72 protein-coding genes, 1 tRNA gene and 1 pseudogene (1 of these 74 cut by a window edge) are annotated in these 96,055 nt (G+C 65.0%); 17 read left to right on the top strand and 57 right to left on the bottom strand.

All coding sequences use genetic code 11. The annotated features are described in order from the left end of the window. The 5 genes from KVT32_RS05885 to leuC form a co-directional block, all read right to left on the bottom strand. The coding region (locus tag KVT32_RS05885; protein ID WP_217617819.1) for a FimV family protein at positions 1-1,764 on the bottom strand (1,764 nt) is incomplete at its 3' end. Positions 1,765-2,091: 327 nt separating this feature from the next. Continuing rightward, positions 2,092-3,222, bottom strand: coding sequence for an aspartate-semialdehyde dehydrogenase (asd, locus tag KVT32_RS05880; protein ID WP_152383948.1), 1,131 nt, complete (start codon positions 3,220-3,222; stop codon positions 2,092-2,094). 248 nt (positions 3,223-3,470) lie between these two features. After that, positions 3,471-4,547, bottom strand: coding sequence for a 3-isopropylmalate dehydrogenase (gene leuB / locus KVT32_RS05875; RefSeq protein ID WP_056315814.1), 1,077 nt, complete (start codon positions 4,545-4,547; stop codon positions 3,471-3,473). Positions 4,548-4,577: 30 nt separating this feature from the next. After that, a complete protein-coding gene (gene leuD / locus KVT32_RS05870; protein WP_056315812.1) occupies positions 4,578-5,228 on the bottom strand; it encodes a 3-isopropylmalate dehydratase small subunit in 651 nt (216 codons plus the stop codon). Between the two features lie 23 nt (positions 5,229-5,251). Beyond that, a complete protein-coding gene (gene leuC, locus KVT32_RS05865; RefSeq protein ID WP_056315809.1) occupies positions 5,252-6,655 on the bottom strand; it encodes a 3-isopropylmalate dehydratase large subunit in 1,404 nt (467 codons plus the stop codon). A gap of 530 nt (positions 6,656-7,185) precedes the next feature. On the opposite strand from leuC, the gene KVT32_RS05860 reads away from it, so the two are divergent. The 8 genes from KVT32_RS05860 (at position 7,186) to KVT32_RS05820 (ending at position 30,103) form a co-directional block, all read left to right on the top strand. Next, on the top strand, positions 7,186-8,691 hold the full coding sequence (locus KVT32_RS05860; protein ID WP_152383946.1) for a TolC family outer membrane protein: 1,506 nt from the start codon (positions 7,186-7,188) through the stop codon (positions 8,689-8,691). 25 nt (positions 8,692-8,716) lie between these two features. Further along, entirely contained in the window at positions 8,717-8,929 is a 213-nt protein-coding gene (locus tag KVT32_RS05855; RefSeq protein WP_217617818.1) for a hypothetical protein, read from the top strand. Beyond that, the gene (locus tag KVT32_RS05850) at positions 8,913-11,078 is read left to right on the top strand and encodes a type I secretion system permease/ATPase (RefSeq protein ID WP_056315798.1); all 2,166 of its coding nucleotides are present in this window, start codon (positions 8,913-8,915) and stop codon (positions 11,076-11,078) included. Before KVT32_RS05855 ends, KVT32_RS05850 begins: the two co-directional genes overlap by 17 nt. Positions 11,079-11,085: 7 nt before the next feature. Beyond that, entirely contained in the window at positions 11,086-12,507 is a 1,422-nt protein-coding gene (locus tag KVT32_RS05845; protein WP_056318595.1) for an HlyD family type I secretion periplasmic adaptor subunit, read from the top strand. Positions 12,508-12,526: 19 nt separating this feature from the next. Further along, positions 12,527-13,183, top strand: coding sequence for a response regulator transcription factor (locus tag KVT32_RS05840; protein WP_152383945.1), 657 nt, complete (start codon positions 12,527-12,529; stop codon positions 13,181-13,183). Between the two features lie 84 nt (positions 13,184-13,267). Then, positions 13,268-27,337, top strand: a complete 14,070-nt coding sequence (locus tag KVT32_RS32080; protein WP_254636780.1) for a retention module-containing protein — start codon at positions 13,268-13,270, stop codon at positions 27,335-27,337. A gap of 103 nt (positions 27,338-27,440) precedes the next feature. Continuing rightward, complete coding sequence (locus tag KVT32_RS05825; RefSeq protein ID WP_217617817.1) at positions 27,441-28,124, top strand: transglutaminase-like cysteine peptidase; 684 nt, start codon at positions 27,441-27,443, stop codon at positions 28,122-28,124. A 17-nt stretch (positions 28,125-28,141) separates the two neighbouring features. Further along, positions 28,142-30,103: a LapD/MoxY N-terminal periplasmic domain-containing protein gene (locus KVT32_RS05820; protein ID WP_152383943.1), complete on the top strand. Its 1,962-nt coding sequence runs from the start codon at positions 28,142-28,144 to the stop codon at positions 30,101-30,103. Between the two features lie 70 nt (positions 30,104-30,173). Here the strand turns inward: KVT32_RS05820 and KVT32_RS05815 are convergent, their stop codons facing one another. From KVT32_RS05815 to KVT32_RS05805, 3 genes are read right to left on the bottom strand one after another with little or no spacing between them, the layout of a single operon-like run. Beyond that, positions 30,174-31,013, bottom strand: a complete 840-nt coding sequence (locus tag KVT32_RS05815) for a M48 family metallopeptidase (protein ID WP_152383942.1) — start codon at positions 31,011-31,013, stop codon at positions 30,174-30,176. Positions 31,014-31,051: 38 nt separating this feature from the next. Next, positions 31,052-32,122, bottom strand: a complete 1,071-nt coding sequence (gene aroC, locus KVT32_RS05810) for a chorismate synthase (protein WP_152383941.1) — start codon at positions 32,120-32,122, stop codon at positions 31,052-31,054. 36 nt (positions 32,123-32,158) lie between these two features. After that, the gene (locus KVT32_RS05805) at positions 32,159-33,541 is read right to left on the bottom strand and encodes a GGDEF domain-containing phosphodiesterase (protein WP_279991918.1); all 1,383 of its coding nucleotides are present in this window, start codon (positions 33,539-33,541) and stop codon (positions 32,159-32,161) included. Between the two features lie 534 nt (positions 33,542-34,075). On the opposite strand from KVT32_RS05805, the gene KVT32_RS05800 reads away from it, so the two are divergent. Together KVT32_RS05800 and KVT32_RS05795 are read left to right on the top strand one after the other, a co-directional pair. Continuing rightward, positions 34,076-36,049 (top strand): EAL domain-containing protein, encoded by a 1,974-nt coding sequence (locus tag KVT32_RS05800; protein WP_217617815.1) that lies wholly within the window; start codon positions 34,076-34,078, stop codon positions 36,047-36,049. Positions 36,050-36,057: 8 nt separating this feature from the next. Then, the gene (locus KVT32_RS05795; RefSeq protein ID WP_312539292.1) at positions 36,058-37,575 is read left to right on the top strand and encodes a HAMP domain-containing sensor histidine kinase; all 1,518 of its coding nucleotides are present in this window, start codon (positions 36,058-36,060) and stop codon (positions 37,573-37,575) included. Positions 37,576-37,599: 24 nt separating this feature from the next. Here KVT32_RS05795 and KVT32_RS05790 read toward each other — a convergent pair whose 3' ends face one another. The 3 genes from KVT32_RS05790 to KVT32_RS05780 all read right to left on the bottom strand — a co-directional run bounded on the left by KVT32_RS05790 (position 37,600) and on the right by KVT32_RS05780 (position 40,388). Continuing rightward, entirely contained in the window at positions 37,600-38,319 is a 720-nt protein-coding gene (locus KVT32_RS05790) for a response regulator transcription factor (protein ID WP_152383938.1), read from the bottom strand. Positions 38,320-38,532: 213 nt separating this feature from the next. Beyond that, positions 38,533-40,020, bottom strand: coding sequence for a YdiU family protein (locus KVT32_RS05785; protein WP_175157112.1), 1,488 nt, complete (start codon positions 40,018-40,020; stop codon positions 38,533-38,535). Beyond that, on the bottom strand, positions 40,017-40,388 hold the full coding sequence (locus tag KVT32_RS05780) for a DUF2069 domain-containing protein (protein WP_056315766.1): 372 nt from the start codon (positions 40,386-40,388) through the stop codon (positions 40,017-40,019). The genes KVT32_RS05785 and KVT32_RS05780 overlap by 4 nt, the downstream gene beginning before the upstream one ends. A 17-nt stretch (positions 40,389-40,405) precedes the next feature. Between KVT32_RS05780 and KVT32_RS05775 the strand changes: the two genes are divergently transcribed. Together KVT32_RS05775 and KVT32_RS05770 are read left to right on the top strand one after the other, a co-directional pair. Further along, positions 40,406-41,719, top strand: a complete 1,314-nt coding sequence (locus KVT32_RS05775) for a YihY family inner membrane protein (RefSeq protein WP_175157111.1) — start codon at positions 40,406-40,408, stop codon at positions 41,717-41,719. Positions 41,720-41,756: 37 nt separating this feature from the next. Then, entirely contained in the window at positions 41,757-42,215 is a 459-nt protein-coding gene (locus KVT32_RS05770; protein ID WP_217617814.1) for a CBS domain-containing protein, read from the top strand. A 34-nt stretch (positions 42,216-42,249) separates the two neighbouring features. On the opposite strand, the gene dusA is transcribed toward KVT32_RS05770, so the two are convergent. Then, entirely contained in the window at positions 42,250-43,230 is a 981-nt protein-coding gene (dusA, locus tag KVT32_RS05765; protein ID WP_056315760.1) for a tRNA dihydrouridine(20/20a) synthase DusA, read from the bottom strand. Positions 43,231-43,448: 218 nt separating this feature from the next. Here dusA and KVT32_RS05760 point away from each other — a divergent pair, with 218 nt between their 5' ends. Continuing rightward, positions 43,449-44,417: a homoserine kinase gene (locus tag KVT32_RS05760; RefSeq protein ID WP_217617813.1), complete on the top strand. Its 969-nt coding sequence runs from the start codon at positions 43,449-43,451 to the stop codon at positions 44,415-44,417. A 64-nt stretch (positions 44,418-44,481) separates the two neighbouring features. Beyond that, entirely contained in the window at positions 44,482-45,285 is an 804-nt protein-coding gene (locus KVT32_RS32075; RefSeq protein ID WP_226848672.1) for a BPSS1780 family membrane protein, read from the top strand. A 6-nt stretch (positions 45,286-45,291) separates the two neighbouring features. On the opposite strand, the pseudogene KVT32_RS32590 reads toward KVT32_RS32075, so the two are convergent. The 12 genes and pseudogenes from KVT32_RS32590 to KVT32_RS05700 all read right to left on the bottom strand — a co-directional run. Then, positions 45,292-45,408: pseudogene (locus tag KVT32_RS32590) on the bottom strand (DUF192 domain-containing protein); the annotation flags it as partial. Between the two features lie 113 nt (positions 45,409-45,521). Then, the gene (locus tag KVT32_RS05750; protein WP_152383932.1) at positions 45,522-46,394 is read right to left on the bottom strand and encodes a type II secretion system F family protein; all 873 of its coding nucleotides are present in this window, start codon (positions 46,392-46,394) and stop codon (positions 45,522-45,524) included. 12 nt (positions 46,395-46,406) lie between these two features. Beyond that, positions 46,407-47,252 carry a type II secretion system F family protein gene (locus KVT32_RS05745; protein ID WP_152383931.1) on the bottom strand — a complete coding sequence of 282 codons (846 nt, stop codon included), beginning with the start codon at positions 47,250-47,252 and terminating at the stop codon, positions 46,407-46,409. After that, complete coding sequence (locus tag KVT32_RS05740; RefSeq protein WP_152383930.1) at positions 47,249-48,952, bottom strand: ATPase, T2SS/T4P/T4SS family; 1,704 nt, start codon at positions 48,950-48,952, stop codon at positions 47,249-47,251. Before KVT32_RS05740 ends, KVT32_RS05745 begins: the two co-directional genes overlap by 4 nt. Further along, the gene (locus KVT32_RS05735) at positions 48,939-50,318 is read right to left on the bottom strand and encodes a type II and III secretion system protein family protein (protein WP_175157107.1); all 1,380 of its coding nucleotides are present in this window, start codon (positions 50,316-50,318) and stop codon (positions 48,939-48,941) included. The genes KVT32_RS05740 and KVT32_RS05735 overlap by 14 nt, the downstream gene beginning before the upstream one ends. Then, a complete protein-coding gene (gene cpaB / locus KVT32_RS05730) occupies positions 50,315-51,118 on the bottom strand; it encodes a Flp pilus assembly protein CpaB (RefSeq protein WP_152383928.1) in 804 nt (267 codons plus the stop codon). The genes KVT32_RS05735 and cpaB overlap by 4 nt, the downstream gene beginning before the upstream one ends. Next, positions 51,115-51,885, bottom strand: a complete 771-nt coding sequence (locus tag KVT32_RS05725; RefSeq protein WP_227741201.1) for a hypothetical protein — start codon at positions 51,883-51,885, stop codon at positions 51,115-51,117. Before KVT32_RS05725 ends, cpaB begins: the two co-directional genes overlap by 4 nt. Beyond that, positions 51,882-52,463, bottom strand: a complete 582-nt coding sequence (locus KVT32_RS05720) for a pilus assembly protein (RefSeq protein WP_312539384.1) — start codon at positions 52,461-52,463, stop codon at positions 51,882-51,884. The genes KVT32_RS05725 and KVT32_RS05720 overlap by 4 nt, the downstream gene beginning before the upstream one ends. Before the next feature lie 32 nt (positions 52,464-52,495). Next, on the bottom strand, positions 52,496-53,896 hold the full coding sequence (locus KVT32_RS05715) for a pilus assembly protein TadG-related protein (protein ID WP_217617812.1): 1,401 nt from the start codon (positions 53,894-53,896) through the stop codon (positions 52,496-52,498). 14 nt (positions 53,897-53,910) lie between these two features. Then, positions 53,911-54,177: a hypothetical protein gene (locus KVT32_RS05710; RefSeq protein WP_056315734.1), complete on the bottom strand. Its 267-nt coding sequence runs from the start codon at positions 54,175-54,177 to the stop codon at positions 53,911-53,913. Between the two features lie 385 nt (positions 54,178-54,562). Continuing rightward, complete coding sequence (locus KVT32_RS05705; RefSeq protein WP_217617811.1) at positions 54,563-57,148, bottom strand: autotransporter outer membrane beta-barrel domain-containing protein; 2,586 nt, start codon at positions 57,146-57,148, stop codon at positions 54,563-54,565. A 304-nt stretch (positions 57,149-57,452) separates the two neighbouring features. Beyond that, complete coding sequence (locus KVT32_RS05700) at positions 57,453-57,791, bottom strand: DUF6693 family protein (RefSeq protein WP_056315730.1); 339 nt, start codon at positions 57,789-57,791, stop codon at positions 57,453-57,455. A gap of 305 nt (positions 57,792-58,096) precedes the next feature. Between KVT32_RS05700 and KVT32_RS32070 the strand changes: the two genes are divergently transcribed. Continuing rightward, positions 58,097-58,291, top strand: a complete 195-nt coding sequence (locus KVT32_RS32070; protein WP_254636779.1) for a hypothetical protein — start codon at positions 58,097-58,099, stop codon at positions 58,289-58,291. On the opposite strand, the gene KVT32_RS05690 is transcribed toward KVT32_RS32070, so the two are convergent. From KVT32_RS05690 to ndk, 20 genes are all read right to left on the bottom strand, one after another. Then, positions 58,286-58,364, bottom strand: a tRNA-Ile gene (locus KVT32_RS05690). The two genes, KVT32_RS32070 and KVT32_RS05690, sit on opposite strands and share 6 nt — an antisense overlap. A gap of 7 nt (positions 58,365-58,371) precedes the next feature. Continuing rightward, a complete protein-coding gene (gene rpoD / locus KVT32_RS05685; RefSeq protein WP_217617810.1) occupies positions 58,372-60,639 on the bottom strand; it encodes an RNA polymerase sigma factor RpoD in 2,268 nt (755 codons plus the stop codon). 743 nt (positions 60,640-61,382) lie between these two features. Then, the gene (gene dnaG / locus KVT32_RS05680; RefSeq protein ID WP_217617809.1) at positions 61,383-63,458 is read right to left on the bottom strand and encodes a DNA primase; all 2,076 of its coding nucleotides are present in this window, start codon (positions 63,456-63,458) and stop codon (positions 61,383-61,385) included. Positions 63,459-63,477: 19 nt separating this feature from the next. Beyond that, positions 63,478-63,690, bottom strand: a complete 213-nt coding sequence (gene rpsU / locus KVT32_RS05675) for a 30S ribosomal protein S21 (protein WP_006218592.1) — start codon at positions 63,688-63,690, stop codon at positions 63,478-63,480. 339 nt (positions 63,691-64,029) lie between these two features. After that, positions 64,030-64,572, bottom strand: coding sequence for a phosphoribosyltransferase (locus tag KVT32_RS05670; RefSeq protein WP_056315724.1), 543 nt, complete (start codon positions 64,570-64,572; stop codon positions 64,030-64,032). An 81-nt stretch (positions 64,573-64,653) separates the two neighbouring features. Continuing rightward, entirely contained in the window at positions 64,654-65,949 is a 1,296-nt protein-coding gene (locus tag KVT32_RS05665; protein ID WP_056315722.1) for an adenylosuccinate synthase, read from the bottom strand. Positions 65,950-66,025: 76 nt separating this feature from the next. After that, complete coding sequence (locus tag KVT32_RS05660) at positions 66,026-67,183, bottom strand: ATP phosphoribosyltransferase regulatory subunit (RefSeq protein ID WP_062842025.1); 1,158 nt, start codon at positions 67,181-67,183, stop codon at positions 66,026-66,028. 265 nt (positions 67,184-67,448) lie between these two features. Then, positions 67,449-68,351 (bottom strand): protease modulator HflC, encoded by a 903-nt coding sequence (gene hflC, locus KVT32_RS05655; protein WP_056315716.1) that lies wholly within the window; start codon positions 68,349-68,351, stop codon positions 67,449-67,451. A gap of 18 nt (positions 68,352-68,369) precedes the next feature. Then, positions 68,370-69,668 carry an FtsH protease activity modulator HflK gene (hflK, locus tag KVT32_RS05650; RefSeq protein ID WP_152383923.1) on the bottom strand — a complete coding sequence of 433 codons (1,299 nt, stop codon included), beginning with the start codon at positions 69,666-69,668 and terminating at the stop codon, positions 68,370-68,372. Beyond that, a complete protein-coding gene (hflX, locus tag KVT32_RS05645; protein ID WP_062842027.1) occupies positions 69,634-70,740 on the bottom strand; it encodes a GTPase HflX in 1,107 nt (368 codons plus the stop codon). Before hflX ends, hflK begins: the two co-directional genes overlap by 35 nt. 84 nt (positions 70,741-70,824) lie before the next feature. Next, positions 70,825-71,061, bottom strand: coding sequence for an RNA chaperone Hfq (gene hfq, locus KVT32_RS05640; protein WP_006218585.1), 237 nt, complete (start codon positions 71,059-71,061; stop codon positions 70,825-70,827). A gap of 157 nt (positions 71,062-71,218) precedes the next feature. Next, complete coding sequence (gene hisC, locus KVT32_RS05635) at positions 71,219-72,292, bottom strand: histidinol-phosphate transaminase (RefSeq protein WP_152383922.1); 1,074 nt, start codon at positions 72,290-72,292, stop codon at positions 71,219-71,221. 3 nt (positions 72,293-72,295) lie between these two features. Next, positions 72,296-73,648 (bottom strand): ribosome biogenesis GTPase Der, encoded by a 1,353-nt coding sequence (gene der, locus KVT32_RS05630; protein WP_175157102.1) that lies wholly within the window; start codon positions 73,646-73,648, stop codon positions 72,296-72,298. 25 nt (positions 73,649-73,673) lie between these two features. Continuing rightward, positions 73,674-74,831 carry an outer membrane protein assembly factor BamB gene (bamB, locus tag KVT32_RS05625; protein ID WP_175157101.1) on the bottom strand — a complete coding sequence of 386 codons (1,158 nt, stop codon included), beginning with the start codon at positions 74,829-74,831 and terminating at the stop codon, positions 73,674-73,676. 5 nt (positions 74,832-74,836) lie between these two features. Beyond that, complete coding sequence (locus KVT32_RS05620; protein ID WP_056315703.1) at positions 74,837-75,475, bottom strand: tetratricopeptide repeat protein; 639 nt, start codon at positions 75,473-75,475, stop codon at positions 74,837-74,839. Between the two features lie 3 nt (positions 75,476-75,478). Further along, positions 75,479-76,765: a histidine--tRNA ligase gene (hisS, locus tag KVT32_RS05615; RefSeq protein ID WP_175157100.1), complete on the bottom strand. Its 1,287-nt coding sequence runs from the start codon at positions 76,763-76,765 to the stop codon at positions 75,479-75,481. 54 nt (positions 76,766-76,819) lie between these two features. After that, on the bottom strand, positions 76,820-78,106 hold the full coding sequence (gene ispG / locus KVT32_RS05610) for a flavodoxin-dependent (E)-4-hydroxy-3-methylbut-2-enyl-diphosphate synthase (RefSeq protein WP_062842031.1): 1,287 nt from the start codon (positions 78,104-78,106) through the stop codon (positions 76,820-76,822). Positions 78,107-78,120: 14 nt separating this feature from the next. Then, the gene (locus KVT32_RS05605) at positions 78,121-78,615 is read right to left on the bottom strand and encodes a RodZ family helix-turn-helix domain-containing protein (protein ID WP_056315695.1); all 495 of its coding nucleotides are present in this window, start codon (positions 78,613-78,615) and stop codon (positions 78,121-78,123) included. After that, positions 78,612-79,766 (bottom strand): 23S rRNA (adenine(2503)-C(2))-methyltransferase RlmN, encoded by a 1,155-nt coding sequence (gene rlmN, locus KVT32_RS05600; RefSeq protein ID WP_056315692.1) that lies wholly within the window; start codon positions 79,764-79,766, stop codon positions 78,612-78,614. Before rlmN ends, KVT32_RS05605 begins: the two co-directional genes overlap by 4 nt. Positions 79,767-79,809: 43 nt before the next feature. Next, positions 79,810-80,235 carry a nucleoside-diphosphate kinase gene (ndk, locus tag KVT32_RS05595; protein ID WP_056315689.1) on the bottom strand — a complete coding sequence of 142 codons (426 nt, stop codon included), beginning with the start codon at positions 80,233-80,235 and terminating at the stop codon, positions 79,810-79,812. Positions 80,236-80,656: 421 nt separating this feature from the next. On the opposite strand from ndk, the gene KVT32_RS05590 reads away from it, so the two are divergent. Then, the gene (locus KVT32_RS05590) at positions 80,657-83,551 is read left to right on the top strand and encodes a valine--tRNA ligase (protein ID WP_056315688.1); all 2,895 of its coding nucleotides are present in this window, start codon (positions 80,657-80,659) and stop codon (positions 83,549-83,551) included. Positions 83,552-83,615: 64 nt separating this feature from the next. Here the strand turns inward: KVT32_RS05590 and KVT32_RS05585 are convergent, their stop codons facing one another. From KVT32_RS05585 to rpsP, 8 genes are all read right to left on the bottom strand, one after another. Continuing rightward, complete coding sequence (locus KVT32_RS05585; RefSeq protein WP_217617808.1) at positions 83,616-84,905, bottom strand: FAD-binding oxidoreductase; 1,290 nt, start codon at positions 84,903-84,905, stop codon at positions 83,616-83,618. 9 nt (positions 84,906-84,914) lie between these two features. Next, on the bottom strand, positions 84,915-85,646 hold the full coding sequence (locus tag KVT32_RS05580) for an amino acid ABC transporter ATP-binding protein (protein WP_056315684.1): 732 nt from the start codon (positions 85,644-85,646) through the stop codon (positions 84,915-84,917). Continuing rightward, entirely contained in the window at positions 85,643-86,296 is a 654-nt protein-coding gene (locus tag KVT32_RS05575; protein WP_217617807.1) for an amino acid ABC transporter permease, read from the bottom strand. Before KVT32_RS05575 ends, KVT32_RS05580 begins: the two co-directional genes overlap by 4 nt. 121 nt (positions 86,297-86,417) lie before the next feature. After that, positions 86,418-87,173 carry an ABC transporter substrate-binding protein gene (locus KVT32_RS05570; RefSeq protein WP_056315679.1) on the bottom strand — a complete coding sequence of 252 codons (756 nt, stop codon included), beginning with the start codon at positions 87,171-87,173 and terminating at the stop codon, positions 86,418-86,420. Positions 87,174-87,269: 96 nt separating this feature from the next. Then, on the bottom strand, positions 87,270-87,941 hold the full coding sequence (locus tag KVT32_RS05565; protein WP_217617806.1) for a helix-turn-helix domain-containing protein: 672 nt from the start codon (positions 87,939-87,941) through the stop codon (positions 87,270-87,272). Between the two features lie 109 nt (positions 87,942-88,050). Further along, complete coding sequence (gene trmD, locus KVT32_RS05560; RefSeq protein ID WP_152383917.1) at positions 88,051-88,887, bottom strand: tRNA (guanosine(37)-N1)-methyltransferase TrmD; 837 nt, start codon at positions 88,885-88,887, stop codon at positions 88,051-88,053. After that, on the bottom strand, positions 88,887-89,504 hold the full coding sequence (gene rimM / locus KVT32_RS05555) for a ribosome maturation factor RimM (RefSeq protein ID WP_217617805.1): 618 nt from the start codon (positions 89,502-89,504) through the stop codon (positions 88,887-88,889). The genes trmD and rimM overlap by 1 nt, the downstream gene beginning before the upstream one ends. 140 nt (positions 89,505-89,644) lie before the next feature. Beyond that, the gene (rpsP, locus tag KVT32_RS05550; protein ID WP_008165084.1) at positions 89,645-89,905 is read right to left on the bottom strand and encodes a 30S ribosomal protein S16; all 261 of its coding nucleotides are present in this window, start codon (positions 89,903-89,905) and stop codon (positions 89,645-89,647) included. 500 nt (positions 89,906-90,405) lie between these two features. Here rpsP and KVT32_RS05545 point away from each other — a divergent pair, with 500 nt between their 5' ends. Continuing rightward, positions 90,406-90,987: a hypothetical protein gene (locus KVT32_RS05545; protein ID WP_217617804.1), complete on the top strand. Its 582-nt coding sequence runs from the start codon at positions 90,406-90,408 to the stop codon at positions 90,985-90,987. A 70-nt stretch (positions 90,988-91,057) separates the two neighbouring features. Here the strand turns inward: KVT32_RS05545 and KVT32_RS05540 are convergent, their stop codons facing one another. The 5 genes from KVT32_RS05540 to KVT32_RS05520 form a co-directional block, all read right to left on the bottom strand. Further along, on the bottom strand, positions 91,058-91,327 hold the full coding sequence (locus tag KVT32_RS05540; RefSeq protein WP_056315665.1) for a sulfurtransferase TusA family protein: 270 nt from the start codon (positions 91,325-91,327) through the stop codon (positions 91,058-91,060). Continuing rightward, entirely contained in the window at positions 91,327-93,951 is a 2,625-nt protein-coding gene (alaS, locus tag KVT32_RS05535) for an alanine--tRNA ligase (protein WP_056315663.1), read from the bottom strand. The genes KVT32_RS05540 and alaS overlap by 1 nt, the downstream gene beginning before the upstream one ends. A gap of 80 nt (positions 93,952-94,031) precedes the next feature. Beyond that, positions 94,032-95,111, bottom strand: a complete 1,080-nt coding sequence (locus KVT32_RS05530; protein ID WP_254636778.1) for a type II secretion system protein J — start codon at positions 95,109-95,111, stop codon at positions 94,032-94,034. Further along, positions 95,108-95,725: a type 4 pilus major pilin gene (locus KVT32_RS05525; RefSeq protein WP_062842040.1), complete on the bottom strand. Its 618-nt coding sequence runs from the start codon at positions 95,723-95,725 to the stop codon at positions 95,108-95,110. The genes KVT32_RS05530 and KVT32_RS05525 overlap by 4 nt, the downstream gene beginning before the upstream one ends. Positions 95,726-95,786: 61 nt before the next feature. Beyond that, positions 95,787-96,055, bottom strand: the 3' end of a protein-coding gene (locus tag KVT32_RS05520; protein ID WP_193725271.1) for a general secretion pathway protein. 868 nt of this gene lie beyond the right edge of the window; only the last 269 of its 1,137 coding nucleotides appear in the window; its start codon lies off the right edge, out of view; its stop codon occupies positions 95,787-95,789.

Genomic DNA, 96,055 nt, shown 5'->3' with positions numbered 1-96,055 from the left:
GGGAGTGCCTGCTGTGCCGGGAGTGCTTGCTGTGCCGGGAGTGCCTGCTGCACCAAAAGTGCCTGCTGCACCGGGAGTGCCTGCTGTGCCGGGAGTGCTTGCTGTGCCGGGAGTGCCTGCTGCACCAAAAGTGCCTGCTGCACCGGGAGCGCCAGCAGCGCCGGGAGCGCCTGCTGTACCGGGAGTGCCTGCAGCACCAGAGGTGCCTGCTGCGCCGGAAGTGCCTGCTGCACCCGAAGTGCCTGCCACACCAGAAGTGCCTGCCACACCGGGAGTGCCTGCCGCACCGGGAGTGCCTGCCGCACCGGGAGTGCCTGCCGCACCGGGAGTGCCTGCTGCACCGGGCGCGCCTGCCGCGCCGGGAGTGCCTGCCGCACCGGGAGTGCCTGCCGCACCGGGAGTGCCTGCCGCACCGGGAGTGCCTGCCGCACCGGGAGCGCCTGCCGTACCAGGCGTGCCTGCTGCACCGGGAGCGCCTGCTGCACCGGGAGTGCCTGCTGCACCGGGAGCGCCTGCCGTACCAGGCGTGCCTGCTGCACCGGGAGCGCCTGCTGCACCGGGAGCGCCTGCTGCACCGGGAGCGCCTGCTGCACCGGAAGCGCCTGCCGCACCGGGCGTACCTGCTGCGCCCGACGTGCCAGCTGCGCCCGCCGTACCTGCCGCGCCAGTGCCAGCCGCACCAGCGCCGGCCGTGCCCGTACCCGCCGCGCCCGTGCCGGCCGCGCCCGATTGCTGCGCGACGGCCTTGGTCAGTTCGTCGACATTGCTTTGCAGCTGGGCGACTCGCCCTTGCGCGTCGGCCAAGGCCCGGTCGGCAGACGTCTTGGCGTCTGCCTGGGCTTCGGCCTGCGCGGCTGCGCTGTCCTGGGCCTGACCGGTCGACAGGCGCACGCGGTCCTGTGTCGGCGTGGCGGTTGACACACCCGTGTCGGCCGGCGGGGCGACCGTGCCCGATGCTGCGTCCTGACCCTTGACCACCGATGGGTTCGATCCCGCCGCCGCGCCCACGCGGCCGCGGTATTTGGCGTAGGCCTCGGCGTGCTCATTGAAGATGCGGCGGGCTTCGGCCGGATCGATGGCGCGCACCGTGGCGGCATCCGGGATCTTGAGTGTCTGGCCAGCCCGCACCAGATTCATGTTGTTCTGAATGAAGGCCTGCGGATTGGCGCGCCACAGCGCCACCAGCATCTGGTAGACCGAGGCGTTGGGCACCGCGTTGCGCTGGGCGATGGCAAAAAGATAGTCGCCCGACTTCACCGTGACCGAGCCCGAGGTGCCGCCCGCGCGGGCGGCCCCGCCCACGGCGGCGGGTGTGACGTCGGCGCCCGTGCCGCGCAGCGGCACCAGGATGCTGACCTGCACTTGGCGCTGGCCCGAACTGGAGTTGATGTCCAGCAGCAGATCCACCGCGCCGCCCGCAGGCGCCTGCGTGGACCGCACCCGCAAATTCTTGCGCGTCGGATCCATTCCGTCTTCGACGCGGACCACCATGCTGGCAAGCGGCACCGGCGGCTTGACGCCCGCGCGCTGCCACGCGGCTTCATCGGCGATGGAAACCTTGAGCGAACTGATCTCTTCGGGCGTCAATTCCTGCAGACCCACGGTGGCTTGCAGCGGCGCGCCCGGCACGGAAACGACGCGCGAATGCCCGACGCGCATGGCCAGCGCCGAACCGCACACGCTTGAACCGATCGCCAGCGCAATGGCCCACTGAAGGGCTTTCAAACGGCGGGCATGCTTCACTTGGCGCGAACGCTGGGTCATAAGCTGGAATTCCGTTCTTGTAATCGAATTACGGGCCTGGACCCATTCGCGCCATTTGCCGCGCAAAAAAGGGCCTCAATTCACCCGAAAAGTGTAATGGATCAAGCGCATTTCACAAACCTGAAAGGGGCGCGCACGTTGGCTGGCGGGCACGGGCGGCGCTTGTTGGCGTACGAGTCGCCCGCCGGGCTCGGCCGGGCTGCGCCACGATGGTGCATCTTCGCGGGCTGGACAATCCAGCAGCGCGCCAAAAAACAAGGGCACCCGAAGGTGCCCTGACTGCCTCTTGTGCGTGGCGGGCGGCCAGAAAAGCCGCCCGGCACGACATCAGGCTTCGTTCAGCGCGATGCGCAGCATGCGGCGCAGCGGCTCGGCCGCGCCCCACAGCAGTTGGTCGCCAACCGTGAAGGCGCCCAGGTACTGCGAGCCCATCGAGAGCTTGCGCAGGCGGCCCACCGGGATGTCCAGCGTGCCGGTGACGGCCACGGGGGTCAGCGCCGAAACGGTGGCTTCCTTGGTGTTGGGAACGACCTTGGCCCACTGCGTGCCCTGGGCGATGAGCGCTTCGATCTCGTCCAGCGGCACATCGCGCTTGAGCTTGATGGTCAGTGCCTGGCTGTGGCAGCGCATGGCGCCGATGCGCACGCACAGGCCATCGATCGGGGTGGCAGGCGTGCCGAAGGCTGCGCCGCGGCCCAGGATCTTGTTGGTTTCGACTTCGCCCTTCCACTCTTCCTTGGACATCCCGTTGCCCAGGTCCTTGTCGATCCAGGGAATCAGGTTGCCGCCCAGCGGCACGCCAAAGTGTTCGTGAGGCAGCGCGTCGTCCTTCTGCTTGGCCAGCACGCCGCGGTCGATTTCCAGGATGGCCGAGGCCGGGTCGTCAAGCAGGGACTTGACCGACTGGTTGATCTCGCCGAACTGGGTCAGCAGTTCACGCATGTGCTGCGCGCCGCCGCCCGACGCGGCCTGGTACGTCATGGAGGTCATCCATTCGACCAGGTCGTTGTTGAACAGGCCCGCCAGGCCCATCAGCATGCAGCTGACCGTGCAGTTGCCGCCGATGAAGTTGCGCACGCCGCGCTTCAGGGCCGCGTCGATCACCGGGCGGTTGACCGGGTCCAGCACGATGATGGCGTCGTCGGCCATGCGCAGGGTGCTGGCCGCGTCGATCCAGATGCCGTTCCAGCCCGCGCCGCGCAGCTTGGGATAGACCTCGGAGGTGTAGTCGCCGCCTTGCGCCGTCACGATGATCGGCAGTTTTTTCAGAGCGTCGATGTTGTAGGCGTCTTGCAGCGGGCCCGCGCCAGTCGCCCAAGTGGGGGCGGCGCCGCCAGCGTTGCTGGTGGAGAAAAACACCGGTTCGATCAGTGCGAAGTCGTTCTCGTCGCGCATGCGTTGCATGAGCACCGAGCCGACCATACCGCGCCAGCCGACAAGGCCTACTGCTTGATTCATTTCAATCGCTCTTTAAAGGGGGTGACAAGCTAAGGAGGGAAAAATCGTGCAATTCAACAATTTATCAGAATGCACGCAGGGATGTTGCGATGCAGCTAGAAAAAAACGGGGCCGCAAGCGCAAGGAGAGACTTTCGGCGCGCGCCGCCAACACGGCGTCTTGCTGTGGCAAAACAAGCGAGGCCGCCCGCGGGGCGGCCTCGCTATATATATTAAGAGACCGCGATCAGGACGCGGCCCCTTGCGTCATCAGGCAAGCGCCTTCAAGACCGCGTCGCCCATGCCGGCGGTCGTGACCTTCGTCGTGCCCGGCTCGAAGATGTCCGCGGTGCGCAGGCCGCTGGCCAGCACGCTGCGCACGGCCGCCTCGATGCGGTCCGCCTGCGGCGCGAGGTTCAGCGAGTAACGCAGCAGCATGGCGGCCGACAGGATCGTCGCCAGCGGATTGGCAATGCCCTGCCCCGCGATGTCGGGCGCCGAACCGTGGCTGGGCTCGTACAGGCCTTGGCCGCTGGCGTTCAGGGACGCCGAGGGCAGCATGCCGATGGAGCCGGTCAGCATCGCCGCTTCGTCTGACAGGATGTCGCCAAACAGGTTGCCGGTGACGATGACGTCAAACTGGCGCGGGTTGCGCACCAGTTGCATGGCCGCATTGTCGACATACATGTGCGACAGCTCGACGTCCGGGTACTCGCGCGCCACTTCGATGACGATGTCGCGCCAGAACTGCGAGGTCTCGAGCACGTTGGCCTTGTCCACGCTGCACAGCTTCTTGTTGCGCTTTTGCGCCGATTCGAAGCCGATGCGCGCGATGCGGCGCACTTCGGATTCCGCGTAGCGCATCGTGTCGTAGCCTTCACGTTCGCCAGTGAAGGCGCCGTCCGGCGACGAGCGCACGCCGCGCGGCGTGCCGAAATAGATGTCGCCGGTCAGTTCGCGGATGATCAGGATGTCCAGGCCCGACACGATCTCCGGCTTGAGCGACGAGGCGCTGGCCAGTTCGGGGTACAGGATGGCCGGACGCAAGTTGGCGAACAGGCCCAGCGCCTTGCGCAGGCCCAGGATCGCCTGTTCCGGACGGAACTCGCGCGGCAGGCTGTCGTACTTCCAGTCGCCGACCGCGCCGAACAGCACGGCGTGCGATTCCTTGGCCAGGTTCAGCGTGGCGGGCGGCAGCGGATGTTCGAACTGATCGAAGGCTGCGCCGCCGACCGGCGCCTGTTTGATGTCGAAGGGCACATCCAGCGCCTTCAGGACGCGCACGGCCTGTTCGACGATTTCCGGGCCGATGCCGTCACCCGGCAGGACTGCGATGTTGTGGGTCATTGAATAACGATCCTGTGTTCGATGGTTTGATCAGGCGATGGGGCGGCTTTCGAGCCACGGATGGCGGGCCAGGCGCTCGGCTTCGAAGGCGCGGATCTTGTCGGCGTGGCGCAGCGTCAGACCGATGTCGTCCAGGCCGTTCAGCAGGCAGTACTTGCGGAAGGGTTCGATGTCAAAGCCCATCGCGCGGCCGTCCGCGGCGATCACGACCTGGCGGTCCAGATCGATGTTCAGCTTGTAGCCCGGGAACGCCTTGACTTCGTCGAAAAGGCGCGCCACTTCCAGTTCGGACAGCACGATCGGCAAGAGGCCGTTCTTGAAGCTGTTGTTGAAGAAGATGTCGGCGTAGGACGGCGCGATGATGGCGCGGAAACCGAACTGCGTCAGCGCCCAGGGCGCGTGCTCGCGGCTGGAGCCGCAGCCGAAGTTCTTGCGGGCCAGCAGGACCGAGGCGCCCTGGTAGCGCGGCTGGTTCAGCACGAAGTCCGGATTGAGCGGGCGTTTGCTGTTGTCCATGCCCGGTTCGCCGTGGTCCAGGTAACGGAGCTCGTCGAACAGGTTGGGCCCGAAGCCCGTGCGCTGGATGGACTTGAGGAACTGCTTGGGGATGATGAGGTCCGTGTCGACGTTTTCGCGGTCGAGCGGCGCCACCAGGCCTTCATGAGTGGTAAATGCTTGCATGTTGTCTACTCGGTGCTTGACGCTTATCGGAACGTGCGAACGTCGACGAAATGGCCGGCGACGGCCGCGGCGGCGGCCATGGCCGGGCTGACCAGGTGCGTGCGGCCGCCCTGCCCTTGCCGGCCCTCGAAATTGCGGTTCGAGGTCGAGGCGCAACGTTCGCCGGGTTCGAGGCGGTCGGCGTTCATGGCCAGGCACATGGAACAGCCCGGTTCGCGCCATTCAAAGCCGGCTTCAATGAAGATCTTGTCCAGGCCTTCACGTTCGGCCTGCTGCTTGACCAGGCCGGAGCCCGGCACGACCATCGCCTGGCGCACATTGGAAGCCACGCGCTTACCGCGCGCCACCACAGCTGCGGCGCGCAGGTCTTCGATGCGCGAGTTCGTGCACGAACCGATGAACACGCGATCCACGCGGATATCGGTCAGCGGGGTGTTGGGCTTCAGGCCCATGTATTCCAGCGCGCGCTCCATGCCGCTGCGGCGCACGTCGTCTTTTTCGCGGTCGGGGTCCGGCACGCGCGAATCCACCGGCAACACCATTTCGGGCGACGTGCCCCAGGTGACTTGCGGCTTGATGTCGCGCGCATTGACTTCGACCACGGTGTCGAACTTGGCGCCTTCATCGGTGTGCAGGGTGCGCCAGTACTTGACGGCCTGGTCCCAGACGACGCCGGTGGGTGCAAAGGGACGGCCACGGAAGTATTCGATGGTCTTGTCGTCGACCGCAACCATGCCGGACCGGGCGCCCGCTTCGATCGCCATGTTGCAGACGGTCATGCGGCCTTCGACGGACAGCGAGCGAATCGTGCTGCCGGCAAATTCAATGGCGTGACCCGTGCCGCCGGCCGTGCCGATGATGCCGATGATGTGCAGCACCACGTCCTTGGCCGTACAGCCGAAGGGCAGTTCGCCATCGACCTTGATGAGCATGCTCTTGGCTTTCTTCATGAGCAGCGTCTGCGTGGCCAGCACGTGCTCGACTTCGGACGTGCCGATGCCGAAGGCCAGCGCGCCCAGCGCGCCGTGCGTGCTGGTGTGCGAGTCGCCACAGACCACGGTCATGCCCGGCAGGGTGGCGCCCTGCTCCGGTCCGATCACGTGGACGATGCCCTGGCGCAGATCGTTCATGCGGAATTCGGTGATGCCGTACTTGCCGCAGTTGGCATCCAGCGTGTCCACCTGCAGGCGCGAGATGGGATCGTCGATGCCCTGCGCGCGATTCATCGTGGGCACGTTGTGATCGGCCACCGCCAGGTTGGCGCCGGTGCGCCACGGCTTGCGGCCCGCCAGCGTCAGCCCCTCGAACGCCTGCGGGCTGGTGACCTCGTGCAGCAGGTGGCGGTCGATATAGAGCAGACAGGTGCCGTCTGATTCCTGGTGGACGATGTGGGCGTCCCAGAGTTTGTCGTAAAGAGTTTGGGCCATGGATGCGCTCTGCAAATAGACAATCCGGCTCGAGCCTGGCGCGAGGGGTAAAACGCTACCCTGCCGCGCCGGCTGCTGCGGCATGAAGGGAATTATGCCCAGCCACCAAACCTAGTACAAGCACACCTGATATACCAGTACTACCACTACCATGCTGACCGACTCGCCGGGGGCCCATCCCGCAGTTGTGTTGACTTGTTGCATAGCCAATTAATGCCCGGGAAAAATCACTATCGATACAAATTGGTAAACAAAATAGATACAGAACTCTCAAATAGATATAATCGTCCCACGCCCTGGAAGCGTTCACTTCGAAATAATGCGTAATAAACCGTATTAATAGAAGTAAACGATTTTAGATTGAGCGATGTTCGTGCAAATTCGAAGAAGTAGTTAGATGTTGCGCGAAATTCACCTAATGGACCGCCGGCAACAAACCTCAAGAATTAACAAATCTTGACTCGCCAAAGCTGACATTTACATACAACATGGCGGCCATTCAATCTCAACTTGACTCGCGAATAATCACTATGGCTTCGTTTTTGCTCAAAAGCACGACCTCGGTCCTTGCCCTTGCATTTGCCCCTGCCGTTTTTGCACAGTCCGCGACGCCCGCTGCCACCGCACCGGCCGGGCAGCCGCAAGTGACGTTGAATCAGATCGTTGAGCAGACCCTGCTCAGCAATCCCGAAATCCAGGCCAAGTACCACGACTTCCAGGCGTCCCTGGAAGGCCAGGCCGTCGCCCGCGCCGCCTACTTTCCGCAGATCAATGCGCAAGGCTATCTGGGCCGCGAATGGCGCAACAACGTGCCCGGCGTCGGCTCGCAGAGCTGGAACCGCCCCGGCTGGAGCGTCGAGCTGCGCCAGCTGATTTTTGACGGCTTTCGCACCACCAACGACGTCAAGCAGGCCGGTTTTGACAAGCTGGCCCGTTTCTATGACGTGCTGGCCACCAGCGACAACACCGCGTTCACCGCCGTGCAGGCCTACATCGACCTGCAGCGCTACCGCGACATGGAGCTTTTGGCCCGCCAGAACTATTCGCTGCACGAAAACACCCTCAAGCAGATCGGCGAGCGCACGGAATCCGGCGTGGGCCGTCGCGTCGACCTGGAGCAGGCCGGTGGCCGCCTGTCGCTGGCCCAGACCAACCTGATGACCGAAACGGCCAACCTGCTGGACGTGCAGCAGCGCTTTCAGCGCGTGACCGGCGCCCTGCCGCCCGAATCGATGCTGCCGGCTCCGGATATCGCCGACAAGCTGCCCAAGGCCCCGGGCAACTTCAATGACTCCCTGCGCCGCAATCCCAGCTTCCTGTCCAAGCAGGCCAGCCTGCAGGCCGCGCAGGCGGGCGTGCAGTCGTCCAAGGGCGCGTTCTCGCCCAAGTTCGAGTTCGTGGCAAACACCGGCCGCGACCAGAATGACCCGACCCCGCAAAGCCGAGACATCCAGAGCTCCAGCGTCCAGGTCGTGATGAGCTACAACCTGTACCGGGGCGGCGCCGACTCCGCCCGCGTGCGCCAGACCGCCAACCAGTCGTATGCCGCCCGCGACATCCGCGATTACACTTGCCGCAACGTGCAGCAGGACCTGGCCGTGGCCTGGAACAACATCACCAGCCTGAGCCAGAAGTTGCCCTTCCTGCGTGACCACGAAGTGGCCACGACCAAGGTGCGTGATGCGTACGCGCAACAGTTCCAGATTGGCCAGCGCTCTCTGCTGGACCTGCTGGACACGGAAAATGAACTGTTCGAATCGCGCCGTGCGCTGACCAATGCCATTTATGATCTGCGTCTTGCGCAGTATCGCTGGCTGGCGCTGTCCCACACCCTGCTGCCGGCGCTGGCGCTGCAACCCGCGCGCAACGAAATGCCCGAGGAAAACGGCAAGCTGGAAGTGTCGGACGAAGTGATCAAGCTGTGCAATTCGACCGTTCCGGACACCGCCCGCCTGGCTCCCGTTCGCGTGCACTACAACGAAGGCACCCTTCCCCCGACGCTGGTGCCGGTGAACTCGCCTGCCGCCCGACCCTGATCGGAGCAGGCCGCAAGGAGGCCCAATGGCCAACAAGGGCAGTGATTTCTCGCAGTTGGACGCGGACTTTGTCCGCGTCCTGGAAGACTTGATCGACGCGTTGATCGCCAACGGCACCTTGCGTATGACGGACCTGCCTATCCAGGCCCAGCAAAAGCTCACCCAGCGCAAGCAGCAGCGTGCGCGCCTCTCGGAACACCTTGACCTGTTGGATGACGAAAATGGACAAGTTATCTGATCTGGCTGCCCGGGAATGGCGCGCGGACGCCCGCTCCGCGCACGACGACCCGCTGCTCGATTGCCTGGTGGAAATCACCCGCCTGCACGGCGTCGCGGCGACCGCGCAAGCCCTGTCTGCGGGCCTGCCCCTGGAAGAACACCGCCTCACGCCCGCCCTGCTGCCTCGGGCGGCCGCGCGGGCGCAGCTTTCCGCGCGCGTGGTCAAGCGCTCGCTGGATCACATCTCGCCGGACCTGCTGCCCGCCATCCTGCTGCTCAAGGGCGAACGCGCCTGCCTGCTGCTGAAAAAGGACGGCGGCAAGTTCGTGGTCAGCCACCCCGAACTGGGCGGCAGCTCCATCGACATGGATCCGGCCGAACTGGCCGAGCAGTACAGCGGGCTGGTCTGCTTTGTCCGTCCGCAATTCCGGTTTGACGCCCGGTCCCCGGAAGTGGCCAAGGTGCGCGAGCGCCACTGGTTCTGGGCCGCCATCATGGAGAACCGCCGGCTGTACCGCGACGCCCTGGTCGCGGCGCTGCTGATCAACGTGTTCGCGATGGCGATGCCGCTGTTCACCATGAACGTATACGACCGCGTGGTGCCGAACAACGCCGTCGAAACGCTATGGGTGTTGGCCATCGGCATCACGCTGGTGGTGATCTTCAATATGATCCTGAGCACCGCGCGCTCGCATGTCGTGGACAGCGCCAGCAAGCGGGTCGACGTGCGCCTGTCCTCGCAGATCATGGAGCGCGTGCTGGACCTGCGCCTGGAAGGCCGCCCGGTGTCCGTCGGTTCGTTCGCGGCCAACCTGCGCTCGTTCGAATCCATCCGCGACTTCATCGCCTCGGCCACCATCACCACGCTGGTCGACCTGCCCTTCATCCTGCTGTTCCTGGGCGCCCTGGCCTGGATTTCGCCGTGGATGATCCTGCCGCCGCTGGTCGCCATCGTGCTGATCCTGCTGGTGTCGCTGGCGGCGCAGGCGCGCATGGAAGCGCTGACGATGGCCTCGTTCCAGGCCTCGTCGCAGCGCAACGCCACGCTTGTCGAAGCGCTGACCGGCCTGGAAGCCGTCAAGACGCTGAATGCCCAGGGCTCGATCCAGCGCAACTGGGAACGCGCCACGGAGTTCATCGCCCAGACGGGCGGCAAGCTCAAGCTGATTTCCTCGTCGACGGTCGGCTTCGTGCAAGCCGTCCAGCAGCTCGTCTCGATCGCCGTCGTGATCATCGGCGTATACCTGGCGCAGGAATCCGCGCTGTCGATGGGCGGCATCATTGCCGCGTCCATGATCGCCGGCCGCTGCCTGGCGCCGCTGGGCCAGGTCGCCGGCCTGCTGATGCAATACCAGAATGCCCGCACCTCGCTGGGCTCCATCGACAACTACATGAAGATGGCGATCGAGCGTCCGGCCGAGGCCGAATTCCTGCATCGCCCCGTGTTCCACGGCGGCCTGGAGTTCCGCGACGTGACCTTCACGTATCCCGGCAGCACGCAGCCGGTGCTCAAGAAGGTGTCGTTCAAGCTCAAGCCCGGCGAGAAGGTCGGCATCATCGGCCGCATCGGCTCGGGCAAGACGACGCTGGAGAAACTGGCGCTGGCCCTGTACCAGCCCACCGAAGGCGCCGTGTTGCTCGATGGCGTGGACGTCCGCCAGATCGACCCGGCCGACGTGCGCCGGGCCATCGGCCACGTCCCGCAGGATCCCCTGCTCTTTTACGGCAGCCTGAAGCACAACCTGGCGATGGGCGCGCCCTACGCCGACGACGCCAGCATCCTGGCGGCCGCCAACACGGCCGGCGTGACCGAATTCGCCAACCTGCATCCCAACGGTTTTGACATGATCATCGGCGAGCGCGGCGAATCGCTTTCCGGCGGCCAGCGCCAATCGGTGGCCGTGGCGCGCGCGCTGATCAACGATCCGCCCATCCTGCTGCTGGACGAACCCAGCAGCAACATGGACCACCAGAGCGAGGCCCAGCTGCGCAAGCGCCTGGGCGAAGCCAGCGCAACCAAGACGGTCCTGCTGGTGACGCACCGCACCGCGCTCCTGGAGCTGGTCGACCGGCTCATCGTGATCGACAACGGCCATATCGTGGCCGACGGCCCGAAGGAACAGGTTGTCGAAGCCCTGCGTCAAGGACGCGTTGGACGCGGAAGCTGAGAAGACCATGCTGAACAATCCTGGAGCCCCCAAGCACGGTTTCTTTGGCAACCTGCTGCGCGCGCCGCGCAACGTCTTCGTGTTCTTCTTCGACCGCCTGCTGGACGGCGCCGAGAAAGGCAAGCCCGCCCAGCGGTCCGACTACATCGGCAATGCCGAGTGGGTCATCCACGAGTCGCAGGCCCGCGGCTCGCGCATCCTGCTGTGGACGTCGCTGCTGGCCACGATGGGCCTGCTGGTCTGGGCAGGCTTTGGCAGCATCGATGAGGTGGTCCGCGGCGAAGGCAAGGTCGTCCCGTCCCGCCAGGTGCAGATCATCCAGAGCCTGGACGGCGGCATCGTCGAAGAGATCCTGGTGCGCCCCGGCCAGGAAGTCGAGGCCGGCGAGGTCCTGCTCAAGATCGACTCCACCCGTTTCAACTCGTCGCTGGGCGAGAACAACGCCGAGTACCTGTCGTTGCTGGCCAAGGCGGCCCGTCTGAAGGCGCTGGCCACGGGCGAACCCTTCGTCACGCCCGAGGAAGTGCTGAAACAGGCGCCCGGCCTGGGCGAAATGGAACGCAACGCCTGGCAGGCGCGCAACACCGAGCTGAACGCCACGGTCAACGTGGCCCGGGAACAACTCAAGCAGCGCCAGGAAGACCTGCGCGAAACCATCGCCAAGCGCGACCAGGCCTCGGCCAGCTGCGGCCTGACCTCGCGCGAGCTGCAGGTGACCCGGCCGCTCCTCAAGAGCGGCGCCGTGTCCGAGGTCGATCTGCTGCGCCTGCAGCGAGACGTCGCCCGCTATTGCGGCGAGCAGAAAGGCGCCGAGGCGCAGATCGACCGCTTCCAGGCGTCCATCAAGGAAGCCGAAAGCAAGATCCAGGAAGCCGAGCTGAACATCCGCAACCAGGCCCGCAGCGAGCTCTCGGAAACCAACACCAAGCTGGCGACCCTGCGCGAAGGCAAGGCGGCGCTGGTCGACCGGGTCAAGCTGGCCGAAGTGCGCGCCCCGGTGCGCGGCACCGTCAAGACCCTGTTCAACAACACGGTCGGCGGCGTGGTGCAGCCGGGCAAGGACATCATCGAAATCGTCCCCAAGGACGACACGCTGCTGCTCGAAGTGCGCATCCAGCCGCGCGACATCGGTTTCCTGCACGCGGACCAGAAGGCCGAGGTCAAGTTCACGGCCTACGACTTCGCGATCTACGGGGGCCTGGAAGGCCGCGTGGAACAGATCGGCGCGGACACCGTGACCGACGAGAAAGGCAACTCCTACTACGTCGTGCGCGTGCGCACGGACCGCAGCACGGTAGGCGACAAGCTGTTGCCCATCATCCCCGGGATGGTGGCAGAGGTTCATATCCTGACAGGCAAGCGCACGGTGCTCCAGTACCTGCTCAAGCCCATTCTGCGGGCGAAGGCCAACGCCTTCACCGAACGTTAATGGAGAGCTTCAAGGCCTTATGAAACCCATTCCCGTCCTGTTGATTACGCACGACGACCTGCTTTGGCAGCACTGGCGCGCGCTTGACCCGGCGCGCTGGATGGCTGCCCGCGGGCGAGGCCTGGCGGATCTGCAACGCTGGCGAGAACAAGGCCGCACGCTGGCGGTGCTGGACGCCGACGTGCCCAAGCTGCCCGCCTGGCACGATCCATTCTGGACCCCGTCGCTGGCCGGCCTGCACGTCGTGGTCGCCAGCGCCAGCCCCAACGATGAACAAGGCACGCAGGCGCTGGGCGCCGGCGCGCACGGTTACTGCCACAGCTATGCGCCGCCCGCCGCGATGGCCCAGGCCCTCGAAGTCGTCGCCTCCGGCGGCATCTGGATGGGGCGCTCGCTGGTGTCGCGCCTGCTCAAGCTCGTCACCGAGCGTGCGCAGGACGCGCACGCGTGGGACGGCGGCCGTCTCACCGAGCGCGAAATCACCGTCGCGCGCTACGCCGCCAGCGGCCAGTCCAACGCCCAGATCGCCGAAGCGCTGGGCATCACCGAACGCACGGTCAAGGCGCACCTGTCGGCCGTTTTCGACAAGCTGGGCGTCACCGATCGCCTCCAGCTCGCCCTGCTGGTCCACGGCATTTCCGCACCCGCCGACGCGCGCAGCAAAATCACCGCGTAAACCTGTCCTCAAGGACAATACCCGCCGCCAGCGGCGACCCGTAGTATCTGGCCATCTTGGATAACTCCCTGAAACGGAACCAACATGGCCAACTCCTCTCCCGCAGTCGTCAACGAAATCTCCGGTCGCGCGTGGATACGCAATAGCGACGGTTCCTTGACCGAACTGCATCAAGGCAGCAAAGTCCCCGCCGGCAGCGACATCGTCACTGCCTCGGGCGCCACGGTTTCGCTTCAGGTTGAAAACGGCATGCCGATCGTGATCGGCGAAGGCCGCGAAGTCGCGGTCAACGGCGACATGACCGGCCCGCTGGCCGATCCGACCGAAGCCGCGGTTGCGCCGCCTTCTGGCACCGATTCGGACCGCCTGCTGGCCGCCCTGCAAGCCGGCCGCGACCCGTTCGACGAACTCGATCCGACCGCCGCCGTCGTGGCTGGCGGCGGTGAAGCCGGCGGCAGCAGCTTCGTCCGCCTGGCCCGCATCCTCGAAACCACCAGCCCGCTGGATCTTGCCTACCCGAATCCGGCGCGCGGCGACGACACGCTGCCGCGGGTTTCCGGCGCGGCGCTGACCGCCGACGGCGGCGACGCTGCAGCGGCTGTCCCCGGCAACACTCCCCCGGTCGCGCAGAACGACGGCGTCACCACCCGTCAGGACAATTCGATCAGCGGAAATCTGCTCGCCAACGACGCTGACGCCGATGGCGACGCATTGACGCTGGTTTCCGTCAACGGCCGCCCCATGACCAGCGCCGGCCTGACCGTGCCCGGCTCGAACGGCGGATCGTTCACGGTGTTCCCTGACGGTTCGTACGTCTTCAACCCCAATGGCGATTACCAGGCGCTGGGAGAAGGCGAGACCGCGAGCTCCACCATTTCCTACACGATCACCGATCCGTCGGGCGCCACCTCGACCGCAACGGTCGCCGTCACGATCGTTGGCGTGCTCGACGTGCCCACGATCGCCGTTTCGGACGCGGGCACCATCAACGAAGGCGGCAGCGCCACGTTCAACATCAGTCTGGGCAACACGATCGATCTGGACCGTGAAACGACCATCACGCTCAAGGTTGGTGGCCAGGTCGAACCCCAGGACGTCGGCGTGCCGGTCGTCACCATCGGCGGCGTGGCCGTGGCCGTGACTGCCAATGCAGACGGCACGTACAGCTTCCAGCTGCCCGCCGGCGTCACGAACGGCATCGTGGTGACGTTGCCCACGACCGACGACAACACTTTCGAGGGCAGCGAGACCCTGACGCTGGAGGCCACGCTCAGCGGCCAGGCCGCCAACGGCGCCCAACTGCCCGCCGGCATCTCCGACACCGGCAACGCGACGATCGTCGATACCGACAGCACCGACCCGACCAACCCGAACCCGGGCGCCGACGTGCCGGCCCTGTCCGTCTCGGACGCGGGCGATGTCAACGAAGGCAGCGATGCCGTCTTCAACGTTGCCCTGACCAAGGCTGTCGACGCCGACACCACCCTGACGTTCACGCTGGGCGGCCAAATTGAAGCGGGCGATGTGGGCACCCCCACCGTCATGATCGGCGGCAGGCCCGCCACCGTCACGGCCAACGCCGATGGCTCCTACAGCGTCACGGTGCCGGCCGGCACGACCGGCGGCATCGTCGTCACGGTCCCCACCACCGACGACGCCGTGTTCGAAGGCCGTGAACAGCTGACGCTGGACGCCACGCTGACCGGCAGCTCGGCCAGCGGCATCGCCCTGCCTGGCAACATCACCGACTCCGGCAGCGCCGTCATCGTGGACGACCGCGGCACCGGCGCCGATGTGCCGGCCATCAACGTGTCCGACGCAGGCGACGTCAACGAAGGCAGCAACGCCGTCTTCAATGTCGCGCTGACCAAGGCCGTCGATGCCGACACCACGTTGACGTTCACGCTGGGCGGTCAAATCGAAGCCGGGGACATCGGCACCCCCACCGTGATGATTGGCGGCCAGCCCGCCACCGTCACGGCCAATGCCGACGGCTCCTACAGCATCACCGTGCCTGCCGGCACGACCGGCGGCATCGTTGTCACCGTGCCCACCGCCGACGACTCGGTGTTTGAAGGCCGTGAACAACTGACGCTGGACGCCACGCTGAGCGGCAGCACGGCCAGCGGCGTCGCCCTGCCTGGCAACATTACGGATTCCGGTAGCGCCACGATTGTCGATACGGAAAGCACCGACCCGACCAACCCGAACCCGGGCGCTGACGTGCCGGCCCTGACCGTCTCGGACGCGGGCGATGTCAATGAAGGCAGCGACGCGGTCTTCAATGTCGCACTGTCCAAGCCGGTTGATGCCGACACCACCCTCACCTTCACGCTCGGCGGCCAGATTGAAGCCGGCGACGTGGGTGCCACCACGGTCGTGATCGGCGGCAAGCCTGCCACCGTCACCGCCAATCCGGACGGCACGTACAGCGTCACGGTTCCCGCCGGCACGACTGGCGGCATCGTCGTCACGGTCCCGACCACCGATGACTCCGTCTTCGAAGGCCGCGAACAGCTGACGCTGGACGCCACGCTCTCGGGCAATACCGCCAGCGGCGTCGCCTTGCCGGGCAACATCACCGATTCCGGTAGCGCCACGATTGTCGATACCGAAAGCACCGACCCGTCCAACCCCAACCCGGGCGCCGACGTGCCGGCCCTGACCGTTTCGGACGCGGGCGATGTCAATGAAGGCAGCGACGCCGTCTTCAATGTCGCGCTGACCAAGGCGGTCGATGCCGACACGACCCTGACGTTCACGCTGGGCGGCCAGATTGAAGCTGGCGACGTGGGCACGCCCACCGTCATGATCGGTGGCAAGCCTGCCACCGTCACGGCCAACGCCGATGGCTCCTACAGCATCACCGTGCCGGCTGGCACGACTGGCGGCATCGTTGTCACCGTTCCGACCACTGACGACTCGGTGTTTGAAGGCCGTGAGCAGTTGACGCTGGACGCCACGCTGACCGGCAACTCGGCCAGCGGCATCGCCCTGCCGGGCAATATCACCGATTCCGGTAGCGCCACGATTGTCGATACCGAAAGCACCGATCCGTCGAACCCGAACCCGGGCGCTGACGTACCTGCCCTGACCGTCTCCGACGCGGGCGATGTCAATGAAGGCAGCGACGCCGTCTTCAATGTCGCGCTGACCAAGGCTGTCGATGCCGACACGACCTTGACGTTCACGCTGGGCGGCCAGATCGAAGCCGGCGACGTGGGTACCCCCACCGTGATGATTGGCGGCAAGCCCGCCACCGTCACGGCCAATCCTGACGGCACGTATAGCGTTACGGTGCCTGCCGGCACGACCGGCGGCATCGTCGTCACCGTTCCGACCACCGACGACTCGGTGTTCGAAGGCCGTGAGCAGTTGACGCTGGACGCCACGCTGACCGGCAACTCGGCCAGCGGCATCGCCCTGCCGGGCAATATCACTGATTCCGGCAGCGCCACGATTGTCGATACGGAAAGCACCGACCCGTCGAACCCGAACCCGGGCGCCGACGTGCCGGCCCTCACCGTCGCAGACGCGGGCGATGTCAATGAAGGCAGCGATGCCGTCTTCAATGTTGCGCTGACCAAGGCTGTTGACGCCGACACCACGCTGACGTTCACGCTCGGCGGCCAGATCGAAGCCGGCGACGTGGGCATCCCCACTGTCATGATCGGCGGCAAGCCTGCCACCGTCACGGCCAACGCCGATGGCTCCTACAGCATCACCGTGCCGGCTGGCACGACTGGCGGCATCGTCGTTACCGTCCCGACCACCGATGACGCCGTCTTCGAAGGCCGCGAACAGCTGACGCTGGACGCCACCCTCTCCGGCAATACCGCCAGCGGCGTCGCGCTGCCTGGCAACATTACCGATTCCGGTAGCGCCACGATTGTCGATACCGAAAGCACCGATCCGTCGAACCCGAACCCGGGCGCTGACGTGCCGGCCATTTCCGTCTCGGACGCGGGCGATGTCAACGAAGGCAACGACGCCGTCTTCAATGTCGCGCTGACCAAGGCCGTCGACGCCGACACCACCCTGACGTTCACGCTGGGTGGCCAGATTGAAAATGGTGACGTGGGCACCCCCACCGTCATGATTGGCGGCAAGCCCGCCACCGTCACGGCCAATCCGGACGGTACGTACAGCGTCACGGTTCCTGCGGGTACGACGGGCGGCATCGTCGTTACCGTTCCGACCACTGACGATTCGGTGTTTGAAGGCCGCGAGCAACTGACGCTCGAAGCGACGCTCTCGGGTAATACCGCCAGCGGCGTCGCGCTGCCTGGCAACATCAGCGACTCCGGCAGCGCCGTCATCGTTGACGACCATGGCTCCGGCGCGGATGTGCCCTCGCTGAGCGTCTCGGACGCCGGCGACGTCGACGAAGGCAACGACGCCGTCTTCAACGTCGCGCTTTCCAAGCCTGTCGACGCCGACACCACGCTGACGTTCACCCTGGGCGGCCAGATCCAAACCGGCGACGTGGGCACCCCCACCGTCATGATCGGCGGCAAGCCTGCCGTCGTGACTGCGAATGCCGATGGCTCTTACAGCATCACGGTGCCGGCTGGCACCACTGGCGGCATCGTTGTCACGGTCCCGACCACCGACGACTCGGTGTTTGAAGGCCGCGAGCAGCTGACGCTGGACGCCACGCTGACCGGCAGCTCGGCCAGCGGCATCGCCCTGCCGGGCACCATCACCGACTCGGGCAACGCCGTCATCGTTGACGACCATGGTTCGGGTGCGGACGTGCCGACCCTGTCCGTCTCGGACGCCGGCGATGTGAATGAAGGCAACGATGCTGTCTTCAATGTCGCGCTGTCCAAGCCGGTCGACGCCGACACCACCCTGACGTTCACGCTCGGTGGCCAGATCGAAGCCGGCGACGTGGGCGCCCCCACCGTCATGATCGGCGGCAAACCTGCCACAGTCACGGCCAATGCCGATGGCTCCTACAGCATCACCGTGCCGGCTGGCACGACCGGCGGCATCGTTGTCACGGTCCCGACCACCGACGACTCGGTGTTTGAAGGCCGCGAACAGCTGACGCTCGACGCCACGCTGACTGGCAGCTCGGCCAGCGGCATCGCCCTGCCGGGCACCATCACCGACTCGGGCAACGCCGTCATTGTTGACGACCATGGTTCGGGTGCGGATGTGCCGACCCTGTCCGTCTCGGACGCCGGCGACGTCAACGAAGGCAACGACGCTGTCTTCAACGTCGCCTTGTCCAAGCCGGTTGATGCCGACACCACCCTGACGTTCACCCTGGGTGGCCAGATTGAAGCTGGCGACGTGGGTACGCCCACGGTCATGATCGGCGGCAAGCCTGCCACCGTCACGGCCAACGCCGATGGCTCGTACAGCATCACCGTGCCTGCCGGCACGACCGGCGGCATCGTGGTCACGGTCCCGACCACCGATGACGCCGTCTTCGAAGGCCGCGAACAGCTGACGCTGGACGCCACGCTGACTGGCAGCTCTGCCAGCGGCATCGCCCTGCCGGGCACCATCACCGACTCGGGCAGCGCCGTCATCGTTGACGACCACGGTTCGGGCGCCGACGTGCCGACCCTGTCCGTCTCGGATGCAGGCGACGTCAACGAAGGCAACGATGCTGTTTTCAACGTCGCCCTGTCCAAGCCGGTCGACGCCGACACCACCCTGACGTTCACGCTCGGTGGCCAGATCGAAGCCGGCGACGTGGGCACGCCCACGGTCATGATCGGCGGCAAGCCTGCCACCGTTACGGCCAACGCCGATGGCTCTTACAGCATCACCGTGCCTGCTGGCACCACCGGCGGCATCGTGGTCACCGTCCCGACCACCGATGACTCCGTCTTCGAAGGCCGCGAACAGCTGACGCTGGACGCCACGCTGACTGGCCGCTCGGCCAGCGGCATCGCCCTGCCGGGCACCATCACCGATTCCGGTAGCGCCGTCATCGTTGACGACCACGGTTCGGGCGCCGACGTGCCGACCCTGTCCGTCTCGGATGCAGGCGACGTCAACGAAGGCAACGATGCTGTTTTCAACGTCGCCCTGTCCAAGCCGGTCGACGCCGACACCACCCTGACGTTCACGCTCGGTGGCCAGATCGAAGCCGGCGACGTGGGCACGCCCACGGTCATGATCGGCGGCAAGCCTGCCACCGTTACGGCCAACGCCGATGGCTCCTACAGCATCACCGTGCCTGCCGGTACGACCGGCGGCATCGTGGTCACCGTCCCGACCACCGATGACTCCGTCTTCGAAGGCCGCGAGCAGCTGACGCTGGACGCCACGCTGACCGGCAGCTCGGCCAGCGGCATCGCGCTGCCGGGCACCATCACTGATTCCGGTAGCGCCACGATTGTCGATACCGAAAGCACCGATCCGACCAACCCGAACCCGGGCGCCGACGTGCCGGCCCTGACCGTCTCGGATGCGGGCGACGTCAACGAAGGCAGCAACGCCGTCTTCAACGTCGCGCTGACCAAGGCTGTCGATGCCGACACGACCCTGACGTTCACGTTGGGCGGTCAAATTGAAGCTGGCGACGTGGGCACCCCCACGGTCATGATCGGCGGCAAGCCTGCCACCGTCACGGCCAACGCCGATGGCTCGTACAGCATCACCGTGCCGGCTGGCACCACGGGCGGCATCGTTGTCACCGTCCCGACCACCGACGACTCTGTCTTCGAAGGCCGCGAACAGCTGACCCTGGACGCCACGCTCTCGGGCAATACCGCCAGCGGCATCGCGCTGCCTGGCAACATCACCGATTCCGGCAGCGCCACGATTGTCGATACCGAAAGCACCGACCCGTCCAACCCGAACCCGGGTGCCGACGTGCCGGCGCTGACCGTCTCGGATGCCGGCGACGTCAACGAAGGCAGCAACGCTGTCTTCAATGTCGCGCTGACCAAGGCTGTCGACGCCGACACGACCCTGACGTTCACGCTGGGCGGTCAAATTGAAGCCGGCGACGTGGGCACGCCCACCGTGATGATTGGCGGCAAGCCGGCCACCGTTACGGCCAACGCCGATGGCTCCTACAGCATCACCGTGCCTGCCGGCACGACCGGCGGCATCGTTGTCACGGTCCCGACCACCGATGACTCCGTGTTTGAAGGCCGCGAACAGCTGACGCTGGACGCCACGCTGACCGGCAGCTCGGCCAGCGGCATCGCCCTGCCGGGCACCATCACTGATTCCGGTAGCGCGACGATTGTCGATACGGAAAGCACTGACCCGTCGAACCCGAACCCGGGCGCCGACGTGCCGGCTCTGACCGTCTCCGACGCGGGCGACGTCAACGAAGGCAGCAACGCCGTCTTCAATGTTGCGCTGACCAAGGCTGTCGATGCCGACACCACGCTGACGTTTACGCTCGGCGGCCAGATCGAAGCCGGCGACGTGGGTGCCCCCACGGTCATGATTGGCGGCAAGCCGGCCACCGTCACTGCCAATCCTGACGGCACGTACAGCGTCACGGTTCCTGCTGGCACGACCGGCGGCATCGTCGTCACCGTCCCGACCACCGATGATTCGGTGTTCGAAGGCCGCGAACAACTGACGCTCGACGCCACGCTGACCGGCAGCTCGGCCAGCGGCGTCGCCCTGCCGGGCAACATCACCGATTCCGGCAGCGCCACGATTGTCGATACGGAAAGCACCGACCCGTCGAACCCGAACCCGGGCGCTGACGTGCCGGCCCTGATCGTCTCGGATGCCGGCGATGTGAATGAAGGCAGCAACGCCGTCTTCAACGTCGCGCTGACCAAGGCTGTCGATGCCGACACGACCCTGACGTTCACGCTGGGCGGCCAGATTGAAGCTGGCGACGTGGGCGCGCCCACGGTCATGATTGGCGGCAAGCCTGCCACCGTCACAGCCAACGCCGATGGCTCGTACAGCATCACCGTGCCTGCCGGCACGACTGGCGGCATCGTTGTCACCGTCCCGACCACCGATGACGCCGTCTTCGAAGGCCGCGAACAGCTGACCCTGGACGCCACCCTCTCGGGCAATACCGCCAGCGGCGTCGCGCTGCCTGGCAACATTACCGATTCCGGCAGCGCCACGATTGTCGATACGGAAAGCACCGACCCGTCGAACCCGAACCCGGGCGCTGACGTGCCCGCCCTGACCGTCTCGGATGCCGGCGACGTCAACGAAGGCAGCAACGCTGTCTTTAACGTCGCGCTCACCAAGGCTGTTGATGCCGACACCACCCTGACGTTCAAGCTCGGCGGCCAGATTGAAGCCGGCGACGTGGGCACGCCCACGGTCATGATCGGCGGCAAGCCTGCCACCGTCACGGCCAACGCCGATGGCTCGTACAGCATCACCGTGCCGGCTGGCACCACGGGCGGCATCGTTGTTACCGTCCCGACCACCGATGACTCCGTCTTCGAAGGCCGCGAACAGCTGACGCTGGACGCCACGCTCTCGGGCAATACCGCCAGCGGCGTCGCGCTGCCTGGCAACATTACCGATTCCGGCAGCGCCACGATTGTCGATACGGAAAGCACCGATCCGTCGAACCCGAACCCGGGCGCCGACGTGCCGGCCCTGACCGTCTCGGATGCGGGCGACGTAAACGAAGGTAGCAACGCCGTCTTCAATGTCGCGCTGACCAAGGCTGTTGATGCCGACACCACGCTGACGTTCACCCTGGGTGGCCAGATTGAAGCCGGCGACGTGGGCACGCCCACGGTCATGATCGGCGGCAAGCCCGCCACCGTCACCGCCAATCCGGACGGCACGTACAGCGTCACGGTTCCGGCTGGCACGACTGGCGGCATCGTCGTTACCGTCCCGACCACCGATGACGCCGTCTTCGAAGGCCGCGAACAGCTGACCCTGGACGCCACCCTCTCGGGCAATACCGCCAGCGGCGTCGCGCTGCCTGGCAACATCACGGATTCCGGCAGCGCCACGATTGTCGATACCGAAAGCACCGACCCGTCCAATCCCAACCCGGGCGCCGACGTGCCGGCCCTGACCGTCTCGGATGCCGGCGACGTCAACGAAGGCAGCAACGCCGTCTTCAATGTCGCGCTGACCAAGGCTGTCGATGCCGACACCACGCTGACGTTCACGCTGGGTGGTCAAATTGAAGCCGGCGACGTGGGCACCCCCACGGTCATGATCGGCGGCAAGCCCGCCACGGTCACGGCCAACGCCGATGGCTCCTACAGCATCACCGTGCCGGCCGGCACGACTGGAGGCATCGTCGTCACCGTCCCGACCACCGACGACTCCGTCTTCGAAGGCCGCGAACAACTGACGCTCGACGCCACGCTGACCGGCAGCTCGGCCAGCGGCGTCGCCCTGCCGGGCAACATCACCGATTCCGGCAACGCCGCCATCGTGGACGATCGTGGTCCGGGCGCCGACGTGCCGACCCTGACCGTCTCTGACGCGGGCGACGTCAACGAAGGCAGCAATGCCGTCTTCAACGTCGCGCTGAACAAGGCCGTTGACGCCAACACCACCCTGACGTTCAAGCTCGGCGGCCAGATCGAAGCCGGCGACGTGGGCACGCCCACGGTCATGATCGGCGGCAAACCCGCCACCGTCACGGCCAACGCCGATGGCTCCTACAGCATCACCGTGCCGGCCGGCACGACTGGCGGCATCGTTGTCACCGTCCCGACCACCGATGATTCGGTGTTCGAAGGCCGTGAACAGCTGACCCTGGAAGCCACGCTCTCGGGCAACACCGCCAGCGGCGTCGCCCTGCCTGGCAACATCACCGATACCGGCAACGCCGCCATCGTGGACAGCCGTGGTCCGGGCGCCGATGTGCCGTCGCTCAATGTCTCCGACGCGGGCAACGTGACCGAAGGGAACACGGCGAGCTTCAACGTGACCCTGAGCAAGCCGGTCGATGCCGAAACGACGCTGACCTTCACGCTGGGCGGCCAGGTTACCGGCGCCGACTACGGCAAGCCCGTTGTGACGATCGGCGGAACGTCCGTGGCGGTGACGGCCAACGCAGACGGCTCGTACAGCGTCAAGGTTCCGTCCGGCACCACCGGCGGCATCGTCGTCCAAGTGCCCACGACTGCCGACGGCATCTACGAAGGCACCGAAAGCATGGTGCTCAACGCCACGCTCTCCGGTCAGACCGCTAGCGGTACCGCCCTTCCGGCAGGCATCTCGGACAGCGGCAATGCGGCCATCGTGGACATCAACAAGCCGCCTGTCGTGGGCAACGCATCCGTCGCTGTGTCCGAGGAAGGCCTGAGCGGTGGCATCAAGGACGGCAATGGCACGTCCGACACCACCGATTCGGCGAAGGCCAATGGCCAGTTGAACATCACCGACGACAATAGCGGAGCCGCCTACACGATCACGCTGGTGGCGCCGGCCAATGGCAGCCTCAGCTCCGACGGCGTGCCAATCAACTGGACGCTGTCCGACAATGGCCATACGCTGACCGGCCGCGCCGGCACCACCGACGCCATCATCATCAAGATCGACAATGCCGGCGCCTACACGGTGCAGATGCTGGCGCCGGTGGATCATCCGGACACGACGCGTGAAGACACGGTCGGCCTGTCCGTGACCGTCAAGGTCGCGGACGGCGTCAATGCGCCCGTCACCACCACGCTGAACGTCACGATCGAAGACGATTCGCCTGTCGTGCAGCAGAACGCGCCCGTCAACGTCGAGTCCGCCGGCATTCCTGATGTCTATACCGGCAAGGTCTCCTTTGCCGGCTCTTCCAGCAGCGATAGCCAGTGGAAGTTCACGTTTGGCAACGGCGCCGTGGAAGTCTCGGCCAAGGGATTCACGTCGAATAACGACCTGACGCTGATCGACGCCAAGGTCAACCAGAGCACCGCAGGGCTGGGTGTGGCGAGCTCGGGCTCCCCGTATCACAACATCGCGAACGAGGTGGACTACCGCGAATTGAACGGCCAGGGCGCGTCGGAAGAACTGACGATCCGTCTGACCGGCGGAAAGATCGCCTACGGCGCAACCATCGACTTCGCCGCCATGTATGGTGGCGAAGTGGAAAGCGGCATCGCACGTTTCTACCGCGATGGCGTGTTGATCGCCGAACGCACCTTCACCTCGGACAAGAGCGGCGGCGACTACGCGGCGAACTTCCGGGTCGAGGAAGGCGGTTTCGACACGATCGTCGTGTCTGCCACGGACAACCACAAGAATTCGTCGAGCGACAACAGCGACTTCACCGTGACTGGCGTGACGTTCCTGGGCAGCCAGGATGTCCATGCCATCGCCTACGCCGACGGCAACCTGCAATTTGCCTACGGCGCTGACGGCCCCGGCACGCTGAAGCTGACGGGCGTGGAAAGCGGCCTGACGACGCGTGATGGCGGCGCAATCAAGACCAATGTGGCTGCCAACGGCAACCTGATCCAGGGTCTGGATGCGTCGGGCAATCTGGTGTTCGAGATCCGTCTGACGCCGGCCACCGGAAAGTGGGAGTTCTATCAGTACCAGCCCATGAACGGCACGGCCAACAAGCTGATCGACTTCACGTACCAAGTGACTGACGCGGATGGCGATTTCGCAAACGGCCAGTTCCAGGTTGGCGGTGTTGAGCCCACGGGCCCGACCCTGACGATCGAAGACAACAATGCCGGGGCCCCTGGCGTCCTGAGCGTGTCCGAAGCACAGGCCACGGGCAGCGGTTCCTTCGTGATCACCGCGGCAGCCGGACTGAAGTCGATCTCGATCGACGGCACTGGCAACGCCGACGCGACGCTGACTCTGGACCGCCTGGCGGGCCTGTCGAGCAACCCGCTCACGCTGACCACCAGCAAGGGCACGCTGACGCTCACCGGCTACGACGCGGCAACCGGCAAGGTGACCTACACCTACCAGACCAGCGGCGCGCAGCAACACACCGGCGACGACACCAACGTCCAGGACCACTTCGCGATCACGGTCGAAGACAAGTTCGGCGGCAAGGCGACGGGCGACCTGGGCGTGCTGGTGACCGATACGGCGCCCAACCTGGTCCCGATTGCCGACAGCTCCGCGCTGGCGTCACGCGGCACCAACATCATGCTCACGCTGGATACGTCCGGCAGCATGAACTACGGCAGCGGTGTCTACAGCAACAAGCGTGAGCTGTCGCGCCTGGAGGTACTGAAATCCTCGGTCGCCAAGCTGCTCGACCAGTATGGCGAGTCCGGCGACGTGCGCGTCATGATTGTGGAATTCAACTCGTCCGCGAGTCAGAAGGGCGGCGGCTGGATGTCGCTGGCCGCAGCCAAGACTTTGGTCGATGGTTTGAGCTACGGTGGCGGCACCAACTACGAAGCTGCGCTGAACACCGCCATGACGGCGTGGAACAACTCTGGCACGGGCAAGCTGGAAGGCGCCAATGTCCAGAACATTTCCTACTTCTTCACCGACGGAAACCCTGAAAACGGTCCCGTCTACGCCACTCAGCAGGCGACGTGGGAAAAGTTCCTCACGGATAACCAGATCAATTCCTACGGCATCGGTCTTGGCACCAACGCCACCGGCACGTACATCGATCCGGTGTCCTACAACCCCAGCAAGCCGCAGGACAGCAACACGATCATCGTGAAGAACCTGAACGGTCTGGATACGGCGATTTCGGACACCATCGCACCGCCGATCGTCGGCGACATCTCGGCGGGCGGCACGTTGGGCGCCGACCTGGCCGGTGCGCGCATCACGCAACTGGTGATCGACGGCAAGACGTTCAACTACGACGTTGCGACCAACAAGGTCACGGCCAGCTCCGGCGCGACCTTCACCTTCGATTCGGCCAAGTCCGAACTGACGGTGACGACGTCGCACGGCAAGTTCACGATCGATCTGGCGGGTGAAAACCTGGGCGATTATCGCTACCAGCCGCAAGCCGCCGGCACCGACACCGTCCAGTACACGGTCAGGGATGGCGACGGCGATACGGCAAGCTCCAGCCTCACGCTGACGGTGACGGCGCCGGTTTATCAAAACCCGGATGCCGTGAACGACACGGTGATCACCAACATCCTGAGCCCGCAATTGACGGTTCAGGCCGGCTCGCTGCTCGCCAACGACGTGCGCGGCACGGGCGCGTTGACGATCGGACCGCTGACGGTGAACACGGGCTGGAAGGATAAGGGAGGCGACTTCATTGCTTCGTCGGTCAAGGAGCTTCCGTTCGCTGGAACGAACGGCAACGTCAATGCGAACAAGTTCCTGACGGTAGATCGCGCTGATCTGGCTCAGATCGGCCAGAATCGGGCTCAGATCAAGGTAGATGGATACCTCGCCAGCGTGGGCGCTAGCCGCAGCAACGATGAGGACACCATCACCTTTGCCATGAAGGCTGGCGAAGTCCTGACGCTGAGTCATGACATGCAGGAGAACTGGGTTCGGATGGAGTATCGCCTCGCCGGAACGTCGGGCCCCTACAAAGCGCTGCAAAGCGGAGACAGCATCAGCCCCACGGCCGATGGCCAATACGAAATCCACCTTGTCAATCTTGACGACAACGGCTCGGGTTGGTTTGGTGACGGCCCGGAGAATTACATTCTCACGATGACCGTCGACTATTCCCGCGCATCTGCCGTTGCCGACACCGTGGCCAATTCCTCGTACACGATCAGTACGGCGGACGGCCATAGCGATAGCGCCAACGTGTCGGTGGCCTATCAAGCGGGCAGCAGCCTGCTGGGCACCGACAAGAGCGAGATCCTGCTTGCGGGAGATGGCAACGACACCCTGAACGGCGGCAAGGGCAACGACGTGCTGATCGGCGGCAAGGGCCACGACACCCTGATCGGTGGCGACGGTTCCGATACGTTCCGCTGGGAGTTCAACGATCAGGGCACCACGTCCAACCCGGCCGTGGACCGGATCAAGGACTTCTCGCTGGCCAAACCCGCAGACGGCGGCGATGTGCTGGACCTGAAGGACCTGCTCGTGGGCGAGAAGGATGGCAATCTGTCCAACTACCTCAACTTCAAGCAGGATCCGGCCAACGCCAACAATACGATTCTCGAGATCAACACCAAGGGCCAGATCGGCCAGGGTGCCGATCAGAAGATCGTGCTGGAGGGCGTCGATCTCACCCATGACGTCCACGGTCAGGCCGTCAGCAACCAGGCAATTATCAACGACCTGCTGCAGAAGGGGAAGCTGAACGTCGATCATCATTGATCATCGACGTGACGGGAGGGCCGGCCCAGGCCTTACCCTCCCGCCCGACGCATTTTTTCAAGGGCACGTCCAAGATGCCCGAAAAAATGTGAAAATCCGTTTCATGCCCCCAACCCGCCGTTTTCGTAGCGCGCTGACTCTGTGCCGTGTGGCGCTGCTATGCCTGGCTTGCGGGTGGAGCGGCAGCTCGGCGCTGGAGATCAACACGGACAGGCTGCAAAGCCTGTCCGCCAGCCGCTACGGCGCCAAGGGCGCAAAGTCCGTATCGAACTGGCTGCAATTGCTGCGCAGCCCCGCTCCGGCATCGGATCGCGACCGCCTCACCGTCGCCAACGACTTCTGGAACCGCGCCCTGCTCTCCGGCGAGGATTCCATCATCTGGAAGCAGGCCGATTACTGGGCCACGCCGCTGGAGTCGCTGGGCCGGGGCGCCGGCGATTGCGAAGACTATGTCATCGGCAAGTATTTCACCCTGCTCTCCATGGGGGTGCCGGCCAACAAGCTGCGCTTCATCTATGTGCGCGCCCGCATCGGCGGCGCGGCCAGCAGCGCCCAGGTGGCCCACATGGTGCTGGGCTATTACGAAACCCCGAATGCCGTCCCGCTTGTGCTGGACAGCCTGATTTCAACCATCCTGCCGGCCACGCAGCGGCGCGACCTGACGCCGGTGTTCAGTTTCAACGCCGACGGCGTCTACGTGGACGGCAAGGCGGCCGCGCCTGTCGACCGCCTCAGCCGCTGGCGCGACCTCCTTCAACGCATGGAACGGGAAGGCATCCGCCCCTGACGTCCGGAAACAAGACTATGTCCATACTTCGACAGCTACTGCTCAGCGTGACCCTCGCCATCAGCGTCATCTTGCTGGGAACGCTGGCGCTCAGCGTCAACTCGGCGCGCGAGTACCTGTCGGGCCAGCTTCAGGTGCAAAGCACCGACGCGGCCGTATCGCTGGCCCTGTCCTTGTCGCAGCCGGCGAACAACGACCCGGTCGTGCAGGAACTGCTGGTGTCCGCGCTTTACGATGGCGGGCACTTTTCGCTGGTGCGCCTGACCGATCCCGACGGCAAGGTGCTGATCGAACGTCGGTCGACCGCCACTGCCGCGTCGGTGCCTGCGTGGTTCCAGGCGCTGGCGCCGCTGGATAGCCAGGCGGCCAGCCATGCGGTCAGCGACGGCTGGCGGCAGATTGGCGAAGTCACCCTGATCGCCAACGATGCCTACGCCTGGGAAGCCCTGTGGCGCAGCAGCCTGAAGATGATTGCGCTGGTGGTCGGCGCGGGGATCCTGTGGGCCATCTTCGCCTTCGTTCTGGTCGGGTGGATCAAGAACCGTCTGCTGCGCGAAATCAGCGACCACGTCCGCGGCATCGGCCGGGATGCGCCGGGCGAGCAGGTCGAGGCGCGGGTGCCGGAACTGTCCGGCGTGGTGCAGGCGTTGAACCAGACGCGCGAGCGCATTCACGCCAGCGTCGAAGAACAGAACGCCAAGATCGAGTCGCTGGAACTGGAGCTGAACCAGGACCCCGTAACCGGATTACCCAACCGCAAGTATTTCGTCAATGAGTTCCGCCGCGCGTTGGAAACCCGGCCTGCGGCGGGAACGTCGCGGGTCGATGGCGGGCATGTGCTGGTGTTCCGCCAGCGCGACCTGGCCGACCTGAACCGCCACATGCCGCGCGAATTCATCGATCAGTGGCTGCGCACTGCCTGCGAACGCATTCAAGGCACGCTCAAACGCATGCACGTCGCCGCGCCCATGCTGGCGCGACTGAATGGATCGGACTTTGCGCTGCTGCTGCCGGGCTGCGCGGCGCCCCAGGCCATGATGGTGGCCGAGCAGGTCCGGGCCGACCTGCATGCCTCGCGCATTCCAGTCGGCGAAGGTCATCTTTGCCGCTGGGCGCAGGCAATGACGGACTATGGACACGGCAGCCAGGCTGGCGCCGTGCTTGCCCGCCTGGATTTCGGCCTGATGCGCGCGGAGAGCGCCGGCAACGACCAGGTCGTCATCGCGGGCGCCACGGACACGCATTCGCCGTCGGAAGCCGGCGAGCGCGCCTGGAAGGACGCCATCCAGACGGCGTTGGAAGGCCGTCACTTCGAACTGTCGACCGAACCCCTGCTGGCGCTGAATGGACGCGTCGTGCGCACCGAAGCCATGCTGATGCTGCGCACTGCCCCGGATCAGGAGCCGATTCCCGCCACGCTTTTCATTCCGCCGGCGGTGCGGCTGGACCTGGTGGCCGAGTGCGATCTGGAAGCGGTGCGGCTGGGCCTGGAATGGCTGGCCAGCCACGCGGGCGAGCTTGCCGTGCGCGTGTCGCTGCCGTCGCTGCGCGGCCAGAAGTTCCTGCGCCAGCTTGCGTTGCTGCTGACCGAAAACCGGCCGCTTGCGCGCCGCCTGTACGTGGAAATCGACGCGCACGGCCTGGTGGAATGCCACGAGCAGATCACCGCGTTTGCCCGCGTCGCCGCGGAGTTCGGCGCCCATATCGGCGTGCGCCGGCTGGCGCAGCAGTTCGGCGCGGTGGCGCAACTGCACACGCTGCCGTTGTCCTACGTGAAACTGGGCGGGGGCTTCGTGGGCGGCATGTCGCAAAGCCCGGGCAGCCAGCAGCTCACGGCCTCGGTGCTGGAAACGGCCCGGTCGCTGGGGATTGCCGTCTATGCGGAAGACGTGCCGGACGCGGAAACCCAAGGCATCCTGCAAGGGCTGGGCATCGACATCATGCGAGGCCAGGGCGTCAAGACGGCGAGCGTGGAGTAAGCGGGACGGTCCGGGCTGAGCCCGGCAAGCCGGCGGGCGCCCCAACCGGAGCGCCGCGCCCCCCGCGCGATCAGCGCGCGGCTTGTCCCTTGGACTGCTCGTAAAGCGGCATCACCTTCTGCGCCGCCGTTTGCAGGTCGCTGATGCGCGAGGCTGCCGACGGGTGGGTGGACAGGATCTCGGGCGGTGCGCTGCCCTGGCTGGCGGCGCCCATCTTCTGCCACAGCGTCACGGCCGCACGCGGGTCGTAACCTGCCCTGGCGGCCAGTTCAACACCCATGCGGTCCGCTTCGGTCTCGTGCGTGCGGCTGTTGGGCAACGTGAACATCACATTGGTCAATTCGCCGCCCAGGTCCGACGCCGCCGACGATCCGGTGGCAATGGACAACACCTGCAGGCCCAGGCTGGTAGCCATCTGCTGGGACACGCGCTCGCGGGCGTGTTCACGCAACGCATGGGCGATCTCGTGGCCCAATACCGCAGCCAGCTCATCGTCGGTTGGGTTGATCTTCGAGATCAGGCCGGTATAGACCGCGATCTTGCCGCCGGGCATGCACCAGGCGTTGACCTCGTCGCTGGACAGCACGTGGACTTCCCATTTCCAGCTTGTGGCATCCGGACGGAACACGCCCGCCTGCGCGATCAAACGCTGCGAGATGCCGCGCACCCGCGCCACCTGCTTGGCGTCCTTGTCCAGCAAGCCCTTGGACTTGGCCTGCTGCAGGATCTCGGCGTATTGCTGGGTTGCTTCCTGTTCCAGCGCCTGCGAAGGCACCATGCTGGACATGTACTGGGTGCGGTTGACGCCCACGGCGCCCGACTGCGTGGTGTTCATGCCGGTGCAGCCCGCCAGCGCGGCCAGCGACAGCACGGCTCCGGCATTGCGCAGAAAATGACGCTTCTGTTTCATGTCGGCCTCCAAGCCATTTTCAACAACGGAAAAACGTATCAGACCGCGGCGGCGCCGCACTGCCCGCGATGGCGCAGCGCGTGGTCGATCAGCACCAGCGCCAGCATCGCCTCGGCGATCGGCGTGGCGCGGATGCCCACGCAAGGGTCGTGACGGCCCAGCGTCTGCACCATCACCGGCTCGTTGGCGCGGTTGACCGAGCGGCGCTCGACACGGATGCTGGAAGTGGGCTTGATTGCGAGCGACACGGTGATGGGCTGCCCGGTGGAGATGCCGCCCAGCACGCCGCCGGCGTGGTTGCTCAGAAAGCCATCGGGCGTGATTTCGTCGCCATGTTCCGAGCCGCGCTGCGTGATGCAGTCAAAGCCCGCGCCTATGGAGACGCCCTTGACCGCGTTCAGGCCCATCATGACGTGGGCGATGTCGGCATCGAGGCGGTCGTAGATGGGTTCGCCCCAGCCGGCCGGCAGGTTCTCGGCAACGACCTCGATGCGGGCGCCGATGGAATCGCCATCCCGGCGCAACTGGTCCATGTAGGCTTCCAGTTCGGGCACGACCTCGGCGTTGGGCGCATAGAAGGGATTGTTGGGCACTTCGTCCCACGAAACGAACGGGATGGCGACGGGGCCGAGCTGGCTCATGTAGCCGCGCACCTTGACGCCGTACTGCTCGGACAGCCACTTCTTGGCGATGGCGCCGGCCGCCACGGTGGGCGCGGTCAGGCGGGCCGACGATCGTCCGCCGCCGCGCGGGTCGCGCACGCCGAACTTGTTCCAGTAAGCGAAGTCGGCGTGGCCGGGCCGGAAGGTGTCCTCGATATTCGAGTAATCCTTGCTGCGCGCGTCGGTATTGCGGATCAGCAGGCCGATGGGCGTGCCGGTGGTGACCCCTTCGTAAACGCCGGACAGGATCTCGACCTGATCGGCTTCCTGGCGCTGCGTCACATGGCGCGAGGTGCCCGGACGGCGGCGGTCCAGTTCGAACTGGATGTCGGCCGCGGTGAGGGCCAGCCCCGGGGGACAGCCGTCCACGACGCAACCGATGGCCGGCCCGTGGGATTCGCCGAAATTCGTGACGGTAAAGAGAGTACCTAGGGTATTGCCGGGCATAAGGAGTCAACAGGTCGGGTTTGCAAGCAACCCCGATTATGACACCGCCGCAGCCAAAGCCTGGATTTCGGCGGCCGGCGCAGGCCGTCCCAGCAGAAAACCCTGCATCACCCGGCATCCCAGCGACTTGAGGATTTCGCGTTGGCCTTCCGTCTCGACACCTTCGGCCACCACCGGCAGGTGCATCGCCTGGCACAAGCCGAACAGGGCGGAAACCACCTCGCGGCTGCCGGCGTCCGATTCCAGCGCGGAGATAAAGCTGCGGTCGATCTTGACCCAGTCGATGGGCAGATGGCGCAGATGGTTCAGGCTGGAATAGCCGCACCCGAAGTCGTCCAGCGCCACCCCGATACCCATGTCGCGCAGCGTGTTCAGGATCTTCACGTGCCGCTCGTAGTGCAGGATGAAGATGGATTCGGTGATCTCCAACACCAGCTTGCGCGGCGACAGGCGGGTGGCGGCCAGCACGTCCGACACCAGTTGAACCAGCCCGTCCTCGTTCATCTGCTTGACCGACAGGTTCACATGCACGCGCCACGCAGCCGGCCATAGCGCCGCTTGCGTGCAGGCTCGCTCCAGGATCCAGGCGCCCAGCGGCACGATGAGGCCGCTGCGTTCGGCCAGCTCGATCGTCACGGCGGGCGACACGCTGCCCAGTACGGGGTGATGCCAGCGCAGCAGCGCTTCGCACCCCTGCACCACGCCGCTCGCACTGTCGCAGACCGGTTGGTAATAGAGTTCGAACTGCTCCATGACTGGCGTTGTCAGGGCCAGCCGAAGGTCGTTTTCCAGGCCCTGCTGGTCCCGCTGGCGTGCCAGCAGCCGGAAGTCGAAGAGATTCCACCCCTGGCCGCCCTGATCCTTGAGCGGCACCATCGCGACCTGCACGCAGCGCTGCAATTCCTCGACGCTGCGGCCGTGGGCCGGGTACAGAGCGGCGCCGATGCGAAAGACGGCAATAAGGGGACGGGCGCCCAGTTCATAAGGCACGCTCAGGTCGGCCAGCAGCTTGGCAGACACCTGGGCAGCGCCCTCCTCGTCAACGCCGGGCACGCAGACGGTGAACGAGTCGGTCCCGGTGCGTGCGGCCATGCCCCCGAGCGCGCGGGCAACCAGGCTGATGCGATCGGCCACCTGAACCAGCAGCGCCTGATCTTCACCGGCCCGCAGCATGGCGCTGATCTGGGCATAGTGCTCGAAGCTGACGAGAAAAAAAGCGCCGCGCCGGGTCGTGCCCTGCGGCTGGCCCAGCCAGGCGCGCACGCGACGATGCAGCTCCTGCTGGCTAAGGAGGCCGGTCAGTTCATCCCGCGTCAGGCGTCGGCGCAGCGCGCGCTCGCGGCGGAAGAACAGCAGACTGATCGCTGCAAGTGCGCCCGCGAGCGTCAGGCACAGTGCGAGCAGGTAACTCTCACGCACGGAGCCCCCTATCCATAAGCCCCCGGCGTTGCGGCCCGACCACGGGCCCGGGGGCTGTAACATATTTTAAATTATGCATTGTTTTCGCAAAAAAACGCCACATTTCGGAGGCAACGCGCCCCTTTTATCCTGACTTTCCTTGGATCCTTGTTGCTCGCTTCGGTCATGGCGGGGCCCCTGGACGGCGATCGCTGGCCGGTCCTTTCGCCATGCCTCGGTCCATCTACGACACCGCAACCCGAAAAATTAATACGCAGTGTCTCAATAGTTCTCAACCGGACCATTCTCACGAGCGAAATAATTACACACCTTGTCTGATATGACCGAGGATTTCGTAATATTCTGTGCGTTCTGTGACAACCTCTGTTTCCTGCATCCGCATCCTTGACGGTCGTTTCGTAACGTGTGTCACGTTTGATATCCAGGTTTTTTTATCCCGCGCAGGCGCCCTTGCCGCCTGATGCCCGTTGAAGCCGCAGTGGACACCTGCCCGCGTCCGCTGCCGCGTATACCCAGACAGGGACTCGCAAGTACATGTCCACATTACGCCGGCTGCTTTTCTGCTCTGCCCTTCTGATCGGCTTCACCCTGCTCGGCGCGCAAGCCCTGGGGATGCTGGCGGCGCATCGCTATCTGAATACCCAGCTTGCCCAGCAAAGCGAATCGGGCGCCAACGCGCTCGCCTGGGCGCTGTCGCACAGCACGGGCAGCCATCGAGAGCAGATTGAACTTGCCGATCAGCTGTTTGGCCAAGGCCTGTATTCGCTGGTCAATATCACGAACGAAGGGAACGCGATCCGCGTGGAGCGCCGCACCGGACCCACGGCCGGTCCCGGCCAAGAGTCCGACTGGCGCGCCGCGTGGCTGAACATGGAGGCGCCCGCGGTGTCGCGGCCCTTCGTCATTCCGGGCGGCCAGGCCAAGGGCGTCCTGACGGTGCAGGCCGATGCGCGGATGGCGCGCGACACCCTGTGGCAAGGCGGCGTCCGGGTGCTGGGCCTGGTGCTGGCGGCCGCCGCATTCTGGGCGCTCTTCGCGACGAACCTTGTCCGCTGGATTGAAGCCCGCACGTCACGCGACATCTGCGAACGCGTGCGCGCGTTGGCGCCGGGCGCGGACGCGCAGCTGACCGGTTCATGCGAAGTGCCGGGCGTGGACCAGGCGCTTGTCGATGCGCAACGCCGCGTCGCCGCCACGGTCGAGGAACAGAATGCCCGCATCGAATCGCTGCAAAGCGAGATCTACCGGGATCCCATCTCCCGCCTGTCCAACCGCAAGCATTTCGTCGACCAGTTCCGGCTGGCGCTGGCCGACAAATCCGATGAGGCCGGCGGCCATCTGCTCATGTTCCGCCAACGCGACCTGGCGCAGATCAACCGCCACCTGTCGCGCGCCTTCACCGACCAGTGGCTGCGCTCCTCGTCGGACCGCCTGCGCAAGCTGGTGCAGGAATTCGGCGGTCCCGGGACGCTAATTGCGCGCATCAGCGGATCGGATTTCGCCTTGCTGCTGCCGCGCACCTCGGCGCCGCAAGCCAGCGTGCTGGCCGAGCGCGTGCGCCGCGAACTGCGGTCGCTGCGCGTGCCCATGGACAAGTTCGGCTGGTGCCGCTGGGCGTTGGCCATGGCCGCATTCGCGCCGGGCGACAACATGAGCGACATCCTGGCCCGCCTGGACCACGCGCTGATGTGCGCCGAAAGCGCCGATGACGACCAGATCACCCCGGCTAGCCAGGCCGCCGACAGCACCCGCATCGGCGAATACAGCTGGCACGACGCGTTGATCACGGCGCTGGAGCAGCACCGGTTCTCGCTGTCGGCCCAACCCTTGCACGACCTGTCCGGCGCGCTGCTCCAGCACGAGGCCAGCCTGACGCTGCATGACCTGTCCGGCACCGATCCCGTGCCTGCCTCGATCTTCATGCCGCCATCCGTGCGCCTGGGGCTGTCCGCCGAATGCGATATCCAGGCGATTCGCCTGGGCCTGGACTGGCTGTTCACGCATGAAGGCGCGCTGACCGTGCCGGTGTCGCTTGCCACGCTTGCTCAAGGATCGTTTTTCGGACGCCTGGAACGCATGCTGGCAGACCGGCCCACGCTGTCGAGCCGGCTGATCCTGGAAGTCGAAGCCGCAGGCCTCGTCGAACAAGGCGCCGACGTGCGCCAGCTCTGCGATATCGTCACCGGCGCCGGCGGGCGGGTCGGCGTATCGCGGCTGTCGCAGCAGTTCGGCGCCATGGAGCACCTGCACGAATTCCCGGTTTCGTACGTGACGCTGAGCGGCAGCTTCATCAGCGGCCTGCTCCATAGTCCCGGCAGCCAGCATCTGGCCGCTACCGTCGTCGCCACCGCGATGACGCTCGGCATGTCGGTCCATGCGGCCGACGTGCCGGACGCCGCCACGCAGCTCATCTTGGAGGGAATCGGCGTCCGCGCGATAAGCGGCGCTGTCGTACACTCCGCCCACGCGCAAGACCTCGCGCACGATCATCAATGGGTTCCTAGTTGACGGAAGGATTGTTTCTTCGCACCCGCTGGCATTTTCGCCACCTGCGCCCCAGCCGTCCCGGCGTCTTCCGGACATCCGTCTGGCCGGGATTCGGCCTGCTGCTCTGCGCCTTTTTCTGGCCTGCCCATGCGCTTGCCCACGGACTGAATGCCGGCTACGACGGCCTGCCCGCCGGCATGACTGCGGGCGTCGCGATCGCCTGCGCGGTGACGTGCGGCGTGGCCTGGGCGCACACCCGCAACGCATTGTTCGCGGCGGGCATGATCTTCGCGCTGCTCGAAGGACTGTTCCGCTCCCTGCCCGAGCTGATGCCGCCCGGCGCGCTCCAGGCCGCGTCCTACGCCGCCTTGCTTGCCCTGACCGCGCCGCTGTTGCGGGGATCACGCCTTGCGGCCGGTTTGGGCGCCGCATGCCGGTGGATCAGCATCTTGCTGTCCGGGGTGGCCGCCCTGGCGCTGATCTTTGTGTACGAAACCGAATCCGGCGTGCTGCCCGCCTCCATCGCTGGCGTGTGCGCCGCGCTCAGCGTGCCGTTGGCGATTTGGTTTGTGGCCAGCGCGATCCGGCAGCGCGCCGGCCGCCCGGCCAGCCTGACGCTGGCGCTTGCCTATGCCGTGTCTGCCTGGGTTCTGGGACACGACGCCTGGCACGCTGGCGGCGCGGACGCCGCGGGCGCCAGCATGGAAGTGCTGAGGCTGATGTTGGTGTCGGGCACGCTGCTCTGGGTTGCCCTGGACGCCTCCAATACCGCCGAATCCGCCCGCAAGACAGGCGCCGGCTCCGACGCCGAACATGTGGCGCAAGGCGAACTGCGGCTGGCGGAACTGGCCGGTGCGCTGGACGCGCAGCGGCAGATGAACGCACTGATCTCGCACGAGCTGCGCGCGCCGCTCGCCACCATCAGCGCCGCCGCGCAATCCCTGGACATGATTCTGTCGGATAGCGGCGAAACCGTGGACACGCGGCTGGCGCGCATTCACCGGTCGGTCGGAAGGATGACCGAGCTGATGGACCAGTTGTTGAACCAGGACCGCCTCGAGGAACACGCCTGGAGCCCCCGCGGCGAACAGACCGACATGGCCGATCTGGTGCGCGACGTGGTGAACGCCATGCGGCCGGATACCGCGCACGCGCTGGTGCTTGAAGCGCAAGCGCCGCAACCGGTCTTTTGCGATCGGCCGCTCACCAGCGTGGTCGTACGCAACCTGATCCACAACGCCATCAAGTATTCGCCGGCCAACGAGCCCGTGCGGATCGAAACGGGGCACACGCGCATCGGCGAAACACCCATGACCTGGGCGGCCGTCGTGGACCGTGGTCCCGGCATCGGGGAAGAAGAACAGGCCCGCATCTTCGAGCCGCGCTTTCGGCGGTCCGCGCATCGCGAAACCCAAGGCATGGGTATCGGCCTGTATCTGGCCCGGCGCATCTGTCAAAGCCAGGGCGGATCGCTGACGATGCAGAGCAAGGTGGGCGTGGGCACGCGCTTTGTCATCACCCTGCCCTCAAACGGCCCGACGGCCTAGACGCCGCCCGGGCGGCGGCCTGGATCAGGCCGCGAACACGTAGCCCTGGCCGCGCACCGACAACACCGGCAGCTTCAGGCCCGCGCTTTGCGCCTTGGCGCGCAGACGGCTCACCAGCACGTCGATACGCCGCAATTCAAACCCGCCCGGGCTGTCCGGCAGGAAGAGTTCGGCCAGCGCCTGGCGGCTGACGGCGCTGCCCGCGGCGTCCATCAACGCCACCAGGAACGTCCTTTCCTGCGCGCTCAGGTGCAGCGAGGCGCCGTCCGGCGCCACCAGAATCCATCCGCCGTCCTGCAAAGACCAGTTAGTGTCCGCCGACGCGCGCGTTTCGGCATCGGCCGGACGCGGCGCCTTGGCCAGACGCATCCGGCGCGCCAGGCTGCGAATGACGGAGCTTAGCTCCAGGAGGTCCACCGGCTTGGTCATGTAGACGTCGGCGCCGCCTTCCAGGCCGCGGACGCGGTCCTCAAGGGCGCTGCGGCCCGTCAGCATGACGATGCCCACGGGGCTCAGGGCGCGCAGGCGGGTCGCGACGGAAAAACCGTCTTCGCCGGGAAGATGGGCGTCCAGGATGACGATGTCGCAGGGCTGCTCTTGCAGCCGGCGGTAGAACGCGACCGCATTGTCGCAAGCAAACCCCACGCGAAAGCCATAGCCGCCCAGACCCAACGCCAGTTCCTCGCGGAAATCGGCGTCGTCCTCAAGCAGACCAATACATAGCAAACCATCTGCACCAGGCATATTCAGAGTGCTTTACCTTGAAATTGTCGACGAAAACCCTGGAGCGCCCACGCAAGGAAAAATGCCCCCGAGCCGGCAATCTTACGACTTTTACAATAGAAACGAATGATTGCAGTGAAAAAAACGGCGATATTTCACCTTTTTACCCAGGCTTTTTCTTAATGCCGGGCTTCCAGCCAGATTAATGCCACCGACAATATCGCAAAATCGCCCTCAGGACGAACAGCTCACTTCGATTCCGCCAGCCCAATCCGGCGGCAAACCGGCGTAGCGTTCATAGCCATCCTGCGCCACATAGGGATTGCGCAGCAGTTTGATGAGGGTATCGATTTCGCTGGCATCGCCGGCCTTGGCCGCGCGAATCGCTTGTTCGGCTAAATGATTGCGCAGGACATACAGCGGATTGACGCCATTCATGGCGGCCGCCGTGTCTGCGGCCGACCTGCCCTGCCGGCCATGACGGGAAATCAGCCGGTCAAGCCAGGCGCCGGCAGCGGGCCGATCAATAAATAAATCCTCAAATCCGCTGCGCTGGCCCTGTATCGCATCGGCCAGACGCCGCCACGTCAGCGTGAAATCCGCCTGATTCGCGTCCATCAGTTTGAGCAGATCATCCAGCAGCGCCTCGTCGTCGGGCTGCCAAGCCGCCAATCCCATCTTGGCGCCCATTTTGTCGTGGAAGGCGCGCGTGAAAATGGCTTCGTATTCATCCAGCACGGCACGCAAGGCATCGGCGTCCTGCACCAGCATATGCAGGCTGCCGCCCAGCCGATACAGATTCCAAAGCGCCACGGAAGGTTGCCGGTTCCAGGAATAACGTCCTTCGGCATCCGAGTGGTTGCAGATATGCCCCAGCCGGAAACCGTCCATGAAACCAAACGGGCCGTAATCCAGCGTAAGTCCCAGGATGGACATATTGTCGGTATTCATGACGCCGTGGCAAAACCCGACGGCCTGCCAATCCGCCATCAGCAACGCCGTGCGCCGGGTGACTTCCCGCAGCAGATTCACATATGGCGCCGTCTCGGATGCGGGCTCGCCCGCTTGCACGTCGCGGCACTCGGGGTAGTAACGGTCAATCACATAATCGGCCAGCGTCTTGAGCAGGTCGGGCTGACGCCGCGACGACCAGTGCTCGAACGACCCGAACCGGACGAAACTGGGCGACATCCGGGTCACGATGGCTGCCGTCTCGACGGTCTCGCGCATGACCGGATCATCGGACACGACCAATGCCAGGGCGCGCGTGGTCGGCACGCCCAGCCCGAACATGGCCTCGCTGGCCAGGTACTCGCGCACCGACGATCGCAACACCGCACGGCCGTCGCCCATTCGGGAATACGGCGTCATGCCGGAGCCCTTGAGCTGCAGTTCCCAGGCGCCCGCAGGTCCCTGGATTTCGCCCAGCAGATGAGCCCGTCCGTCGCCCAATTGCCCCGCCCACACGCCGAACTGGTGGCCGCTATAGACGGCAGCCAGCGTGTCGCCGCCCGGTAACGGCTGGGCGCCGGAGAAAACCTGCAGGAATTCGGGGGTGGTCAGCACCGACGGATCCAGGCCGATCAGGGCTGCGGCTTGCGAATTGGCGTGCAGCAGGCGGGGATTGTTCAGCCCCCGCGGCGCCAGCCGGGTGTAGAAGGTCTCGGGCAGGGCCGCAAACGAGTTGACGGCTTGCAGTTCGGACAGGGACAGGGCGGTCATGCGCGTTGCCTCCGGGCGGCGCGCTTGGCGGGCCGCACATAGAAAATGGCGCTGAGGAAAAACGTGGTGGACAGGATGATTTCGCCCCACGCCATCAGGACGGACAGCGGCGCCGGATCCGACATGGCGCGCACCACGCCTTCCATCAGATACAGCAGCGACAGCATGGCCGCCCATTGGTAGGTGTAGAGATTGCCGCGCACGATGCCGCGCAGCGGAAACGCCAGCGGCAAGGCTTTGAGCAGCATCCAGGAACCGCCCGGCCGCACCGGCGCCACCACGGTTTCCCAGGCGACGCACAGCACGATCAGGGCAAACAATGAAACCGAGGCCACGAGGCGCAGGCGGGGGTTGAGTTCGGGATTCATGCTGCTATTATCGCCTGATGAATCGCCCCGCCGAGCCCGCCGCCGCTACGCCGGCGGTCAAAGAACGACCAACCTCGCGCATTTCCCGGGTCGCGAGGACCGGACGCGTATTTCGTTTCGTCGTCCAGCGCGCCAACGAAGAAAAGCTGCTGCAGGTCGCCTCCAGCCTGACCTTCACCACCGTCCTCGCCATCGTTCCCATGCTTGCGGTGGTGCTGTCGCTGTTCACGGCGTTTCCCGTGTTCCAGGAGTTCCGGGTCGCCCTCGAGGACTTCCTCACCACCAGCCTGATGCCGCCGTCCGTGTCGGACAACATCATGGACTACCTGAACCAGTTCGCGCACCAGGCCTCGCGCCTGACCGCCATTGGCGGGGCATTCCTGCTGGTCACGTCCCTGCTGCTCATCATGACGATCGACCAGGCGTTCAATGACATCTGGCGCGTCTCGCGCCAGCGCCCCCTGCCGCAACGGGCGCTCGTGTACTGGGCGATCATCACGCTGGGCCCCGTGCTGGCCGGCGCCAGCCTGTGGGCCACCTCGTTCGTCGCGCGCGAATCGCTGGGGCTCATCAAGGACGTGCCTGAAGTCATCAGCGTGGCCGTCTCGTTCATCCCCCTGGTGCTCACCGGCCTGGGCTTTGCGGCGCTCTTCGTCGTCGTGCCCAACCGCGAGGTGCTGTGGCGCGATGCGCTGATCGGAGGCTGCGTCACGGCCATCGTGCTGGAAATCATGAAGTCCGCGTTCGCCTTCTATCTGACGCGGTTTCCCACCTACACCGTCATCTACGGCGCCTTCGCCACCCTCCCGATCTTCCTGCTGTGGATTTACCTTTCCTGGCTGGCCGTCTTGCTAGGCGCAACGCTTGCCTCCAGCGCGCCGCTCATCCGGCTGGGCCGCTGGCACATCAATCGCTACCCGGGCGCTTCATTCGTCGACGCGCTGGACGCCCTGCGCGCGCTGCGCCGAGCGCAGCTTTCCACGCCGGGCGGGGTGTCCGCCAGCTTGCTGGCCTCGGAATTGCGGCTGCACCAGGACGAGCTCAACGAAGTCCTGGAAGCGCTGAGCGCGATGGGACTGGCCACCCGCAGCCCGGAAGACAACTGGATGCTGACGTGCGATGCGCGCGAGACCTCGCTGGCGCCGGTCGTGGATCGCTTCCTGCTGGACCGCAGCCAGCCGCGCGTGCGCAACGACCCCGACATCCTGCGCATCGCATCGTCCGTAAATTCGCCGCAAACCACGCCAACGCTGGAAGAACTCTGCGGAGAAGCGCAAAATACCGGAAATGGCGTCGCACCAGTGCTGCAACTGGAAGCGAACAAGAAATAGCAAAGCATAGGGCGCAGTCCGCCCCCAGGAGATACCGATGTTGAAGGTCAGTGAGATTTTGCGCGTCAAGGGCGATACGCTCTACACGGCGTCGCCGGACAAGCCCGTGGCCCAGGCCGTGCAAACCATGAGCGAGCAGGATATCGGCTCCCTGGTCATCATGGAATTCGGCACGTTGACCGGGATGCTCACGTTCCGCGAGATCATTCGCCACATGCACGCGCATGGCGGCGCCGGCGATACCACCATCAGATCCATCATGGACGACGCGCCGGTCAGCGTTTCGCCCAACACCAGCGCCGACGAAGTCCAGCGCCTGATGCTGGAAAAACACGCCCGCTATATCCCCGTCATGGACGGCCCCACCCTGATGGGCGTCATTTCGTTCTACGACATGGCGCAGGCCATCGTGGCGGCCCAGCAATTCGAAAACAACATGCTGAAGGCCTACATCCGCGATTGGCCCGCGGAAAGCGCGGAACCGGCCCAGTCCTGAACCAGCCGGCGCCCTTGCGGCGCCGGCTGCAGATCTACATCCCGGCGGGCGCGGCCTCGCGCGTGGCGTCGCGCGCGCCCGGCGCATGACGCTGGCTGCGCCACGCGTCATAAATCAGTTCCGGATTATTCGCGGCCAGCAGGGCCGGATCCGACAGCATCCGCCGCCAGCGCCTTGCGCCCGACTGCCCGTTCACCAGCCCCAGCATCGGACGCGTCATCACCCGCAATGGCACGCCCTTGGCCACCTGCCGCGCGGCGTATTCCGTCATGGCGTCCACCACCTGCGCATCGCTGGGCAGCCGCACCGACGGCCACAACTGCATGGAAACCTCGGACAACACGCGCGGCGTATGCCAGGCGGCGCGGCCCAGCATCACGCCGTCAAAGGTTTCGGCCGCCTGTACCGACTGCCCGGCATCGGCCAGTCCGCCATTGAGCACGAACGTGCAATCTGGAAAATCACGCTTCAATTGCGCGACCACGTCGTAGCGCAGCGGCGGAATCTCGCGGTTGTCCTTGGGCGACAAGCCCTTGAGCACCGCGTTGCGCGCATGCGCAATGAACACGCGGCAACCCGTGTCGTAGACCTTGCCGACAAAGTCGCGCACGAACTCGTAGGATTCGTCGTAGTCCAGCCCGAGGCGGTGCTTGACCGTGACTGGAATATCCACGGCGTCCTGCATGGCCTTCATGCAGTCGGCCACCAGCGCCGGCTCGGCCATCAGGCAGGCGCCAAACGCGCCCTTCTGCACGCGCTCGGACGGGCAGCCGCAATTCAGGTTGATTTCGTCATAGCCCCACTGCTTGCCAAGCTTGGCCGCATGCGCCAACGCATCGGGCTCGCTGCCGCCAAGCTGCAAGGCGACCGGATGCTCGGCTTCGTCAAAGTCCAGGTGGCGGGCCACATTGCCATGCAGCAGCGCACCGGTGGTGATCATTTCGGTGTACAGGCGGGCACGGGGCGCCAGCAGCCGGTGAAAGTACCGGCAATGGCGGTCGGTGACGTCGATCATCGGGGCGACGCAGAGCCGCCAGTCGGGGGAGTCCAAGAATCACTCTACAAAACAAGGGGATGCGGTATTTTACGGTGCTTGGCGACATTGTGCCCGCCGGCCCCGGGCACCCGCGGCCGAATCGCTGCCGAAGGCCGCCCGCCATGTGGTCTAAAATTGCGGCGCCGCAACCCTACACGCCCGTGCGCGCGTCCGTTCAACCCTCATACCGAAGATCCATGGCCGTATTCACCCCCGTATCCGATGACGACGCGCGCGCCCTGCTGGCGCATTTCGATCTGGGCGAGTTTGTCTCGCTTCGAGGCATTACGGCGGGTATCGAGAACACCAATTATTTCCTGCACACGACGCGTGGCGAATATGTGCTGACGCTGTTCGAAGTGCTGACGCACGCCCAACTGCCCTTCTACATTGAACTGATGTATCACCTGGCGGAACGCGGCATCCCGGTGCCGCAGCCGCAGACCCTGCGCGACGGCACCCGGCTGACCACCCTGCACGGCAAGCCTTGCGCCATCGTGTCGCGCCTGCCGGGCGGCTACGAGCCCGCCCCGGGGCCCGCCCACTGCGCGCTCGCTGGCGCCACGCTCGCCCGCGCCCACGTCGCGGCGCAGGACTTCCCGATCCACCAGCCCAACCTGCGCGGGCTTTCCTGGTGGCTGGAAACGGCGCCGAAGGTCATGCCCTTTCTCAGCCCGGCCCAGGCCGAGCTGCTGACCTCGGAACTGGCCGCGCAGCAGGCCGCCGTCAAGACGCCCGCCTGGCAGGCCCTGCAAAGCGGACCGGCCCACTGCGACCTGTTCCGCGACAACGTCCTGTTTGCAGGCACGTTCGAGAATCCGCTCATGGGCGGCATCATCGACTTCTACTTCGCGGGCTGCGACACCTGGCTGTTCGACGTGGCAGTCAGCGTCAACGACTGGTGCATCGAGCGCGACACCGGCGAATTCATCCCGGAGCTGGTGCAGGCCTGGCTGGCCGCCTACGCCTCGGTTCGCCCCTTCACCGACGCCGAGCGCGAAGTCTGGCCCCAGATGCTCAGGGCGGCAGCCTTGCGCTTCTGGCTGTCCAGGCTGTATGACTTCTTCCTGCCCCGCCCCGCGCAGACGCTCAAGCCGCACGACCCGCGCCACTTCGAAAGAGTGTTGCAAGCGCGCCACCGCTCGGAACAGCCCGTCTTGCCGTAATCGCTACGCCCCCCATAATGGGAATAGCGCCCCCTTTTTGAAAGATCTCCCCCTTCAGAGAGCCATGCAAGCAGCATTTCTACCCGCGACGTCCGGCTGGCTTTGGGTCCGCGACGGATTCCGCCTGTTCCGCAAGCAGCCCCTGGCCATGTTCACCTGGGCCATGGCCATCAGCCTGCTCGTCGTCTTTGCGTCGGCCACGCCGCCAGTCGGCCCGATGCTCGTCGTGGCCCTGATGCCCATCATCACGCTGATGACATTGTCCGCGTGCAAACATGTCGAGGCCGATCGCATCATGCTGCCCTCCATGTGGGGCAAGCCGCTGAAGCAGCCGGGCGTATTCCGCAAGCTCTTCCTGATGGGCGTGCTGTATGCCGGCCTTTGCCTGGTGATGGGCCTGGTCATCTTCCTGCCCTTCTCCGACGCCATGATGGAAGGCATGCGCATCGCCTCCGTCGAAAAAAGCATGGAACCGATCCTGTCAGCCATGGCGCTGCCGCTGATGCTGTTTGCGATCTGCTACGTGGTGATCGCGGCGCTGTTCTGGCATGCACCCGTGCTGGTCGCCTGGCACGGCCTGCGCCTGACCCAGGCCCTGTTCTTCTCCGGCATTGCCTGCTGGCGCAACAAGCTGCCGTTCCTGGTCTACGGGGTCTGCTGGATCATGGTCTTTCTGTTCATCGACCTGTGCGCCGGGCTGCTTGTCGCCGTCGGCTTGTCGCCGCAGATGGCCGGCACGCTGCAGATTCCGTTCAACATTGCCGCCGGTGGCGTGCTTTACTGCAGCTTCTATCCGGCCTACACCTCCGTGTTCGGCATCAATAGTTCCAGCACGCATCTCGACAACGGCAACGGCGCGCAGGCATAACGCCACCCGCCACGGCGCAAGCGCCCGGCGCAATCGCACAACCCGGCCGTCCCGGCCGATGAACGCCACGTCGATGGCATAACGCATGCCGAAGGTATGCACCGCGGCACAGGGAATCAGCATCACCCCTGTTCGCGGCCCGGGCGGGGCCCGCCCCAGCAACCCGCGCATCCGCCCCCACCACCGCTTTACCGTCAACAGCCGCAGGCGCCCCTGGTGCAATCGCGCGGGGCGGCTCATTGCACGCTCTGCAGCCACTGCATCGCGATGGGAAACGCCAGCACGATGAACGTGCAAGGGAAAATGCAGCCGATCAACGGCAGCAGCATCTTCACCGGCGCCTGCATCGCCAGTTGCTCGGCCCGCGTATGGCGGTCGCTGCGGCACTGCGCCGCCTGCGCGCGCAAGACCGGCCCCAGGCTCGCTCCCAGTGCCTCGGCCTGCGCCAGGGCCGCCGCCCAATTGCGCGTCAACGGGCTGTTGCTGCGCTCGGCCAAGGTCTTGATCGCCGCGGTTCGGGAAACGCCGGCGCGCATCTCGGCCAGCGCATCCGCCAGCGCGTCGCGCAGCACGCCAGGCGGCCCGCTCTGCGCCGCCAAATGCAGCGCGCCCTGCACGCTCAGTCCGGCCTCGACGCACAACGTCATCATGTCGAACACGAAGGGCAAGTCCCGTTCGATGGCGCGGCGCCGCTGCGTGCCCAGGCCTTTCAACCACGCCGCCGGCGCCACCCCGGCGGCCAGCGCCGCGGCAGCCGTCCAGAGCACCCACGATGCGGAGCCGGGTGCAGCAAGCGCCACCGCCACGGCGCCGGCCACGCCACCGGCAACGGCGGCCGCGCTACCGCACAACGCCGCGATGTGCGCATACCCGACTCCTGGCGGCAAGGCCGCCCGCTCTATTGCCCGGTTCAGCCGCAGCCGCCAGCGCCAGGCGCAAAGGGGACCCGCCAACGGCGCCACCGCCACGATCCACGGCCATGCGGCGCGCCACCACCACGGCATCGCACGCTCGCCGTTCTGTTCCTGCCGCAGCAACGGACACAACAGCACCCACGCAAGCCAGGCCGTTCCCGCCGCCGTCGCCGCCATGCCCACATAAAGCCACATCCCGCCCCCTTTTCAGATATCGATCCGCATGATCCGCCGGATCAGCAGCACGCCCGCCGTCTCCAGCACCGCCACGATGGCCAGGACACCCCATCCCATCGGCGTATGCCACAACAGACTCATGATGTCGGGCTCCAGCCGGTCCAGCACCGCCAGCAGCAGCAAGGGCAGCGCGCCCACGATCCAGGCTTGCAGCCGCCCCTGCGAGGTCAGCGCCAGCAGCTTCGTTTGCAACTGCAGGCGAGCCCGCAGTGTCTGCGCGATGCTCTCAAGGGCCTCGGCCAGGTTGCCGCCGGTTGTTGCCGCGATGCGCATGGCAGCCACCACCAGCGAGGTCGAATCGGCCGGCATCCTGGCCTGCAGGTTGCCAAGCGCAACCTCCCATGGCACGCCAAGCCGCTGTTCGCGCAGCATCAGGCCGAACTCCTGCGCCAGCGGCGCGCTGCTCTGTTCCACCACGTGGCGCAGGCCGGTCGTCATAGCCACGCCAGCCCGCAGCGCGGACGCCAGCATCAACAGCGCCATCGGTAATTGCGTTTCAAAGCGCCGTGCACGCCGCCGCCGCAGTCCGTCAACGACCGACCGCGGCAGGCGCGAGGCCGCCAGCGCGAACAAGGCCGCGAGCAACGCGCTTCCGGTGGCCGAGAACGCGGCCGCCGCGGCGGCCACCCCGCAGATGATGGCGCCCGCCCACAGTTGGCGCGGGTCGATGAAGAGGAACACCTCGCTCAACCGCACGCCCGCATCCTGCGTGTAGACCTCGCGGTATCGCCGCAGCGCGGGCGCAAACCAGTTCTGAGCGCGCCACGCCAGCAACCCCGCGCACAGCATCGCGGCCGCCGCCGCAAGCCAGATCATGGCAAGCCCTGCGCAAAGGACGCAACGCCCGGCGCCTGGCCCGCCAAGTCCGAAAACCAGGTGGCGTCCAGGCTCACGCCCTTATCGGCCCAATCGCGCGCAAAGCTGGGCAGCGCGCCGCATCCCCGAAATCCGTGGCTGCGGTCAAACCCGAACAAGTCCTGCAATTGGATGCGGCCGCTTTCCATGCCCGCCACTTCGACGATCGACGTGACCACGCGGCGGCCGTCCGCCAGTCGAGCCTGCTGCACGACCACGTCCACGCTGGCGGCAATGTGCTCGCGGACCGCGGACAGCGGCAGGTCAAGCCCTGCCATGAGAATCATGGACTCCAGCCGGGCCAACGCGTCGCGCGGAGAGTTGGCATGCAGCGTCGTCAGGGAACCTTCGTGGCCAGTGTTCATGGCCGTCAGCATGTCGAACGCCTCGGCGCCGCGGCATTCGCCCACGACGATGCGGTCAGGCCGCATGCGCAGCGCGTTGCGCACCAGTTCGCGGATGTCGATTCGGCCTCTGCCCTCCTGATTGGCCGGCCGGGCCTCCAGCGCAACGAGATGCGCATGGTTGAGCCGCAATTCCGCAGCGTCTTCGATCGTGACCACGCGCTCGCCGTCCGGAATCTCGTTCGACAGGATGTTCAGCAGCGTGGTCTTGCCCGCCCCCGTCCCCCCGGAAACGACCAGGTTCTTGCGCATCCGTACGCACAAAGCCAGAAACTGCGACATCGCGTCGCTCAGCGCGCCCAGCGCAATCAGATCGGGCATCTGCGGCCGACGCTGCGGAAACTTGCGTATGGTCAGGCTGGCGCCCTTCATCGCCACCGGCGGAATGATGGCGTGGACCCGCGAGCCATCGGGCAGCCGCGCATCCACCATCGGCGAGCTTTCGTCGATGCGGCGCCCCAAGGGCGTGACGATGCGTTCGATCACCCAGCGCACCGACTGTTCGCTGGTGAATGCGGCCTGCTCCCGCCACAGGCGCCCCGCACGCTCGACATAGATTTCGTCGTAGCGGTTGACCATGATTTCCGTGATGTCGGGGGCCGCAAGCAAGGGTTCCAACGGCCCGAGCCCAACCGCCTCATCGAGCACCTCGCGGCACAGCGCCGCCTTGTCCGCATGGGGCGGAAGTTCGGCGTCCGTGGCAACGATCTGGACCAGAAGGCGCTCGGCTTCGGCACGAAGCATCCCGTCGCTCATCCCCGCCACGTCGCGCCGTCTCAGGTCCAGCGCGCTCAGCAGGGCCGCGTGAAGACGTCGACGGTCGTGCAGCCGATGCGGGGCGCAGGGCGGAACAACTGGCGGCGCAATGCCCCGGTCATCGCCCATCGACGGGATTTCCGGTTGAACCGGGTCTGATGGCACCGCATCCGCACCGTCAAGAGACGAGGCGGCCTCGGCTTTCCGCCTCGACACGCGCAGCCTGCAAGGCCCGATCAGGATCTCGTCTTGGGGCTGTACCGGCGCATGCCGCACGATCCGCACCCCATTCACCATCGTGCCTGCCAGCGTGCCCAGGTCTTCCAGGACGATTTGATCCGCTTCGCACAGAAGCCGGGCGTGCTGACGCCCGACTCTCCAGGTGGGAATCCGCAATCCGCACTGAACGCCCCTTCCGATAAGTACCGGCGCGCGCAGCGTGAGCTGCTGCTGCGCGGCGTCCTCGAAGGTCAGTTCGATGGTCAGCTCAATGTTGAGCATTGCGCCCCTCCGGAAAAGGTGAATCGGCCTCGGCAGATGTCTGTCCCCACTGGGACCCCGCGCCCGAGTAGGGATCCCAACCGATCGCGTCCGACGGAACCGCCGTCCCGAGGAGGGGAGGATCGGGAAACGCCGCCTGCAGCGTCTCGCGTCCGCGGCGTATGCGATCGGCCATGGCGGGCTCTGCTTGCGACACGATCTTGGGTGTTACGAAGATCGCCAGTTCGGTCTCGCGGCGTTGATAACGGGTCGAGGAAAACAACGCGCCCAGGATAGGAATGTTGCGCAGCCCCGGCAGACCGCTGACGTCGGTGCCCTGCTCACGCGAAAGAAACCCGCCGATGACGAGCGTGTTGCCCGACCGCACGTTGAACTCGGTGGATGCGCGGCGCGTGCGCAGCGCCGGGCCGCCGGGAAGGCTTAGCGACGTGTCGACCGAACTGGCCTCCACCTCGATCAAGGACCGGATGACCCCATTTCGGTCGATCCGCGGCGTGATGTTCAGCGACACGCCGTAGGGCTTGAACAGCGTGGTGGGATTGCCCCGTGCATCCGTGGAGGCATAGGGCACTTCCCCGCCCGCGAGAAACGTCGCACTGGCGCCGCTGCGCGCCAGCAGCTGCGGTTGCGCAAGCATTACGGCTTCACCCGTTTGCGCCAGCGCGGCAATACGCGCCGAAAGCAGCGCATTGACGCCGAAGTAGCCCGCGGCCGATGCGACCGGCGCGGCCGTCTCGATGATCTGCTCGCCAGGGCGTGTCATGCGGCTGCGCGATCCGCCATCCCACGCGAGACCCGCATTGAGGCCACCCTGCGTCATGCCATCCCAGCGCACGCCGAACTCCTGCAGCCGCGATGTGGGAATCTCGACCACCTGCACGTCCAGCAGCACCATGCGGTCCCATCCGACCTGACCCGTGAAATCCACGACGTCCGGATACCGGTCAACCAGCGCCGCAATGCGCGCGCGATCATCGTCGGACAGGTCATCGCCTTCGATGAGGATGCGGCCGCCCACGTTCGAGCTGCGCGCCCCCGGGATCCGGGAGAGCAGGCTCTGGACCTCCTCGCGCAGTTGTGGCGTGCCGGCAGGGACCACTCGCAATTCGTAGGCTGCCACGCGATCGCGTCCTGCCCACACATGCACGGACGACACGCCTTCGGCTCGCGCAAACACCACGACCTCGCGCCCTTCCGCCGCCACGGCGCTGGCTACCTGACTATTGCCGATCGCGACGCGCCGCACGCCGGGGTGCGGCAACACACGCGTCTCGCCGACTTGCAGTTCCAGCGTCTGGGTGTTGGACCATGCAGGCAGGCTGCACAGGCACAGCACGATGGCGAGCAAGCTTTGAATTCGGTTCATGGCCGCTCCGCGTCAAAGCCTGCCAGTGCATCCAGGCGATCACCGTAAACGATGGCGACACCGGGCACGGGCTTGGGTTCGGCGTCCAGTCCCATGAGGGAAGCCAGATCGCTTTGTGCAACGGGGTTTACGGACGCGGCGTCGTCGCGATGACGCAGCATTGCGGTCAGCACCCCAGCCTGCCGCGCGGCAATGAACCGCATGGCTTGGTCAGGCGTCGCGGCCAGGGTGATGTTGCCCGCGCCGTCGTCGCTCATGGCGGTCAGGACTCGCATGCTCTGCAGCACCGGGACGGTGAGTTCGCGTTGGCGATGATTGAACGTCACGTAGATATCGATGGCATCGCCGCCTTTGAGCATGTCTGCAAGACCGCCAAGGTCCGCCGCGTTGACCGTGAACGCGCGCTGCCCCGCTTCAAGCCGCGCGGCCAGCGAAGGCTGCGGCGGGTCGTAAGTCATGAAGCTTCTCAGCAAGGGGTCTCCAAGCGCCAGATCGGCAAGTAGCGTTGCGCCCAGCACGCTGCCCAGTTCCATCGGGTCGACGCTGGCGCCAGGCGCCCAGGGCTGAGGGATCTTGCGCACGGCCAGATGCACCTCTTCGAGCAATGTGCCGGCCGGCAAGTCATAGGCCGCCACAAGACGGCTGACCAGCGGCGTCTGCGCCTCGGCTTCCAGCGCCTGCACGCGCTGCTGGACATGCTCGCGCACGGCCCATGCGGCGACCAGGCCCGCCAGCACCGCCAATCCATACACGCCGGTACGGCGCAACCGCTCGGCGCCGCGAATGATCCAGGGCTTCATGGCGCCCACCCAAGGGCTCGCAGCCCGCTGCCGCCTTCCACAGGCACCAGCCATAGCTTCATCCGCTCCCGTTCTCGTGCCCACCATTGGCCTGCGCCTGCGGAGGGCGCGCCTCGCCCCGCGGTGGCCGCTGACGCCGCCATCGCGGCCCCCTCACTATCCGGGTCGCCCTGCGGCCGCCATCCCGTCCGCCGCAACGCGGCATCAAGCAGTTCAGCCAGCTTTTGAGGCGGCAATGCGTACTGCCAGATCCGGTCGGAAACCTTGACGCCGGATTCCATCACGGCAACGTCCGACCTGACGCGCGCGCCCTTTGGCAGCCACCCCGGCAGATGCACGGAGGGAGCCGCACGCACAGAAATCGCCGAGAGGCTGCCGACGGTACGATCCGCGCCCGCGTTTTCCAATTGGGCCACCCAACGCTCATCGCCGACGCGGCCGGACAGGATGAGTTGCCCCGGCAGCACGTGCAGATCCGCCAACGCAGGTTGCTGCGCGGCCAGCGTTCTGGCCAGGGCCGATGGGCTCTGGGGCGCATCGAACACCCACACTTGCGCGGGCATGCCGTGCAGCCACAACCAATCCGCCATGCGTTCTCGCAAGGCGCCTTCTGGGAGCCGCAGCCCCTCCAGGCTGGACACGCCGCCTGATGCGCCCGCGCGTTCGGGCAACAGCATCAACGCACCGCACAGCCCGATGCCGACTGCAAGCAAGGCAGGACGGATTCGCATGCCCGGCCCTTCGCACACTTTTCGGACAGGGTTCATTTTCCGCCCTCCGAACGCCCGCCAAGCCGATCGCCTGGCAGCACATCCCCCCACGCGGAAAGCCAGTCCCGCGACAGCGCCGGCCGCCCCCACGGCGCCTCTGCCTGGCTGACAGGACGCTGCATCCTTACCGCCTCAGCCTGCGAGGTGCGGCTCGCTTGCAACCAGCCCGTTGGCGATGCCCCAATACGGCGTTGCGCATCCGCGTCGCCATGCGCATAGCCCGCGCCGTCTGCCACGCTGAGGTGACGCGAGACTGGCAGTCCAAACATGACATTGCCCGGAGGCGGCAGCGAACGCACTTGCACGGACAGCAGACGCATTGCCGCGCCAAACCATTCATCCTGCAACACGCTGCCCCCCGCAACGGAAGATCCTGGCCAGCGTTGGGCGCTGCCTTCCACGTCCATCCGCGCCGGCGCGCGAAGCGTCGCGACCGGCTGCCCCAACGCCGCCGCCATGGCGGCCTGACGACTAACCTGGGTCGTGCGCTGTGCCGAAAACTGCATTGCGCCGATATCCGAGACCGCCCACAGCAACACGGTCAAAAACGGCAACATCAATAGCGCCTCGACCACCGCCTGTCCTTGTTCGTTTGATCCGCGTTGCATCACGGCAGCCTCCTGGCCAATGCTTCCTCTTGCGGCGTGACTGCGGAAAGGCGAGCCTGCCAATAGGGCCGGAAAAGCGTGGCGAGCTCCAGGCGCCCGTCGGCGCGCCGCTCCGGCCGGGAAAAGTAGGTCTCGGCAGCCGTACTGACGGTGATGGCGCCCGTTCGGCCCAGTGCGGCATATCGGAACTGACCGATCGGCGCCGACACAGCGCTGCTGGCATCCGTGGTTTTGACGACGGACGATTGCAGGCCAACCGCCACGGCGAAACGCAAGGGCTCGGCAAGACGCTTGGACGCAACTTCCCGGTAGGCGGGCAAGCCGCCGCCGGGCCAACGGCGCACCCCAGCCATTGCGTAGGAGTTCGCCATGGGGTTGTTGGCTCCGTCAAAGATGTTCCAGTCCGTGGCGTGTTCCACCCATCGCCAGAAGTCTTCCTGCGAAAAGTCTGCGGGTGGATCTTCGACGAATTCCACGTCGTCGGGCGCACGGCTTTTATTGCCCTGGACGGTGCCCCACCCCATCGCGTATTCGCGGAAGTGGCAGCCAATCCAGCGGTTCGAGCGCAGGGCATGGTAGGACTGCGTGTCCAACGCGCCCCAATGGCCATCCGGCCCAAGCCAGGTCGAGCCGCGCCGCCGGAGTTCGTGCCGAAGCCACGGGCACCGGGTGCTGACCACCCAAGGGTTGCGTAGCGTCGTGTTGCGGCGGTCCAGGAAACCATAGCGGGCCACAGCGCTTTCAATAGCCGGCCGCAGGCCGGCCTTGCGTGTTGCGGCTTGGCGCTCCGTGAAACCCGGCCAGCCGTCCGTCAACACACGCAGATCCAGCGGCGAAGCCCTGGATGCAGCGTCCTGGCCAGTCTTGCCAAACTCGGGATAGTTGGCAGCCAGCACCTCGCGCATGACACGATCCCGAGACATGATGAAATCGCCGGTGATCGCTCGCGCCGCGGCTTCCAGCACCTGATGCACGACGCGATCATGCTGCGCGAACGCGCGCGCCAGACGGCTTTCGGCGTCCGTAGGGGCCTGCGCCCCTTGGTAGGACGCCCCGGCAGCCGGCCCGAATAGCATCGCGATCAGGCCGGCTGGCGGATTGCCGCGCCGACGCTGCGATTGCAACGCATCGAGGTATTGCGCCGACGCCCCTAGCGTCACCAGATGCGCCATCGCAACCTGATGCGCGATCTGGCTGCGATTCACGTAGGCGATGGCATTGAGCGCGCGCGCCTGCATGAGCGCACCGCTATAGGCCGCCGCATCCGCGGCGTGGGTCAGGCGGCTGCGCGCTTCGACGGTCTGGCCAACGTTGTACAGGACGACGAGCGACGCCACGCCGACGGCCGCGACCATCAAACCCAGGACCAGGGCTTGGCCCCGTTGTTGATCGTCGAACATGGATGGCGGCGCGTTCAATTCGCGATCTCGGCGTTGCCGGTAAATGACTTGAGCGACCGCGCCTTGGTCTGGGCCGCCGCCTTTTGGGCCGCCTGCTGCGCCGCTTTGGATTGCGTGCTGCCGTCTTCGCCGGCAAGCTCGCGAGCCATGGCTGCCGTCTGCGAACGCACGACCTGTCCGAAGTACTGATAAACCGCGATCGCCGCCACGGCGACCAGCGCGACGACAACGATGTACTCCGTCATCCCCTGTCCCAGTTGGCGCTTTCGATGCCCCCACATATCTGCTCTCCCGTGCATTGAACGTGGAGGCCAGTGTCGCCAGCGGGCGGCGGGCGGACAATTCGTGGATGCCGAGACGGACAAATCCGCGCACGCCCCCTTGACGCATGTGCATGCCTCGAAGGTCCTGCGCCAATGACGTTCCCACCCCTTTTTTGACAAGGGTTTCCCCTATTGCCGGGCTGAAGTCCGAGCAGTAGATTGGAGTTGCCGGGCTGTCTGACACCCATCGCGTGCGAAGCCGGGCAGGAGCGCCTCAGACTCATCTTGAGCTGGGGCGCTCTTCCATTTGGAGACGCTTTCCTAGTAGGTGCGTTCCTGGTCGCGGGTGCTCGTTTCCCTGCCGGTCACGGTTCCAACACGACGTTGCGACCTCAACTGGCCCCTACCACTGCACGCGAAAGCCGATCATGCCGCCCACGGCGTGGTTGTCGCTCATGTTGTTGGTTGCGCCGGCCACGCTCAGGTTTCCATAAACGCCGTAGCGCCCTTTGTTCCATTGGTAGGTCCCGCCAACGCCAAGTTCGGCCCACAGCCGCTCGTCCCGGCTTCGAAAAGACACGCCCGCCACGTTGACGTTCGTGCCATTCATGAACTCGTTGTACAGATTGGCGATGGCGTACACATGCGTTTGCCCGGCCGCCCCTTGCGCAACGGAGCGTTCAGGTTCGTAATCGAGCGACACGCCCAGACGTCCGATCAGACTGTCGCCATCGTCAAGCCGCACCTTGGCGCCGAACGGGTCCGTAAAGCTGTCGAAGTCGACTCGAGAGCGTATCAACTGCGCCTGCGGCGTCAGCGAAAAGCCCGTGCCGATGTCATGGCGATAGCCTGTCTCCACCGAGATGGCGACGCCGTTTCCATTGTTTCCCTTCACCTCATCGCGCCCGATCGTGCGCGACGAGATGTCGCTGTCGAACCACATGGCCTGCAATTGTCCGTCCACGTAGAACCCGCTGGCGCCGTACCACGTCAGGCTGGCGCCCACACCCGTGCCAGTCGTGTCGATCTTGCCCCGGCCATACGGAGACGCAATATCGGCCGACGCGTTGCCATGAGAAAGATTGACGCCAGCTACCAGCATCGAGCCATCGGGCTGGCGGTTTGCGACGACGTCAATGCCCGTTTGCAGCTTCCACAGATCGATATCCCGGCTCGACTTCGTCGCCGACTGAGCCGGGCGCGTGGAACTGGTGGCGCCTTGGATGCGAGCCCACCCCCCGAATTTGTCCTCGGCCGCGGGCTGACCGTCCGTCCGCCAGAACCGGTTTCCGACGCGTTGCTGCAACGTCGGCAACGTATTGAGGGAAGCGAGCACCTGGGGATACTGCTCATAAAGCGGTATGCCCGGCTGATAGCGTGGCCCCTCTTCGGGACTTCCGGGAATTTCCTCCACCGGCGCGCCCGGCCCGGGTTCGGGTTCGGGTTCGGGTTCGGGCTCTGGATCAGGACCCGGCCCTGGCTCCGGTTCGGGAGCGGTCTCCGGTTCCTTGAATTCGGATACGAGATACCAGTGACCGTCCGTGGGCGTATTGCTGCCGCCGTGTTGCAGCGTGTACGCATACGCGCCGGCAATCACGGCTTGCCGACCGTTTTCGGCCCGATAATCGCCCCGAAGGTTGAACGCGCCCGCAGGCGACGCGCCGCCGACCTCAATGACGCGAATGCCATTTACCGTCTGCGCCCCGCTGCCATTCAGATTGGTGACCTTGACGGCCGTACTGCCCGCGACATTGCCCGTCACAACCAGTTTGTCGGTAGGCGACGCGTCATTGCCAAGCACCGTCTCCAACTGCAACAGCGAACCGCTGCTGCCCGTGTAGTTCCCACTGATGGTCAGCGTGCCCAACGAGGCCCCGGGCGATACGGAGCCTGCATTGACGACACTGCCCACCCGTCCGCGCCCTTCCAACGTACCGCCAGAGAGAATCTGCATCGCCGCGCCCGACAGGTCGCGATTGACCTGCAGAATGCCCGCCCCGCCTATTTGCGCGGCGCCCGAGAAGTCCCCGTGGTCCGCATTCAGGATGGTGCGACCCGCCATCGCCTCCAGCCGCCCGCCCCCGACCAATCCGGTATTGGAGCCTGCTGCATTGTTGGCACCGTTGTTGATCGTCCCGTCGAACACATAACCGGAAGACGTGTGATTGAAAATCACGCGGCTGTCGCCCGCGCCAAATGAAACACGCGAGGTTTCCAGCGTGCCAGGCGCGACCGGCGCAGCGCCCGCATCGCTGCCGATGACAAGCTTGCCGATCCCGGAAGTTGTTGGGCCTATCAACGCGCCGGGAGCAATGACCTTCCCGCCTTCCGAGATCGTCAAACTGCCACTTCCGAATGAGCCAATCTGAATGGGCGAGCCGGACAGCCATTGAGAATTGGCCCCGCGAACCGTCACCGCTCCTTTGCCGCCAAATACGCCAATGGCGCTTGAGCCCGTCGAGACATAGCCGCCGTCCGCAATGTTCAAACTCCCTTCACCCGACATCCCGATGAAAAGCAGCTGATTGTTTATCCATTGCGAGCCCGCGCCAGTGACGGTCACAACGCCGACGCCATCGTCGAATTCCCCGAGAACGCCGCGCTGACTCTGGACCACACCGCTACCGGCAACCGTTAGCGTCCCTGCTGCACTCCAGCCAACATTCAGCGTACTCAAGCTGTTGGCGGACACTTCCCATCGCGCGTTTGGTCCGGTCACCGACACCACCCCGGCACCGCCGAAAACACCTCCCAGGTAAGCATCCGGGCTATTCACCAGACCGCCACTCAACACGTTCAGCGTACCGGCTCCCGTATTTCCAACCAAGAGGGGGCCGTTCATGTTCCAGGGAGAAGCCTGAGTTCCCGGAACGGATACCGTCTGCCCACTCTCGATTGTGATCTGAGCGACCGATACCCAAGGAAATGCCAGGAGGGGGAGCAGCGACGAACAAGACAGTACGCCGGCGGGCAGAGCGTTGTTTTTCATGAAACTTCCTCCGATCGAGCTTCGGTATCAGCACATGCCAAACATCAGACGGGGCGGATGGACCCTCCCCTCGTCGCCCATAGCCACGAGCGGTTTTGAGGATTATTGGGGAATAGTCCTTTTGGATGAGGAAGTGTTACGCGGGGTTACCAATCAGGAATGGGACCGCTGCACGGGTCGCGCAGCCTCACGTGACGCTGCCAGCCGCTGCCCACGCATCCCGGCGGACAGTTTTCTCCTGCCACCTGCTCTCCGGAAACAAAAAAACCGCCCGGAGGCGGCCGTCTGCGGCATAGCGTCGGCGTCAAAGTGTGACGTCAATCACTTTAGTGTGATTCATGCAATGCGCGTTGATCTTGTACAGGAAGATCAGATACCCGATGCCGAAAGTGACGATAGAGATAATCGCCCAGATGACGATATTTCCGATAATGCTGGCCAGATCGATGGTGCATTGCAGGCGGCCAACACGGCGTCCAGAATCATCGAGCACCGAAGTGCGGCTGATGATGAAACGCTGCATGTAATACGGGAACACGAAAAGCGCTAGGCCCAACGTGACGATACTCAGGAGGATCCAGATAATCCCGTGGCCGATGATGTCTCCGACGGTGAGATCCGACTTCAATTTCAACTGCTTCATGGTGTGCAACTTCCTGCGGCTTATATAACAGCCTTAGTTTTTACCATTTTTTTGCAGTTGTTTCAAAAAGAGACTTCAATATACTCAGGCAAAGCCGAAGGATCGGCACGCCAGTGCGCCTCGGCTCCTACTTGTCCAAGGTGCAAGAGCCAGGGAGATTTGTCCCACTTCCCCCTGCGCGGCCTTTCTCGTGGCGTCTCGCTCGCGCGGCTCAAGCGTCCGGCTGCGGGGCACATGGCTCACCAACTCCAGCATACTGGGGCCACCTGCGCTTTCACGACCTGCGACACAGCGCAGCGAGCCAGATGATCAACGACAAGGTCGACCTATACACCGTGGGCGCCGTGCTGGGGCACAAGTCAGCAGCCAGCACCAAGCGCTACGCGCACTTGGCCACTGAAGCCATCAAAACGGCGCACAGCCAGATTGGCAAAAATCCCCCACACAAAAGAAAACGCGGGCTGCATGAACTTCATGCAAACCCGCGTCATTCTTGGTAGGCCCCCCGAGAGTCGAACTCGGCACCAACGGATTATGAGTCCGCTGCTCTAACCAGGCATGAGCTAGAGGCCCAGGAAATTTACTGCCCTTCCAGGAAGCTCTTCAGCTTGTCGGCCCGGCTGGGGTGACGCAGCTTGCGCAGCGCTTTAGCCTCTATTTGGCGGATGCGCTCGCGCGTAACGTCGAATTGCTTGCCCACTTCTTCCAGGGTCTGGTCGGTGCTCATTTCGATGCCGAAACGCATGCGCAGGACCTTGGCTTCACGCGGGGTGAGAGAGTCTAGCACTTCCTTGACGACGTCGCGCATCGAACCATGCAGCGCCGCATCCGAAGGCGCCAGCGTGGACGTGTCTTCGATGAAATCGCCCAGGTGCGAGTCGTCGTCGTCACCGATGGGCGTTTCCATGGAGATCGGTTCCTTGGCGATCTTCAGGATCTTGCGGATCTTGTCCTCGGGCATGTCCATCTTTTGCGCCAGGGTCGCGGGATCCGGCTCGGCGCCGGTTTCCTGCAGGATCTGGCGGCTGATGCGGTTCATCTTGTTGATCGTTTCGATCATGTGAACCGGAATACGGATGGTGCGCGCCTGGTCGGCGATGGAACGCGTGATGGCCTGACGGATCCACCACGTTGCGTAGGTCGAGAACTTGTAGCCGCGGCGGTATTCGAACTTGTCCACGGCCTTCATCAGGCCGATGTTGCCTTCCTGGATGAGGTCGAGGAACTGCAGGCCACGGTTCGTGTACTTCTTGGCGATCGAGATCACCAGACGCAGGTTGGCCTCGGTCATTTCGCGCTTGGCCTTGCGAGCCTTGGCTTCGCCGGTGGCCATGCGCTTGTTGACGTCCTTCAGGTCCTTCAGCGGCAGCACGACGCGCGTTTGCAGGTCGATCAGCTTTTGCTGCAGTTCCTGCACGGCGGGAATCTGGCGCTCCAGCGTTTCGGCGTACGAATGGCCGGCGGCCACTTCGTCGACGACCCACTGCAGGTTGGTTTCGTTGCCGGGGAACACCTTGATGAAGTGCAGGCGCGGCATGCCGGCACGGTCCACACACGTGTGCAGAACAGCGCGCTCGAGCTGACGCACTTCTTCAACCTGGTTGCGCAGCGTGTCGGCCAGCTTTTCCACCATCTTGGCGGTGAAGCGGATGCCCATCAGTTCGTTCTGGATCGATTCCTGGGCGCGCACGTAGATGTCCGACTTGTAGCCGTCCTTCTCGTACGACAGGCGCATCTTGTCGAACTGCTTGCCCACTTCGTCGAACTTGGCCAGCGCCTTGACGCGCAGGTCTTCCAGCTGCTTGCTGGACATGCCGCCGGCGGGGCCGTCGTCGCTTTCGTCTTCATCGGCGGTGACGCCGGCGCCGGCGTATTCTTCGCCGTCTTCCGGATCGACCAGGCCGTCGACGACTTCGTCGATCTGCGCCTGTCCCTCACGCACGCGCGTGATGTGGGCCAGGATTTCGTTGATGGTGGTCGGGCAGGCCGAGATGGCCATGACCATGTGCTTCAGGCCGTCTTCGATACGCTTGGCGATCTCGATTTCGCCTTCGCGGGTCAGCAGCTCGACCGAGCCCATTTCGCGCATGTACATGCGGACCGGGTCGGTGGTGCGGCCGAAATCGGAGTCCACGGTGGTGAGCGCAGCTTCGGCTTCGTCTTCGACGTCGTCGTCGTTGGACGCAACCGGCGCGTTCTCGCTCATCAGCAGGGTTTCGGCGTCGGGGGCCTGGTCATAGACCGCGATACCCATATCGCTGAACGTGCTGATGATGCCGTCGATGGCTTCGGCATCGACCAGGTCGTCGGGCAGATGGTCGTTGATTTCGCCGTACGTCAGGTAACCGCGGTCCTTGCCCAGCTTGATCAGCTGCTTCAGGCGATTGCGGCGCGCTTCGTATTCTTCCGGCGTGACGGGGCCACGGGCGATCAGGTCCTTGGGATCGGCCTTGCCGCGCTTGCCGCCGCGCTTGGGCGGCTTCAGATCGGGCAGGACTTCGCCTTCGCCGTCCATCGGATCGTCGAAACCGTCGGAGTCGTTGTTGGCGTTCTTGGCGGGGCGGCCCGGACGGCGGCCGCTCGGCGCGGGACGCGCGCTGCCGACCAGATCGGCCAGTTTGTCTTCGGCTTTCTTGGCGCGGGCCTTCGTCACCTTTTCGGGCTTGTCCGCGGCAACTGCCGTTTTGGCCGCCTTTTTGGCGGCCGTCTTGGCGGCGGGCTTGGCGACCTTCACCGCCGTCTTGGCGGGCGCTTTTTCCGCGGCCATGCTGACGGCGCGTTTGGCCGCCACAGCCTTGGTTTCGGCCGCATCAATTGCAGAGGAGGATTTGCCGGTGGATTTGGTCATAGTCGCTTCCGTGGTCGTCGCAACCCGTTCGGGCTTGTTGCACCGCATAACGCCGCGCCGGATACGGATCCGGTGCGGCATGGAATACGGGTAAATCTGGTGGATCGGCGAAGATCACGCGGCTGCGTTGTTCGCAGCACCGGCTCTTGCGAGCCCGTCTGGCGACGTCTCCGGTTCTTGACCGTTCTGACGCCCGACGTGCATGACCTCATTCAACGGCGGGTTCCGGACGTTGGGGGGGCTGCCTGCCTATAAATAGGCTTTGCTCGCTTATCGGGCCATTGCCCCAAGCAGCTACGTATACACAGCACCCAAACCACTCACGCCACGCGGAGTTACCGCCGCTGAACTGCTTTTGATCCACCGCTCAGCTATATTAATTAACGATGTAACAATTTTGACGCACGCGTCCCGTTTCTAACCTTTTTTAGTGGTTAGCGATGCCGCCTGGGCTCAATAACCGGGATGCCCGAGCTTCAGGCCGCTCTCGTCAAATTGGTACATAAATCATTAGATTCCGCCTTCCGGAATAGATTCCAGTTGCCGGACTTCGTGTCACGTTCCTGCTCTTGCTGCATCGATCTGGCGAACAATCCGCCACCAATCGACCTTGAATTTCCAGCGATCATGCAACAGTCGGGCACAGCTGGCAATGGCGGCATCCGCGCTTGGCCGAACTGCGCCAGCCCTGCGCTGGCCTCACAGGCCCCCGCATGAGCGGAAAACCTTTGATTTTAGCGTATTTAGCGTATTCCGGCACCTTTCAGCAAGGTCATGCGGCGGGAGAGCTCAAGATACCGCTTGCGAGCCTCTTCCGAAGCCAGTCCGGAAGCCGCCAGCTTGGCCATTTCATTTTTCGCCGAATCGAACTCGATCCGCCGCAACGCATCGTCCCATTCCGTCTGCGGGTCGGGCAGGTCTTCCTGCGCCAGGATGTCCGCCCGCAGCCCCTTCAATACGGTTGCAAGGTCCGAGTCCGGCTCCGCAGCCTCCAGCAAGGCGCCGACATGGCGCGCGCCGCTGGATTGCGCCAGCATGATCAGGTCTCGTACCAATCCCAGATGGGGGCCATGGTCGATGACTTCAAGCTGCTGATCGCCCATGGAGTCGACCAGCTCGGGATGCGCGAGCAGCAGGCTCAAGAGCCGCTTGGCCAGCGACGGCATGGTGCGGCGCCCCTCGAAGCCGCCAACATCGTTGTCGCGCCGGCCTTTCCAGTTGCCCTTGCCGCCCTTCCAATCACCCTTGCCCTTCCAGTCGCTCTTGCCTTTCCAATCGCTCTTGCCCTTCCATTCCTGCTTGGCGCCTGGCTGCCAGCCCGCAGATCCGCCACCAGACGCTTCGCCATGCGAGGCGTACTGGCCGTAATCGTCGGACTCGTCGGCGGGAATGTCGTGGAAGTCGTGGTTGCCGTAGTCGTAGCCCATGTCCGGCGGACCGCCGTCGTGGCTCGGCTCGCCGCCCGGTGCCATACCGGACTCGGCACCGCCCGACGCGGGCCGCGCGGCCGGCGCAAATGGTTTGGCAGGCTGTTGCGCCAGAACCTGCGCCATTTCCTCGGGCGTCAATTGCACCAGCTTGGCCATTTCCCGTTCGATCTGCACGCGCAACGCGCATTCGGGGATCGTTGCCAGCAGCGGCTTGGCCTCGTGCAGACAACTGGCGCGCCCTTCGGCCTCGGTCATGTTGTGACGCGACGCCAATTCGTCCAACAAGAAGCGCGACAGCGCCACGGCGTCGCCCAGACACGCGCGGAACGCTTCGGCGCCCAATTCGCGCACATACGAATCGGGATCATGCTCCGCCGGCAGGAAGAGGAACCGGATCGCGATGTCATCCCGAAGCACCGGCAGACAGGCCTGCAGCGCACGCCAGGCGGCGCGCCGGCCGGCCTTGTCGCCATCGAAGCTGAAGATGACCTTGTCGCTGGCGCGCAAGAGCTTCTTGACGTGATCCGGCGTGGTGGCGGTGCCGAGCGTGGCAACGGCATTGGCAATGCCCTGCTGCGCCAAGCCGACCACGTCCATGTAGCCCTCGACGACAATCACCTGGCCTTCCTGACGGATGGCCTGGCGTGCCTCCCACAACCCGTAGAGCTCCTGCCCCTTCGAAAACAGGGGAGTTTCAGGAGAGTTCAGGTACTTGGGCTCGCCTTTGCCGATGATCCGGCCGCCAAACCCGATGAGGCTTCCCCGCGCATTGCGGATCGGAAACATCACCCGTTCGCGAAAGCGATCGTAGCGCCGCCCGTCCTCGGACTCGATGACGAGGCCGGACTCCACCAACGTGGGGTCCTCGTAGTTCGGAAACACCTGGGACAGACCGTGCCGGTCCGTGCCTGACCAGCCCAGGCCGAAATGCGCGGCGATCTCGCCAGTCAGGCCGCGCTGCTTCAAATAGCGGACGGCGGCGGGCGAAGCGCGCAACAGTTTCAGGTAATGGGCTTGGGCAGCGTCCAGCACCTGGGTGTGCCGGGATTCCTCGGCCTTGCGGCGCGCGGACTCCTGCTGCTGGCGGGGACTGCGGTTTTCTTCGGGGACCGTCATTCCCGCCGACGCCGCGAGCGTACGCACGGCGTCGGGGAAACTGGCGCCCGTATGTTCCATCAGGAAGGTGATGGCGCTGCCATGCGCTCCACAACCGAAGCAGTGATAGAACTGCTTGGTGGGGCTGACAGTGAACGAGGGGCTTTTTTCGTTATGAAAGGGGCACAGGCCAAGCAAGTTGGCCCCACCCTTTCGCAACTGCACATATCGCCCGACAACGTCGACGACGTCGACTCGGGCGAGCAAATCCTGGATGAATGATTCTGGAATCAATAGATTCGGGAATCAGAAATCAATACAGGCGCGGGGGCAGTTGTTGGCTACGGATGCGCTTGTAGTGACGCTTCACGGCGGCGGCATGCTTGCGCTTGCGCTCGGCGGTGGGCTTCTCATAGAACTCGCGCGAGCGCAGTTCGGTGAGCAAACCGGTCTTTTCGATGGTGCGCTTGAAGCGGCGCAGAGCGGCTTCAAACGGTTCGTTTTCCTTCAGTCGAACGATAGGCATAAAGTAATTGGCCTGCTTGTAGGGTAACAAAGTTGATGACAAACCTGGCTTGCTTTTCCAGCAACGCTGCGCGGCCCCAGGTACGCGAAGACGGCCTCTGGCGATAAGACCTGCAAACCGCCAATAGGCAAGTACCGCGAACTGTGAACCTTGAAAGCGCAACCCGGGCATGCGTTCACCCGGATTTGAGCTGGCTGTTTCCGTTACCCAAAGACTACCCAAAGAGTAACAAGCCAAGTTCGGTTTAGCGATAACCAGCGATTCTAGCATGGTCAAGGACGGTTTGACTACTGCCAGGGACAGTCCGCGCCCTGGGCCCCGCCCTTTTCCTGCCTGCTATCAGCTCTGGGAACCCTTGCGGATCCAGGCTTCCAATTGATGGGGACGCAAGCTGTCGTAGTCTTCGAAAGGCTGGTGAATCCAGGGATTCGTGGGCAGCTTCTCGACGTAATAGTCGGGCGTTGCCAGGGAATGCCCCTTCCACCACAGCACGGCGCTGCGCAATTCGGTGATATCAGCGAACTGGCTCTTCAGGTGATCGAAGACCTTATTGAAGGTCTTGCCGGTATCGACCATGTCGTCCACCAGCAACACCCGGCCAGACAGCGTGCCGCGGGTGATGGTGATGAACTGAGCGATGTCCATGTCGCCTTGCTTGGTGCCAGCCGCCTCGCGATAGCTGCTGGTGGCAAGAATGCCCAGCGGCACATCAAAAATACGCGACATGACGTCACCCACGCGCATACCGCCGCGCGCCAGGCAAAGAATCTTGTCAAACTTCCAGCCCGACTGGTGCACCTGCAAAGTAAGGCGCTCGATCAAGCGGTTGTAATCGTCCCACGTTACCCACAGGTGGCTATCGTCACTGGTCGGCGTGCTCATAGGCAAGCATCTCCTGCACAAAAATACGAAAAGGCCGCCGCCGGTATGACCGGCGGCGGCCTTGGGAATAATAACCCGATGTCAGCCCTTCAGGGGATGACGCAAAACAATGGTCTCGTTGCGGTCCGGACCGGTGGACACCAGGTCGATCGGCACGCCGCAGACTTCGGCGACACGCTCCAGATAACGGCGCGCGGCGGCGGGCAGCTTGGCGTATTCGGTGATGCCGACGGTGGATTCGCTCCAGCCGGGCAGCTCTTCGAGCACCGGTTGCGCTTGCGCAACGGCGTGCGCGCCGTAGGGCAGCACGTCGCGGAATTCACCGTTGACGCGGTAGCCGACGCCCAACTGGATGGTTTCCAGACCGTCCAGCACGTCCAGCTTGGTGATGCACAGGCCGGAAATGCCGTTCAGGCGGACCGAGCGCTTCAGCGCGGCGCCGTCGAACCAGCCGCAACGGCGCGGACGGCCCGTGACCGAACCGAATTCCTTGCCGATGGTGGCCAGACGGGTGCCGATCTCGTCGACCAGTTCCGTGGGGAACGGGCCCGAGCCAACGCGCGTGGTGTACGCCTTGGTGATGCCCAGCACGTAATCCAGTTGCTGGGGGCCGACGCCGGCGCCTGCCGAGGCCGCGCCCGCAACGCAGTTGCTGCTGGTGACGAAGGGATAAGTGCCGTGATCGACGTCCAGCAGCGCGCCTTGCGCGCCTTCGAACAGGAGGCGCTTGCCTTCCTGCTGCATGGCGTACAGGTTGCTGGAGACGTCCTTGACCATCGGGGCGATGGCCGGCGCCAAGGCCATGGCCTGATCGCGCACTTCGTTGGCCGAGACCGCTTCGGCGCCCAGGTACTGGGTCAGCACGAAGTTGTGGTAATCCAGCACTTCGGCGAGCTTTTCGTCAAAGAGCGCCGGATTGAAGAGGTCTTGCACGCGCAGGGCGCGGCGGGCGACCTTGTCTTCGTAGGCCGGGCCGATGCCACGGCCCGTCGTGCCGATCTTGCCCTCGCCCTTGCGCGCTTCGCGCGCCTTGTCGATGGCGACGTGGTACGGCAGGATCAGCGGGCAGATCTCGGAGATCTGCAGGCGCGAACGCACGTCCAGGCCGGCGGCCTCAAGCTCTTCGATTTCCTTGAGCAGGGCTTCCGGGGACAGCACGACGCCATTGCCGATGAAGCAGGTGACACCGGGGTGCATGATGCCCGACGGGATCAGGCGAAGAATCGTCTTCTTGCCGTTGATCCACAGCGTATGGCCGGCATTGTGACCGCCTTGGAAGCGGACCACGCCCTGGACGGATTCCGCCAGCCAGTCGACGATCTTGCCCTTGCCCTCGTCACCCCATTGGGTGCCGATTACGACTACGTTCTTGCTCATGATACGAATCAATTTCGAGTTTCTCGGGAAATCCGGAAATCTCCCCGCGGCCCTCTCGTTTCCGAGAGGGAGTTAGTCACAGCGTTTTGACCGTCCAGACGCCATCCTGCAGCGCCAGCTCGCGATCGCAAACGAATTCGTCCTGATCCTGCTCGTGACCGGGCAATACCTGAACGACGATTTCCCCTGACCGGCGCAAGCGGCGAACCGCCTCGGTCAGAGCGGGGGCCTGCCCCCAAGGCGCGCGAACCGCTCGCGCCCTTTCCGCCGGCGGCAGACCCGCCGCCAGCTTGCGTAAATCAAGACTGAAGCCCGTGGCCGGACGCGACCGGCCAAACGCGTGGCTGACGTCATCGTAGCGGCCACCGCTGACCAACGCGTCGTGCCAGCCTTCAGCGTACAGCGCAAACTTGACGCCCGAGTGGTAAGCGTAACCACCGACGTCGGCCAGATCGACACTGAAAGACACGTTGGGCATGGCGTCGACCACTGCCTGAAGGGCGTCGAGCGCCTCGGCGATACCCGGCAGCGCCGGCAGGTCACGGCGGGCGATCTTCAGCACGTCCTGACCACCGTACAGCGTGGGCAGCAATTGCAGCGCCTTCAGCGTTTCCGGACGGATGCCGGGCGCGCGCGCCGCCAGCTCGCCCAGTCCGGGCACATCCTTGTCGCGCATCAGCCGGATCGCATCCTGCGCCAGCTCGGCAGCCGCCGGATCCGACTTCAGGATCGCGCGCAGCACACCGGGGTGATTCAGATCCAGGCGCGGATTGCGAACGCCGGCGATGGCAACGGTTTCCAGCACCAGCTGGATGATTTCCAGATCGGCTTCGAATCCGGCATGGCCGTAGATTTCGGCGCCGATCTGCAGCAACTCGCGGCTGGACAGCAAGTCCGAGGGACGGGCATGCAGCACATTGCCGCAATAACACAGGCGGGTGACGCCCGCGCGGTTGAGCAAGTGCGCGTCAATGCGCGTGACCTGGGGAGTCATGTCCGCGCGCACGCCCAGCGTGCGGCCCGAAAGCTGGTCAATCAGCTTGCAGGTGCGCAGATCCAGATCGCTGCCGGTGCCCGACAGCAATGAATCGATGTACTCGACCAGGGGCGGCGCGACCAGCTCGAACCCGTATGTACGGTAAAGATCGAGAAGTTCGCGGCGCAGTTCCTCGATGCGCCGGGCCTCTGCCGGAAGTACGTCGGCGAGGCTTTCGGGCAGCAGCCAGTTACCCATGAATGTGTTTACCTGAATAACGCCAAGTGATGCGTGGGCGTCGCCCAAACGAAAAGCGGCTGAGGGGCGTAAGCCCGCTCAGCCGCTGCGGAATGTTTTATAGCTTACGCGGTATTGTACATGGTTCAGCGGCAAGCGCCACCCGGGGGACGGGCATGTCCAGTGCCCGCGGCGTCCCCGATCCCCGTAAGGGAGCATCCCGCCAGAAGCAGAAAAGCCCCTCGGGTACCCGAGGGGCTTTTTCGTTCGTGCCGGCTGCTGCCGGTTACTTGGCCGGCACCGTGACCGGAGCCAGCGCGGCGCCTGCCGGATCCTTCATGAACTGGAAGAAGCTGGAGCTGGGGTCCACCACCAGCACGTCGCCCGGCTTGGAGAACGAGGCGCGATAGGCTTCCAGGCTCTTGTAGTACGTATAGAAGTCCGGATTCTTGCCATAAGCCTGGGCGTAGATGGCTGCCGCAGCGGCGTCGCCCTCACCCATGATGCCCTGGGCCTTGGCGTACGCCTGAGCCACGATGACCTCGCGCTGGCGGTCGGCCTCGGCGCGGATCTTCTCGCCTTCGGCGGCGCCGATCGAGCGCAGTTCGTTCGCCACGCGAGTACGCTCGGCTTCCATGCGGCGGTACACCGACTCGGAAATTTCCGGCGCGAACTCGATGCGGCGCAGACGCACGTCAACGATCTGCACGCCCAGCGGCTCGGCGCGCTTGGCGACGTTGTCCAGGATCTCCGTCATGATCTTGTCGCGTTCGGTCGAGACCACGTCGCGCACCGTACGCACGTTGACCGATGCGTTCAGGGCGTCGCGGATCTGGGCTTGCAGACGCTCTTGCGCCGCACGCTCGTTGCCGCCGAACGTCACGTAGAACAGACGGGGATCCGCAATGCGCCACTTGACGTACGAGTCGATCAGCAGGTTCTTCTTTTCGGAAGTCTGGATGCGCTCGGCTTCGTTGGTCTCGATGGTCAGAATGCGCTTGTCGAGCGTGACGACATTCTGGAAAGGCGGCGGAACCTTGAAGTACAGGCCAGGTTCACTGATGACGCGGCGGACCTCACCTAGCGAGAACACCAGGGCATAGTCGCGCTCGCGGACCACGAAAACGCTGGAGGAAAGGAGGGCCAGCACGATGAGCAGGCCGACCAGGATGGGCATAAGACGATTCATGTTCAGGACTCCTCCGGATTAGCGCGACATACGGTCGCGGGGCAGCGTGTTGCTATTGCTGCTGCCGGAAGGCTGCGGCACCGGCGCGGCCGAACCGCGCGAAGGCTGCTGGACAGGCGGGTTGGCCACCGGCGAGCCGGAGCTGCCGATATTCGACTTGCCTGCGTCCTGAGCGGCGAGATGCATGATCTTGTCCAAGGGCAGATACAACATGTTGTTGTTGCTCTTGGTGTCGACCATGACCTTGCTGGCGCGGGTGAAGATGTCCTGCATGCTTTCCAGGTACATGCGCTGGCGCATGACTTGGGGAGACTTTTCGTATTCGCCCAGGATGCTGGTAAAGCGCGAGGTATTACCTTGCGCATCGCCCACGACCTTGGCCTTGTAGCCTTCGGCCTGCTCCATCATGCGCGAAGCCTGACCACTGGCCAGCGGCACGACCTGGTTGGCGTAGGCCTGGCCTTCGTTGATCTGGCGCTCGCGATCCTGACCGGCCTTCACGGCGTCGTCGAACGCGGCCTGGACCTGCTCGGGCGGCTGCACGTTCTGGATGGCGACGGTGCTGACCTGCACGCCCGTCTTGTAGCGGTCGAGGATCTGCTGCATCAGCGCCTGAACCTGCGAGGCCACCGTCGTACGGCCTTCGTACAGCACGAAGTCCATCGACTGCTTGCCCACGACTTCGCGCATGGCGGTTTCCGACGCCTGGCGCACGGATTCGTCCGGGTCGCGCGTCTTGAAGAGATAGTCGGGCGCGCCGTCCGCACGCAGGCGGTACTGGACGACGAACTGCATATCGACGATGTTCTCGTCCGTCGTGAGCATCAGCGCTTCGGGCAGGACCTTGTTGCGCGCGCCGCCACGGAAACCGACTTCGAACGTGCGCAGTTGCGACACGTTGACGATTTCATGGCTTTGAATGGGATAAGGCAAGCGCCACTGGAAACCAGCTTGCGACGTGCTCTTGTATTTGCCGAACTGGGTCACGACCGCGACCTGGCCTTCTTGCACGATGTAGAAGCCGCTGGCCAGCCAGATACCTGCCGCAACCAGGGCAATGACGCCCAGGCCGATGCGTGTGCCCCGCGGGGATGGCGGCGTCATGCCACCACGATTGCCGGGCCGGTTGTTGCCGCCCCCGCCTTTGCGCCCGAACAGGTTCCCGATGCGATTATTGAAATCGCGCCAGACCTCGTCCAGGTCCGGAGGGCCGTCTCCATTGCCTTGGGGCCGCTTGGGCGGCGGCTCGGAGCCATTGTTGTTTCCGCGACCCCAGCCGGGGTCATTCAGATTGAAGAGTTTGATAATTCGCGGCATTGTTTCCCACAATCTGTCCGGTTTCCGCAATTGCCCCGCGCAACGCATCCAAACCGGCGCGCTCGGTGGCGCTTACAAATACTCGCGCAATCGTACCATGTGCATCGCGCTCCACCCGCGGGTCCAGGCCCGCCCGGTCGATCTTGTTGTATACCAGAATGGTTGGAATCGCGGCAGCGCCTATTTCGGCGAGAACCTTGTTGACCTCGAAAATCTGCTCATCCCGCTGCGGACTGGCCGAGTCCACCACATGCAGCAGCAGATCCGCGTGCACGGTTTCTTCGAGCGTGGCGCGGAAGGCGGCAATCAGGTTATGCGGGAGGTCGCGGATGAAGCCCACGGTGTCCGACACCACCACCGATCCGGCGCCTTCGATCCAGATGCGGCGGGTCGTCGTGTCCAGCGTGGCGAACAACTGGTCGGCCGCGTACGCGTCCGCGCGGGTCAGCGCGTTGAACAGCGTCGACTTGCCGGCGTTGGTGTAACCCACCAGCGACACCGACAACGCACCGCCCCGCGCGCGGGCGCGCCGCTGGGTGATGCGCTGGCGCTCGACCTTGTCAAGCCGTTCGCGCAGCGTCTTGACCTTGGCGCCGATCATGCGGCGGTCCATTTCAAGCTGGGATTCACCTGGCCCGCGCATCCCGATGCCGCCGCGTTGCCGTTCCAGGTGACTCCACATGCGCGTCAGGCGCGTGGCCAGATGCTGAAGCTGGGCCAGTTCGACCTGCAGCTTGCCTTCGTGGCTCTTTGCACGCAGCGCGAAGATGTCCAGGATGAGGGCAACGCGATCCACCACGCGCAGGTTGAAGGCGCGTTCGAGGTTGCGCTGCTGGGCTGGCGAAAGCGGCTGGTCGAAAAGGATGATGTCGGCAAGCAGCGCCTGCGCCATCGCGACGCCCTCGTCGGCCTTGCCGGAGCCGATGAAGAACTTGGCGTCGGGACGATCGCGGCGGGCCGTCAGGGTGCCGACGATTTCGGCGCCCGCGCCCTTGGCCAGCATGGCAAATTCCTCGGCGTGTGCCGTGAAGTCCGGATCGCCGAGATCCACGCTGATGATCAGAGCGCGCATACATGCACCATATTCGAGCCAAAGCGAAAATGCCCGCCGACGAGAACCGTCTGGCGGGCAATAAAAGGTAAAGCTGGAGCGAGATTACTCAGCAGGGACTTCCACTTGAAAGTTGACGGCGCGCGCGGGAACGACGGTGGAAATGGCGTGCTTGTAAACCATTTGGGTGACCGTATTGCGCAGCAGCACCACGTATTGGTCGAAGGATTCGATTTGCCCTTGAAGCTTGATGCCGTTCACGAGGTAGATCGACACGGGCACATGATCCTTGCGCAGCGTGTTGAGGAACGGATCTTGCAGAGTTTGCCCTTTATTGCTCATTGGCCAGGCTCCATTTGTTTGTTATTGAGTAATGACGCGCTTTTTGTACTGGTGGTGCACGCCGAAACACGTACTCTACAGGGTTTTCCCGGCCCGTGCTACTTGGCCGGGAAGCAAAAATGAGACCAGAGTTTTCCAGCTGAAATGCCTCTGAAAATCACGCCTTCAGGATGCTCTGGAGCGCTTGCAGAAGCAGATCGCACTGGGCTTCGGTACCCACCGTGATGCGCAGGAATTGATCGATCCGCGCATGACGGAAATGACGCACGATGATGCTGCGCTCGCGCAGGGCGGCGGCAAGCGTCGCGGCGTCCTTTGACTGATGGCGCGCGAACACGAAGTTCGCCGCTGAAGGAAGCACCTCGAAGCCCAGCGCCTGCAACCCTGCGGTCATGCGGGACCGCGTGTCGATCACGGCTTTGCGGGTCTGCTCAAAGTACTCCGTATCTTCCAGCGCCGCTACTGCACCGGCGGATGCCAAACGATCGATGGGGTAGGAGTTGAAACTGTTCTTTACCCGCTCAAGCCCATCGATCAGCGCGGCGCTGCCCACGGCAAAGCCTACCCGCAGGCCCGCAAGCGAACGCGACTTTGAAAGGGTCTGCACCACCAGCAGGTTGTCGTAGCGCGAGACCAGCGGGATCACCGATTCGGCGCCGAAATCCACATACGCCTCGTCCACGACAACGACCGTGTCCGGATTGCCGGCGACGATGCGCTCGACCTCGGCGGCGCTGAGCGCCCGGCCGGTGGGCGCGTTGGGATTCGGGAAGATGATGGCGCCCGCCTGACCGTGGCGCGCGGGCAGGTAGTCTTCGACGTCGATGCAAAAGTCCGCGGTGAGCGGCATCGTTTCGAATTCGATGCCGTACAGGCCGCAGTACACGGGATAGAAGCTGTACGTGATATCCGGAAAGCGCAGCGGACGGTCATGCTTGAGCAGGGCCAGAAACGCATGCGCCAGGACCTCGTCCGACCCGTTGCCCACGAACACCTGCTGCGGCTGCGCGCCGACCGCGGCGGCGATGGCCTCGCGCAGGCGGTCCGAGGAAGGGTCCGGATAGAGCTTGAGCGTATCGTCGCACGCGGCGCGGATCGCATCGAGCACCTTGGGCGACGGCCCGTAAGGGTGCTCGTTGGTGTTCAGCTTGACCAGATTCTGAAGCTTGGGCTGCTCGCCCGGCACATAGGGACTGAGCGTCCCGACAACGGGACTCCAGAAGCGGCTCATGGATCAGCTTTCCTGCGCGTAAGGGTTGTGCGAGGACTTGAATTCGATACGCAGCGGCGTGCCGGCCAAGTCGAATGCATTGCGGAAACGCGTTTCGAGGTAGCGGCGGTACGAATCGGGAATGGCGTCCAGCGCGTTGCCGTGAATGACGACCAGCGGCGGGTTCTGTCCGCCCTGGTGCGCGTAGCGCATCTTGGGACGGAAGATGCCCTTGCGCGGAGGCGGCTGCTGTTCGACCGCCGCCTGCAGCTCACGCGTGAGCTTGGGCGTGGACAGTTTGGCAAAGGCCGCGGCATGGGCGGCATTGATGGACTTGAGCAGGGGCTTGATGCCCTGCCCGCGCAGCGCCGAGATCGTGTGCACGCGCGCGAACGACAGGAAGCGCAGCTTGCGGTTGAACTCGCGCTCGATGCGTTCCTTTTCTTCGCCGTCCAGGCCGTCCCACTTGTTGACGGCCACGACCACGGCTCGGCCGGTTTCCAGCACGAACCCGGCGATGTGCGCGTCCTGCTCGGAGATTTCGGTTTGCGCGTCGAGCATGAGCAGCACGACGTTGCTGGCCTCGATGGCCTGCAAGGTCTTGATGACGGAGAACTTTTCGACCGCCTCGAACACCTTGCCGCGCTTGCGCAGCCCGGCCGTGTCGATCAGCGTGTAGCGGCGCCCGTCGCGCTCGAAATCGATTTCGATGGCGTCGCGCGTCGTGCCCGGCATGTCGAACGCAATCACGCGCTCTTCGCCCATGAGCGTATTGATGAGCGTGGACTTGCCTACGTTGGGACGGCCCACGATCGCCAGCTTGATGCGGTGATCGTGCTCGCCTTCTTCGGCCGGTTCTTCTTCGACGGGCGGCTCGGCCAGATCCTTGAGCGCCAGCTCGATGAGATCAACGATGCCGTCGCCGTGCGCCGCCGAAATGGGATACGGCTGGCCCAGGCCAAGTTCATGGAATTCGGCGATGGCGGGACCCAGGCCCATGCCTTCGGCCTTGTTCACCGCCAGGAGCACGCGCTGCTGGCCGGACTTGCGCAGCAGTTGCGCGATCTCGTGATCGTGCGCATTGATGCCAGAGCGCGCATCCACCAGGAACACGACGACGTCCGCCTCGGCGATGGCCTGGCGGGTCTGCCGGGCCATTTCCAACAGGATGCCGTCCTTGGCCACGGGCTCGAAGCCGCCGGTATCGATGGCGATGAACGGAATATCGCCCACCCTGCCCTCGCCGTAATGGCGATCGCGGGTCAGGCCGGAATAATCGGCCACCAGCGCGGCGCGCGATCGCGTCAGGCGGTTGAAAAGGGTCGATTTCCCCACATTGGGGCGGCCGACCAGGGCAACGACAGGCTTGAAAGACACGGTAAAAGGCTTTGTTTTATAAGTTTCAGTTGGCGCCGATCATGACGAGATTGCCATTGCCCGTCTGGACCAGCACACCTTGGGGCGTCGTCTGCGGCGGTGACACGACTGCGCCGCCGCCCACCGACAGGCGCGCCATCAGGCTGCCATCGCTGCGCGACAGGAAGTGCACGTAACCATCCAGATCGCCGACAGCCAGCGCTCCCCCAAGCATAGCCGGAGCCGTGAGCTGGCGGTTCTTCAGAGCGCTCTGTTTCCAGACATTGCCCCCGTTATCGAGCGCAAACGCGTTGACCACGCTGTTCTGGTCGGCGGCATAAGCGAAGCGGTCATCGAGCGTGAGGCCACTGACGCTGGAGAAATCCTTGGTCCAGAGCGGACGGCCACCGGCGGTGACGTCAAAGCAGACGATGCGTCCCTGATAAGCAACCGCGCACAGCAGGTTGCCCGCGATCCGGGGCGCGCCCACCACGTCGGTCAGACGCTCCAGGTCGCTGGCACCGCGCGGCGTGGCCACGGTGCCTTCCCATTGCACGTTGCCGCTATTGGATGCGATGGCCATGATCTTGCCGCCGGGCAGGCCCGTGATGACGAGGCCTTCGGCCAGGACCATTTGCGAGACGCTGCGCAAGGCGAGCGACGGGCCGGGACGCTGCACGCTCCAGACGCGCTCGCCGCTGTTCGCGTCGAAAGCCTGGATGCGGTAGTCGCCGCTGCGCACGACGACGATGCCGTAGCCGACGACCGGCGGAATCGTGACGTCGCTGGTGGCGCGGACCTTCCACTTCACCTTGCCGGTGTCGTCAAAGGCGATGACGTCGCCGTTGGGCGAAGCGACCGCAGTGGTGGTGCCGTCGCTGCCGGCGCCCGCCGACAGCTTGCCCTCGGCCTTGGCCTTCCAGATGGCGCGGCCGCTTTGCAGGTCGAACTTGCCGACGGAGCCGTCGGGCGTGGCGGCGTAGATGGCATCGCCCAGCACGGTGGGCGCGAAGCCCAGGCCCGAGCCGCTGCCGATGGACGTGGACCAGACCTGGCGCACGGACATGCCGGCCTTGTATTCGGTCAGGGGCGCCGGATCGTAGCGGCCGTCGTCATGGGAGAACAAGCCACATCCGCCCAGGGCAAGCAGGCTCGCCAAGAGGACGGCGCCGCGCCACGTACGGCCAGGTGCAAATTTACGCATTACAGTCACGCTCCGCTCAAGGCATCCAGTTTCAGTTGCACAACCTGGGTCAACGGATTGGCCGCACCCAGGCCATCGATGGCGCTCTGCCAGGCCGCGCGCGCTTCCTCGCGCTTGCCTTGCGCAGCCAGCACGTCGCCGCGGCGGTCAGCGAACAAGGCGGCGAAGGCGGCCGGCGGATTGTTCAGCTGCGCCAGCGCGGCGTCGTATTGCTTCTGGTCCAGCATCATGCCGGCCAGGCGCAGGCGCGCCACGGCTTGCATGGAGGGGTTCTTGTTCTGACCGGCCAGCCATTCGAGCTGTTCGCGGGCGCCGGCGTCATCCTTCTGCGCCTGCAGGGCCTGCGCGGCCACCAGAGCGCCACGCGCGGCGTAGCCGGTGTTGGGATACTTTTCGCGCAGCGTCGAGGCTGCGGTCTTGATACGCACCGAGGAATCGGCGCCACCCAGGCGGGCCGCGTCTTCCAGCGCTTCGAAGTAGCCCATTGCCTGGTTGGCCTGGTGCGATTCGTACGCCTTCCAGCCCCACCAGCCGCCCCAGGCCAGGAGCACTGCCGTCGCCAGCGTCAGCAGAAGCGTGCCATAGCGGGCCCACCACGCCTTGATAGCGTCGAGTTTTTCCTGTTCTTCAAGATCGTATGCCATGCGTTAACCCTTGTTGTTCAATGCGTCGGCCAGCTTCGCCAGCGGAACCTGTTGCTGCGCCGAGTCGCCCTGCCCTTCTGCGCGCAGGAACTTGACGCTGGCGGTCTGCGACGCCACTTCGTCGGCGCCAAGGATAACCGCAACGCGGGCGCCGCTGGCGTCCGCGCGCTTGAATTGGGACTTGAAGCCAGCCGATCCGGCATGCACGATGACCGACAGGCCCGCGTCACGCAGGTCTTCGCCGACGCGCGCGGCCAGGCGCTGCGCGTCCTCGCCCTGGTGCACGACGTACACGTCGCACTCGGCCGGCGCGGCGATTTCGACGCTTTGCTCCCACAGGTCGAGCAGGCGCTCCATGCCGATGGCAAAGCCCACGGCAGGCGCCGGCTTGCCGCCCAGCAGTTCGACCAGGCCGTCGTAGCGGCCGCCGCCGCAGACCGTGCCCTGGGAACCCAGGCGGTCCGTGACCCATTCGAAGACGGTCAGGTTGTAGTAGTCCAGGCCGCGGACCAGACGGGGATTCAAGCGGTACTCGATGCCGGCGTCGGTCAGGCGCTGGCACACGCCTTCAAAGTGCGCGCGGGACTCTTCGCCCAGGAAGTCGAACAGGCGCGGCGCGCTGTCGGCCATTTCCTGCATGGCGGGGTTCTTCGTGTCCAGCACGCGCAGCGGATTGCTGTACATGCGGCGCTGGCCGTCTTCGTCGAGGATGTCGCGGTGCTTTTCAAGATGCTGGATCAGGGCGGCGCGGTGCGCGGCGCGCTCGGCCGGCTGGCCCAGCGAATTCAGTTCAAGGCGCACGTCCTTCAGGCCCAGCAGCTTCCAGAGGCGGCCCAGCATGACGATGAGTTCCGCGTCCACATCGGGACCGGCAAAGCCCAGCGCTTCGACGTCGATCTGGTGGAACTGGCGGTAGCGGCCGCGCTGCGGGCGCTCGTGACGGAAGACGGGACCGATGGAGTAGACGCGTTGCGGACGATCGTAGAGCAGGTTGTGTTCGATCGAGGCGCGCACGATCCCGGCGGTCATTTCGGGGCGCATCGTGAGCGATTCGCCGTTGAGCGCGTCGGTGAACGTGTACATCTCTTTTTCGACGATGTCGGTGACTTCGCCGATGCCGCGTGCAAACAGGCGCGTATGCTCAAGCACGGGCGTACGCACATTGCGGTAGCCATAGCCGCGCAGCCAGCCGCGCACGATTTCCTCGAATTGCTCCCAGCGGGCGCTTGCCCCCGGCAACAGGTCATTCATGCCGCGGATGGCGGCGACTTTCTGGAAAGCTTGAGTCATCTTGATCATGCCGTCGGCGCGCCGGAGAAGCGCGCCAATGGCTACACCCTTACTTTAGTGAGAGGCGAGCGCGCCATACCGGCGCGCAACGTATTCTTCAACGATGGCCTGGAACTCTTCGGCGATATGGTCGCCCTTGAGCGTGACCGTGCGCTCGCCGTCGACGAACACCGGCGCGGCCGGCACTTCGCCGGTACCCGGCAGGCTGATGCCGATGTCGGCATGACGGCTTTCGCCCGGCCCATTGACCACACAGCCCATCACCGCGACGTTCATCGATTCGACGCCGGGATACTGCGTGCGCCACACCGGCATCTGCCGGCGCAGGAACGACTGGATGCTGTCGGCAAGTTCCTGGAAGAACGTGCTGCTGGTGCGGCCGCAACCGGGGCAGGCGACGACCATGGGCGTGAATGCGCGCAGGCCCATGGTCTGCAGGATTTCCTGCGCGACGATGGCCTCGCGGCTGCGCTCTCCGCCCGGTTCGGGGGTGAGCGAAATGCGGATGGTGTCGCCGATGCCCTGCTGCAGCAGCACGGCGAGCGCCGCGGTCGAGGCCACGATGCCCTTGCTGCCCATGCCGGCTTCGGTCAGGCCCAGATGCAGGGGGTAGTCGCAACGAGCGGACAGATCGCGGTAGACGGCGATGAGATCCTGCACGTGGCTGACCTTGCACGACAGGATGATGGCGTCGCGCCGCAGGCCGAGTTCCTCGGCGCGCTGGGCATTGCTGATGGCCGAGACGACCAGCGCGTCGCGCATGACGGCCTGCGCTTCCCAGGGCTGGGCGCGGCGGCTGTTTTCGTCCATCTTGCGCGCCATGAGCTCGTGGTCGAGGCTGCCCCAGTTGACGCCGATGCGCACGGGCTTGTCATAGCGGCAGGCGACTTCGATCATTTGCGCGAAGTTGTCGTCGCGGCGCTTGCCGCCCCCCATGTTGCCGGGGTTGATACGGTATTTGGACAGCGCCTGGGCGCATTCCGGGAACTGCGTCAGCAGCTTGTGGCCGTTGTAGTGGAAGTCTCCCACCAGCGGCACGTTCACGCCCATGCGGTCGAGCTGCTCGCGGATGGCGACGACCTCGCGGGCGGCCTCGGGCGTGTTCACGGTGATGCGCACGAGCTCGGAGCCGGCCTGCGCCAGCTCCTTGACCTGGATCGCGGTGGCGATGGCGTCCGCGGTGTCGGTGTTGGTCATGGACTGAACCACGACCGGGGCGTCTCCGCCCACCGTCACGACACGATCGCCCCACTTCACCGCGACGGAACGCGTGGCGCGGCGCGCTGCGGCTCCCACCGAGGGAGGCGGCGCGTCCTGGCAAGGCAGAGAAGAATCTTGCATCGGTTGGAACCGGGTTACTTGGTCGGCTTCGGCAGCCAGTCGGCGGGCAGCCACTGCTGCGGCAGCCAACCTTGCCAGAAGGCATACGCCACGCCGGCGGCAAGCACCAGCACGATGGCGATCAGCCAGCCCCACGACGACGTGGACGAGCGGTCGTCGTCGGCGCTGGATTGCGGAATGGAATGCGCGGAATGCAGCGAGCTGGGACTGAGCTTGGCCGGGCCAGTGGCGCGGGCCTTGGGATCGAGCGAGTCGACGATGGCCTGGGCATCGGCGCCGAGCAGCCGCGCATAGTTGCGCACGAGGCCGCGCAAGGAAACGCCGGTGGGCAGGTTGTCCCACTGCTCGTTTTCAAGGGCTTCGATCTGCTTGGTGGAAAACTTGATGCGGCTGGAAACTTCGTCGAGCGACCAGCCCTTGGCCAGGCGCAAACCGCGCAAGGCGGCGCCCACGCTGCCCACCGCGCCGGCGGACGAGTCGGAAACTGCAGAAGCGAAATCCTGCGTCATGCGTGCACCTGTTTAATTGGTATGGTCTGGCGCTGGGCGGCGTTGCGCTCGGTGATCCGAGTGCGGTCCCGCACCTCTCCGGCCAGTTGGCCGCAAGCCGCATCGATGTCGTCGCCCCGGGTCTTGCGGACCGTGGTGATGATGCCGGCGTCCATCAGACGCTGGGCAAACACCTTCACCCGCGCCGAGGCCGATCGCTTGAGGCCGGAGGCGGGGAATGGGTTGAACGGGATGAGGTTCAGCTTGCAGCGCACCTGGCGTGCAATGTGGATCAATTCCTTGGCGTGCTGGTCGGTGTCGTTGATGCCGTCCAGCATGCAGTATTCGAACGTGATGAAGTCGCGGGGCGCAAACGCCAGGTAGCGTTCGCAGGCGGCCAGCAGCTCCTTCAGCGGGTACTTCTTGTTCAGCGGCACGAGCTCGTCGCGCAGCGCGTCGTTGGGCGCGTGCAGCGACACGGCCAGCGCCACGGGACAGTCTTGCGACAGGCGGTCCATCATGGGCACGACGCCCGACGTGGACACCGTAACGCGGCGGCGCGACAGGCCGTACGCGTTGTCGTCGAGCATCAGGCGCAGCGCGGGCAGGACCTGGTCGTAATTGAGCAGGGGTTCGCCCATGCCCATCATGACGACGTTGCTGATGACGCGGGTGTCTTCGGTGGCGCGGGCGCTTTCAAGGCGGGCCGTGCCGATGTCGGCCTCTAGCACGCGCTTGGCCCACCACAGCTGGCCGATGATTTCGCTGGTCTTCAGGTTGCGGTTGAAGCCCTGGTGCCCTGTCGAGCAGAAACGGCAGTTCACCACGCAGCCAGCCTGGCTGGAGATGCACAGCGTGCCACGGTCGTCTTCGGGGATGAAGACGGTTTCGATGGCGTTGCCCTGCCCCACATCGAACAGCCACTTGCGGGTGCCGTCGGTCGAGCGTTGCTCGATGTTGACGGGCAATGCCTCGATGCGGCAATGCGTCGCAAGCTGGCTGCGGAAATCGCGGGCCAGGTCGGTCATGGCGTCGAACGAATCGGCGCCGCGCTGGTGCATCCAGCGCTGCAGCTGGCGGGCGCGAAACGGCTTGCCGCCCCACTGCCCGACCAGTTCGGACAGGGCGGAGCCGTCCAGCCCCAGCAGATTGATTCGTTCGACGGATTCCATAACCAGGTAAAACTAAAGCGCTTTCAACAACTTAAGCCAAAAATTAACGGCTGTGGATGTTGATTTCGGGGAAGAAGAAAGCCACTTCGACAGCGGCCGTTTCCGGCGCGTCGGAGCCGTGGACGGCGTTGGCGTCGATGCTGTCGGCGAAGTCGGCGCGGATGGTGCCGGCTTCAGCCTTCTTGGGGTCCGTGGCGCCCATCAGGTCGCGGTTCTTCTGGATGGCGTCTTCGCCTTCCAGCACTTGCACGAACACGGGGCCCGAGACCATGAAGTCGACCAGGTCCTTGAAGAAGGGACGGGCGGCGTGCACAGCGTAGAAACGCTCGGCGTCGGCGCGCGACAGTTGGGTCAGGCGGGCGGCGATGACCTTCAGGCCGGCTTGCTCGAAACGGGCAACGATCTGGCCGATCACGTTCTTGGCGACGGCGTCGGGCTTGATGATCGAGAGGGTGCGTTGAATGGACATAAAGGACTCCGAAAACTGATTTCTGACGGGTTTCTAGTTAATTGCCTGGTGGGGCTCTGTGCTTGCCGATGCCGCGCTTGGATGCCACCCTTCGGGGCGACATCAAGCGCCATCGCGCCGTTGGCACGCAGGAGATCCGAAACGAATGGGTGTCTCGGGCCACCCTGAACCACCGACCAAGACAGGATTCGACACTGCCGACCTGTCGGACGCATCCTGGAATGCCAGCGGGATTCCGGCTGCGCGCCAATCCAATGATTCAGCACGCATTTCCGAAGGAATCCTCAATGAATTCAGGGACTTCTAAAAGGTTTACAGTAACCCGGTATTCTAACACGCTGAGAAGACCGCATTACATCTTAAAATGAGCGGTTTGCTGCCCGCTTCCTACCCGGGCGCCCCTGTCTGCCGGAACTTAGTAATGACTCAAGCTGCTCCCCCGAACGCCGCGCCCATCGCCGGCGAAACCCCGGAACTCTCCAAGAGCTTCGAACCCTCCGAACTGGAATCCCGCTGGTATGCCGAGTGGGACAAGCGCGGCTACTTCGCCGCGGGCCAGCACGTGAAAACGGGGACGGAAAGCCAGCCTTACGTCATCCAGTTCCCCCCGCCCAACGTGACCGGCACCCTGCACATGGGCCACGCGTTCAACCAGACCATCATGGACGGCCTGGTGCGCTACCACCGCATGTCGGGCGACGACACCGTGTTCATTCCTGGCACCGACCACGCCGGCATCGCCACGCAGATCGTCGTTGAAAGACAGCTCGACGCGCAAAAGGTTTCGCGCCACGACCTGGGCCGCGAGAAGTTCGTCGAGAAGGTGTGGGAATGGAAGGAGAAGTCCGGCAGCGCCATCACCGGGCAGGTGCGCCGCCTGGGCGCCTCGGCCGACTGGCCGCGCGAATACTTCACCATGGACGACCGCATGTCGCGCGGCGTGGTGGAAACGTTTGTCCGGCTGCATAAACAGGGACTGATCTACCGCGGCAAGCGCCTGGTCAATTGGGACCCCAAGCTGCTCACGGCCGTGTCCGACCTGGAAGTGCAGTCCGAAGAGACCGATGGCCACATGTGGCACATCCTCTACCCGTTCGTCGACGGTCCGCAGACCATCGTCGACAAGGACGGCCAAACAGTCACCCTGCGCGGCATGACCATCGCCACGACACGCCCGGAAACCATGCTGGCCGACGGCGCGCTGTGCGTGCATCCCGACGATCCCCGCTACAAGCATCTGGTCGGCAAGCAAGTCGAGCTGCCGCTTTGCGACCGCAACATTCCCATCATTGCCGACGATTTCGTCGACCCTGAATTCGGCACGGGCTGCGTGAAGATCACGGGCGCCCATGACTTCAACGACTACGCCTGCGCAATGCGCCACGATCTGCCGCTGATCGTGATCTTCACGCTGGATGCGCACATCAACGAAAACGGTCCCAAGCAGTTCCAGGGCATGGAACGCTACGAGGCCCGCAAGGCGGTCGTTGCGCAACTGGAAGCCGAGGGCTATCTGGTCAAGGTCGAGCCGCACAAGATGATGCAGCCCAAGGGCGACCGCACCGGCGTCGTGCTCGAGCCGATGCTGACCGACCAGTGGTTCGTCGCCATGAGCAAGCCCGCGCCGGAAGGCACGCTGAACCCGGGCAAGAGCATCACCGAGGTCGCGCTGGAAGTCGTGGCCGACGGCCGCATCCAGTTCTATCCGGACAACTGGACCACCATCTACAACCAGTGGCTCAACAACATCCAGGACTGGTGCATTTCGCGCCAGCTGTGGTGGGGTCATCAGATTCCGGCCTGGTACTCGGAAGATGGCCAGGTGTTCGTGGCGCACGACGAAGCGGGCGCAATCGAGCAGGCGCGCGCCGCTGGCGTCACGGGCCCGCTCACGCGCGATCCCGACGTCCTGGACACGTGGTTCTCGTCGGGCCTCGTGCCCTTCACGACGCTGGGCTGGCCGGAAAACACGCCGGACCTGCAGCGCTATCTGCCTTCCAGCGTCCTGGTCACGGGCTTTGACATCATCTTCTTCTGGGTGGCGCGCATGGTCATGCTGACCACGCACCTGACCGGACAGATCCCGTTCAAGCACGTCTACGTGCACGGCCTCATCCGCGACGCCGACGGCCAGAAGATGAGCAAGTCCAAGGGCAACACGCTGGACCCGGTGGACCTGATCGACGGCATCGACCTGGACGGCCTGGTGGCCAAACGCACCTACGGCCTGATGAATCCGAAACAGGCCGGCGCCATCGAAAAGGCCACGCGCCGCCAGTACCCCGACGGCATCCCTGCTTATGGCACCGATGCGCTGCGCTTCACGATGGCCGCCTACGCCACCCTGGGCCGCAACATCAACTTCGACCTGAAGCGTTGCGAGGGTTACCGCAATTTCTGCAACAAGCTCTGGAACGCCACGCGTTTCGTGCTGATGAACACCGAAGGCCATGACCTGTCGGTGCCGGACGAAGGCGAACTGTCCTTCGTCGACCGCTGGATCGTCAGCCAGATGCAGACGCTGGAAGCCGACGTCGCGCGCGGGTTTGCCGACTACCGTTTCGACAACATCGCCAACGCAATCTACCGCTACGTCTGGGACGAATACTGCGACTGGTATCTGGAACTGGCCAAGGTGCAGATCCAGACCGGCACGCCGGCCCAGCAGCTTGGCACCCGCCGCACGCTGATCCGCGTTCTGGAATGCGTGCTGCGCCTGGCGCACCCGATCATTCCGTTCATCACGGAAGAGCTATGGCAGAAGGTATCGGTCGTGGCCGGCAAGCGCAAGGAAGGCGTGGCCGACAGCGTCAGCGTGCAGCCCTACCCCAAGGCCAATCCGGCCGCGGTGGATGCCGCCGCCGAAGCCGATGTGGCCGAACTGAAGGCGCAAGTCGAGGCCGTGCGCGCCCTGCGCGGCGAGATGAGCCTGTCGCCCGCCCAGAAGGTGCCGCTGTGCGCGCAGGGCGATGCGCCCATGCTGACCCGCAACGCGCCCTACCTGGCCGCGCTGGCCAAGCTGAGCCAGGTTGACGTGCTGGACGTGCTGCCCGACGCGGGCGCGCCGGTGCAGGTCGTCGGCGCCAGCCGCCTGATGCTGCACGTCGAGATCGACGTCGCCGCCGAGCGCGTGCGTCTGGACAAGGAGATCGCCCGCCTCTCCGGCGAGATCGCCAAGGCCCAGGGCAAACTGTCCAACGCCAGCTTCGTCGAGCGCGCGCCCGCCGCCGTCGTGGAACAGGAAAAGGCCCGCATGGCGCAGTTCGGCGAAACCCTGCAGAAGGTGCAGGAGCAGCGCGCCAAGCTCGGCAACTGATCCTCGCGCCGCCCCAGAAACCCCGGACACTGTTCCGGGGTTTTTGTTTGGGGACAGCCGGGATTCAGACCCCGCCGTCCGTCATCCGGTACCAGCTGACCACCGCATTGACGTACAGGCGGCGCAGCGGATAAAGCGGAAATGGCTTGATGGCCGACAGCGGCACGGGCAGCGCATTGGCATCGCCCGTGACCACGTACTGCGCCATTGCGCCCCCCATGCAGGTCTGCAAGCCGACGCCGCGGCCCTGGCAGCCGATATCCACCAGCAGCCCGGGCTGCGGTTCATGCAGATGCGGCAGATAGTCGCGCGTGACGGCCACTCTGCCGCACCAGCGGAACTCGAACGGCGTGCCGGCCACCTGCGGGAACATCTTGACCATCACGCGCTCCAGATGCGCCCAATCCGCCTCGCCCTTGGGCTCGCGAAAAGGGCCCCGGCCGCCCATCAAGAGGCGGCCCTGATGATCCAGCCGGAAGTACAACAGCAGATTGCGCGTGTCGGACGTGACGTGGCCCTCGGGAAAGATGCCCGCCCGGATGCGGTCGGGCAGCGGCACGGTGGCCACCTGGAACGTGTTGGCATCGATGATGGACGGCTTGAGGCCAGGCCACAGGCCGCCGCCATAGGCATTGGTGCACATCACCACGCGGTCGGCGCTGACCGACGGCCCGCGTGCCGTGGACACCGTCCACTTGCCGCCGTCGCGCGCCAGGCCCGTGACGGGCGTGTCGGTGTGCAGGGTCGCGCCCGCGTTCAGCGCGGCGCGCGCCAGGCCGCGCGCGTAGCTCAGCGGCTGCACCGCGCCCGCCCGCCGGTCCACCCATCCGCCCAGATACTTGTCCGTGCCGATAAGCCGGGCGACCTGCGCCCGATCCAGCGGTTGCGCGTCCACGCCCAGCCGCGCCCATTGCGCCGCGCGGCCTTGCGCGACGCGCAGCGCGTCGGGCGTGTGCGCGCCCTGGATCCACCCCTTGCGCACGCGCGGCACGTCCATCGCGTGGCGCTCGATCAGATCAAAGACCGCGTCCGCCGTCCCGCCGGCGAACCGTGTCAACCGCTCGCCGCGCTCGGGGCCGAACATCGCAATCAGATCGTCAGGGTCGTATTTCAAGCCCGGAATGACCTGCCCGCCATTGCGGCCCGAGCCGCCAAAGCCGATCTCGCGCGCCTCCAGAAGCACGACCTTGACGCCACGCTCGGCCAGGTGCAACGCAGTGGACAGGCCGGCGTAGCCGCCGCCAATCACGGCGACGTCGGCCTGCGTGGACGCGTCAAGCGGCCCGGTGGGCGGCGGCGGCGCTGCGGTGGCCGCCCATAGTGACGGGGAAAGCGGAAACGGCGTTGGCTGCATGGGGCGTCCTTACATGGGGTGCAACACACGCCGCAGGAAGTCCTGCGTGCGCGGATGCTGCGGATGATTCAGCACTTCCCGGGCGGCGCCCTGCTCCACCATGACGCCGCCGTCAAAGAACATGACGCGGTCGGCGACCTCGCGCGCAAAGCTCATTTCGTGCGTCACGACGACCATCGTCATGCCGGCCTCGGCCAGCTTGCGCATGACGCCCAGCACGTCGCCGACCAGTTCGGGATCAAGCGCCGAGGTGGGCTCGTCAAACAGGATCGCCTTCGGTCTCATTGCCAGCGCGCGCGCAATCGCCACGCGTTGCTGCTGGCCGCCCGACAGCTGGTTCGGATGCGCGTTTTCCTTGTCCGCCAGGCCGACGCTGGCCAGCAGCTCGCGGCCGCGTTCCACAGCCTGAGCGCGCGGCTCCTTCTTGACGAAGATCGGGCCCTCGATGACGTTTTCCAGCGCTGTGCGATGCGGAAACAGGTTGAAGCGCTGGAACACCATCGCGACCTGCGTGCGGATCGACACGATGGAAGGCGAATCGCAATCGACCAGCTCGCCGTCGACCGTGATACGGCCGGCGTTGTAGCGTTCCAGTCCGTTGATGCACCGCAGGATGGTCGACTTGCCCGAGCCGGATGGCCCCACGACACACACGACCTCGCCCTGCTCGACCTCGGCGTCGATGCCCTTGAGGACTTCGAGCGGCCCAAAGCTTTTCCTCACGCCTTGCAGGCTGATCATTTGGTTGCGCTCCGTTTTTCCAGATGCCGCACCAGCAGGATGAGCGGCACGCACATCACCAGATACATCAGCGCGACCAGCGTAAACACCGTGGCGTTCTTGAACGTCGACACGGCGATGAGCTTTCCTTGCAGCGCCAGCTCGGCAACGGTGATGGTGGATGCCTGCGACGAGTCCTTGAGCATCATGATCATGATGTTGCCGTAAGGCGGCAGGACGATCTTCACGGCCTGCGGCAGCACGACACGGCGCATCGTCAGCCCCCAGCCCATGCCCATGGCCATGGCCGCCTCGATCTGGCCGCGATCGATCGCCTGGATGCCGGCACGGAAGTTCTCGGCCTGGTAAGCCGAATACGCCACGCCCAGGCCGATGATCGCTGCCTGCACCGCGCTCAGCGACACGCCCATGTCCGGCATCACGAAGTAGATGTAGAAGAGCAGCACGATGATGGGAATGCCGCGCAGCAGATTGACCAGGCCGGCGCTAAAACCCGACAGGTATTTGTTGCCCGACACCCGCATCAAGGCCCAGACCAGCCCCAGCACCGTCGACAGCGCCAGCGAGCCCAGCGTGACCAGGATCGTGAGCTTGGCGCCATCCAGCAGTATCGGCATGAACTCTGCCGCGTCCTTCATGAATTGCATCATGCGTCCACCACCCCCAGAAGACTGCCCGCGTCGCGCTCCGGATGCGCGGCGTCCGCCGGCGGGTTTGATCGCGCCGGCGGGATTTTTAACGAATGTCTGCGCTACGAAAATCCGGCCGGCCTCACGCGCCGCCCAGGCCCCACTTCTTCAGAATGGCGTCGATGGCGCCGTCGGCCTTCAGCTTGGCCAGTGCCTTGTTGATGCGATCAAGCAGCTCGGTGTCTTCCTTGCGCGTGGCCAGCCCCAGGCTGCCCATGATCGTGGGCTGGTAGGACTGCGCCATCTTCAGATTGGGGTAGTTGCCTTGCGACAGCACATACGCGGCAATGGGATAGTCCATGAAGCCGCCCTGGATCCGGCCGGCGTTTGCGTCGCGCATCATGTCGGGCGGATTGTCGTAGAGCTTCACCTCCTTGAAGACGCCGCTCTTCTGGATGGGCTCGACGAAGGCCGTGCCCACCTGCACACCGACCGTCATGCCCTTCATGTCGGCGAACGACTTGTACTCCTTGTTGTCACTCTTGAGCACCATCAGGCCTTCGCCATAGCGATAGACGGGCTCCGAAAAGCTCACCACCTGCTGGCGCTGAGGCGTGATAAACATTGCCGCCGACACGATATCGATGCGCTTGGACGTCAGCGAGCCGATCAGCGCTGAAAACGCCATCGGCTCGATCTGCACCGAGAATCCGGCCTCCTTGCCGACCGCTTTCACAATGTCGACCATCACGCCCTCGATGCTGTTCGTCTTGGTATCGAGAAACGTGAACGGGCTGCCGGTGGGCGTGGATCCCACCTTCAATACCGTCTGGGCTTGGGCGCCCGCCGCCATGGACAATGCTGCGAATACAGAGACAACCAGGGTCTTGAATTTCATGACATATCCTCATCGTGGCAAAGAAGGCCGGGCCGCGCCTGGCGCGCCCGGTGGCGGCCCGCTCCCCTCGCGTGCCGCCGCATGGGTGCTGCGCGCTCAGGGCGCTTGTGACGTGTCGTCCTCCGCGGCTTGAGTGATGTTGGAGATGGCCCAGATGACCTCGGTCGTCTGGGACCCCGGATTGCACCAGCGGCGCGGCGTGCTGCTGGCATAGCAAAAGCTGTCACCCTCCTGCAGGCGGATGACGCGGTCGCCGACCCACAACTCCAGCACGCCCTTGAGCACCACGCCAATCTGCTCGCCCTGCCCGGTCACGAAGAGCTCGCTGCCGGTGGAGCCACCGGGCGCGATGGAGGCGCGGCACAGATCCATGCTGCGGCAGGCGGCGGGCGTGTACATCTCTTTGCAGATGCCCTTTTCCTTGAGGTCGATGTACCGATGCGTGCCCGCGCGGGCCACGCGCCCATCTTCCTCGCCGCCCGTGTGCTCGGCGTTGCGCAGCAGGGCATTGACCGACACGCGAAACTCGCGCGCCAGGAGATGAAGGACTTTGACGGAGGCCGAGCTCAGCCCTCTTTCGATCTGGCTCAGCAGACCCAGCGACATGCCGCAAGCCTGGGCGACGTCAGCGAGCGACCGCCCCTGCTGCTTGCGCAGCTGACGCAGTTGCTGGCCCAGCCACAGATCGACGGCCGACTCCGGCCTGTCCGCCCGGGCGGGTGACGACGGTGCTGCACTGGCACGACGAACGGTGGCTGAACGGCTCATATGAAAATTTCATGTGCATGTAATTTTCAATACTAAGGAGCAGCGAAAACGCCCACAATCTAGGACCTTCCCTAGCGTTGTGGGCGTTGCGGATGGGCCGCGATGACCGTCAGGCGGCGCCAGAGGGATCGGACGGCTTGCGCGGCCGGCGACGCCGGGATGATCCCGGCTCGGCGGGTAGCGGCGTCCCGGCCAGCTCGGCCAGATATCGCTCGTCAAGCTTGCTGAGCCAGCCTTTCTCGCGCGCGGACGCGATGAGTTCAGGCCGGCGCGCCGCGGTCAATGCCAATGAACGCTCGCGCCGCCAGCGCGCGATATTGGCGTGATGACCGCTCAACAGGGCCGCCGGCACCGCTTCGCCTTCGTACACTTCGGGGCGTGTGTAATGCGGGCTGTCCAACAGGCCAGACAAGGTGTCATTGAAGGAGTCCTGCAGCGCGGAATCCCCATCGTTGAGCACGCCGGGCAAAAGGCGCACCGCGGCATCGATCACGGCGAGCGCCGCGATCTCGCCGCCGGACAAGACGAAGTCGCCAAGCGAAATCTCTTGCGTGACGCATCGATCGATGAAGCGCTGGTCCACGCCTTCGTAGCGACCGCAAATGAGAATGAGGCCATCGCTGGCGGCCAATGCCTCGGCGCCAGCCTGGTCATAGCGCCGGCCCACCGGGGCCAGCAACGCCACCGGAGCGGGACCAAGCCCCTGTCCGGCGCGCGCCTGCTGGGCGGCGTTGACGGCGGCTTCCAGCGGCCCCGCCATCATGACCATGCCGGGACCGCCGCCGTAGGGGCGGTCGTCGACGGTGCGATGGACGTCATGCGTGAAATCGCGCGGATTCCAGGCATGCAGCTGCCACCGGCCCTGGGCATGGGCCCGGCCGGTGACCCCGAGGTCGCGCACCACCCCGAACATTTCGGGAAATAGCGTAACGACGTCGATACGCATCAAAAATCCGCGGGCCAGTCGCTGTCGATGCGGCGCGCGGCCAGATCGACGGCATGGATGTGCGCGCGTACGAACGGAACAAGCATTTCGGCGGGCCGGCCCTTGGCGTCCAGGACGGGTTCGGGATTCTCGCCCTCGCCCTTCTGCAGCAGGACCTTCAACACGGCATGCGCGCCGTTGTCGAGGACCTCGCTTACCACGCCGATTCGCGTGGGTTCGCCGCTGGCGCTGGAGTACAGCGCGCAACCAATGAGATCGACCCAGTAGTATTCGTCTTCGTCGGGCGCGGGGAACGAACCGCGCGGCGCTTGCACGGAATGTCCGCGCAGCGCTTCGGCCTGATCGCGATCCGTGATGCCCTGCAGTTGCGCCACGACGGTGGCTCCCTGCGAACGGGCTTGCAAGATCTTGAATGCGACAGGCGCAGACGCGACAGCGCCCCGCGCCAATTCAGGCACAGGGCGAGTCAACCACCATTGAGACGCTGAGAGCAGCACTTCGGCGTTGGCCGAATGCGGCTGCACTTTAACCCAGCCTTTCACACCGTAGGCTGCAGTAATGCGGCCCAGCTCGACCAAATCCGTAGGCGCCGCGTTGGAGGTTGCGGCATCAGGCATTTATCGTGCTCTTTATCGGCTTGGATAGCGATGAAGCAGCTAGGAATGTCAGCTTGCAAGCGCAGGGCTTTCAGCGTGGAAAAACTAGCCGCTCAGAATTCAGCTAAAGAATTTCAGCTAAGGATGTGCGACGCGGGCAATTAGGCCGCGGCGGAAACCTTGGCCGAGTATTCCTTGACCAGACGCTCGACGGCGGGCGACAGTTGCGCGCCGGTGCCGGTCCAGTACTGCACGCGATCCAGCGCAATGCGCAGGTTTTCCGTGCCTTCGCTAGCCACGGGGTTGTAAAAACCCACGCGTTCGATAAAGCGGCCGTCGCGACGGTTACGCGAATCGGTGGCCACCAGGTTGTAGAACGGACGCTTCTTGGACCCACCGCGGGCCAGGCGAATCACCACCATAGGTAATCCCTTGAATTAGTTGTGAAAAACGGGAAATTCTAGCACTGAAAGGAGCCTGCTGGCAAATGCGAGTGCCGAAATCTGCGGTGTGGCGCGATTTGTATCCTAAAACACCACATCCGGGTATTCTACAAGCATGAGCCCAGCCCTGCTGCGGCTCTATCTGCAGGCGCGCCGCGCGGTGGTTGCGTCCGGCGTTGCGCCGGAGGGCTGTGTCCACCCGGTCATGCCGCCCCCGGCCCGTGCCTGCAGCCTGTCTCGTTGTCATGCGTTTGAGCAGTTGGTGCGTCTGAAGAGCAATCTGATTGGAGAGATCGGATTCATGTCGACCCGCGCAAAACTCTACGCCCTGCCCTTGCCGGCCTCCCCGCAACGACAGCCTTCCCCTGCCTTCCTGCCCCCCTCAGCGCCCGCCCCCCCCCGATCGGAGCGGCTGCGCCTGCGCCTGCGCCTGACTGCGCTTTCCCCCACTGACGTCCTTGAACTGGAGTGTGCACATCATGAAGAACCAAAAATCCGTCTTCGCCCCCGTCGCGCGCCTGGCTGTCGCTGGATTGCTGGCGGGATCCCTTGCGCTGCCAACGGGCGCGTCCGCACGGGTGATGGGTGCGGCGCTGACGACGGCATCCGGCCAGGTGACCGCCGTGGATCAGGCAAGCCGGACCCTCACCTTGCGCGGCGCCGATGGCAACACCGTGGAGATCGTTGCCGGACCGGATATCCGCAATTTCAAGCAGATCAAGCCGGGCGACACCCTGACGCTGGACTACTACGAGTCGATCGCGGTGGACCTGCGCCCGGCGGGCTCCGGCGCGCCCGAAGTCGTGACCGAGACCGCGGCGGCTCGTACCGCCAAGGGCGCGATGCCAGGCGGCGCCATCGGCCGACAGACCACGATCACGGCCGAGATCTGGCACATCAATCGAAGCGCGAATCTGGTCATCCTGAAAGGTCCTCAGGGCGGCCGCCGCACCATCCAGGTCAGGGACCCGGCGCTGCGCGAGAAACTCCAGCAACTGAAGGAAGGTGACCTGGTGGACTTCACGATCACCCAGGCGGTCGCAGCGGCCATCCACCGCTAGCCGACGCCGCCAGGATGAACAAGGCCCGCTGCGGGAGCGGGCCTTTGTTGATAGCGCGATTCAGTGCGGGTCAGCGCCGGCGCAGGAAATGCACGCACCGCCCGTCGGCTTCCTGCTGCGCGACCAGCGCATTGCCCGTCTGACGAGAAAATGCCTGGAAATCGCGGATGGCGTTGCGGTCGGTGGTGATCACGCGCACCACCTGCCCGCTTTCCATCTGCGCAAGGGCCTTCTTGGCGCGCAGGATGGGCAACGGACAGGTCAGGCCGCTTGCATCGACTTCTTGGTCGAACACCGGCGCCTCAGCGCCGGCATCGAGACGGGAATCGACGTCGCTCATCAGAGGCGCTCGTCCACCCACTTCTGCACACCGGCGATCGCCGCGGGCAGCGCGGCGATATCCGTGCCGCCGCCCATGGCCATGTCGGGACGGCCACCACCCTTGCCGCCCACCTGGCCGGCCACGAAGCCCACCAGATCGCCCGCCTTGATGCGGTCGGTCAGGTCGGCCGTGACACCGCCCACCACGCTGATCTTGCCGTCGGCCGAGCCAGTGGCCAGCAGCACGACAGCCGGCTTCAGACGATCCTTCAGGTTGTCGACCATGCCGCGCAGCGCCTTGGGATCGACGTCGCCAATGCTGGCCGCCAACACCTTGATGCCCTTGACGTCGACGGCGGCGCTGGAGGCCAGGTCGTTGCCGGCGCTGGCCGCAAGCTTGTTGCGCGACTGCTCAAGTTCCTTTTCGAGCGCCTTGACCTGGTCCTGCACCTGCGCAATGCGCGCAGGCAGGTCGGCGGGCGTGCTGCGCAGCATGCCGGCGACCTGGGTCAGCAAGGCGTTCTGATTCTGCACCCAGGCGAGCGCGTTGTCGCCGGTGATGGCTTCAATGCGGCGCACGCCGGCGGCCACGCCGCCTTCGGAAACGATCTTGAAGAGACCGATGTCGCCGGTGCGGCTGACGTGCGTGCCGCCGCAGAGTTCACGCGAAAAGCCGATGTCGAGCACACGCACGGTGTCGCCGTACTTTTCGCCGAACAGCGCCATGGCGCCGCCCTTGACTGCATCGTCATAGCCCATGACCTGCGCGACCGTGGGCTGGTTGGCCAGGACTTCGGCATTGACGATGGCTTCGACGCGGGCAATCTGCTCGGCCGTCAGCGGCGCGTCCTGCGCGAAGTCGAAACGGGTCTTGTCGGGATCCACCAGCGAGCCGCGCTGCTGCACGTGCGCGCCCAGCACCTGGCGCAAGGCCTTGTGCATGAGGTGGGTGGCCGAGTGGTTACGCACCGTGCGGGCGCGGCGGATGGCATCCACGCGAGCCAGCAGCGTGTCGCCGACGGCCAGCGAGCCGGATTCCAGCGTGCCGTGATGGCCGAACACACCGGACTGGATCTTGAGGGTGTCGGCAACGGCAAAGCGCACGCCGTCGGCTTCCAAGAGGCCGGTGTCGCCCACCTGGCCGCCCGACTCCGCATAGAACGGGGTGGCGTCCAGCACGACGACGGCGCTCTGGCCGGCTTTGACTTCCTGGACTTGGGTGCCATCCACGTACAAGGCCGTGACCTTGACGTTGTCCAGTTCAAGCTTTTCGTAGCCTTCGAAACGCGTTTCGGCGCCTTCGTAGCTGAGGCCTTCGGCCATCTTGAACTTGCCGGCGGCACGGGCCTGGTCGCGCTGACGCTCCATGGCGACCTCGAAGCCGGCCATGTCGACTTCGACTTCACGTTCGCGGCAGATGTCGGCCGTGAGGTCGACGGGGAAGCCATAGGTGTCGTAAAGCGTGAACAGCGTGGTGCCGTCCAGCACGCCGCCCTTGGGCACATTGGCCAGGGCGGTGTCGAGGATGCGCATGCCGTGTTCGAGGGTTTCGCCGAAGCGCTCTTCTTCCTGCTTGAGGACCTGGGCCACGCGCTCGGCGGCGGCTGCCAGTTCCGGATAGGCCTCGCCCATTTCGGCAACGAGATCCGGCACCAGGCGATGGAAGAACGGCTTGGTCTGGCCCAGCTTGTAGCCGTGACGCAGCGCGCGGCGCACGATGCGGCGCAGCACGTAGCCGCGGCCTTCGTTGCTGGGAATCACGCCGTCGACGATGAGGAACGAGCAGGCGCGGATGTGGTCGGCGATGACCTTGAGCGAGTTGTCTTCCAGGTCCTTGATGCCGGTTTCGCGCGCGGCGGCGGCGATCAGGTGCTGGAAGAGATCGATTTCGTAGTTGGAATGCACGCCCTGCAACACGGCGGCGATGCGTTCCAGGCCCATGCCGGTGTCGACACAGGGACGCGGCAGGCGCGGCATGTTGCCGGCGGCGTCGCGTTCGAACTGCATGAACACCAGGTTCCAGATTTCGATGTAGCGATCGCCGTCTTCTTCGGGGGAGCCCGGGGGGCCGCCCCAGATCTCGGGACCGTGGTCAAAGAAGATTTCGGAGCAAGGACCGCAGGGGCCGGTGTCCGCCATCTGCCAGAAGTTGTCGGACGCATAGCGCGCGCCCTTGTTGTCGCCGATGCGGATGATGCGCTCGGTCGGCACGCCCACTTCCTTGGCCCAGATGTCGTAGGCCTCGTCGTCTTCCTGGTAGACGGTGACCCAGAGCTTTTCCGCCGGCAGCTTGTAGACCTGCGTCAAGAGCTCCCAGGCGTACTGGATGGCGTCGCGCTTGAAGTAGTCCCCAAAGCTGAAATTGCCCAGCATTTCGAAGAACGTATGGTGGCGGGCGGTGTAGCCCACGTTCTCCAGGTCGTTGTGCTTGCCCCCGGCGCGCACGCTGCGCTGCGACGAGGTGGCTCGCGTGTACGACCGCGATTCCTTGCCCGTGAAGACGTCCTTGAACTGGACCATGCCCGAATTGGTGAAGAGCAGGGTCGGATCGTTGCCCGGGACGAGCGACGACGAGGGAACAATGGTGTGTCCCTTGGACTTGAAGAATTGCAGGAACTGCTGGCGAATCTCGGAGGATTTCATCGTGGATGAAGCAGAATTTAGGGCGAATCGCCAATTATAGAGGGTTGGCGGGAATACGCGCGGAATGGGCTGGACGGCGGTTACCGGACACAGACGTAACCGATGGTCCAGCCTTCGGTTCCCTTCCAGACCCCGCCCGAGGACACGACGACGCTCTCATAGCCCGTCGGGCATGCGCATTGGCCGGTGCGAGGGTTGGCCGTGGAGATGCCCGTGTAATGGAAGCAGCCTAGCGGGTAATTCACGCTGAAGGCGCCCCCAAACCCGCCGCTGGCCTGCATCCAGACCCCCGATTCGCAGGAAAGCAGCTGCCCGGCGGCGGATTTGGCAAGGGCGCCGGGCTGCGCCCCGCAGGCGTGGCCCGGGACTTCCCGGGCGCCCACGTTGACGTATCCGCCCGTCTCCACGCTGCCAGCGACTGTCAGCCCGCCTTGCAGGTCTGGATCGCGCGTGTCGCGCATTTTCACGTAGCCGCTCAGGTCGGGCAGCCCGGCGCCAGCGCCCGCCCACAGGGCAAGCGTGCCCGGCGCATGCGTGGGCGCGCCGGCGGCCAGGGGATTGGGAAACCCATACGCGGCGCCGCGCAGTTGGGCTGGCGCCTGCGGCCACACCGCCCCGCCGTAGCCGTCCGTGGATGCAACGACGGATGCCATGGCGACTTCGTCCGGCACTTGCGACCCTTTTTTCAGCAGGGGCCTGTCGGCGTAGACGATGCCGTCCAACCGGCAGGGATCGCCCGGGCAGGTCTGGCTGCGAGCGATGTGGATGTCCGCGCCGAAACCCAGCGCCGACTGATTGGGAAAGTCGGCGGGCAACAGCCCCTGGGCGCGCAATTCCGCCAGGCTGGGTTGCAGGGCCTGCGCGAACAGCGGCTGGCCTTCGCCATCCAGAGGCGGCTTGCCTTCGGACAGGGCCTCGGCATGCCGCGACAGCATCTGCGTCACTGCCAGGCGGATCTGCGTCATCCAGACGCCCGTGGACTGGGCCGCGGACGCTTCGATGCGGTGAACAACTTCGTTGGAGGCCCAGATGGCGACGGCGGTGGTGATGGCCAGCGCCAGCGCCATGCCGATGAGCGAAAAGCCCCCCTGCCGCCGCCGGCCGGCGGGCGGCTGCAGGCGCCATGCCGGCTCGCCTGGGGCGCAGCGAGGCGCGCTCATCTTGCAGTGAAAACGAAAGTGTTCACGTCGCCCTGGCTGCATTGCGCCTGCGCCTGTGCGGCGCGGTACGGCGTGGCGGGAGTGGCGATCGAGTCCTTGACGACCTTGGCGCCGCTGCTGCCGCTGATGGAAATGATTTCGGAGACCCGCTGCAGGACGGACGCCAGCGCCGGGCAGGCGGCATGGCTGACGTTGGTGAGCGTCAGCGTGAACGCGGACCCCATGCCCGCCCCGTCAACGGACGCCGGTTCAACCTGGACCACGCCGCTGCCGCTGGTGCCGCTGCCTCCCAGGCCGTGGGCCACGCTTGCCGCCGCACCCGTCCCCTGCACCGACAGCACGGTGGAGTCGCGCAGCGCGTTGGCCAACGCGCCGGTATCCAGTCCGGTGTAGGGCGTCACGCCGCCGCCCTGCGCGTTGATTTTCATGCTGGCGACGAAGCGCTGCAGTTCTTCGCCTACCTTCGGCACCTTGTTTTCAATGACGTAGCCGCCAATGGCCGGGATGCCGACGATCGCGATGAGCAGGACGATCGCCGTGACGATGGACACCTCCATCAACGAAAACCCCTGCTGCTTCCACGGGGCGCATCGAAACACTCTGACTCTTTTCATGAAGATCCTCTTTGATAAAAGCGCGCGGCGAGCCGCGCCGTTGCCGCCAACCGGCGATCCACTACTGGCTGGCATAGAAATTGGTCAACGCCAAGCGCAGCTCGTCGATCACCGCGTAGTGCCACAGCGTGATGCCCAGCACCGTGGACAACGAGGCAATCAGCAATGACCAGCGCAGCACCAGCGCCTGCCGCCGCACTCGGGCCAGCAGGCGGACCTCCACGCGCTGGCGCACGCGGGCCAGACCCGGCTCGACGCCCAGCGCATCCATCAGGTCCGCCATGTACCACCAGGTCTGGGCATCCAGCAGACCGGTGCCGAAGATTTCCG

It is taken from the genome of Achromobacter sp. GbtcB20 (assembly GCF_019091095.1).
Classification (GTDB): Bacteria; Pseudomonadota; Gammaproteobacteria; order Burkholderiales; family Burkholderiaceae_B; genus Achromobacter; species Achromobacter mucicolens.
Note: the sequence above shows the minus strand (reverse complement) of the source record. Positions and strands in the feature narration are given on the sequence as shown.

What these genes read in the sequence shown, in the direction of transcription:
- KVT32_RS32080 (WP_254636780.1), top strand. Translation starts at nt 13,268, where the DNA reads ATGGCCAACTCCTCTCCCGCAGTCGTCAACGAAATCTCCGGTCGCGCG.
- hfq (WP_006218585.1), bottom strand. Translation starts at nt 71,061, where the DNA reads ATGAGCAATAAAGGGCAAACTCTGCAAGATCCGTTCCTCAACACGCTG.
- rpoD (WP_217617810.1), bottom strand. Translation starts at nt 60,639, where the DNA reads ATGACCAAATCCACCGGCAAATCCTCCTCTGCAATTGATGCGGCCGAA.
- KVT32_RS05585 (WP_217617808.1), bottom strand. Translation starts at nt 84,905, where the DNA reads ATGCAGCCAACGCCGTTTCCGCTTTCCCCGTCACTATGGGCGGCCACC.
- rlmN (WP_056315692.1), bottom strand. Translation starts at nt 79,766, where the DNA reads ATGGAATCCGTCGAACGAATCAATCTGCTGGGGCTGGACGGCTCCGCC.
- KVT32_RS05790 (WP_152383938.1), bottom strand. Translation starts at nt 38,319, where the DNA reads ATGCCTGGTGCAGATGGTTTGCTATGTATTGGTCTGCTTGAGGACGAC.
- KVT32_RS05665 (WP_056315722.1), bottom strand. Translation starts at nt 65,949, where the DNA reads ATGAGCAAGAACGTAGTCGTAATCGGCACCCAATGGGGTGACGAGGGC.
- KVT32_RS05670 (WP_056315724.1), bottom strand. Translation starts at nt 64,572, where the DNA reads ATGAGCACGCCGACCAGTGACGATAGCCACCTGTGGGTAACGTGGGAC.
- leuC (WP_056315809.1), bottom strand. Translation starts at nt 6,655, where the DNA reads ATGGCCCAAACTCTTTACGACAAACTCTGGGACGCCCACATCGTCCAC.
- rpsP (WP_008165084.1), bottom strand. Translation starts at nt 89,905, where the DNA reads ATGGTGGTGATTCGCCTGGCCCGCGGTGGGTCCAAGAAGCGTCCGTTC.
- KVT32_RS05840 (WP_152383945.1), top strand. Translation starts at nt 12,527, where the DNA reads ATGAAACCCATTCCCGTCCTGTTGATTACGCACGACGACCTGCTTTGG.
- trmD (WP_152383917.1), bottom strand. Translation starts at nt 88,887, where the DNA reads ATGCGTATCGACGTCGTTACGCTATTTCCCGAAATGTTCGGGGTGGTG.
- KVT32_RS05580 (WP_056315684.1), bottom strand. Translation starts at nt 85,646, where the DNA reads ATGATCAGCCTGCAAGGCGTGAGGAAAAGCTTTGGGCCGCTCGAAGTC.
- KVT32_RS05540 (WP_056315665.1), bottom strand. Translation starts at nt 91,327, where the DNA reads ATGAGCGACGTCGATTCCCGTCTCGATGCCGGCGCTGAGGCGCCGGTG.
- KVT32_RS05565 (WP_217617806.1), bottom strand. Translation starts at nt 87,941, where the DNA reads ATGAGCCGTTCAGCCACCGTTCGTCGTGCCAGTGCAGCACCGTCGTCA.
- KVT32_RS05620 (WP_056315703.1), bottom strand. Translation starts at nt 75,475, where the DNA reads ATGGCATACGATCTTGAAGAACAGGAAAAACTCGACGCTATCAAGGCG.
- alaS (WP_056315663.1), bottom strand. Translation starts at nt 93,951, where the DNA reads ATGAAATCCTCCGAGATTCGCCAGCAGTTCCTGCAATTCTTCAAGTCC.
- aroC (WP_152383941.1), bottom strand. Translation starts at nt 32,122, where the DNA reads ATGCCCGGCAATACCCTAGGTACTCTCTTTACCGTCACGAATTTCGGC.
- rimM (WP_217617805.1), bottom strand. Translation starts at nt 89,504, where the DNA reads ATGCCTGATGCCGCAACCTCCAACGCGGCGCCTACGGATTTGGTCGAG.
- KVT32_RS05780 (WP_056315766.1), bottom strand. Translation starts at nt 40,388, where the DNA reads ATGAATCCCGAACTCAACCCCCGCCTGCGCCTCGTGGCCTCGGTTTCA.
- KVT32_RS05700 (WP_056315730.1), bottom strand. Translation starts at nt 57,791, where the DNA reads ATGAAGCAGTTGAAATTGAAGTCGGATCTCACCGTCGGAGACATCATC.
- KVT32_RS05715 (WP_217617812.1), bottom strand. Translation starts at nt 53,896, where the DNA reads ATGTTCGACGATCAACAACGGGGCCAAGCCCTGGTCCTGGGTTTGATG.
- KVT32_RS05760 (WP_217617813.1), top strand. Translation starts at nt 43,449, where the DNA reads ATGGCCGTATTCACCCCCGTATCCGATGACGACGCGCGCGCCCTGCTG.
- KVT32_RS05590 (WP_056315688.1), top strand. Translation starts at nt 80,657, where the DNA reads ATGACTCAAGCTGCTCCCCCGAACGCCGCGCCCATCGCCGGCGAAACC.
- KVT32_RS05855 (WP_217617818.1), top strand. Translation starts at nt 8,717, where the DNA reads ATGGCCAACAAGGGCAGTGATTTCTCGCAGTTGGACGCGGACTTTGTC.
- KVT32_RS05785 (WP_175157112.1), bottom strand. Translation starts at nt 40,020, where the DNA reads ATGACCGCCCTGTCCCTGTCCGAACTGCAAGCCGTCAACTCGTTTGCG.
- KVT32_RS05735 (WP_175157107.1), bottom strand. Translation starts at nt 50,318, where the DNA reads ATGAACCGAATTCAAAGCTTGCTCGCCATCGTGCTGTGCCTGTGCAGC.
- KVT32_RS05750 (WP_152383932.1), bottom strand. Translation starts at nt 46,394, where the DNA reads ATGTGGCTTTATGTGGGCATGGCGGCGACGGCGGCGGGAACGGCCTGG.
- KVT32_RS32070 (WP_254636779.1), top strand. Translation starts at nt 58,097, where the DNA reads ATGATCAACGACAAGGTCGACCTATACACCGTGGGCGCCGTGCTGGGG.
- KVT32_RS05740 (WP_152383930.1), bottom strand. Translation starts at nt 48,952, where the DNA reads ATGCTCAACATTGAGCTGACCATCGAACTGACCTTCGAGGACGCCGCG.
- KVT32_RS05545 (WP_217617804.1), top strand. Translation starts at nt 90,406, where the DNA reads ATGAAGAACCAAAAATCCGTCTTCGCCCCCGTCGCGCGCCTGGCTGTC.
- hflK (WP_152383923.1), bottom strand. Translation starts at nt 69,668, where the DNA reads ATGCCGCGAATTATCAAACTCTTCAATCTGAATGACCCCGGCTGGGGT.
- leuB (WP_056315814.1), bottom strand. Translation starts at nt 4,547, where the DNA reads ATGACCCACAACATCGCAGTCCTGCCGGGTGACGGCATCGGCCCGGAA.
- ndk (WP_056315689.1), bottom strand. Translation starts at nt 80,235, where the DNA reads ATGTCCATTCAACGCACCCTCTCGATCATCAAGCCCGACGCCGTCGCC.
- KVT32_RS05605 (WP_056315695.1), bottom strand. Translation starts at nt 78,615, where the DNA reads ATGACGCAGGATTTCGCTTCTGCAGTTTCCGACTCGTCCGCCGGCGCG.
- KVT32_RS05725 (WP_227741201.1), bottom strand. Translation starts at nt 51,885, where the DNA reads ATGAACCCTGTCCGAAAAGTGTGCGAAGGGCCGGGCATGCGAATCCGT.
- KVT32_RS05705 (WP_217617811.1), bottom strand. Translation starts at nt 57,148, where the DNA reads ATGAAAAACAACGCTCTGCCCGCCGGCGTACTGTCTTGTTCGTCGCTG.
- KVT32_RS05850 (WP_056315798.1), top strand. Translation starts at nt 8,913, where the DNA reads ATGGACAAGTTATCTGATCTGGCTGCCCGGGAATGGCGCGCGGACGCC.
- bamB (WP_175157101.1), bottom strand. Translation starts at nt 74,831, where the DNA reads ATGCGTAAATTTGCACCTGGCCGTACGTGGCGCGGCGCCGTCCTCTTG.
- KVT32_RS05800 (WP_217617815.1), top strand. Translation starts at nt 34,076, where the DNA reads ATGTCCACATTACGCCGGCTGCTTTTCTGCTCTGCCCTTCTGATCGGC.
- KVT32_RS05845 (WP_056318595.1), top strand. Translation starts at nt 11,086, where the DNA reads ATGCTGAACAATCCTGGAGCCCCCAAGCACGGTTTCTTTGGCAACCTG.
- dusA (WP_056315760.1), bottom strand. Translation starts at nt 43,230, where the DNA reads ATGATCGACGTCACCGACCGCCATTGCCGGTACTTTCACCGGCTGCTG.
- KVT32_RS05770 (WP_217617814.1), top strand. Translation starts at nt 41,757, where the DNA reads ATGTTGAAGGTCAGTGAGATTTTGCGCGTCAAGGGCGATACGCTCTAC.
- KVT32_RS05825 (WP_217617817.1), top strand. Translation starts at nt 27,441, where the DNA reads ATGCCCCCAACCCGCCGTTTTCGTAGCGCGCTGACTCTGTGCCGTGTG.
- hisS (WP_175157100.1), bottom strand. Translation starts at nt 76,765, where the DNA reads ATGACTCAAGCTTTCCAGAAAGTCGCCGCCATCCGCGGCATGAATGAC.
- KVT32_RS32075 (WP_226848672.1), top strand. Translation starts at nt 44,482, where the DNA reads ATGCAAGCAGCATTTCTACCCGCGACGTCCGGCTGGCTTTGGGTCCGC.
- KVT32_RS05525 (WP_062842040.1), bottom strand. Translation starts at nt 95,725, where the DNA reads ATGAAAAGAGTCAGAGTGTTTCGATGCGCCCCGTGGAAGCAGCAGGGG.
- KVT32_RS05775 (WP_175157111.1), top strand. Translation starts at nt 40,406, where the DNA reads ATGAATCGCCCCGCCGAGCCCGCCGCCGCTACGCCGGCGGTCAAAGAA.
- hisC (WP_152383922.1), bottom strand. Translation starts at nt 72,292, where the DNA reads ATGAGCCGCTTCTGGAGTCCCGTTGTCGGGACGCTCAGTCCCTATGTG.
- KVT32_RS05745 (WP_152383931.1), bottom strand. Translation starts at nt 47,252, where the DNA reads ATGATCTGGCTTGCGGCGGCGGCCGCGATGCTGTGCGCGGGGTTGCTG.
- leuD (WP_056315812.1), bottom strand. Translation starts at nt 5,228, where the DNA reads ATGCAAGCATTTACCACTCATGAAGGCCTGGTGGCGCCGCTCGACCGC.
- hflC (WP_056315716.1), bottom strand. Translation starts at nt 68,351, where the DNA reads ATGAATCGTCTTATGCCCATCCTGGTCGGCCTGCTCATCGTGCTGGCC.
- cpaB (WP_152383928.1), bottom strand. Translation starts at nt 51,118, where the DNA reads ATGAAGCCCTGGATCATTCGCGGCGCCGAGCGGTTGCGCCGTACCGGC.
- KVT32_RS05530 (WP_254636778.1), bottom strand. Translation starts at nt 95,111, where the DNA reads ATGAGCGCGCCTCGCTGCGCCCCAGGCGAGCCGGCATGGCGCCTGCAG.
- KVT32_RS05575 (WP_217617807.1), bottom strand. Translation starts at nt 86,296, where the DNA reads ATGATGCAATTCATGAAGGACGCGGCAGAGTTCATGCCGATACTGCTG.
- hflX (WP_062842027.1), bottom strand. Translation starts at nt 70,740, where the DNA reads ATGCGCGCTCTGATCATCAGCGTGGATCTCGGCGATCCGGACTTCACG.
- KVT32_RS05570 (WP_056315679.1), bottom strand. Translation starts at nt 87,173, where the DNA reads ATGAAATTCAAGACCCTGGTTGTCTCTGTATTCGCAGCATTGTCCATG.
- KVT32_RS05660 (WP_062842025.1), bottom strand. Translation starts at nt 67,183, where the DNA reads ATGGGTAACTGGCTGCTGCCCGAAAGCCTCGCCGACGTACTTCCGGCA.
- asd (WP_152383948.1), bottom strand. Translation starts at nt 3,222, where the DNA reads ATGAATCAAGCAGTAGGCCTTGTCGGCTGGCGCGGTATGGTCGGCTCG.
- KVT32_RS05820 (WP_152383943.1), top strand. Translation starts at nt 28,142, where the DNA reads ATGTCCATACTTCGACAGCTACTGCTCAGCGTGACCCTCGCCATCAGC.
- KVT32_RS05815 (WP_152383942.1), bottom strand. Translation starts at nt 31,013, where the DNA reads ATGAAACAGAAGCGTCATTTTCTGCGCAATGCCGGAGCCGTGCTGTCG.
- KVT32_RS05860 (WP_152383946.1), top strand. Translation starts at nt 7,186, where the DNA reads ATGGCTTCGTTTTTGCTCAAAAGCACGACCTCGGTCCTTGCCCTTGCA.
- ispG (WP_062842031.1), bottom strand. Translation starts at nt 78,106, where the DNA reads ATGCAAGATTCTTCTCTGCCTTGCCAGGACGCGCCGCCTCCCTCGGTG.
- rpsU (WP_006218592.1), bottom strand. Translation starts at nt 63,690, where the DNA reads ATGCCTATCGTTCGACTGAAGGAAAACGAACCGTTTGAAGCCGCTCTG.
- KVT32_RS05710 (WP_056315734.1), bottom strand. Translation starts at nt 54,177, where the DNA reads ATGTGGGGGCATCGAAAGCGCCAACTGGGACAGGGGATGACGGAGTAC.